We start from the raw sequence: 114,389 nt of genomic DNA on the forward strand, positions 1-114,389 counted from the left end.
GGCCAGCGCTACCTGGAACGCTACGAGGATCGGGTGTGCATGGTCGCCCTGAGTCTGGCGCGTGGTGACGAACAGTTGGCCGAGTCCCTGGTGGACGAGATGATCAGCGGGCGCTTCCAGCCGGCCACCCCGACCTTTCTCAACGCCGGCAAGCGCCAGCGCGGGGAGCTGGTGTCCTGCTTCCTCCTGCGCATCGAAGACAACATGGAGTCCATCGGCCGCGCGGTGAATTCGGCGCTGCAGCTCTCCAAGCGTGGCGGCGGCGTGGCCTTCCTGCTGAGCAACGTGCGCGAAGTCGGGGCACCGATCAAGCGCATCGAGAACCAGTCCTCGGGCATCATTCCGATCATGAAGCTTTTGGAAGACGCCTTCTCCTACGCCAACCAGCTGGGGTCGCGCCAGGGCGCCGGGGCGGTCTATCTCAACGCCCACCACCCGGACATCCTCAGGTTCCTCGATACCAAGCGCGAGAACGCCGACGAGAAGATCCGCATCAAGACCCTGTCCCTCGGCGTGGTGATTCCCGACATCACCTTCGAGCTGGCCAAGCGCAATGCCGACATGTACCTCTTCTCGCCCTACGACGTGGAGCGGGTCTATGGCGTGCCCTTCGCCGACATCAGCGTCAGCGAGAAATACGCGGAGATGGTCGCCGATGCGCGCATCCGCAAGCGCAAGATCAACGCCCGGGAATTCTTCCAGACCCTGGCGGAGATCCAGTTCGAGTCCGGCTACCCGTACCTGATGTTCGAAGACACGGTGAACCGCGCCAACCCCATCGCCGGGCGCATCAACATGAGCAACCTCTGCTCGGAGATCCTCCAGGTCAACACCCCCAGCCGTTTCGACGAAGACCTGGGCTACGAGCACATCGGCCAGGACATCTCCTGCAACCTGGGCTCCCTGAACATCGCCCGCACCATGGATTCACCGGACCTGGGCCGCACCGTGGAAACCGCCATCCGCGGTCTCACCGCGGTCTCGGAGATGAGCGACATCCGTTGTGTGCCCTCGGTGGCCGCCGGCAATGCCGCCTCCCACGCCATCGGCCTGGGCCAGATGAACCTGCACGGCTACCTGGCCCGCGAGCACATCCACTACGGCTCGGCGGAAGGCCTGGATTTCACCAACCTGTACTTCTACACCGTCACCTACCACGCGGTGCGCGCCTCCAATCGCCTGGCCATCGAACGCGGCCAGAGCTTCCAGGGTTTCGCCGACTCCAAGTACGCCAGTGGCGAGTACTTCGATCAGTACACCGAGGGCGACTTCACCCCGCGTACCCCGCGGGTGGCAGAGCTGTTCGAGATGGCCGGCATCCGCCTGCCGACCCGCGCTGATTGGCAGGAACTCAAGGCCTCGGTGATGCAACACGGACTGTTCAACCGCAACCTCCAGGCCATCCCGCCCACTGGGTCGATCTCCTATATCAACCACTCCACTTCGAGCATTCACCCCATCGTTGCCAAGGTGGAGATCCGCAAGGAAGGCAAGCTGGGCCGCGTCTACTACCCGGCGCCCTACCTGGCCGACGACAACCAGGAGTATTACCAGGACGCCTACGAGATCGGCCCGGAAAAGATCATCGACACCTATGCCGAGGCCACCCGCCATGTCGACCAGGGGCTGTCGCTGACGCTGTTCTTCCGCGACACCGCCACCACCCGCGACATCAACCGGGCGCAGATCCATGCCTGGAAGAAGGGCATCAAGACGCTCTATTACATCCGCCTGCGCCAGGCCGCCCTGGAAGGCACCGAGGTGCAGGGCTGCGTGTCCTGCAGCCTGTGAGGAAATCGCCATGAACGCACCCGTCAACGCGCCGCGCCTGAATCGCATCAACGCCATCAACTGGAACCGTATCCAGGACGACAAGGACCTGGAAGTGTGGAACCGCCTGACCGGCAACTTCTGGCTGCCGGAAAAGATCCCGCTGTCCAACGACATCCCCTCCTGGGCGACCCTGACGCCCAAGGAGCAGCAGCTGACCATCCGCGTCTTCACCGGCCTGACCCTGCTGGACACCATCCAGAACGCCGTGGGCGCTCCAACCCTGCTGGCCGATGCCGTCACCCCCCACGAAGAGGCGGTGATCGCCAACATCGGCTTCATGGAGGCGGTGCATGCACGCTCCTACAGCTCGATCTTCTCCACCCTCTGCTCGACGCCGGACGTGGACGAGGCCTATCGCTGGAGCGAGGAGAATCCCTATCTGCAGACCAAGGCCGACCTGATCCTGGCGCGCTACCACGCGGACGACCCGCTGCTGCGCAAGGTGGCCAGCGTCTTTCTGGAATCCTTCCTCTTCTATTCGGGCTTCTATCTGCCGATGTACTGGTCCAGCCGCGCCAAGCTGACCAACACCGCCGACCTGATCCGCCTGATCATTCGCGACGAGGCAGTGCACGGCTACTACATCGGCTACAAATTCCAGCAGGCCCTGGCCAAGGAAAGCCCGGAGCGCCGCCAGCAGGTCAAGGACTTCGCCTACGAACTCCTGCAGGACCTCTACGACAACGAGGTGGCCTACACCGAGGACCTCTACGACAGCGTCGGCTGGAGCGAGGACGTGAAGAAATTCCTCCACTACAACGCCAACAAGGCGCTGATGAATCTGGGCTTCGAAGCGCTGTTCCCCAGCAGCATGACCGACGTCAGCCCGGCGATCCTGGCCGCCCTGTCGCCCAGCGCCGACGAGAACCACGACTTCTTTTCCGGCTCAGGCTCGTCCTACGTCATCGGAAAGGCGGCGAGTACCGAAGACGAGGATTGGAATTTCTGACCTTAGATCGCGGCCATGGGCCGCTCCTACAGAAGCATCGAACGCCTGTAGGAGCGGCCCATGGCCGCGATAGGCATTTACTCGAAAACCAGAGCGGCCGCAGCGCCGGACCGCCAGGGCCGCGATAAACCTCCACCTCGGCGGTCCCGTCCGAAAACGGCCAGTCACCCCTACCCGGCGGTGCTAACCTGCCGCCATGAACGCCTTCCCCGACATTCCCGCCTTCGAACGTGCCCGCCTCGCGCGGGACCCGCGCTTCGACGGCCTGTTCTACACCGCGGTGCTCACCACCGGCATCTATTGCCGACCGGTATGCCCGGCGCAACCGCCGCGCCCGGAAAACGTCAGCTACTACCCCAGCGCTGCCGCCGCCGAGGCCGCCGGCTATCGCCCCTGCCTGAGGTGCCGCCCCGAGCTCTCCCCCGCCGGCGGCCACTGGCAACGCGGCGACGCCACCCTGGCCCGCGCCCTGCGACTGATGGACGAAGGCCTGGAGGACGGCGGTCTTCCTGCCCTCGCCGCGCGGCTCGACCTCAGCGAACGCCAGTTGCGGCGACTGTTCGTCGAACGCCTGGGCGCCGCGCCCCTGGCGGTGCTGACCACCCGCCGACTCCTGTTCGCCAAGCAGTTGCTCAGCGAGACCCGGCTGCCGATCACCGAGGTGGCCCTGGCCACCGGCTTCGGCAGCCTCAGGCGCTTCAACACCGCCTTTCGCGACGCCTACGGCCTGGCCCCCAGCCAGGTGCGCAAGGGTCAGGCCGCGCCTTCGCCAGTGCTGGTCCTGCGTCTGGCCTATCGTCCGCCCTACGACTTCGCCGCCCAGCTGGATTTTCTCCGCGGTCATGCGCTGCCCGGCGTCGAGGTGCTGGACGACAGCAGCTATGCCCGGGTGATCGGCACGCCCGAACAGCCCGGCTGGCTGCGCGTCTCGGCTTGGGATGCCGACACGCCGGCGCTGCGTCTGGAGCTGCACGGCGCCGCGCCCGGCGAGCTGCAGGCCGCGGTGGCACGCATCCGCCGCATGTTCGATCTGGATGCCGATCCGGAAGCCATCGCCCAGGGCCTGGCGGTCGATCCGACCCTGGCCGAGCTGGTGGCGCGCCGGCCGGGCCTGCGCCTGCCCAGTGGTTGGGACGGCTTCGAGATCGCCGTGCGCGCCGTCATCGGCCAGCAGGTCAGCGTGGTGGCGGCCACCACCATGACCGCCCGGGTGGTGCAGCGCTTCGGGCGGCCTTGGGGCGAGCCCGGCCATGAGGCCAGTCGTCCGCCGGCCGGCCTGCACCACTTCTTTCCCACGGTGGAGGCCCTGGCCGAGGCCGCCTTGGAAGACCTCACCGGCCTCGGCCTGATCCGCGCCCGCGCCGGCACCCTGGGCAACGTGGCCCGGGCCTTGCGCGCCGGCGAGGTGGACTTCGACACCGGACGCACCTTGGACGACTTCACCCGGCGCTGGATCGCCCTCAAGGGCATCGGCCCCTGGACCGCCCAGTACATCGCCCTGCGCGCCCTGGCCCACCCCGATGCCTGTCCGGTGGAAGACCTGGTGCTGCAGAAACGCCTGGCACCGCCCGGCGAGCGCCTGACCGCCAAGGCGCTGTATGCCCGAGCAGAGGCCTGGCGGCCCTGGCGCGCCTATGGGGTGATGCAGGTCTGGCGCGAAGCCACCTGGAAGGACCCCGCCGATACTCCCGCCGAACCCGTCCCTACCCGTCTCGCCAAGGAGTCGCCCTGATGATTGCCTACTGCCTGCTGGACAGCCCCATCGGCCCTCTCACCCTGGCCGCCGACGACAGCGGTCTGCGCGTGGTGGAATTTCCCGAGAATCGCTACCTGGCCAAGCGCGACAGCAGCTGGGTCGCCGCCGACCATCCGATCCTGGCCCTGGCCCGCACGCAACTTGGCGAGTATTTCGCCGGCCGACGCCAGCGCTTCGAGCTGCCCCTGGCGCCGCGCGGCACCCCCTTCCAGCTGGAGGTCTGGCAGGCCCTGGCGGAGATCCCTCACGGCCAGACCTGGAGTTATGGTCAGCTCGCCAGCCACCTCGGCCGACCCCAGGCGATGCGCGCGGTGGGCGCCGCCAATGGCCGCAATCCATTGCCCATCGTGCTGCCCTGCCACCGGGTGATAGGGGCGTCCGGCGCCCTGACCGGCTTTGGCGGGGGGTTGCCGACCAAGCAATTCCTGTTGGAACTGGAAGGAGCCTTGCCACCGCAGCAGGATCTCCTCGCCCTGGGCTAGACCGCTACTGCGCCAGAATTCGCCTGTGAAATCGCTCTAGAATGCGCCTCTTGCAGCTTGAACCTGTACAGTCTGGCTGATCACATGGGCGTTTTCGATTCGCAAGGATGCGATCCGATGTTCACCCCAGCCGATACCCCTCAGTTCACCCTGACGCTGGACGGCGTCGCCCATGATTTCCAGATCCTCGCCTTTGAGGGCACCGAGGCCATCGGTAGGCCCTATCGCTTCCAGCTGGAGCTGGTCAGCGAACGACCGGACTGGCCGCTGGAATCGCTGCTGCATCGCCGCGCCTTTCTCGCCCTGGGCCCGGGGGACGCGGGTATCCACGGTCAGGTCGCCGCCGTCGCCCAGGGGGATTCCGGTCACCGCCTGACCCGTTATCGCATCGAACTGGTGCCGCGCCTGGCCTACCTCGCCCACCGGACCAATTCCCGCATCTTCCAGGGGCTCAGCGTCCCCGAGATCCTCGCCCAGTTGCTCCAGGAGCACGGCATCCTCGAAGGCGACTATCGCTTCGCCCTGGGTCCGACGGTCTATCCGACGCGCGACTACTGCGTGCAATACGGCGAAAGCGATCTCGCCTTTCTCAATCGGCTGTGCGAAGAAGAGGGCCTGCACTATCACCATCAACAGCGCCGCGACGGCCATGTGCTGGTGTTTGGCGATGATGCCACCTGCTTCCCACGGCTCGGCGCCACCCGCTACCTGCCCGGCAGCGGGCTGGTGGCGGACGACGCGGTGATCAGCCGTTTCGCGGTCGGCCTGCAGACCCGTAGCAGTGCCACCACCCTGCGTGACCACGACCCTCTACAGCCGCGGCTACGCCTGGAAAGCCGGGCGGACGCGAACTCACCACCCGCCCTGGAACACTATGGCTTTCCCGGTCGTTTCATCGATCGCGAAGCGGGCAAGCGCCTGAGCGCACGGCGTCTGGAGAGCCTGAGGCTCGACGCCCACCAGGCGCAGGGCAAGAGCGATCGAGCAGGCCTGCTGAGTGGTCACTTCCTGCCGCTGGAGCAGCATCCTCATGGCGACTGGAACCAGCTCTGGTTGCTGACCGAGATCCACCATCAGGGGCGCCAGCCCCAGGTACTGGAAGAAAGCCTGCCCAACCCGTCTGTGGAGGATGGCTTGCGCCAGGGCTATCGCAACATTTTCGTCGCCCTCCCTTCGACGGTGCCCTTTCGCCTGCCCCGCCGTCATCCCAGACCGACCGTGCTGGGCGCCCAGACCGCCGTGGTGACTGGCCCGGCCGGCGAGGAGATCCACTGCGACGCCCTCGGCCGGGTCAAGGTGCAATTCCACTGGGATCGCCAGGGCCAGGCGTATGAGCGCAGCAGCTGCTGGCTACGCGTCGCCAGCGGCTGGGCCGGGGCGGGCTACGGCGCCCTGAGCGTGCCACGGATCGGCATGGAGGTGCTGGTGGGCTTTCTCGAAGGCGATCCCGACCAGCCGCTGGTGATCGGCTGCCTGCATCACGCCGAACACCGACCGCCGCTGGAGCTGCCCCGGGACAGGACCCGCAGCACCTTCAAGAGCCTGAGCAGCCCGGGCGGCAACGGTTACAACGAACTGCGCCTGGAGGATCGCCAGGGCCAGGAGGAAATCCACCTCCATGCCCAACGCGACTGGGACGAACGTATCGGTCATGACCACCGTAGCGAGATTGGCCACGAGCGCCATCAGCGGATCGGCGCCAACAGCTACAGCACCTTCCACGCCGAAGAGCACCGCATCACCCATGGCGAACGCCGCACCGAGGTGCGCGCCGATGACTACCTGGACGTCAGCGAGAGTCAGCACCTGCGCCTGGATGGCGGCCTTTTCGTCGAAGCCGGTAGCGAAATCCAGCTGCACAGCGGACAGAAGATCGTCCTGGAAGCCGGCGCCCGCCTGACGCTCAAGGCTGGCGGCAGTTTCGTCCAGCTGGATGCCGGGGGCGTCACCCTGGTGGGGCCGAGCATTCGGGTGAATCCCTGAGCGCCTGCTGAATGTCAGGCATGAAAAAGCCCCGCCTAGGCGGGGCTTTTCGTATTACCGCGGCACACTCAGTCTTCCAGCAACTCGCCGGCGACCGCCAGGACGTTGTCCAGGGTGAAGCCGAAGTGCTCGAAGAGCGCCGCCGCCGGAGCGGATTCGCCGTAGGTGTGCATGCCGATGATACGACCGTCGAGACCGACGTACTTGTACCAGAAGTCGGCGATGCCGGCCTCGATGGCGATGCGCGCGCCGACTTCCACCGGCAGGACCTGCTGGCGGTACTCGGGGCTCTGGCGGTCGAAGACGCTGGTGCTGGGCATGGAGACCACGCGCACCTGGCGACCTTCGGCGGTCAGGCGGTCATAGGCCTGCACTGCCAGCCCCACTTCGGAACCGGTGGCGATGAGGATCAGCTCGGGTTCGCCCACGCAGTCCTTGAGCACGTAGCCGCCGCGAGCGGCGTTGCCCAGGGTGGCTTCGTCGCGCACGCTGTGGACCAGGTTCTGGCGGGAGAAGATCAGCGCGCTGGGGCCGTCGCGACGTTCCAGGGCCGAGGTCCAGGCGATGGCGGATTCCACCGCGTCAGCCGGACGCCAGGTGTCCAGGTTGGGGGTGTAGCGCAGCGAGGCCAGCTGCTCCACCGGCTGGTGGGTGGGGCCGTCCTCGCCGAGGCCGATGGAGTCGTGGGTGAAGACATAGAGCACCCGCTGCTTCATCAGCGCCGACATGCGCACCGCGTTGCGGGCGTATTCCATGAACATCAGGAAGGTGGCGCCGTAGGGCACCAGGCCGCCGTGCAGGGCGACGCCGTTCATGATGGCGCTCATGCCGAATTCACGCACGCCGTAGTGGACATAGTTGCCGCTGGCGTCTTCGGCGGTGACGCCCTTGGCGCCCTTCCACAGGGTCAGGTTGGAGCCGGCCAGGTCGGCGGAACCGCCGAGCAGCTCGGGCAGCAGCGGACCAAAGAACTGCAGGGCGTTCTGGCTGGCCTTGCGGCTGGCGATGGTCTCGCCCTTGCTGGCGACGTCCTGGATGAAGGCGGCGGCGCGCTCGGCGAAATCGGCGGGCAGGTCACCGGCCATGCGGCGTTTGAACTCGGCGGCGAGCTGCGGATGGGCCTGGGCGTAGGCGGCGAAACGCTCGTTCCACTCGGCCTCGGCGGCGGCGCCGCGCTCCCGGGCGCTCCACTCGGCATAGATGTCGGCGGGGATCTCGAAAGGCGCATGGGACCAGCCGAGCAATTCGCGCGCGGCCTGGATCTCGTCGTTGCCCAGGGGCGCGCCGTGGCACTCTTCCTTGCCCTGCTTGTGTGGGGCGCCGTAGCCGATCACGGTCTTGCAGCAGATCAGGGTGGGCTTGTCGCTCTTGCGCGCGGTGTCCAGGGCAGTCTGGATCTCGTCGGCGTCATGGCCGTCGACGTTGCGGATCACCTGCCAACCATAGCTCTCGAAGCGCTTGGGTGTGTCGTCGGTGAACCAGCCCTCGACCTCGCCATCGATGGAGATGCCGTTGTCGTCGTAGAAGGCGATCAGCTTGGACAGGCCCAGGGTGCCGGCCAGGGAGCAGGCCTCGTGGGAGACGCCTTCCATCATGCAGCCATCGCCCAGGAAGGCGTAGGTATGGTGGTCGACGATCTGGTGGCCGTCGCGGTTGAACTGGGCGGCCATGACCTTTTCCGCCAGGGCGAAGCCCACGGCGTTGGCGATGCCCTGGCCCAGCGGACCGGTGGTGGTCTCGATGCCCGGGGCGTAGCCGTACTCGGGGTGGCCCGGGGTCTTGCTGTGCAGTTGACGGAAATTCTTCAGGTCGTCGATGGACAGGTCGTAGCCGGACAGGTGCAGCAGCGAATAGATGAGCATGGAGCCGTGGCCGTTGGACAGCACGAAGCGGTCACGGTCGGCCCACTGGGGATTGCCAGGGTTGTGCTTGAGCTGATCGTGCCAGAGCACTTCGGCGATATCGGCCATACCCATGGGGGCGCCGGGGTGGCCACTGTTGGCCTTTTGCACGGCATCCATGCTGAGGGCACGGATGGCGTTGGCTCGATCACGACGGCTGGGCATTGCGGTGTCTCCTGGCAGAGGCAGAGCGAAAGGGTGGCCATTTTCGCTCAGCCAGGGCACTTCCAGCAATCGGCGCGGTCGCCTCAGCCTGCCGGGCAGATCGTATCGCCGTCGGCCACGAAGGCACGCGCCACCGGCTCGATGCGCTTGGCCAGGACGCTCAGCGCCTGGCGATGCGCCGCGACGACCTCGACATAGGAGCCGCCAGCGGGCTGGCTGATCCGGCTGCCGCAGGTAAGCACCCGCTCGCCCCCGGGCTCGGCCAACCGCAGGGTCCAGAGCGCGTCCTGCTGGACCCCACGTCCAGGCTGCGAATCGAAGCGCTGCAGATCCACCTTGACGCGCAGCACCGGGGCGCCACTGCCGCGCGGGGCATCGCCCAGGTCCAGGGTGCCCAGGTCCTGGGACAGGTCGGCGGACAGGGCACTGCGGACCTCGTCGGCCAGAGGGGCGATCCAGCGCTCGTTTTCCAGCAGCGCGATGCCCTCGCCCTGGCGGATCACCAGCTGCGGCTGATCCACCTGCGGCGGGACCGAGACGCCCTGCAGCGCGAAGCGAAAGCTGGCCGCGTGACCACTGGCAGCGGGCTCCGCGGCGCTGGTGAGGGTGTGGTAGTTGAGCGGCGCCTTGGACGAACAGGCGGCCAGCAGCAGGGGCAGAGCCAGGCAGGTCAGGCGCTTCATTGCAGTTTTCCTTTGGCGGGATCGCGGGAGCCCGGCTCGAACTTGGGCGGCGGATCGGTCACCAGGCCGCGGATCAGGGATTCCGGATGGCGGCCCAGGTAGTCGCCGAACACGCGCAGGGAGCGCGCCATGCGCTGCATCTCTTCGAGCGTCTGGGTCAGGTTCTGCTGCACCGGCGAGTCGGTACCCAGACTCTGGCTGGCGCTGCCGGTGAGCTGCTGCACGCCCATCAGGGTGGTGGTCAGCTGCGGCAGGACGCCCGCGTTGAGCTGCTTGAGAGTGCCACTGAGCTGCGCCAGGCTGGTGTCGAGATTCTTGCCGATGGAATCGAAGGGAATCTTGTCGATCTTGTTGACGATGCCAGCCATCTGCTCCTGCAGACGATCGAAACTGCCGGTGACGGTAGGGATCGACAGCGGTTTGGCCTTGGGATCGAAGGCTACCTTGGGCGCGTTGGGCACGAAGTCGACGGAGATGTACAGCTGACCGGTCAGCAGGTTGCCGGTACGGGCCTGGGCGCGCAGGCCGCGGGCCACCCAACCGGCGAACAGCTTGCCATCGCGGTCCTTGGTCTCGATGCGCTTGCCGACGTCACCCAATCGCTGGGGATAGATGACGGCGCCGACGATCAGCGAGAAGCGATCCTGGGCATCGTCGTAATCGGGGGTCAGGGAGACCACCCGGCCCACGTTCATGCCGAGGAATTCCACCGGCGCGCCGGTGGCGAGGCCACGCAGCGACTGCTGGAATCTCATGCGCACATAGATGGGCTCGCCGTCCGGTGGTGCCAGGGCGCTGGTCTGATCGTCGAACAGGGTGAAGCCCTGGTCTTCCTGGGCCGCCTCCGGGTCCTTCGGCCACTCCGGGGTGACGAAGGCGATGCCGCCCGCCACCACCGTGGCCAGCGACTGGGTGTTGAGCTTGAGTCCGGACGCGCTGAGCGAGACGTCGACCCCGCTGGCGTTCCAGAAGCGGCTATTGACGGTGACGAAGCGGTCGTAGGGCGAATCGACGAAGATCTGGGCGCTGACGCCCTTGCCGTCCGGGTTGAGGTGGAAGGACACCACCCGGCCGACCTGGATGCGCCGGTAATAGACCGGCGAGCCCACGTCCAGCGAGCCGATGTCGTCGGCGGTGACGATGAATCTCTTGCCCGAGGCGCCATGGATCAGCGCCGGTGGCTGCTCCAGGCCGCGGAAGTCGCGATGGGATTCTGTGGAGTCGCCGATATCGGCGCCGATGAAGGCGCCCGACACCAGGGTGTCGACCCCCGAGACGCCATTCACGCCGAAGCGCGGCCGCACCACCCAGAAGCGCGCGTCCTTGGTGGCGAAGCCCTCGGCGGACTTCTCCAGCTCGATGGTGGTGATCACCCGATTGCGATCCGGCGCCAGCTGGATGTCGCTGACGGTGCCGATCACCACGTTCTTGTACTTGACCTGGGTCTTGCCGGCTTCCAGGCCCTCGGCGGTGAGAAAGGTCACCGTGATGGTCGGTCCGCGCGAGGCCCAGCTGTGGATCACCATGGACAGCCCGATCAGGGCCGCCACGATGGGTACCAGCCAGATCAGCGATACGCTCCAGCGACTGCGGCGTACCTCGGGGGTAGGCGCCAGGGCGTCGGGTTCATGCCTGTCCGTCATCGTTCACCTCTGCATCCCAGATCAAGCGGGGATCGAAACTCATCGCGGCGAGCATCGTCAGCACCACCACGAAACCAAAGAACACGATGCCCAGGCGCGGCGCTGCCGAACTCAGGGCACCGAAATGCACCAGCGCCGAGACCAGGGCCACCACGATCACGTCGAGCATCGACCAGTAGCCGATCAGCTCGACGAAGCGATAGAGCCGGGCGCGCTGGGCGGTAGCCCAGTCGCTGCGCCTCTGGCAGGTCACCAGCAGGGTGCCGAGCACCAGGAACTTGATGGACGGCACCGCCACGCTGGCGATGAAGATGACCAGGGCAACGCCCCAGGAGCCGTTCTCCCAGAATTCGATCACCCCTTCGAGGATGGTGCTTTCCGTGCCGCGGCCCAGGGTACCGGTGAACATCACCGGCAGGGTATTGGCCGGGATGTAGAGGATGAGCGCGGCCAGCAGGTAGGCCCAGGTCTTGGCATAGACATTCGGCTTGCGCCGGTGCAGCGCCGAGCCGCAGCGCGGGCAGCCGGCCTTGTGGCGACGGGGCGCCGTGCAGACGTTGCCGCAGACATGGCACAGGCAGAGGCCGAGCTCGTCGGCACGCGGCGGCAGCGGGGGCGCACTCATGGCTGGCGCGCTCCGACGGCGTCCCACAGCGGGTGCAGGTCGCGCTTGGCGATGATCAGCAGGACCACCATCAGTCCGACCATGCCGAACAGGCCCAGGCCCACCACCACGTGCAGCAGGCCGGCCAGCTTGATCACCGCCACCAGGGCGCCGAGCACGAAGACCTCGATCATGCTCCAGGGCCGCAGGTAATGCAGGGTCACCATGGCCGTGGCGAAACCGGGAGCGCGACGGCCGGCCTGGGCGAAGCCGAGCACCCAGAGCAGCAGCAGGATCTGCAGCAGCGGCACCACGAACAGGGTCATGGCCACCACCAGCGCCATGGGGCCGGCGAAGCCGCGACTCATGGCGATCACCGATTCCAGCAGGGTTGCCTCGCTGTGCAGGCCGCGAAAGCTCAGTTGCAGGATGGGGCCGACGTTGGCGATGACGAACAGCACCGCCGCAGCGATCGCCAGGGCCAGCAGGCCCTGGATGTCGAGGCGGCTGGCGCGATAGAGCAAGGCGCCGCAGCGCAGGCAATGCGCTCGCTCACCGACGGCGAGCGGCTCCAGGCGATGCACCGAATCGCAGTGCTCGCAGATCACCAGGCGCGTGCCAGCGGCAGGCGCGGAAGGGGATGTTGGCTGGACGGACATGAGGCTACCCGGGTGGCGCTCCTGGAGGGGGCTGCACGTTGGACGCGCGAGGCTCGCGGTCGTTACCGCAGGCCCGTGACGACTGCCGGCCAAACGGCCCCGGCATCTTACCTACATCTACGGACGTATGCGCGAGTCGATGCCTCGGACAAGTATCAAAACTTTTTGATGCTTTTCTTGCGAGCCCAGGAGCGGGTCTCTAGACTAGCGCCCCTATGACCCCGCTACGTGTGCCGGCGCTCGGCCGAGACCCAGGTGACACCCTCGCCGCCCTGTGCAAGGCCGGCGGCGATCCCCTGCGCCTGAATGTCCTGCGCGCCCTGCACAGTGCCTCCTTTGGCGTGCTGGAGCTGGCGCAGATCTTCGCCACCGGCCAGTCCGGCATCAGCCACCACCTCAAGGTGCTGGCCCAGGCCCAGCTGGTGGCCACTCGCCGCGAGGGCAACGCCATCTTCTATCGTCGCGCCCTGCCCCGCCCCGGCAGCCTGGGCGGCGCCCTGCACGCCGCCCTGCTCGAGGAGGTGGATGCCCTGGCCCTGCCCAGTGCGGTGCAGACGCGCATCGGCGAGGTGCATGCCCAGCGCGCCGCGGTGAGTCGCGATTTCTTCGCCCGGGTGGCGGAAAAATTCCAGGCCCAGCAGGACCTCATCGCCAGTCTGCCGCAGTATCGCGACGGCCTGCTCAGCCTGCTGGACGCCCTGGCCCTGGATCCGCGTGGCTGCGCCCTGGAGGTGGGCCCGGGCGACGGCGCCTTCCTGCCGGACCTGGCGCGGCGCTTCGCCCGAGTGGTGGCGGTGGACAACAGCCCGGCCATGCTCGAACTGGCGCGTCAGCGCTGCCAGCGCGACGGCCTCGCCCATGTCGAACTGCAACTGGCCGATGCCCTCGCCGAGCCGCTGCCCCAGGCCGACTGCGTCGTCCTCAACATGGTCCTGCACCACCTGGCCGCCCCGGCGGAGGCCCTGCAGCAGCTGGCCCGCCGCGTGGCGCCGGGGGGCAGCCTGGTGATCACCGACCTCTGTCCCCACGACCAGACCTGGGCGCGTGCCGCCTGTGGCGATCTCTGGCTCGGCTTCGACCAGGACGAACTGGCGCGCTGGGCCCAGGCGGCCGGCCTGCAGGCAGGCGAGAGCCTCTACCTCGGCCTGCGTAATGGCTTTCAGATCCAGGTGCGCCAGTTCGCGCGCCCGGATCAGGGAAACACCCCGTCATGAGGCCAACTAGCCAGTGGCGGGCGGACCCGACGCTCAAGGGCGTCATGTCCAGCAAGGAAACTGCTGTCTCGACCGGCCTGCGGGCCCCTACCCCCTGGTAATTTAGGAACCATTCGATGAGCGAATATTCCCTGTTCACCTCCGAGTCCGTGTCCGAAGGCCATCCGGACAAGATCGCCGACCAGATCTCCGATGCCGTACTCGACGCCATCATCACCCAGGACAAGCACGCCCGCGTGGCCTGCGAGACCCTGGTCAAGACCGGTGTGGCCATCGTCGCCGGTGAGGTCACCACCTCCGCCTGGGTCGACCTGGAGCAACTGGTCCGCGACGTTATCGTCGACATCGGCTACGACAGCTCGGACGTCGGCTTCGACGGCGCCACCTGCGGCATCGTCAACATCATCGGCAAGCAGTCGGTGGATATCGCCCAGGGCGTCGATCGCAGCAAGCCGGAAGACCAGGGTGCCGGTGACCAGGGCCTGATGTTCGGCTATGCCTGCAACGAAACCGATGTGCTGATGCCTGCGCCCATCACCTTCTCCCACCGTCTGGTGGAGCGCCAGGCCGAGGCACGCAAGTCGGGCCTGCTGCCCTGGCTGCGTCCGGACGCCAAGTCCCAGGTGACCTGCCGCTACGACGGCGGCAAGGTGGTCGGCATCGACGCCATCGTGCTGTCCACCCAGCACAACCCCGAGGTCAAGTACGCCGACCTGCGCGAAGCCGTGATGGAGCTGATCGTCAAGCACGTCATCCCCGCCGAGCTGCTGCACAAGGACACCCAGTTCCACATCAACCCGACCGGCCAGTTCATCATTGGCGGCCCGGTGGGCGACTGCGGCCTGACCGGCCGCAAGATCATCGTCGACAGCTACGGCGGCATGGCCCGTCACGGCGGTGGCGCCTTCTCCGGCAAGGACCCGTCCAAGGTCGACCGCAGCGCCGCCTACGCCGGCCGCTACGTGGCCAAGAACATCGTCGCCGCGGGCCTGGCCGATCGTTGCGAGATCCAGGTGTCCTACGCCATTGGCGTGGCTCAGCCCACCTCCATCTCGATCAACACCTTCGGTACCGCCAAGATCAGCGACGAGAAGATCGTGCAGCTGGTGCGCGAGCATTTCGACCTGCGCCCCTACGCCATCACCACCATGCTCGACCTGCTCCACCCGATGTACCAGGCCACCGCGGCCTACGGTCACTTCGGCCGCCATCCCCAGGAAATCACCGTGGGCGATGACACCTTTACCACCTTCACCTGGGAACGTACCGACCGCGCCGCCGCCCTGCGCGCCGCTGCCGGCCTGTAAGACGCCTCCTGGCAAAAAGCCCCGCCACCGCTGGTGCCGGGGCTTTTTTCTGGGTCTGCCATCGGAATCCCAGCGCTTTCTTGCGCCAGTCCACAGGCTGGCACGCTCGATGCAACCTCTGGGCATCTGGTGGTCAGAATGCCTCGTCTTCTCCAGGAGTCTGCTTATCCATGTGGCTGTTCATCACCAACTTCGGCGATTCTTCGGTGATGCTTCCCTGCGCCGTCCTGATCGCACTCTGGCTGCTGGCCGGCCTGTCCGCGCGAGCGGCGTTGCTCTGGCTGCTGCTGTTTGGTGCCGCCGGCCTCGCGGTTGCCCTGTCGAAGATCGCCTTCTTCGGCTGGGGCCTGGGCATTCCTCGCCTGGATTTCACCGGCTTCAGTGGCCACTCCATGCTGGTGGGCAGCGTGCTGCCGATCCTTGGCTGGCTGCTGGCCAGTCGGGCGCGGCCGTCGCTACGGCTGACCGCGGCCGCCATCGGCGCCGCTTGCGCCCTGCTCATCGCGGTCTCGCGGGTGGTGCTGGGCTATCACTCGATCTCGGAAGTGGTGACCGGCCTGCCCATCGGCTATGCCGCCAGTGGCGGTCTGCTCTGGCTGCTGCGTGGCCAAGAGGTCAATCTCAAGCCACGCCAGGCGGCCCTGGGTGCAAGTCTGCTACTCCTGCCGCTGCTGTTGCTGCATGGCACCAACGCGCCGACGCAACGGGTGCTGGAACGCCTGGCGGTGAAATTCGCCGACGAGCAGAAGCCCTGGACCCGCGCCCACCAGCGTGCCGGGGTCGCCCCCTTGCAGAACTGAGGCGCATCGCTTGGCGCGTGCAATAGATGACGCATTGGCTGGCGAATACAGGCAGGCCTCCTAGACTGGCAGAAGCCCTGCGTTTCCTGGGGTGAACGTCCGGGTCCTTCGGCCCCTCCTATTGAAGTCAGCCCTTGCCGCCGAGTCGTCCGCATGCGCTACTGCCTGTTCCTCTGCAGCCTGGTGCTCACCGGTCTGCCTGCGTCACCCGTGGCGGCTGCCGAGCCCTTGCGGCTCTATACCTGGGAAGGCTATTTCAGCGACACCCTGCTGCAGCGCTGGGCCAAGAGCCATCCGCCGCTGCAGGAGATCCATTTCGACAGCAGCGACGTGCGCGACGCCACCCTGGCGCGCGGCGATGCCACGCTCGACCTGGTGGTCATCAACGAAGTCAGCGCCACCCGCCTCGGCCAGGACGGCCTGCTGACGCGCATCGAGCCACACAGGCTGCCGCACCTGGCAGAGCTCGACCCGCGCTGGCGTCACAGCTGCGGCGACTACGCCGTACCCTACGTATGGGGCACCCTGGGGCTGCTCTACCGCAGTGATCGCCTGGCCAAGGCACCAGACTCCTGGCAATCACTGCTGCAACCCGCCCCCGCCCTGCGCGGCCACATCGCCATGGTCGAAGACCATGACGACCTGCTGGTCGCTCCCCTGATCACCCTGGGGGGCGCGATCAACAGCAGCGATCCCGACCTGCTCAGACGCAGTTTCGCCCTGCTCAAGGCTCAGGCACCGGCGGTGCTGACCTATCAGTACGTGGTCAGCGCCCTGCGCAATCCGGCCTACAGCGACCTCATCGACCTGGCGCTGGGCTACAGTGGCGATCAACACCTGCTCAATGCCACCACGCCCGGACAGCCCTGGCGCTTCGTCACGCCCCGCGAGGGTAGCCTGCTCTGGGTGGACTGCCTGGCGGTGCCAAGCAATTCCCCACATCAGGCTGCCGCCGAGCGCTTCATCGACTTTCTCAACGAGCCGCATAACGCCCTGCTGGCCACGGAGGAACTGCACCTGGGGACGCCCAACGCCGGTGCCGCGCGCCTGTTGTCGGCGGAGCTGCGCCAGGATCCCAGTCTGTTTCCTCCCGAAGACGTCCTCGTCCACAGTCAGCTCTTTCGCGAAGGTCCGCCGGATACCTTCCAGACCCGTCAACGTATCGGCAGTGCACTGGTGAGTCGCCATGAATCTCAATAGGCGCGTCCTGCTGCTGATCCTGCCGGTCGCCCTGCTCTGCAGCCTGACCCTGGTGGGACTGGGCTACACGGTGCAGCGCGAGGCGGTGATAGGGCTCGAACGCTCCCGGGTCAATCACGACCTGGCGGCGCTCGAAACCACCTATCGCGAGTACGATCAGTTCAGTCGCAATCTGCTCTATGCCCTGGCCAACAGCGCGGCGCTGGGCAACTTCCTGCGGCAGACCGACGTGCCCTATCGCAACGAAGCCCTGGGTACCCAGCTGCAACTGGCGGTCCAGCGACTGGTCGGCAACGATGCTCCCAGCCGCATCTCGCTGACGATCGCCCGACCGGACCTGAGCCTGGCCTACTACTACGAACGCAGCGACGATCCCTTCGCCCAGTTGGGCAGCCGGCAGCGGCAGCTGCTCGAACGCCTGGCGCGCGCGCCGGACGGCCCGCTGGAGCGTCGCGACTACCTGATCGACGAACAGGGCCAGTCGCTACTGGTGGCGACGACCGCGCTGCTGCCCAGTACGGCCGGGCCGCCTCTTCCAGGCCAGCGCGACCTGGCGATGACGCTGCAGTTGGCGGTCAGCCCGGAGCGGGTGGAAACCTTGCGGCGGACCCTCGAACAGACCTATGGCGCACCGCTGGAATTCTCTCGCACGCCGCCCGTACGGACTTCGGCATTCACGGCCGTCGAACGCCTGGCACCGGACCTCTATGTTCGTCTGAGTCCGGACCCGCAGCACCTGCACGAGCAATTGCGCAGCCTGGCAGTGGCCTATTTCAGCGGCGGGCTGCTGGTGACCCTGGCCTGCATCCTGGTGCTAGTAATCCTCATTCGCCGCCATATCACCCTGCCCATCGCCCGCCTGGACAGCCAGCTCACCGAGGTCCTGGAAGGTCAGCGCCTGGCGCTCGAAGACAGCCGCGAGCCGGGCGAGATCGGCCATCTGGGCGCCAACATGAAGCGCCTGCACGACAACAACCTGGCCATCCTGGCGCAGCTGCGCACGGCCCTGCGCACCGACGTCCTGACCCAGATCGGCAACCGCCGCTACTTCCAGCTCATGGGCGAGTCCTGGCTGGCAGGAAAGCCGGACGGCCGTACCATCGCCCTGCTCTATTTCGGGCTCGACCATTTCAAGTCGGTGAACGACAGATTCGGCCACGAAGTAGGCGATGAATTGCTGCAGGCGATGGCCCGGCAGACGCAGCAGTTGCTCGCCGCCTATCAAGAGCGCAACGAAGTGGTCTTCACCCGTCTGGCTGGCGATGAGTTCGCCATCCTGCTGCGCGGATCGGCAGCGGCAACCGATGCCCTCGCCCTCGGTGAGGAACTGCAACGAAATTACGACAGCGGTACCCTGGTCGGCGAGCGGCGCTATGCCGTGACCCTGAGCATCGGCCTGGCCGCGCCCGAGGCTCCGCTGGACCTGGCCGACCTGCTGGCCCAGGCCGCCCTGGCCCTGGACCGGGCCAAGAGCGAAGGCGGCAATCGGCTGGTGCATTTCACTCCGGCGCTGGCTGCGCGCCAGCGTCGCCAGGATCTGCTGGACGAGTACCTGCGCCACCTCAACCCGGACGAGGAGTTTCACCTGGTCTACATGCCGGCGGTCGACAGTGCCGGTCAGGTACGCTCCGCCGAAACCCTGCTGCGCTGGAATTCGCCACGCCTCGGCGCCGTGTCGCCCGCGGAATTCATTCCCATCGCCGAGCGCCAGGGACATTTCCGCTGGATCGACCGCTGGGTCGTGGACCAGGCCTGCCGTGAGTATCCGGCCCTGCAGGAGATCCTGGGCAATGACTTGGTGCTGTCCGTCAACCTGTCGTCCGCGCAGCTGGACCAGGCCGATATCGTGCCCTACCTGCGCGAGCGGGTGCGCCACCACGGCGTCGATCCGGGCCACCTGGAGCTGGAATTCACCGAGACCTTCGCCGCTGAGCTGAACGAGCGCACCCTGGGGCTGCTGCACGAGCTGCGCGCCGAGGGCTTTCGCGTGGCCATCGATGACTTCGGCGTGGGCTACACCTCCATCCAGCAGGTCACCGACTATCCCGCCGACACCATCAAGTTCGACCGCCTGATCGTCGAACGCCTCAGCCAACCCGGGAACCAGGCCAGCCTGGATGCGCTGGTCGCCTTCTGCCATGCCCGCGACGCCCAGGTCATCGCCGAAGGCGTGGACACCGAGCAGAAGCAGCTCTGTCTGCAGCAGGCCGGCTGCGATCTCCTGCAGGGCTTTCTGGTCTGCCCGCCGCGCCGACTGGACGAGCTGGGCGAATGGCAGCGCCAGCGACTGGGCAATCCCAGCCCGGTCTAGGGCTAAAGGGCAGCCCGCTGCCGCAAGGTCGGCGGGCTATCCCCGGGCTGGGCCCGTGCTTAGAAATCCAGCGACAGGCCCAGCCCTACGCCCTGCTGATGGGTATCACCCGCGCCGGCATAGCTGTAGCCGCCGCGCAGGGTCAGCTCCGGGGTCAAGCGCTGGACCACGCCCAGACTCAGGCGCGTACGGTCGCTGTCCGGCTGGTAGCCATCCAGGGTGTAGTCCAGACCCGGCACGCTGTTCAGGCGCATGGTCACATCGCGAGTGCCGTCGGCGAATTCCCGTTCGCGGCCCACATCGGCGAACAGCGCCGTGGCCGGTGCGAGTTGCCAGCGGCCCTGCAGGCCCAGCCCGAGGCGCCGCGAGGTGCTCGACTGGTCGTCGAACTCCAGGGCCGTGGCATCGCTGCCGCGCTCGCGATAGCCATCCACCTGGACGCGGGCATAGTCGGCGCTCACGTAGGGACTCAGGTGCCAGGGACTGCCAGCCGCCGCCAGGTCATAGCCCAGGCGCACCGAGAGGGCACGCAGATCACCATCGGTATCGCCCTGCTCGCTGCGCGTGGTCGGGCCGAGGGCGAAGCGCCGGCTCAGGTCGTCATAGTCCAGGCGGCCACCGGTGGCGGTGAGATCGCCCCAGAGGCGCTCGCCCTGATACTGGGCGAAGGCGCTGAGCAGATAGCTGTTCAGGCGATAGTCGGAATCGGCCGCACCGGGCTCCAGGTGCTGCCGCGCGACCCCGGCGGCGACACCGAGGCGCCATTCCTCACTGAGTCGATAGCTGCCGCCCAGGTCCAGGCTGTAGCCGTTGCCATCGCCACCGGCTGTGCTGCGCTGGTCGTCGACGTCCAGCCGCCGCGCGCTGGTATCCACATAGCCCTGCCAGCGCCCCACCGGCTGCCAGGCGTGCCAGTCGCCCAGCCAGCGCTGGTGCAGGCCGTCCTGGTGCGCCCTCAGGGTGGACTGAGCCATCTCTGGCAGCAGAGTGACCTCCCAAGGCGCCGCCAGCAGCGAATAGGCGTAGTCGGCGATCAGCCGCTGCCCCGTGATGGTCGGGTGCACGCGATCGTTGAACAGCAGCTGGCTGGGATCGGCCGCGGCGGCGCCTAGCCCGTAGGTGGTGTTGCGGGTGCAGTTGTCGCCACTGAAGCAGGTTCCGGTGAGATTCTGCCCGGTGGCCAGCCCATAGCGTCCGGGTTCCGCCACCACCTCGGCGAGCAGTTGCGGCACGTTGAGACCGATGATCTCCGCGTCGATGCCCGCCAGCCGCGTCACCAGGGCCTGGTTGTAGACCCGGCTCAGGGCCGAGGTGGCCGCTTGCTGCGGCGAACCGGCCAGGGCCGGGGTCTGGCCGATGTCGGGCAGCAGCCAGACCACCAGGTGGCGGGCCCCGGCCTGCTGCAACGCAGCGACGCCGTCACCCAGACGATTGGCCGCGGCCGCGGCGGTCGCCGGCGAGGTGACCAGCCCTTGGAGGAAGTCGTTACCGCCACCGCTGATATAGAACAGAGTGTTGGGATCCAGGCTCAACCCCTGGCTGGCAAGACCGGGCAGATAGCCATCGCGGCTGCGCAGGGTCAGGCCGCCAACCGCCACCGTCGAGCCGTTGGCGGCGGTGATCGAATCGCGGATCTGCGCCGTGGTGTAGCCACCCACCGCCCAGTTGTCGCCGTCGCTGAGCCCCAGCAGCCGATTGATCACCGAGGTCGAGGCGTCCAGGGTGCGGGCATCGAAGCCCAGCTGCTGGCCAAGCAGGATCGAGGACACCGGGCCGGTCACCGCGCCGCTCGCCGGGCTGTAGCCGGGGCCGACACGATTGGTGAACCTGAGGCTGGCGCCATTGACCCCGGTATCGGGAAATTGCCCGGCGTCCAGCAGGCTGTCGCCGAACACGGTGAAGCCACTGTAGGGATTGGGAGCCGCCTGCACGGTTGCCGCGAGCGTCGTCGCCAGGGCGATGGCCAGCGGCAGGCGTTGCCTGAGGAAAGATGTCATGCCTGCATCCTGATTGTTGTTATGGGAGCACGCGTCAGGGCGTGTAGCCCCACGCTAGACGGTTTTTGTGACGTTGTATCTGGGTGTGAACAAAAACTTGCAAGACGTTCATGCCGTCTGGACGGCATGCCAGACGGCTGTCGATAGTTCGACTAGGGCGGCCCGCCATGACTGTCGAGTCTGCTGATCAACCAGTGGCAGCACTCATGGGGATGATGACGCTGAGCGCCCGCTGGGATAGCCCCCTCTCCCCGGGGAGAGGATTAAGGGAAGGCCCCCTGGCAGTGAGTCCTCAGTGGAAAAGGCTGCGCCGTTTTCCACGCTAAGATTTTCTCCGGGCGATGACGCTGAGCACCCGCTCGGATAGCCCCCTCTCCCCCAGGGAGAGGGTTGGGGTGAGGGTCCCTTGCCAGTGAGCCCCTAGTGGAAAAGGCTGCACCGTTTTCCACGCTACGGTTTTCTCCGTGGCGACGGCGCTGAGCGCCCGCTCGTATAGCACCCTCTCCCTCTGGGAGAGGGTTGGGGTGAGGGAACGGCGAGATCCCTATCCCGCCAGCTACCTCACTGCCCCAGCTTGCCGGCCTCGCAGCCGGTGCTGGCGCACTCGCGCAGACGCTCCTTGAGCGTCTCCACACGGCTTTCGGTCAGGCTGACGGCGCAGTCCAGGTTGACGAAGTAGCCATCGGCCTCCTCGCGGGCGCACTGGCTGTCGCGCTGCTTGATCCAGGCGAGTTGCCCCTGCTTGAGCAGCGCCTGCTGATCGGCCGGCAGTTGCTTGCGCAGTTCGCCATAGGTCTGATTCAGCGACTTGTCGCTCTGGGCGAACAGGGTGCTCGCGCAGTAGACGGTGTCGAAGGCGTTACGGGGCGTCCCGCACCCGGCGGCTTGGGCATTGGCGAGCGCGAAGAGACTCGCCAGCGTCAGGGTGGCGACAAGGGTGGTTTTCAACATGGCAGCATCCTGCAAGGGGGCCGTCCGGAGTGGCGCGACCATGAGACCAAAGCTAGCAGAGCCGCCGGTTGCGCGCGTGGCGCCTGCTGAAAAACAGCCAACAAAAAAGCGCCCGAAGGCGCTTTCCTGTACTACCCGAGCGGGATCAGACCTTGGAACGCTCGAAGCGCTTGCGGTCGTTCTCGTTCAGGTACTTCTTGCGCAGGCGGATGGACTTGGGCGTCACTTCCACCAGCTCGTCGTCGGCGATGAATTCCAACGCCTGTTCCAGGGTGAACTTGATCGGCGGCACCAGGGCGATGACTTCGTCCTTGCCCGAGGCGCGCATGTTGTCCAGCTTCTTGCCCTTGGTGGGGTTGAGCACCAGGTCATTGTCACGGCTGTTGATGCCGCACAGCTGGCCTTCGTAGATCTCGTCGCCCGGAGCCAGGAACAGCTTGCCGCGGCTCTGCAGGGTTTCCAGCGAGTAGGTCAGCGCGGTACCGGTGGCCATGGAGACCAGCACGCCGTTCTGACGGTTGCTCACTTCACCGGCCTTGATCGGGCCGTAGTGGCTGAAGGTCGAGGTCAGGATGCCGCTGCCCGAGGTCAGGGTCAGGAAGTTGTTACGGAAGCCGATCAGGCCACGCGCCGGGATGGTGTACTCCAGGCGGATACGGCCCTTGCCGTCGGGGATCATGTTGGTCAGATCGCCCTTGCGCAGACCCATCTGCTCCATCACCGAGCCCTGGTGCTGCTCTTCGATGTCGATGGTGACGTTCTCGTAGGGCTCCTGCTTCACGCCGTCCTTCTCGATGATCACCACTTCCGGACGGCCCACGGCCATCTCGAAGCCTTCGCGGCGCATGTTCTCGATCAGTACCGACAGGTGCAGCTCGCCACGGCCGGAGACCTTGAACTTCTCGGCCGACTCGCCCGGCTCGACGCGCAGGGCCACGTTGTGCAGCAGCTCCTTGTCCAGACGGTCCTTGATGTTGCGGCTGGTGACGAACTTGCCTTCACGACCGGCGAAGGGCGAGTCGTTGACCTGGAAGGTCATGCTCACGGTGGGCTGGTCGACGGTCAGCGGCGGGCGGGCTTCGACGTTCTGCGGATCGCACAGGGTGTCGGAGATGAACAGCTCGTCCATGCCCGAGACGCAGACGATGTCGCCGGCTTCGGCTTCGGCCACTTCCACGCGCTGCAGGCCGGAGTGGCCCATGATCTTGAGGATACGACCGTTGCGCTTGCTGCCGTCGTCGCTGATGGCCACGACCGGGGTGTTGGCCTTGATGCGGCCACGGGCGATACGGCCGATGCCGATCACGCCCAGGAAGCTGTTGTAGTCCAGCTGGGAGATCTGCATCTGGAAGGGACCGTCCAGATCGACCTGGGGGGCCGGAACGTGGTCGACGATGGCCTGGAACAGGGCATCCATGTTGTCGTCCATCTTCTCGTGGTCCATGCCGGCGATGCCGTTCAGGGCACTGGCGTAGACGATCGGGAAGTCCAGCTGCTCATCGGTGGCGCCGAGGTTGTCGAACAGGTCGAAGATCTGGTCGATGACCCAGTCCGGACGCGCGCCGGGACGGTCGATCTTGTTGACCACCACGATCGGACGCAGGCCGGCCTTGAAGGCCTTCTGGGTCACGAAGCGGGTCTGCGGCATGGGGCCGTCCTGGGCGTCGACCACCAGCAGCACGGAGTCGACCATGGACATCACGCGCTCCACCTCGCCACCAAAGTCGGCGTGGCCGGGGGTGTCGACGATGTTGATGTTGTAGTCCTTCCACTTCAGCGCGGTGTTCTTGGCCAGGATGGTGATGCCACGTTCCTTTTCCTGGTCGTTGCTGTCCATCACCCGCTCGTTTTCCGCTTCTTTGCGGTCCAGGGTGCCGGACAGGCGCAGCAGCTTGTCGACGAGGGTGGTCTTGCCATGGTCGACGTGCGCGATGATGGCGATGTTGCGTAGATTCTCGATCACAGTGGTGTTCTCGGTATAGAAATGAAGGAGCTTCAGCCAGCAGGCTGACAGCCGGAGATTGCAAAGGCGCGAAACGCGGCCGACCGGTATGTGGCCGGCGGCTAGGAGAGGTCGGGAGGGCGGTGGCGGATACTGCCACCCAACAGGCCCGGCTGCTTAGGCCGGACGATAAACGCGCACATTGGCGTGCCCTTCGGTGAGCAGGTGATGGGCATGCAGCCGGCTCATCACCCCGCGGTCGCAATAGAGAAGGTACTGGCGATTCTCGTCCAGTTCCTTGAAACGGCTGTTCAGCGCGAAGAACGGCATGGTCTGCACCTCGATGCCGGGCAGCTCCAGCGGCAGGTCTTCCTGGGCGTCGGGATGGCGAATGTCCACCACGATCTGCCCGGGCAGCGGCTGGTCCACCTCTTCCACCTGCACGTCCTTGCCCAGCTCCTCGATCACCTTGTCGACGGTGATGAAGCGGGCGCGCTCCAGCGCGGCGTCGAGCACCGCCATGTCGAACTTGCCTTCCTCGTGCTCCACCCGCAGGGCCTTGGCCTTGGTGGTGGGATTCACCGAGATGATGCCGCAGTACTCGGGCATGTGCTTGGCGAAGTCGGCGGTGCCGATGCGCTGGGCGGTATCGATGATGTCCTGCTTGTGGCTGGCCAGCAGCGGGCGCAACACCAGGGTATCGGTGGCCTTGTCGATCACCGCTAGGTTGGTCAGGGTCTGGCTGGAAACCTGGGAGACGGCTTCGCCGGTCACCAGCGCCTCGATCTGCAGCTGCTCGGCGATGCGACTGGCCGCACGCAGCATCATGCGCTTGAGGATCACGCCCATGTGGCTGTCGTCGCACTGGGTGAGGATCTGCCCCACCACTTCCTCGAAGGGCACGCTGATGAACAGCACCCGCTGGGAGCGCCCGTACTTCTCCCAGAGATAGTGGGCCACTTCCATCACGCCCAGCTCGTGGGCCCGCCCGCCGAGATTGAAGAAGCAGAAATGGCTGACCATCCCGCGCCTCATCATCTGGTAGGCGGCCACGGTGGAGTCGAAGCCGCCGGACATCAGCACCAGCACCTGCTCCAGGGCGCCCAGCGGATAACCGCCCAGGCCTTCGTGATGCTCGTCGATGATGAACAGCTGCTGGTCGCGAATCTCCAGGCGAACGTTCACCTCGGGATTCTTCAGGGCGATGCCGGCGCCGCCGCAGCGCTCGCGCAGGCCGCCGCCGACATAACGCTCCACGTCCATCGAGGAAAAGTCGTGTCGACCGGCGCGCTTGCAGCGTACCGAGAACACCTTGCCGCGTACCCGCTCACCGAAGTGGCGCTCGCACAGCGAAAGGATGGTCTCGAAGTCACCCAGCGGATACTCGTGCACCTCGAGGAACTGGCCGATGCCAGGGGTGCAGGCCAGGCGCTGCTTCATGTCCGCCAGCACCCGTGGCTCGCTGATCGCGGTCTCGAGCGAGATGTTGTCCCAGACCCCCTCCACGCGGACATCCGGATCCAGATCGCGCAGCACGACACGAATGTTCTTCACCAGTTGGCGAATGAAATTCTTGCGCACCGGGCGACTCTTGATGGTGATTTCCGGAAAGACCTTGATGATGAGCTTCATGAGCGGGAAACGGGGGGCGGGTAACGCGAAAGAAAAGGGCGAATATCATACCTGAAAACCATCGAGCACTCGAATTCAACCGACAAAATCACCTCTGGCGCCATTTGAGTGCAGGGACGGATTTCAATGCACTAAATTGGTGCACAGATACGGCCTCGACTGGCCTGAAAACGGCATGGGAGGCGCCAGGAAGGCCCTCCAGCCCATTTGGGGGCACTGGCATACAACTTGCTCTCTTGTGAGGCAGCCGCCCCTGGGCCAGCATAGGGCGCTTTTCGTGGAACGCCGGTCATGGACCAGGCAATACGGGAGCGCCCCTCAAGGGCACAGCTGATACCGGGAGTACCGCCAACCGCTCCCGGCCGAAATTCCTCTGGAGGAAACCATGTCGAAGGCTGTTCAACTGATCAAAGAAAACGACGTGAAGTGGGTAGACCTGCGCTTCACCGACACCAAAGGCAAGCAGCAACACGTCACCATGCCGGCGCGTGACGCGCTGGACGAAGACTTCTTCGCCCACGGCAAGATGTTCGACGGCTCCTCCATCGCCGGCTGGAAAGGCATCGAAGCCTCCGACATGATCCTGCTGCCCGACGACAGCACCGCCGTTCTGGATCCCTTCACCGAAGAGCCGACCCTGATCCTGGTCTGCGACATCATCGAACCCTCCACCATGCAGCCCTACGAGCGCGACCCCCGTGGTATCGCCCGTGCTGCCGAGGAGTACCTGAAGTCCACCGGCATCGGCGACACCGTGTTCGTCGGCCCGGAGCCCGAGTTCTTCATCTTCGACGAAGTGAAGTTCAAGTCGGACATCTCCGGCTCCATGTTCAAGATCTTCTCCGAGCAGGCCTCCTGGAACACCGACGCCGACTTCGAGTCCGGCAACAAGGGCCACCGCCCGGGCGTCAAGGGCGGCTACTTCCCCCTGCCGCCGGTCGACCATGACCACGAAATCCGTACCGCCATGTGCAACGCCCTGGAAGAGATGGGCCTGGTCGTGGAAGTTCACCACCACGAAGTGGCGACCGCTGGCCAGAACGAGATCGGTGTGCAGTTCAACACCTTGGTCAAGAAGGCCGACGAGACCCAGACCCTGAAGTACGTCGTGCACAACGTGGCCGATGCCTACGGCAAGACCGCCACCTTCATGCCCAAGCCCCTGTACGGCGACAACGGCTCCGGCATGCACGTGCACATGTCCATCTCCAAGGATGGCAAGAACACCTTCGCTGGCGAAGGCTATGCCGGCCTGTCCGACACCGCCCTGTACTTCATCGGCGGCATCATCAAGCACGGCAAGGCGCTGAACGGCTTCACCAACCCGTCCACCAACAGCTACAAGCGTCTGGTGCCCGGCTTCGAAGCACCGGTCATGCTGGCCTACTCGGCCCGTAACCGTTCCGCCTCCATCCGTATCCCCTATGTGTCGAGCCCGAAAGCCCGCCGCATCGAAGCCCGCTTCCCGGATCCGGCTGCCAACCCCTACCTGTGCTTCGCCGCCCTGCTGATGGCCGGCCTGGACGGTATCCAGAACAAGATCCACCCCGGCGATGCCGCCGACAAGAACCTGTACGATCTGCCGCCGGAAGAAGGCAAGAAGATCCCGCAGGTCTGCGGCAGCCTGAAGGAAGCCCTGGAAGCCCTGGACGCCGGTCGTGCGTTCCTGACCAAGGGCGGCGTCTTCACCGACGAGTTCATCGATGCCTACATCGAGCTGAAGTCCGAGGAAGAGATCAAGGTGCGTACCTTCGTGCACCCGCTGGAATACGATCTGTACTACAGCGTCTGATCCCGCTGCGGTAAGCGAAAGGCCTCCCTCGGGAGGCCTTTTCTTTGCGCCACGAAAAGCCGTCGCGACCGACGCAGCGCCACGCATGCCAAGTTGCCTACCGGCGCACGCGGCGCGCCTGCTACCCTTGGTATCCATCGCCCGGCCGAGATCCTGCCATGCCTCGCCTGCTTGCCTCCTGTCTGCTCTGCCTCGCCTGCTCCGCCCAGGCCGCGATCTACAAGTCGGTGGATGCCGAAGGTAACACGGTGTTCAGCGACCAGCCCTCGGCCAATGCCAAGCCCGTGCAGGTGGCACCTACCAATACCGTGGACAATCCGCGGCCGGCGCCGCCCATCCCCAATGCCCCCACGCCATCGACACCCACGGGCCCGGCCTTCAACCGCCTGGAGGTCAATGTGCCCGACGATGAGGCCATCCGCGCCAACAACGGTACCTTCTCGGTGGGCGTGTCCGTGGAGCCGGCCCTGGGCCCGGGGCAGTCGCTGCAACTGCTGGTGGATGGCGCGCCCTATGGCAGCCCGGGTCAGAGCACCCGCTTCGGCGTGGCCAACCTGGAGCGTGGTGAGCACCGCTTCGCCGCCCAGGTGCTGTCGGGCAATGGCGAGGTGATCCAGACCAGTGCCGAGAAGACCGTTACCGTGCAGCGCATCAGCGTCAACAGCCCGGCCCGCTGATGCGTTCGCTCCTGACCCTGTTGCTGCTGTGCCTGCTGCTGCCTGCCCAGGCGGCGGTCTATAGCTACGTCGACAAGGAAGGCAATCGGGTCTACACCGATCAACCGCCCAAGGGTGTGAAGGCGACGCCGGTACCACTGAGCACGCCCAACAACCTCAACCAGCAGGGCCAGCCGACCCGCAAGCTGAGTCCGACTCCCACCGCGCCGGTGGCCAGGACGCCCAAGGCCGCGCCCTTCCGCTACCAGATGCTGCGCATCCTGGTACCCGAGCCCGACGCCACGGTGATCGATCAGCAAGGGCAGCTCATCGTCAGCCTGGTCAGCGAGCCGGAGCTGCAGCCGGGTCACAGCTACCGGCTGCTGGTGGATGACAGGGAAGCCGGCGTCGGGCGCAGTCCGGTGTTTCCCCTGGACAACCTGGATCGTGGCACCCATAGCCTGGTGGCGGAGATCCTCGCCGCCGACGGCAATGTGCTGGAGCGTACGCCGGCCCAGCCCTTTCACCTGCGGCGTCCCTCCCTGGAGCAGAAGCGCCGCGCCCATCCCTGCACTGACAAGGATTGGGGCAAACGTCCGGAATGTCCGCTGGACATGAAACCGCCCGAAGCCAAGAAATCCTGGCTACCTTTCCTCTAGCGCACCTCTTTGGTGCGCTTTTTGTCCATGCACCATCTTGAGACAAATCCTGCAGGGACTACCGGCCCGCGCGGCGGCTGTTAGTGCACGTTGCAGGCATCTGCCCTAACTCGGGGCGTCTTGGTTTGCTTCTTGCATTTTCCTATCGTCCCTATAGCGCTGTGGCCCCTCATGCCTACCGACGTCATCCACCGGCTCCTGCTCGACAACCTCACGACCGCGGTCATCCTGCTCGATGCGGAGCTGCGTCTGGAGTACATGAATCCGGCGGCCGAGATGCTGTTGGCCATCAGCGGCCAGCGCAGCCACGGCCAGTTCATCAGCGAGTTGTTCACCGAGTCGCCCGAGGCCCTGCAGGCGCTGCGGCAGGCGGTCGATCATGCCCACCCCTTCACCAAGCGCGAGGCGCTGCTGGTCTCCACCTCGGGCAACAGCCTCACGGTGGACTATGCGGTGACCCCCATCCTGGACCGCCACAACACCCTGCTGCTGCTGGAAGTCCATCCGCGCGACCGGCTGCTGCGCATCACCAAGGAGGAGGCACAGCTCTCAAAGCAGGAGACCACCAAGCTCCTGGTGCGCGGCCTGGCCCACGAGATCAAGAATCCCCTGGGTGGCATCCGCGGCGCAGCCCAGCTACTGGCCCGCGAGCTGCCCGAAGAATCACTCAAGGACTACACCAACGTCATCATCGAGGAAGCGGACCGGCTGCGGAATCTGGTCGACCGCATGCTCGGCTCCAACAAGCTGCCGAAGCTTTCCACCACCAACGTCCACGAGGTGCTCGAACGGGTCTGCAGCCTGGTGGAAGCGGAAAGCCAGGGCCTGATCAATCTGGTACGCGACTACGACCCGAGCATCCCCGACCTGATGATCGATCGGGAGCAGATGATCCAGGCAGTGCTCAACATCGTGCGCAACGCCATGCAGGCCATCTCCCAGCAGAACGAACTGCGCCTGGGCCGGGTGACCCTGAGAACCCGTACCCTGCGCCAGTTCACCATCGCCCATCACCGCCATCGCCTGGTGTGCAAGGTGGAGATCATCGACAACGGTCCGGGCATTCCCCAGGACCTGCAGGAAACCATCTTCTATCCCATGGTCAGCGGTCGCCCCGACGGCACCGGCCTCGGGCTCGCCATCACCCAGAACATCATCACCCAGCACCAGGGGCTGATCGAGTGTGAAAGCCATCCTGGCCACACCGCCTTCAGCATCTTCCTGCCGCTGGAATAACGAGGAGTACGCATGAGCCGTCAGGAGACCGTCTGGATCGTCGACGACGACCGTTCCATCCGCTGGGTCCTGGAAAAAGCCCTGCAACAGGAAGGCATGACCACCGTCGCCTTCGACAGCGCCGATAGCGTCATGACCCGCCTCGGTCGTCAGCAACCGGACGTGGTGATCTCGGACATCCGCATGCCGGGGACCAGTGGCCTGGACCTGCTGTCACGCATCCGCGAGATGCACCCACGGCTGCCGGTCATCATCATGACCGCCCACTCCGACCTGGACAGCGCCGTGGCTTCCTACCAGGGCGGCGCCTTCGAATACCTGCCCAAGCCCTTCGACGTCGACGAGGCCGTGGCCCTGGTCAAGCGCGCCGGGCAGCATGCCCAGGAGCAACAGGGCTTCGCCGAGCCGGAGCACCTGACCCGCACCCCCGAGATCATCGGCGAGGCGCCGGCGATGCAGGAGGTGTTCCGCGCCATCGGCCGCCTCTCGCACTCCAACATCACGGTGCTGATCAATGGCGAATCCGGTACCGGCAAGGAGCTGGTCGCCCACGCTCTGCACCGCCACAGCCCGCGTGCCACCGCGCCCTTCATCGCCCTGAACATGGCCGCCATTCCCAAGGACCTGATGGAGTCCGAGCTGTTCGGCCACGAGAAGGGGGCCTTCACCGGTGCCGCGGCCCAGCGCCGGGGCCGTTTCGAACAGGCCGACGGCGGCAGCCTGTTCCTCGACGAGATCGGCGACATGCCGGCCGACACCCAGACCCGCCTGCTGCGCGTGCTGGCCGATGGCGAGTTCTACCGTGTCGGTGGCCATACCCCGGTCAAGGTCGACGTCCGCATCATCGCCGCCACCCACCAGAATCTCGAAGGCCTGGTGCGCGAGGGCAAGTTCCGCGAAGACCTCTTCCACCGCCTCAACGTCATCCGCATCCACATCCCGCGCCTGGCCGACCGCCGCGAGGACATCCCCGCCCTCGCCCGCCACTTCCTCGCCCGCGCCGCCCAGGAGCTGGCCGTGGAACCCAAGACCCTGCGCAGCGAGACCGAGGAATACATGAAAGGGCTGCCCTGGCAGGGCAACGTGCGCCAGCTGGAGAACACCTGCCGCTGGATCACGGTGATGGCCTCCAGCCGCGAGGTGCTGATCGACGACCTGCCACCGGAGCTGCTCAACCAGCCCCAGGACGCCGCCCCCGCCGCCAACTGGGAACAGGCGCTGCGCCAGTGGGCCGACCAGGCCCTCACCCGCGGCCAGTCCAGCCTGCTGGACAACGCCGTGCCGGCCTTCGAACGCATCATGATCGAGACCGCCCTCAAGCACACCGCCGGCCGCCGCCGCGACGCCGCCGTGCTGCTCGGCTGGGGACGCAACACCCTGACCCGCAAGATCAAGGAGCTGGGCATGAAGGTGGATGGGCCGGATGAGGAGGGGGAAGACTGAGGCTCTCTACCGTGCCGTAGGTTGGGCTGAGCGATAGCGAAGCCCAACGCTTTGTTTTGGCTTAGGGTAGGGTTAGGTTGCCCTAACTGATTATCGTGTTTTGCTGATGGCTCTTGTTTCGCCTGGCCGGCGACTCACTTTTCTTTGCTTGCGGATCGCCGCCCGGTGCAAAGAAAAGTAAGCAAAAGAAAGCACACCCCACGTTTCGGCCCTCCGTTTCGCTCCGGGTGATTCGCTTCGCTCACCCTTCGGGCCAGCCTGCGGCTGTTACTCCGCTTCGCTACGTTTCCCTCGCCCCGGCGCCGCTCCAGGGGCACGGCACGAAGGGGCCTCCTGCCCCTCGCGCCTTGCTCGGCGTCCTGCCTCGCCTTCCCCTCCACGACACCTATGCTCGACCTCACTGACGGGGACGGGCGCCAGCCTGAGAGTTAGGTATTTCCAGTATCTGTAGCGTGGAAAACCGCGCAGCGTTTTCCACTGGCGCGTAACGCCGATCCCTGTGGACAAGGCTTTGCCGTTGTCCACGCTACGGGTCACAGCTCTTCGTACTTCTTCAACCAACACTTTCAGGCTGGCGAATCGCCCCGTTCAGAAGGGTGAACGCCAGTGTCGTGGAGTGGGTCGAGCCGCAGGGATGTGGCGAGAGGTCCAGTGAGCCATGGACGGCCCATCTGGACCGACCCCGGAACGGCGCTGGCGTGAGCGAAGCTTAGCGAAGCGGAGTAACAGCCGCAGGCTGGCCCGAAGGGTGAGCGCAGCGAATTACCCGGAGCGCAGCGGAGGGCCGGATGATCGGGGCAAGCGTTTTTGCTTACTTTTGTCCGGGACGCGTAGTCCGGGGCGCGCAGCCGCGACTGAAAAAAGTGAGTCGCCCGGGTGGGCGAAACAAGAGGCACCCACAACACTCGGTAAACAGCCAAGGCACCAATAAGCCTTAGCACCTAGCACCTAGCACCTAGCACCTAGCTAGCACTGGCTTCACATTGTTGGGCTTCGGTGATGAAGCCGCCTCAACCCAACCTACGAATCCTCCAAAATCACCCAAGCCAAAACTTGGCACACCTCCTGCAATACCCCAGGTAACTACCCTTTTGGGGACCTCGGTACAGGCAGGCTGGGGAATCCCCTCTTTTCTTCCTGAGGCCATCACTCACGGTGATGGCCTCTTTTTTTCGCCTGCGAAAAGCTGCAAACCCCAGGCTAGAGCGCCTCCTGCTCTATAGCCAAGACAAGGGGACTGGCAAAGGCAGCCGAAGCGTCAAGGCAGCCCGGCGCCCCGCCCCGTTCCGCTCTGGTGCAAACAGCCAGTCTTTTGCCTGATAACGGGGCATTTCAGGGCGTCAGCGGGACCTCGACGTGAAGCACCCAGTCCTCGCCTTCTTCCACGATCCGGTCGCTGGCCTGCAGTGCGCCGCCGACACCTACCAGTAGCACCTTCAGATCCTGCCCCTCCTGGCGCACCGTCCAAGAAAAGCTGCCACCCGGACGCACCACCCGTCCCTGGCGTTCGCCACCGTCCCAGCGGGCCCGGGGTAGGCGCAGACTGAGGGCGCCCTCGGGGCGATAGCGTTCATAGAACAGCGAGCGATCGGCGGTGATCAGCAATTCGAAGCGGCCGGCCTCCTGGCGACTGTCCACCCCCAGGATGACCGGGCGGCGGGCCTCGGCCGACCAGGGATCGGGATGGGTGCGCTGGTACACCAGCTGGCCGATGATCATGCCGAACAATCCGGCGCCCAGGGCCGCCGAGGCCAGCCAAAGGGTCAGGCGCTGGCGCTGGCTGCGCCATTCGGCCTTGAGCAGCTCGGGATCCTCCACCCGCGCCAGTTCGTCCCGGCGGGCGCGCTGTTCGCGCAACAGCCAGTCGACCAGCCGGCGCCAGAGGCTCATCGCCCTGTCCCGCTCGCGACGCCGCGTCGGCGGCGCAGTACCATAGGCGCTTTGCCAGGCGCCCTGCCCTTCATGTTCGACATCATCCTCTACCAACCGGAAATTCCGCCCAATACCGGCAACGTCATTCGCCTGTGCGCCATCACTGGCTGCCGCCTGCATCTGATCGAGCCGCTGGGCTTCGCACTGGACGACAAGAAATTGCGCCGCGCCGGCCTGGACTACCACGAATGGTCCAGCGTGCGGACCCATGCCAGCCTCGCGGCCTGTATAGCAGATTTGCAGCCGCCGCGACTGCTGGCCTTCACCACCAAGGCCAGCCATCCCTTCACCGAGATCGCCTATGCGCCGGGCGACGCCCTGCTGTTCGGCCCGGAAAGTCGTGGTCTGCCAGCCGAGGTGCTGGAGTCCCTGCCGCCCGAACAACGGCTGCGCCTGCCCATGTTGCCCAACCGGCGCAGCCTCAATCTGTCCAACACCGTGGCCGTGGCCGTCTATGAAGGCTGGCGCCAGCTGGGCTTCGCTGCACCGCCTGGCTGACCGCCAGAACCTTACTGCCAGACGCGCCGTCCCATGACCTACAGGCACATCGCCAGACCGTCACACGAGGCGCATCATGAGCAAGATCGGCAAACCCAAGGTTGAACGCTACGACGCGCCCTCGGGTGGCTGGGGCTCGGCGCGCTCGGTGACCGAGATCGTCTTGCGCGAGCGAGTGCCACTCAAGTCCGGTGCTCTGCTGGCCCGGCAGAATAAGCATGGCGGTTTCGCCTGCGTGAGTTGTGCCTGGGCCAAGCCCGGCAAGCCCCACCCACTGGAATTCTGCGAGAACGGCGCCAAGGCCACGGCCTGGGAGGTCACCAGCAAGAGGTGCGGACCGGAGTTCTTCGCCGGCCATTCCCTCACTGAACTGCGCGGCTGGCGCGACTACGATCTGGAAGAGGTCGGACGCCTGACCCACCCCCTGCGTTACGACGCCGCGAGCGACCGCTATCGGCCGGTGAGCTGGGCTGAAGCCTTCGCCGACATCGGCGCCGAGCTCAAGGCACTGGATCCGGATTCGGTGATCTTCTACGCCTCGGGTCGCGCGGCGCTGGAGACCTCCTACCTCTATCAGCTCTATGCCCGCCTGTACGGCACCAACAATCTGCCGGACAGTTCCAACATGTGCCACGAGAGCACTTCGGTGGCCCTGCCCAAGAGCATCGGCGTGACCGTGGGCACCGTGACCCTCAACGATTTCGATCAGGCCGACTGCCTGCTGTTCTTTGGCCAGAATCCCGGCAGCAACAGCCCGCGGATGCTGCATGACCTGCAGGAAGCGCGCAAACGCGGCGCGCCCATCATCACCTTCAACCCCTTGCGCGAGCGTGGTCTGGAGACCTTCGTCAATCCGCAGTCGCCGGTGGAGATGCTGACCGATCACCCCACCCAGATCAGCACCCAGTACCACCAGCTCAAGCCGGGTGGCGACATCGCTGCCCTCACTGGCATGTGCAAGGCCCTGCTGACCGCCGATGACCAGGCCCGCGAGCAAGGCCAGCCCGCCGTGCTCGACCATGCCTTCATCGCAGAGCACTGCCATGGCTTCGCCGAATTCTGCGAATGGCTGCAACGCCAGGAATGGCCGCAATTGGAGCGCCAGTCAGGCCTCACTCGTAGTGCCCTGGAAGCGGCCGCTGCCGTCTACGGACGTTGTCAGAAAGTCATCGGCATCTATGGCATGGGGCTGACCCAGCATCGCTATGGGGTGGAAACCATCCAGATGCTGGCCAACCTGCTGCTCATGCGCGGCAACATCGGCAAGCCTGGCGCCGGCATCTGCCCGGTGCGGGGTCATTCCAATGTCCAGGGTCAGCGCACCGTGGGCATCACCGAGAAACCGGAACTGGCGCCGCTGGAGCAGCTCGGCGAGCGCTTCGGCTTCACCCCGCCACAGGACAAGGGGCGCAATACCGTGGAGGCCTGCGAAGGCATCCTCGATGGTTCGGTAAAGGCCTTCATCGGCCTGGGCGGCAACTTCCTGCGCGCCATTCCCGAGACCAGTCTGATGGAACCGGCCTGGCGCACCCTGCGCCTGTCGGTGCAAATCGCCACCAAGCTCAATCGCAATCACCTCGTCCCAGCGGACAAGGCCTATCTGCTGCCCTGCCTGGGGCGTACCGAAATCGATCGCCAGAATGGCGTGGAGCAGGCTCACAGCACCGAGGACAGCACCGGCTGCATCCACGGCTGGCGCGGTGTGGCCGAGCCGCCCGAGGGCGAACTGCTGTCCGAGCCGGCCATCGTCGCTGGCCTGGCCAAGGCCACCCTGCCGGATAACCCCAAGGTCACCTGGGATGCCTGGGTCGCTGACTATGCCCTGATCCGTGACGAGATCGCCCTCTCCTTCCCGGAGATCTTCCACGACTTCAATGCCAGGATGTGGGAGGTAGGCGGCTTTCATCGCCCGCTGCCAGCGGCCAAGCGCGAGTGGAAGACCGAAACCGGCAAGGCCAATCTCATCGTGCCGCGCAGCCTGGAAGAAGACCCGGACATGCCCGCCACCGGACGTGATGTCCTGACCCTGATGACGCTGCGCAGCAACGACCAGTTCAACACCACCATCTACGGCTATCACGACCGTTTCCGCGGCGTGAAGGGCACGCGCGCGGTGCTCCTGATGAATCACAACGACATCGAACGCCTGGGCCTGGCCGAGGGCGACAAGGTGCAGGTGTCGACGGTGGCCGATGACGGCGTGCGGCGCGAGGTAGGCCCGCTGCGGGTCACGCCCTACAACATTCCGGAAGGCGCCTGTGGCGGCTACTACCCTGAGTGCAACGCCCTGATCCCGCTCTGGCACCATGCCGAAGGCAGCAAGGTACCGGCGGCCAAGGCCATTCCGGTGCGCCTGACCAAGCTGATCACGGCGAATGGCGGCTTTCCGGTGGAGCCGGAGGGGTATGGAAACTGAATAGTCGCCAGGAGGTAGAGCTGGCACCCGAAACGGTGCCAGACACTATCTTTTACCCTTCCCAACGGCATTAGCGGTTAGCGATGGTGAAAGCCAGCCATTGATTCGCTGAATATCTTTCGCAGAAAACTCTCCGCTCCACCTCAGCAATACGAGTTGGTTGGTGACAAAGCCATATTGCGCTTGAAGATAGTCCCGGCGGCTGAGGTACTCCTGGCGAACGGCATTGAGGATGTCTACGCCAGTGACAGTGCCATAGGCAAAGGACTTTTCCGTAATCTCTCGGGACTTAACCGCAGACTCCAGAGCTTTGTGCGCCGAGACGATCTTGCGCAGATTGGCATCGCTTTGGAGATAGGCAGTTTTGGTTTCCTTGACTACCTGTCGACGCAAGGCTTCGTATTCTTGCTCGGCCACATCGCGTGCGCCATACAGACCCTGGGTACGAGCACTGATGGACCCACCGCTGTAGAGTGGAATCTGTAGATTCACACTGGCAGAAAGGGTATCTACTTTGTCCGCCGCTAGGACATTGTCGTACACGAAGTCACTACGTTGTGCCCCGAAGGCCAGGCTCAAGGTAGGAAGGTGAGCTGCCTTGGCTTCGCTGATCGCCAGCTCCGAGGAATTCAGCGCACTCTGCTTGGCTTGTAACACAGGATTGTGAGCGATTGCCGAAGCTACCCATTCCTCCTCGGCACCTGGCAAAGAGGCGAACAGCGCCCCCTCGTCAATCCGCTTCAGCGGTTGATAAACCTCTTGCCCCAACAGCTCGGCCAGCGCTTCGCGAGCAATCTGAATCTGGTTTTTAGCTTCGATTTCTGCCGTTTCGAGACTGTCCACTCGAGCAGCCAGCTGCAACTTATCGGTAATCGTCGCTAAATGACGCTCGAATAACGCCGAGACCTGATCGAGACTACGCTGCGTAGCTTGGCGTTCGGCCTTGGCCAGTGCGAGTTCATCTTCAGCGGCCAGGACTGCGAAATAACGTTGAACGAGATCGACCGCAGACTGGATACGTGCGTCTTCTGCCTGGGATCGATACTGCCGCGTAAGCTCAGAGTACTTCTTGAAACCACGCCAGGCTGCGGGATTATAGAGCACCTGAGTCAAACTCAAGTTATAGGTTTGCCCGTCATAGAAGAGTGTCCGAGCTCCCTCGGATCTTTTGATACGGCTACTGGCAGCCCCGCCCTTGAGCTGTGGCAGTAACTGCCCCAAGGCTTCGCGTTCCTGGCCAGTTCCAACCCGAATTTGTGCGTCGGCGCCGAGGATGCGCGGATCAGACGCAACGGCTCTTTGATAAAGCTGCCAAAGATCAAGTGGACTGGAGTCCTCCGTCGACGCCACGGCAACAACTGGTCCGATGCACATCAGAAACGTGATGGCGCACCTTCTTAAGCTGGCCCAATGAAGCATCCCTACTCCTCGATCATCGAACGCGCCATGGCGTTACGAGCGGGCTTGAGAAGGTAGTTGAGCAGCGTACGATCACCTGTATTGATAAGTACCTCGGCCGGCATCCCTGGCTGCAATTCACGGTGCTCCAGTTCCTGCCGCCCCCGATCAGTCAAGGCCACCCGCGCCAGATAATAGGGCGCCCCACTCTTTTCATTTATGAAGCGATCTGCGGAGACGTACACCAGTTCGCCTTCCAATACGGCCGTGGTCGCACCCTTGAAAGCACTGAAACGAATCTCGGCAAGCTTGCCCTGGGCGACCCTATCTATGTCGGCCGGTTGAATCTCCACCTCAACCAACAGATCCGCCCCACCTGGGACGATATCCAGCAGATGACTACCTGGTGCGACCACGCCGCCCAGGGTATGGACGGCTAGCCCCATCACCATGCCGTCCACTGGTGCCTTGATCACCTTTCGGTCAAGCGTATCCTGCTGCCCTCTTAGCTGTTCACGAAGCTCATAGAGGCGGGATTGGGTGTCCGCTAACTGGCTGGCGACTTCCGCCTTGAACCTCTGATTTGTCTGTAGGATCTGCAACTGAGTTTCGCCACGCTGAACGCGCGCCCGAGCAATGGCTGAGCGTTGATCGGCAATCTCGGCCTGTAGCCGAGACAGGCTGCGTTCCTGATCGCGCAACCGCTCGTTGCTGACAAACCCCTGTTTGAGCAGGTCACTCAAATCCTTGATCTCGCCTTCGTAGGATTTGGCCAGGCTCACCTTGCTCTGGATGTTCGCTTCGAGCCCGCGAATCTGCTGCTCCAGCTCGACATCCCTATTTCTAAGTACCGCGACCTCCCCCCGCCTGGCCGCACGCCGGGCCGCGAATATCTGACGCTCACTGCCGCGTGCCTCTCGAACACGTTGATCATCGACGGCAAGGTCGTCTGCGGTGAAAAAAACATCGCCAAGGTCGTCGCGCTCGGCGATCAACCGGGCTTCGAGTGCCTGGGCCGCAACACGCTGGCTGCGTATTGCTTCGAGCTGGACGCGATCCTGAGTATCGTCGAGGCGCATGAGCACCTCTCCGGCATGTACCCGATCACCGTCGTGCACTCGCAACTCTTGAAGAATGCCTCCCTCCAGATGCTGTACGGTCTTGCGCGAACTCTTCACGGTCACGGAGCCCTGTGCAAGCACGGCGCTGCTCAAGGGCGCCAGTGCTGCCCAAAGACCGCCCAGGCCAAACACCACGAGAAGAATGGCGAAACCAAGCCTACGGATAGGCTGATCGGATACCTTGAGGCCTTCGGCTTCAGCATCGATAAGGGCAGCATGCCTCAACATGTCATACCTCCCGCCCTGACGGGTGGATGCCATTGCCTGCCAAGCCGTCAGGCTCAGCAGACGCCTGCTGCTCCGTGCGGCCTTGCAAATGTGCCAGTACCTTATCGCGTTGACCTGATAGAACGATCTGCCCTTCGTTGAGTACCAGAAGGTTTTCGACATAGGCCAAAGCGCTGACGCGATGGGTCACGATGAGCAGCGTGGTTCCGCTTTGCTTGAGCCGGGTCAAGGCGACGCCGAGTGCACGCTCGCCGTGCTCGTCCAGATTGGAATTTGGCTCGTCCAGCACCACCAAGCGGGGCCGGCCATAGACGGCCCGGGCCAGACCTATTCGCTGCCGCTGCCCTCCGGAAAGGGAGCCGCCCTGAGCACCGATGAGCGTGTCGTACCCCTGGGGCAATCGCAGGATCATCTCGTGAACGCCGGCGAGCTCGGCCGCGTCCACCACGGCCTTGGGATCCACCGGACCGAAGCGCGCGATGTTATCGCTGATACTACCCTCGAAAAGTTCTATGTCCTGCGGCAGGTACCCCAGGTGCGGCCCCAGATCACTCCGTGGCCATTGGGCAATATCCGCACCATCGAGACGAATCTTGCCAGTCTGTGGCAGCCAGATCCCTAGCAGTGCGCGGGCGAGCGTCGACTTACCGGCCGCACTTGCCCCCAGGATGCCAACCGAGGCACCTGCAGCCACGGTGAACGTGAGCCCCTTGAGCACAGGCTGAGTGGCTCCGGGGGGTGTCAGAAAGACCTGCTCGACGGCCAGACTGCCCCTCGGCTCGGGCAGAGGCATCCGCTGCGGTTCGGCTGGTATCTGGTGCAACAGTTCGTTGAGGCGCCCATATTGACCCCGCGCAGTAACGAATCCCTTCCAGCTGCCGATCATCAGATCTATAGGTGCCAGCGCTCGGCCCAACAGCAGGGAGCCAGCTGTCATCATGCCCGGTGTGATCTGGTGATCGATAACCAGCCAGGCCCCGAGCCCCAGGATCAGCGACTGCAGGATCATCCGCAAGGTTTTGGAAAGGATGCTGAGGGTACCACCCCGCTCGCTGGCTCTAGCCTGGAGTGTCAGTACACGGTTGTTGCGGCGATGCCAACGTCCGAAAAGGCTGGGCAGCATACCCATTGCGGTCACTACCTCTGCATTGCGCAGATTCTTACTGGTGAATTGCGTTGCCCTGGCATGCTCCTGGTTAGCGTCGGCCAGGTGCCTGTTCGTCAAGCGCTCATTGGCATAGGCCAACGCGATCAGCATCACCGCACCGACGACGGTAAAAACCCCGAACAGCGGATGAAAGAAGAACATCACCGCGATGTAGATCGGCAGCCAGGGTGCATCAAAGAAGGCGAACAGCCCTGCGCCGGTAAGAAACTGGCGTAAACCGGTCAGGTCGTGGAGCGCCTGGGCCGAAGTCAAGGCGCCTCCGCTATAGAGCGCCTGCTTGAAACTTGCCTCATAGAATCGCTGATTCAGCAACAGGTCGAGTCGCGTGGACACTCGAATCAGGATGCGCGACCGAACCCACTCCAGAGCACCATAGGTACTCATCAAGAGCAGCATGATCAGGGTCAGCATGATCAGCGTGGTGACGCTGTAGCTGGAGAGTACTCGATCATAAACCTGCAGCATGTAGAACGCAGGAACCAGCAGCAGTAGGTTGATGAACAGGCTGAAGAAGCCGACCGTCAGGAAGCTACCCCTGCTCTCGGCCAGTGCCCGCTCAAGATCCGTCTTATCGTTGTAATGCATGCAGGTACCAGCTGGAAATCGAAGCGCAAAACCGTGGCCGCCGGACTCTAGCACAGCGCTTGATCGCGCCTGCTGCCAAGGCGATCAAATGAGAGTTGGCCAATAAAAAATCCCGATCCTTCCGGCTGGAAGGATCGGGATTCTAAATGAGCCAAACGATAGGTCTGAACAAACGCCTGGGAGCGACGCCTAGTTCGAGCCCTTAGCCGATCGTCATCAGACTGGCATTGCCGCCGGCGGCTGCCGTATTCACGCTCAGGGCGCGCTCGATGAGCAGGCGCTCCAGCGGAATGGCGGTCTCGCCGCGGGCCAGACCCTGGACGCCGACGATGGGGCCGTTGCGCTTGGCTACCAGCTGACAGATCTGGCGCAGCTGGTCGGAGTCACCGTGGTGCAGGACCGCTTCGAAGGCGACCTCATCCTTGCGCCAGTCGGCGGTGGCCTGCACCCGCGACCGCACGGCTTGCGGCAGGCGATTCAGGGTAGCCTTGTGCGCCTCCTCGACCAGCGCGGTGCTACCCACCGCCATGACCGCCGCCAGCTGTAGCAGCAGATCGCTTTCGTCCGCCGCCAGGCACAGTACCCGGCTGCGCGGCAGCAGGCTGTAGCTGTTGCGCTCGCCCGTCGGGCCGGGCAGCAGGCGGGTCAGGCCGCTCAGGGACTCTTCGGCGAATCTCAGGCAGGCCTGTTCCAACTCGCCCAGGCCCTGCTGCTTGGCCCAGTCCTGCAGGGCACCCAGCGGATTGCCGGCCTGCTGGCGCAGGGCGTCACGCACCTGCCATTCGGTCTCGCCAGCGCTGCCCTTGGCCAGGGCCACGGCGGGATCGCCATCCGGACGAGTGCTGAGCAGACGGTAGAGATACAGCGGGCCACCGGCCTTGGGACCGGTACCCGAGAGGCCTTCGCCACCGAAGGGCTGCACCCCGACCACCGCGCCGACCATGTTGCGGTTGACGTAGAGGTTGCCGGCATGGGCGCGCTCTACCACCTTGGCGATGGTCTCGTCGATACGGGTATGCACCCCGAAGGTCAGGCCATAGCCGGTGGCATTGATCTGGTCGATGACCTTGTCCAGGTCCTTGCGAGCGTAGCGCACCACGTGCAGCACCGGACCGAAGACCTCGCGGCCCAGCTCGGCCAGGCTATCCAGCTCGATCAGGGTGGGCATGACGAAGGTGCCACGGTGGATGGCATCGCCCTCCACGCGCCCGCCCTGGTGCACCCGACGACCTTTACCTCTCAGGGTCTGGATATGCTTGTCGATGGTGGCCTTGGCCTCGCCATCGATCACCGGACCGATGTCGATGGCGAGGTTTTCCGGGTTGCCCAGCCGGCATTCGGCCATGGCGCCCTTGAGCATCTCCAGCACACGGTCGGCCACGTCGTCCTGCACGCAGAGCACGCGCAGGGCGGAGCAGCGCTGACCGGCGCTGTCGAAGGCGGAGGCGACCACATCGGCCACCACCTGCTCGGCCAGCGCCGAGGAGTCGACGATCATGGCGTTCTGGCCGCCAGTCTCGGCGATCAGCGGGATCGGCCGGCCCTGGGCGTCCAGGCGCCCGGCGATGTTGCGCGCCAGGATCTGGGCCACTTCGGTGGAACCGGTGAACATCACCCCCTTGACCCGCACATCGTTGACCAGGGCGGCGCCGATGGTGGAACCCTCACCCGGCAGCAGTTGCAGCACGCCTTCGGGGATGCCGGCTTCCAGCAGGAGGCGCACGGCCTGGGCCGCGATGAGCGGAGTCTGCTCGGCCGGCTTGGCCAGCACGGTGTTGCCAGCGGCCAGGGCCGCGGCGATCTGGCCACTGAAGATGGCCAGGGGGAAGTTCCAGGGGCTGATGCAGACCACCGGACCCAGCGGACGGTGGCTGTCGTTGGCGAAGTCGCGACGCACCAGGGCGGCGTAGTAGCGCAGGAAGTCCACCGCCTCGCGCACCTCGGCGATGGCGTTGGCGTAGGTCTTGCCGGCTTCGCGCACCAGCAGGCCCATCAGCGGCTGGATCTGTGCTTCCATCAGCTCGGCGGCGCGATCCAGGGCAGCGGCGCGTTGCTCGGGCGGGGTGGATTGCCAGATGGGTGCAGCGGCCAGGGCCTCTTCCAGGGCGATGTCGACATCGGCACGGGTAGCGTTGCTCACCTGACCGACGCGGTCGCGGCGATCGGCCGGGTTGAGCACCGGCTGCGGAATCGACGGCTCACTGGCGCGACCCAGCAGCGGCCGGGCTTCCCAGGCGGTGTTGCCACTCGCCAGCAGCGCGGCTGACAAGGAACCCAGGCGGTGTTCGCTGGACAGGTCCAGGCCGCTGGAATTGCAGCGCTCGGCGCCGTACAGGGCACTCGGATGGGGAATGCGCGGATGCGGTAGGCCGATGCCGCCTTCGTTGGTGGACTGCTGCTCGATCTGCACCACCGGATCGGCCACCAGCTCGTCTAGGGAGATGGAGTGGTCGGCGATGCGGTTGACGAAGGAGGTGTTGGCGCCGTTTTCCAGGAGGCGACGGACCAGATAGGCCAGCAGGGTCTCGTGAGTGCCCACCGGGGCATAGATACGGCACGGCCGCGCCAGCTTGCCGTCCTTGATGCTGCCCACCACCTGCTCGTACAGCGGCTCGCCCATGCCGTGCAGGCACTGGAATTCGTACTGGCCGGGATAGTAGTTCTGGCCGCCCAGCTGGTAGATGGCCGCCAGGGTGTGAGCGTTATGGGTAGCGAATTGCGGATAGATGGCTTCCGGTGCCGCCAGCAGCTTGCGGGCACAGGCCAGGTAGGCCACGTCGGTGTAGACCTTGCGGGTATAGACCGGATAGCCCTCCAGGCCTTCCATCTGGGCCCGCTTGATCTCGCTGTCCCAGTAGGCGCCCTTGACCAGGCGGATCATCAGGCGGCGACGGCTGCGGCGCGCCAGGTCAATCAGGTAATCGATCACCAGCGGGCAGCGCTTCTGGTAGGCCTGGATGACGAAGCCGATGCCGTTCCAGCCCGCCAGCTGCGGCTCGAAGGACAGCCGCTCCAGCAGATCCAGGGAGATTTCCAGGCGATCGGCTTCCTCGGCGTCGATGTTCAGGCCGATGTCGTAGCGCTTGGCCAGCAGGGTCAGCTCCAGCAGGCGCGGATAGAGCTCGCTCATCACCCGGTCGTACTGGGCGCGGCTGTAGCGCGGGTGCAGGGCCGAGAGTTTGATGGAGATGCCGGGGCCTTCATAGATGCCGCGACCGTGGGAAGCCTTGCCGATGGAATGGATGGCCTGCTCGTAGGAGGCCAGGTAGCGGCGGGCATCGGCTTCGGTCAGGGCCGCTTCACCCAGCATGTCGTAGCTGTAGCGGAAGCCCTTCGCCTCGAACTTGCTGGCGTTGGCCAGGGCCTCGGCGATGGTCTCGCCGGTGACGAACTGCTCGCCCATCAGGCGCATGGCCATGTCCACGCCCTTGCGGATCACCGGCTCGCCGCTCTTGCCAATGAGACGGTTGAGCGAACTGGTGAGGCCGGCTTCGTTGTGGGTCGAGACCAGGCGACCGGTCAGCAGCAGGCCCCAGGTGGCGGCATTTACGAACAGCGAGGGGCTATTACCCAGGTGCGGCTGCCAGTTGCCGGTGCTGATCTTGTCGCGGATCAGGGCATCGCGGGTGCCCTTGTCGGGAATGCGCAGCAGGGCCTCGGCCAGGCACATCAGGGCCACGCCTTCCTGGGACGACAGTGAGAACTCACGGAGCAGACTCTGCACCATCCCGGAGCGCCCGGTTGCACCCTTGGCGTTGCGAAGCTTTTCGGCGATGCGATGGGCCAGCTCGTGGGTGGCCTTGGCCTGGGCAGCGGGCAGGCGCGCCTGCTCCAGCAGCAGCGGCAGCAGCTCTTCTTCTGGGCGGCGATAGGCGGCGGTGATGGCCGAGCGCAAGACCGATTGCGGCAGGATGCTTTCGGCGAATTCCAGGAAGGGCTGATAGACCGGATCGGCCAGGGCTTCCACCGCCTCGTTGTCCCCCTCGGCCAGCCGCTGGGCGATGCCCTGCAGATCGGCCAGGGTCGCACCGCTTTCCAGGGTTTCCAGATAGGTGAAGATGGCCTGCTTGATCAGCCAATGGGGCGTCCGATCGATACGGCGAGCCGCTTCCTTGAGGCGATCGCGAGTGGCTTCGTCGAGCTTTACGCCCAGGGTGGTAGTGGTGGCCATGCGCAGGTCCTCAAGCAAGAAGGCATCGAAATTCGGCGCAGCTTAGCGCCGCTCGAAAGAAAAGTGCAACCAAGTGCAACCCAGCAGGTTCTACCGTCGATCCGGTTGCACCAACGGCAAGGTAACAGATCGCAAAACTATGCAGAGATCAGGCCAAGGGTTGCGACCTGGTCGAACCCCCGCCACAGAGGAATCGCGCATTCGAATGACGACGCGAGAAAGTTGTTAGCCAGGCAAGTGTTACCTGGCTTCACACGGGCGCCGGGCCTTTCACTGCAGGGAAGGAAAGTGCGGCAGCACGAACTCGCCCAGCTCCTGGACGACTTCGCTGGCCGGACGGCGCGAGGGACGCAGATTGAGCGCCAGGTGATTGACGCCCGCCTCCTGCAATTGGGTGAGATAGTCCACCAGCGCTCGTCGCCCACAGGACAGGCCGGCATGGATGGGCCGTGGGGGCTGGTCCGGATCACTGGCCAGCTCGAAGAACAGGCCCTGAGCGAAGGGTTTGAACAATTCGCGCCCGCCGATCTCGTTCAGCGCCTCGCGCCAGACCCGCGTTAGCGCCGGGACATGCTCGGCAGGCACGAAGTAATAGAACCAGCCATCGGCCTTGGCGGCGATCCAGTCCACCGTCTGCCGACTGCGCCCGGTCACCAACGCCGGGATGCGACCGTGCACCGGTTTGGGCACCAGATCGGCCAGTCCCTGCAGATCGCCGAAACGGCGGAATTCACCCAGGGGAAAATTGGTTTCGCCGGCCAGCCGGAACATCTCGAAGGCATCGCGAAAGCGCTCGCCCCGTCGCTCGAACTCGCCTTCCAGGCCAAACGCCGGGTATTCCACCGGGCGATCGCCGGAGGCTACTCCCAACACCAGGCGACCATCGCTCAACTGATCGACCGAGGCCGCCATCTTGGCCAAGTGCAGGGGATGCCGCAGGGTGATGACGGCGCTGCCAGTGGCCAGGGTCAGGTGCTGGGTGATGCCGGCCAGATAGCCGAGATAGGTGAAGGGTTCGAATACCTGGCCGGCGTCGTTGAAACCAGGATCATAGAAGGGCACGTCGCGTGCCCAGAGCGCAGCGAAGCCCAATTGGTCGGCCAGCCGCGCCAGACGCGCATGGTCGCGCAGGGTCGGCATGGGATCATCGGGATAGCCCTCCAGCGGTAGCAGGAAGCCCAGGGTCAGGCGACCGGGTGCGAACAGCCGCGAAAAACCCGGATGCTGAAGGAAGGCGCGGCGACGCTCCGTGGTGGACATGGGGATTCCTTGCCAGAGAGGGAAAGCGAATGACCTTTCTATGGAGTCTAGCGGCATTCCAGGGTTCGCCGAGTGCCGGCTCGCTCATCCTCGAGCCACCCCCTTGCGACCCAGCGCGCCACGGACTGCGCATTCTCCGCCGCCCCGGCAGCCTGCATCGACCTTGGCACTCTCCTTATGCGGTCTTTTTACACCCCACCCTGCAAGCCATTTTTTCAGAAACATTATTTAACCTACTTTCTTCATATAAAGACAGACTAATAGCAAGGATAAACTTTTAGCTTTTTACTTTTATCAACTTCGCCAAATAGTGCTCGAGTCTCGCTATAGCTGAAACAAAAAGGCTTTTCTTGCAAACGGTGGTCGGCCAAGCCTCCAGGCAGAGCTTGAAGGGACACTCCATAAATAGATTTACCAATTTGGCGCATCTTCTTCGAAGCGGAAAATGCTCATCCCAGAGCCTTTCCAGCTGGTTTAAGATCTTTCCCTTTTTCTTTCCCTTGGCTCCGGAACATTTTTCCGAACATCAGGAATAGCATCCATGCAGTTGCACAATATGAGTGTTCGTACAAAGCTTTTTTCCGGTTTCACCGCCTTGATCATCCTCACACTGGCCATTGCCTACGCAGGCTGGTCTGGCATCCAGGCCTTGGGCCGGCGCGGCAATCTCATCGAGCAGTTCACCCAGATCGGCCTGCTCACTCGCGACATGCGCAATGCCCGCGGGGCCTTCGCCCTACTGCCGGAAACGGAGCAGGCCAATCGCTGGAAGCTCTCCATCGACGCCCTCGAAAAGCAACTGCAGGAAGCTCGCCCGCTGTTTCGACGCCCCCAGAGCCAGGCGCTGCTCGCCCGCACCGAGCAAACCCTCCAGGAATATCGTGACCTCTATCAGCAGACGCTGAAGGTGACCCAGGACCGCGATGCCACCATCCAGAGCATAAGAGAGACTGGCGATACGCTAGACAAGCAGCTTCAAGACGCCTCCAGCACGCTGGATAGCCAGATCGACCATGGCGGCGTGCAATTCTCGCCCCTGCTGGCGGCCCTGCAAAAACTGCGAATCGACTTCCGCGTCTATGTGCTTAAATCCGCCGGCCCGCAGCAGGAAGCCCTGCAGACCTCACTGGGCAAGGTCGGTGCCGTACTCAAGGCTCTGCCATCCAGCAGCGCCTCGACCACGGGCCTGCAGCGACTGCCAGAACTCTTCGACCAGTATCAGCGCCAGATACAGCAGCTGTTCACCATTCAGAAGCAGTTCGAACAAGCCGACGACGGCCTGGACCAGCGCATCCTGGCGCTGCTCAGGACCGCCGACGAGATGAAGCAGGTACAGAACCAGTTCCGTCTCGGCGATATCCGCGATGCCAAGCTGATGCTCTTTGGCGGCCTGCTCCTGGCGGTGCTGCTGAGCCTGGTCGCCGCCTGGATCATCACCCGCTCCATCGTGACGCCACTGCGCCAGACCCTTGGCACCGTGGAACGGATCGCCGCGGGCGACCTGACCGTCGAGACCCAGGCCGACCGCAAGGACGAACTCGGCCTCCTGCAGGCGGCCATGCAACGCATGATCGTCAATCTGCGCGAGCTTATCCGCGAGCAGAAGGACGGCGTCGTCCAAGTCGCCAGCGCCGCTGAAGAGCTCTCCGCCATCACCCAGCAGACGCGGGCGGGCGCCACGGCGCAAAAGGTGGAGACCGAGCAGATCGCCACCGCCATGCAGCAGATGACCGCCACCATCGGCGAGGTGGCCCGCAATGCCGAGCAGGCCTCCATGACCGCCCGCGAGGCCACGCTCAAGACTCGCGAAGGCGATGAGATGGTCAACCAGGTCGCCACCCAGATCGAAACCCTGGCGCAGGAAGTGGACAGTACCCAGGTGACCATGGAGCTGCTCAAGCAGGACGCCGATCGCATTGGCGGCGTGCTGGACGTGATCAAGGCCGTCGCCGAACAGACCAACCTGCTGGCACTCAATGCGGCCATCGAGGCGGCCCGTGCCGGCGAGGCAGGTCGTGGCTTTGCCGTGGTGGCCGACGAGGTACGCGGGCTGGCGCAGCGCACCCGCTCTTCCACCGATGAAATCGCCAGCCTGATCACCAGCCTGCATGGCAGCACCGACAAGATGAGCGAGGCGCTGGAGCGCAACATCCAGTTGACCGGCGACAGCGTCGGCCTGACCCGCCAAGCCGGCGTGGTACTGGCCAGTGTCAGTAGCGCGGTGGGCGAAATCGAGGCCATGAACGAGCAGATCGCGGCGGCCGTCGAGCAGCAGAGCGCGGCGGGTGAGAACATCAGTCGCAGCGTGGTCAAGGTTCATGAGGTCGCCGACCAGACCGCCGCCGCTACCGAGGAAACCGCCGGTTCCAGTACCGAGCTGGCCCGCCTGAGCCTGCAACTGCAGGAGCTGACCGCACGCTTCAAGGTCTGACGCCAGCGCCGAAGCGGTTCGCCACCCGCTTCGGCGTTTGCCATCAATCCCGCTCGGCAAACCCAGGCTTCTGCACGTGCAAGCGTGGCCAGCGCGTCAGCCAGCCTTTGCTCGACAGGCGCTGGCGAAAGGCGTCGAGCCGGGGCCGCCAGGGATTCGGCGTCAGGTGCAAGGCGAAGAGCCCATCCTGGACGAAGGGGCTGACCACCTCGAGTTCGCCCGTCTCGGTGAGGCGCGCGGCCAGCGCGGACTCCACCTCGACCCAGAAACGCATGGCATCCAGGCTATCGGCATAGGGTGCATCGTCGTTGCGTAGATGCATGGCAGCCTGGTTGCGCACCGACCAGGGCCACCCCGGCGCCCGCTCCGCCAGCGCCATCTCGATGGCCCTGTCCCGTTCGGGCCGGCAGTCGGTTACATCGAAATAGATGACATCCAGATCCACCAGCGGTGTCGGCACGGTATAGCCGTGCAGCCGATCCCAGACCAGATTGCGCACGAAGCCGGCCGCCAGCCAGGCATCGGGCAGCTGCAATCCCGCAAGAACGGCAAGCAGCTGGCAGCGGACCGGATCCTCGCCGAGCCAGGTGGCGATGCGTTGCATCGCTGTCCTTTCCTCGGAGCCTATTGAAAAGCTACTGTGCGTTGGCCAAACGGCGTTGGAAAGGCTTCGGATGCTCATTTACCAGTCGTAAACTCCGCTTCCTCAGCCCTTTTCGTCTCGTTTGGCTCTAGCTCGCGAGACTTTGTACAGACTTTCCGATAGGACAGCCTACCCCGGTCAGGCGACCGAGGCGATGCGGTTGCCGGCGCTGGCCTTCTCGACCTTGATGGCGACGAACTTGGAAGTGGGCGTGAAGCTGCCCTCGCCATAGCTTTCCAGGGGCACCAGCGGGTTGGTCTCTGGATAGTAGCCGGCGGCCTGGCCAACCGGGATGTCGAACGGCAGCGCGGTGAAGCCGCGGACCCGGCGTTCGATGCCGTCGTCCCACAGGGCGACCAGATCCACCTTCTCGCCAGCCGTCACGCCCAGGCGATCCAGATCAGCCTGGTTGACGAAGACCACGTCGCGCTGGCCCTTCACGCCGCGATAGCGGTCATCCAGGCTGTAGATGGTGGTGTTGTACTGGTCGTGGGATCTCATGGTCTGCAGGATCAGATCCGGCTTCACGCCCTGGCGGCGGACCGCGTCCGGCAGCAGGTCATGGAGCAGTGCATTGGCGGCGAAATTAGCCTTGCCAGTGGCAGTGTTCCACTCCCGGCGCCCGGCCTTGTTACCCAGGTAGAAACCACCGGGGGCGGCCAGGCGAGCATTGAAGTCCTGGAAGCCGGGGATGACGTCGGCGATCAGGTCGCGGATGCGGTCGTAGTCCTCGATCAGCCAGTCCCAGTCCACCGGATGGTTGCCCAGCACGGCCTTGGCCAGACCGGCGACGATGGCCGGCTCGGACTTCATCTGCGACGACAGCGGCCGCAGGATGCCGGCGGATGCATGCACCATGCTGAAGCTGTCTTCCACGGTGATGGCCTGCTTGCCGCCCTTCTGCACGTCCATCTCGGTGCGACCCAGGCAGGGCAGGATCAGCGCCTGCTGGCCGGTCACCAGGTGGCTGCGGTTGAGCTTGGTGGCGATGTGCACGGTCAGCCGGCACTTGCGCAGCGCCTTGTGGGTGCGTGGAGTGTCCGGGGTGGCCTGAGCGAAGTTGCCGCCCAGGGCGATGAACACCTTGGCCTGGCCCTGCTCCATGGCGGCGATGGCCTCCACGGTGTTGTGACCGCGATTGCGCGGCGGTTCGAAGGCGAAGCGCTTGGCCAGGGCATCGCTGAGCCAGGCCGGGGCCTTCTCGTCGATGCCCATGGTGCGGTCGCCCTGGACGTTGCTGTGGCCGCGCACCGGGCAGAGACCGGCGCCAGGCTTGCCGATCTGGCCGCAGAGCAACTGCAGGTTGGCGATCTCCTGCACCGTGGCCACGGAATGGCGGTGCTGGGTGATGCCCATGGCCCAGCAGATGATGACCTTCTCGGCGCGGGCATACATGCGCGCGGCCTGCTCGATCTCGTGCAGCGACAGTCCCGACTGGCGCTCGATCAGCTCCCAGGAGGTGGCGTCGACCTGAGCCAGGTAGTCGTCCATGCCCAGGGTATGGGCAGCGATGAACTCATGGTCGAAGATACGCTTGGCGCCCTTGGCGGCGGCCTCGCGCTCCCACTGCAGCAGGTACTTGGCAATGCCGCGCAGCGCGGCCATGTCACCACCCAGGGCCGGACGGAAGTAGGCGGTGTTGGTCGGCCGCGAGTCGTTGGTGAGCATCTCCAGCGGATTCTGCGGATGCTGGAAGCGCTCCAGGCCACGCTCCTTGAGCGGGTTGAAGCAGACCACCTGGGCACCGCGCTTCACCGCGTTGCGCAAGGTCTCGATCATGCGCGGGTGGTTGGTGCCCGGGTTCTGGCCGATGACGAAGATGGCATCGGCCTCGTCCAGGTCGTGATAGGTCACGGTGCCCTTGCCGACGCCGATACTGCGACCCAGGCCGACGCCGCTGGCCTCGTGGCACATGTTCGAGCAGTCGGGGAAGTTGTTGGTGCCATAGGCGCGCACGAACAGCTGGTAGAGGAAGGCCGCCTCGTTGCTGGCGCGACCCGAGGTGTAGAACTCGGCTTCGTCGGGGCTGCCCAGGGCCTTGAGCTCCTTGGCGATGAGCGCGAAGGCCGCGTCCCAGGCGATGGGCACATAGCGATCGGTGGCCGCGTCATAGCGCAGCGGCTCGGTCAGCCGGCCCTGGTATTCGAGCCAGTAGTCGCTCTGCTCCTGCAGCGAGGTCACACTGTGGCGGGCAAAGAAGGCCGCATCGACACGGCGCTTGGTGGCTTCCCAGTTGACCGCCTTGGCGCCGTTCTCGCAGAACTTCACCAGGCCGTTTTCCGGCGCCTCGCCCCAGGCACAGCCCGGGCAGTCGAAGCCGTGGTCCTGGTTGGTCTTGAGCAGCGTACGCAGATTCTTGAAGGCGTTGCCGCTGTCGAGCCAGAAATGCACCACGCTCTTCAGGGCGCCCCAGCCGGCGGCGGGGCCTTGATAGGGTTTGAAGGACTGCTGAGGTTTGTTCATGGCGATTCCCGTGGGATCAAGGGGCAACGGGCGCCGGGGCATAGACCCGCGGTGGCGACCGATGCGGCAGGTGGATCAGATTGAGGCGATGGCGACGCGCCCATTCCACGGCGAGCCCGGTGGGTGCCGACAGGGTGATGAGGGTGGCGAGCCCGGCGCGTACCGCCTTGTGGATGAGTTCGAGACTGCAGCGGCTGGTGACCACCACGCAGCCCTCGCGTACCGGCTGGCGCTGGCGCAGCAGGGCCCCGATGAGCTTGTCCAGGGCGTTGTGACGGCCAATGTCTTCGCGGCACAGGGTCAGTTCGCCCTGACCGTCGACGAACAGCGCGGCATGCACCGCCCCGCTGCGCTGACCGATATCCTGGGCGGCGTCGATACGTTGGCGCAGGTCGTGCAAGTGGGCGGCCGGTGGCAGCGGCACCTTGCGCAGGCGATCCAGCTGCGGCAGCGCCTGCTCCAGTGCCTCAACCCCGCACAGGCCGCAACCGCTGGTACCGGCCAGCTGCCGACGTTGTTGCTTGAGCGCCCAGAAGGTACGGCTGCTGATCTCGACGTCGACATTGAGGGCTTCACCGACCCGGCGCACCTGGATGCCATAGATGTCATCGATGGCATCGACAATGCCCGCGCTGAGGCTGAAACCGACCACGTAGTCTTCCACGTCGGCCGGCGTCGCCATCATCACCGCATGGCTGATGCCGTTGTAGGCGATGGCCAGCGCCACCTCCTCGGCCAAGAGCTGTTCGCCACGCACGGCAGGCTGCTCCAGCTCGGCGAAAAGATAGCCAGCGGGCAGCGAGGCGACGGGAACGGGCGAGTCCTGGGACATGGGTAAAAACGACCTGCGGCGGTTTGACACAGATCAAAGATTAACCAGCATATCCCAGGGCGTCTAATCGCTATCCCCAATGCCTTGATAAGCGCTATCTATCACTCTCGGCATAAAGCGCCTTGACGGCCTGGAAGCAGGCATCGGCCACCGCCAGACGGGGTTCGGTGCGCCGGATGAGCAAACCCAGCGGCGCCAGGGTGCGGGCCGTGTCGATGGGAATCAGCCGGGCATGGGGCGTAAGACGATCGAAGCCACCGGCCAGGGGCACCACGGCGCAGCACAGACCGGCATTGACGGCCTGCAACAGCAGATAGACGGCATCGGTTTCCAGCACCGGCTGCGGCGTCAGCCCCAGGCTGCGAAAGCCGTGGTCCACCGATTGACGGAAATGCATGGCGCCGGTCAGCAGGCCCAGCGGCAGCCCGGCCACCGCCTGCCAGTCCAGCGCGGCCTGGTCGAAGGTGAAATGGCGCTCGTCGTAGAGCAGCCCCATGCGTGTCTCGGTCAGGGTCAGGCTGTCGAAGCGGGCCGGATCCAGATGCTCCAGGTAGGAGATGCCCAGCTCCAGCCGATTGCTGGCCACCGCCTCGAGAATGCGCTCGGTGCTCAGCACCTGCAGCTGGAAGTGCAGCTTGGGGTGCAGCTGGCGCAGGTGCTGCAGCAGCGGCATGGGATCGAAGCTGGCCAGGGGCACCAGGCCGACCCTCAGGGTACCCACCAATTGCCCCTGGAAGGCCTGGGCCTCGGCATAGAGGCCGTCGTGGGCGGCCATCAGGGTACGTGCCCAGGCCAGGATGCGCTGACCGGCCTCGGTGAAGCCCTCGAAGCGCTGGCCGCGGCGCACCAGCTCCACACCCAGCTCCTCCTCCAGGCCACGCAAGCGCATGGACAGGGTCGGCTGGGTCACGTGGCAACGCGCCGCCGCCTGGCCGAAATGGCGCGTCTCGTCCAGGGCGATAAGAAAGCGCAGTTGCTTGATGTCCACGGGTTACCTCCAGGCGCTCTGCCCTGCTTGGCCCCCTCTCCCCCTGGGAGAGGGCTGGGGTGAGGGTCTTCTGTTCAGGCTGGCAGCAGCTCCCGATAATCCCGCACCGCCTCGAACTCCTCGCTGTCCTTGGGCCCGCGGCGGCTATCCGGCTCGTGGATCGCCAGCAGGTGGGCGATCCCATAGTCACGGGCGCTGCGCAGGACCGGCAGGTTGTCGTCGATGAACAGGGTGCGTGCCGGATCGAAGGCGAAGTCGGCCTGCAGGGCGTGCCAGAACTGCTGTTCTTCCTTGGGGAAGCCGTAGTCGTGGGAGCTGATCAGCCGGTCGAAATAGGGCGCCAGGTCGATGCGCTCCAGCTTCAGCGACAGGGAATCGCGGTGGGCGTTGGTGATCAGCGCCACCCGCTTGCCGGCGCGCTGCAGGGCGCCAAGAAAGGTGTCGGCGTCCGGGCGCAGGGCGATCAGGTGAGCGATCTCCTCCTTGAGTTCGCGCATGGAAAAGCCCAGCTCGGCGCTCCAGAAGTCCAGGCAGTACCAGGTCAGCTTGCCCTGATGGCTGAAAAACAGCGGCTCCAGCTCGGCCTTGGCCAGCGCCAGGGACTGGCCATGGCGCTCGGCATAGCGCTGCGGCAGGTACTCCAGCCAGAAATGATTGTCGAAGTGCAGGTCGAGCAGAGTGCCGTCCATGTCCAACAACACGGTGTCGATACGGCTCCAGTCGAGAGGGGTCATGGTGACTCCGGATAATGTAACAAGCGGGTTATCATACCCGTCCGCCCAGCCCAGGAGCCGTCCATGCGCCAGAAACCCACTGTTCTCGCCCGACAGATCGTGGCCAAGAGCCGTCTGTTCACCGTCGAGGAGATGCAGTTGCGCTTCGCCAACGGCGAGGAGCGCACCTACGAACGCCTGGCCAACAAGGGCACCGGCCATGGCGCGGTGATGGTGGTGGCCCTGCAGGATGCCACGCGCGCCCTGCTCATCGAGGAATACTGCGGCGGCGTGGAAGACTACGAGCTGTCGCTGCCCAAGGGCCTGGTTGAACCGGACGAAGAAATCCTCGACGCCGCCAATCGCGAACTCAAGGAAGAAGCCGGTTTCGGGGCGCACCAGCTGGAATACCTCACCGCTCTGTCACTGAGCCCCGGCTACATGAGCCAGCGTATCCATGTCGTGCTGGCTCGCGACCTCTACCCCGAGCGCCTGCCCGGTGACGAGCCCGAGCCCCTGGAGGTCAGCAGCGTCGACCTGCGCGAGCTGTCGCAGCTGGTGCAGAATCCGCGCTTTTCCGAAGGCCGTGCCCTGGCCGCCCTCTATCTGGTGCGCGACCTGCTCACCCAACGCGGAGAGTTGCCGGCATGATGGCGCCCGTTTCCATTACCGCCCCCCTGGTACTCAACGTCATCGATCTGGTGCGCCAGGCTGGCGCGGCCATACTGCCCCATTGGCGCCAGAACGTGGCGGTGCGGCAGAAGAGCGATGATTCGCCGGTGACCGCCGCCGACCTCGCCGCCCACCGGGTGCTGGCCGAGGGCCTGGCCCGGCTGACCCCGGACGTGCCGGTGCTGTCGGAAGAGGCCTGCGACATTCCCTTCGCGGCACGCAGCGCCTGGGACGTCTGGTGGGTGGTCGATCCCCTGGACGGCACCAAGGAATTCATCGATGGCAGCGAGGAATTCACCGTCAACGTAGCCCTGGTCGAGCGTGGTCAGGTGATCTTCGGCGTGGTCGGGATACCCACGCGGGATGTCTGCTTCAGCGGCGGCCGTGAACTGGGCGCCTGGCGCATCCAGGGTGAAGACGGCGTCGAGATCGGCGTGCGCAACCAGCCGGAAGACGCCTTCACCGTGGTCGCCAGCCGCCGTCACGGCAGTCCGGCCCAGCAACGGCTGCTGGACGAGTTGGGCAATACCCTCGGCGAACCCAAGTTGGTGAGCGTCGGCAGTTCGCTGAAGTTCTGCCTGCTGGCCGAGGGCCTGGCCGACCTCTATCCGCGCCTTGCCCCCACTTCCCAGTGGGACACCGCCGCTGCCCAGGGCGTGCTGGAAGGCGCCGGCGGCGAGGTCCTGACTTTGGACGGCCAGCCCCTCGCCTACGAGATGCGCGAATCCTTCCTCAACCCGCACTTCCTCGCCCTGCCCCGCGACGCCGAATGGCGCGCCCGGGTACTGGAGCTGGCCGGAGCGCTGGGCGAGGCCTGAAAGGTGCCTGCGCTCGGCGACCGTGGAAAACCTTAGGCGACTACCCTGGCCAGTTCCGGCACATCGCCGGACAGCCCCAGGGCGCGGCGCACGAACAGCGCCTTGGCCTCGAAGTGGCGATCAACCTGCTTGAGCGCAGCGTTGCGCAGCCAGCGCAGCGGCAGACGATCGTCCTGGAACAGCCGCTGGAAGCCTTCCATCGCCGCCATCATCGCCAGGTTGTGCGGCATGCGCCGACGCTCGTAGCGTTCCAGCACCCGCTGTTCGGCGATGGATTCACCGCGCGCCTGGGCATGGCGCAGCTCCTCGGCCAGCACCGCGGCGTCGAGAAAGCCCAGGTTGACGCCCTGCCCGGCCAGCGGATGGATAACGTGGGCGGCATCGCCGATCAGCGCCAGGCCAGGCTCCACATAGCGCTTGGCATGGCGCTGGCGCAGCGGGATGCACAGCCGCGTGTCGCTGCACTCCACCTTGCCCAAGCGATGCTCGAAAGCCTCGCCCAGGGCCTGACAGAAGGCCGCGTCGTCCAGGGCCATCAGCCGCTCGCCCTGCTTGGGCGTGCAGGACCAGACAATGGAGCACCAATTCGTGTCGCCGCCGCGATCCAGCGGCAGGAAGGCCAGCGGCCCATCGTCGGTGAACCTCTGCCAGGCGGTGCGCTGGTGCGATTCGGCGCAGCGCACGCTGGTGACGATGGCATGGTGCAGGTAATCCCACTCGCGGGTTTCCAGCCCGGCCAGGCGGCGCACGGCAGAGGTGGCGCCATCGGCGGCCACTACCAGGGGTGCACGGATCTGGCGATCGCCGGCCAGCTGCACCAGCCACTGGTCTCCGGAGCGACGCAGCAGTTCCAGGCGCGCCTCCGGTAGGAGCAGGACGTTGGCCTCGGCCAGGCGTTCGAGCAGGGCGTCCTGCACCACGCGATTCTCGACGATATGGCCCAGCACCTCGGCATGTACGCTGGCAGCATCGAAATGCACGGCGCCGGTGCCGGAGCCATCCCAGACATGCATCGCCTGGTAGGGACTGACGCGGCGCGCGAGGATGCCATCCCAGGCGCCCAGGCGCTGCAGGATGCGCTGGCTGGCCAGCGACAGGGCACTGACCCGGGGCTCGAAGGGCAGGTCGCCCTCGGTCGCGCCAGGTGTGAGCGGGCCGCGGTCGAGCAGCACCACCGACAGGCCGCTGTCGGCCAGGGCCAGGGCCAGGGCGCTGCCGACCATGCCGGCACCGACGATCACCAGATCCGCATGGGTCAGCATGCTCGTTTCTCCTCGCAGGTCAGGGACGGGTACCCAGGCCCATGGCCTGGCGGGCGAAGGCGCTTTTGGCCGGAGGGCACAGCTCCAGGCCGACCAGGCCCAGGTTGCGTCCGGCACTGAGCCAGGGCCGGCTGTTGGAAAACAGCCGGGTGATGCGATCGGAAAAGCCGATGGTCAGCTGCTGGTCCAGACGCTGACGCTGCAGGTACTCCTGCAAGGTGGCGAAATCACCGGGCGCCGCAGCGCTCTCCAGCAGACACTCGGCCAGGCTGTCGACGTCGCGCAGGGAGAGATTGAATCCCTGGCCGGCGATGGGGTGCAGGCTGTGGGCGGCATTGCCCAGGACCACCAGATGCGGGCGGACCTGTTCGCTGGCCTCCAGCAGGGTCAGTGGATAGGCGTGACGGGTGCCGACCTGGGTGAAGCTGCCCAGGCGATAGCCCACCGCCTGCTGCAATTCGTCGAGAAAGACCGCGTCCGGTGCCCGTTGCAGGCGCAGCGCTTCGCTGTCCGGCTTGGTCCAGACCAGGGCACTGCGCTTGCCCGGCAGGGGCAACAGCGCCAGGGGGCCATGGGGCGTGAAGCGCTCGAAGGCGCGGCCGCCATGGCCCAGATTGGTCGAGACGTTGGCGATCAGCGCGGTCTGCTCGTAGAGGGTGCGGCGCACCTCGATACCGAGGGACTCACGTAGCGCCGAGCGCCCGCCGTCGGCCAGCACCGCGAGACCACATTCCAGGGTCGCGCCGTCATCCAGTTCCAGGCGATAGCCGTCGGCCATAGCGGTGAGGCTGCGCACCTCGGCCGGGCAGCGCCAGTCCACCACCTCGCGATCCAGTGCCTGCCAGAGCACCTGGCCGATCCAGGCGTTCTCCACCACATAGCCCAGCGCCGGCAGATTCTCGTTTTGGGCAAGCAGCTGGGTCACGCCGAAGCGGCCCTGATCCGACACCTGGATCTCGCGGATCGCCTCGGCATGGTCGGCCAGGGTGTCCCACACGCCCAGGCGCTGGTAGATCAGCCGCGAGCCGTAGGACAACGCCGAGGAGCGGGCGTCGTAGCTGGGCTGATAGTTGTCGCCAGGGGCGAAAGGCTCCACCAGCAGGATGCGCCAGCCGCGCGCCTTGGCGCCGGCCTGCAGGGCCAGGGCCAGGCTGGCGCCGACCAGGCCGCCGCCGATGATGGCGATATCAGGACGTTGCATGAGCGTTCTCCCGGCAGCCGCTCGCGGCTGCCATCAAGCCTTCGATCTCCGCGGCCGCCTTGGGCAGGCCGGCGGTCAGCACCTCGCAGCCACTGCGCGTCACCAGTACTTCGTCTTCGATGCGGATGCCCAGGCCGCGCCATTTGCGCGGCACCTCGGCGTCCGGCGGGATATAGAGTCCGGGTTCCACGGTCAGCACCATGCCGGGCTCCAGCATCCGCCACTGGTCGCCGATGCGGTATTCACCCACGTCATGGACATCCAGCCCTAGCCAGTGACCGGCGCGGTGCATGTAGAACTCGCGACAGGCGCCTGCCTCGATCAGGTCGTCCAGGGCGCCCTGGAGCAGACCCAGTTTCAACAGGCCCTCGGTGATCACCCTGACCGTGGCCTCATGGGGTTCGTTCCAGTGCCGCCCAGGCGCCACGCAAGCGATGGCGGCCTGGTTGGCAGCCAGCACGATGTCGTACAGCTGCCGCTGCTCCGGCGAGAAGCGACCACTGACCGGAAAGGTACGGGTCACGTCGCTGGCATAGCACTCCAGCTCGCAGCCGGCATCGATCAGCACCAGGTCACCGTCGCGCAGTAGCGCATCGTTGGCCTGGTAATGCATCACGCAGGCGTTGGCCCCCGCCGCAACGATGGAGCCATAGGCCGCCAGTCGGGCACCACCCTGGCGAAAGCAATAGTCCAGCTCCGCCTCCAGGTGATACTCGCGCAGCCCCGGCCGGCAGGCCTGCATGGCACGCAGGTGAGCGGCGCAGGTCAGCTCGGCCGCGGCCTTGAGCAGACGCACCTCGGCGGCCGACTTGTACAGCCGGCTGTCGTGCAGCAGGGTATCCAGCGCCAGCAGCTCCCGTGGCGGCGAGGCGCCCTGGTCGGCCTTGGCGCGGATCAGTTCGATCCAGTTGAGCAATTGGCGCTCGAATTCCGGATGGGCACCCATGGCGTAGTAGACCCGCTCGCGGCCTTCGAGCAGGCCGGGCAGGATGTCGTCCAGATCGCCGATGGGAAAGGCGTCGTCCGCGCCATAGTCGGCCAGCGCCCCTTCCTGACCCGCGCGCCGTCCCTCCCAGCGCTCCATTTCCGCGTCCCGCTCGCGGCAGAACAGCAGGTATTCACCATGGGCACGGCCGGGAATCAGCACGGCCAGGGCTTCCGGCTCGGGAAAACCGGTGAGGTACTGGAAGTCGCTGTCCTGGCGATAGGGCTGCTCGATGTCGCGGTTGCGCAGGCACACCGGCGCAGCAGGCAACAGGGCGATGCCGCCGTGGCCGATCTCGGCCATCAGGGCGCGGCGGCGACGGGCGAATTCGGCCTTGTGGATCCGCGGCATGGCCGCTCAGTGCACCACGGGCGCAGGTTCGGGGATGGGGCCGCGGCCGTACTCGCCATAGAGCAGCAGCGGGGCCACGCGCAGGTATTCGGTGACTTCCATGAAGTCGTTCTCACCCTCTTCGCCTTCCTCGGCGGGTTCCTGAATCTGCGCGATGGCTGCCAGGTCTTCGAGTACCTCGCGCGCCTCGCCGGAGACCTCGCCCGTACGCCCGGACAGGCCGAAGCCGGCCAGAAAGCCCTGGCACCACTGACCCAGGGCGGCGGTGCGCTCGGCAAGGGGGAATTCGTCCGGTGGCAGCATCAGCACCAGGGCCACCTGCTGGCCGGCGAATTCCTGCTGCACCATGCCCAGCAGCCCCGAGAGCGCCGCCTGCAAACGCTCGCTCGGCGCGCCACCGAGCAGCTCGCTGGCCGCAGCCAGCCAGTCGTTCTCGTCGAAGCCCGCGCCCCCGCAGACCCGCCCGAGCAGGTGACCGTGGAGTTCGGCGGGCGAGACCGGCAAAGCGGCCTCGGCGAGCAGGGTGGAGAAGGCGGCGTAGGCGGATGCTGAGCTGGACATGGCGTCGAGGTGAGGCGCTGGCTAGAATGAAGCCTTATCCTACGCGCTGACCCCGCCGGCGGCCAATCTCGTTGCACCCTTCTGGAGCTGTAGCCCTCATGCGCGAGTCTCGCGACACGCCCCTCGACGCCGATCTGGAAGCCCTCGGTGACCGTGTGGAGCGCCTGCTCCTGCGTCTTGAGGAATTGCAGCGGCAGAATCGACAACTGCGCCAGGGCGAGCGCAACTGGCGCCAGGAGCGCGCCGAGTTGATCGAAAAGAACGAATTGGCCAGATCGAAGGTCGAAGCGATGATTTTACGCCTGAAAGCCTTGGAGCAGGACTCATGAGCATCGAGACCGTGACCGTCCAGATAATGGAAAAGGAATATCGCATCAGCTGTCCCGCTGACGAGCGTGCCAACCTGGAGAGCACCGCCCGTTACCTGGACGGCAAGATGCGCGAGATCCGCGCCAGCGGGAAGGTCATCGGCGCCGACCGCGTGGCCGTGATGGCCGCCCTCAACATCACCCACGAACTGCTGCATCGCCAGGATGATGTCAGCCTGGAAGTGAGCAGCACCCGCGAACGGGTTCGCGACCTGCTGGATCGCGTCGACCGCGCCCTGATCACCGAACACGACACCACTGCCTGACAGCCGACCGAGATAGGCGGGGGTTTGCATCCCGGCTCAGGGGCGTATACTGGAGATCACTCTCTGGTGTGTGCGCCAGTCGGTCATGTCCCCGAGCCGATAAGCAACACCCCGGGGGTTGCTCGTAAGACTGGTGTGCATGTCCGCTACGGCGGAAAGCCTAAAGGTCTACGACTTCTCCCACCTTGAACCAAGGGTTCAAGGGCTACACCGGCAGCGGCATTCCGGAGAGCTCATTTCTTTCATGTCCATCCCGCCCTCTTCCGACCTCAGTCGGCCCGCGCTGCGCAAGCTACTGCGCCAGCGACGTCGCGCCCTCACGCCCATCCAGCAACGCCAGGCCGCCCGCGAACTGTATCGCCAGCTTGCCCAGCATCCGCTGTTTCGTCGCGCCCACCATATCGCGTTCTACCTGCCCAGCGATGGCGAGATCGATCCGCGCCCGTTGCTCGAAGAAGCCCAGCGCCGCGGCAAGGCCACCTACCTCCCGGTACTCTCCCGCTGGCCGCGCACGGCGATGATCTTTCAACGGGTCGGCCGCGGCGAGTCCTGGGTGCGCAATCGCTTCGGCATCGCCGAGCCACGCCCCGATCGGCGTCTTGGTCGACCAACCTGGGCGCTGGACCTGATCCTGATGCCGCTGGTGGGCTTCGATCCCCAGGGCGGACGCCTGGGCATGGGCAAGGGCTTCTATGACCGCAACCTGGCCTATCTGGCGCGGCGACGGCAGTGGCACAGCCCACAGCTGATCGGCTGTGCCCATGAATGTCAGAAGGTGGAGCGATTGACCCTGGCGGCCTGGGACGTGCCCATGGCGGCCGTGGTGAGCGATGGTGGCTGGTACGGTCAGCGCGCGGGCGAGACGCCCCGCGTCGACTGAACGTCGCCGGCATAGCGGGCGTACTGCTGCTGGCTTTGGCGCTGTTCCCAGAAACTCTGGGTGTACCCGGTGGTGACCACGCCCAGGGTGAAGATCAGGACCAGCACCCATAACAGATCAGGTTTGCGTTTCATCGAGCTGGGCCACCCCCTTGCTGGCACCTTTGGGCAGGACAGGACGTCGCCCTGTTATGCTCAGCGCGTACGGTCAGACTACATCCGGAATGCGCGGCATTCTGCGACAAGCGGTCGCCCCTTGCAATCGACCAGACCCCTTCCTGGAAGCTCCCGAGCCTCCATTCGTCAGGAGACGAACCGTGGCCTGCTGGCTGTTGAAATCCGAGCCCGATGAGTTCTCACTTAACGACCTGCAACGCCTGGGCCAGGCGCGCTGGGATGGCGTGCGCAATTACCAGGCGCGCAATTTCCTACGTGCCATGGCACCCGACGACCTGTTCTTCTTTCATCATTCGAGTTGCGCCGAGCCAGGCATCGCCGGCATCGGCCGAATCGTAGGCGAGGCCTTCGACGATCCCACCGCCCTGGATCCAGAGAGCCCCTACCATGCACCCAAGGCCAGCGCCGACAGCAACCCCTGGACGGCGCGCCAGGTCGCCTTCGTCGAAGCCTTTCCGCGGGTGTTGACGCTGCCGCGCCTGCGCGCGCTGCCGGCGCTTGCCGACTTCGCCCTGCTGCGCAAGGGCAACCGGCTTTCGGTGATGCCGGTCAGCGCCACGGAGTGGGCGGCGATCGTCAACGCGGCCCGCGGCTGAATCGGCGCCAGAGGCTGCTCACGAGACCGGAACGAAGGCGACATTTTCAACACTGCCTAGCAGGTCGCGCGCCGCTTCTCAGGGCTGGATGATCAGGTTGTTGAATAGCAGATCCTCCACCAGGGGCTTGCCCTCCTCCTGGGTGATCACGCTCTGTACCTGCTTGAGGGCCTCCTGCCGCAGCTTCTCGCGCGCCTCCACGCCGGCCAGGGTCTCGTCGGTCTGCTGGGCGAAGAGCATCACCAGCTGATTGCGGATCAGCGGCTCGTGGAACTCCACCCGGTCCTTGGCTTCCTTGCCGGTCACCATCAGCGCGATATCGGCCTTGTAGTACTTGAGCTTGGGCCCGCTGCCGTAGTTACCGACCAGCGCCGGGGTCAAGTTGTAGAACTCGGTCTTGGGGGCCTCCCCTTCCTTTTTCTCTTCATTCGCCCAGGCATTGAGGGCCAGGCAGAAGGACAACAAAACGGCAGCGAAGACTTTCACGGCAAATCCTCTAGAGGTGGGTGCCTGCAGCATAGCCAGCAGGACTCAAGGGGTCACCTCGAACCTGAGGGTTCCGATCACCTGGCCGACGTCCGTCACCACTTGCACCTGCCAACGGCCAGTCACGTCGCCGGGAAAGTTCTGCTTGTGGGTCCAGGCACGATAGCCCGCCTCCCGACCGCCGCTGATGTCCAGGGGAATGCGATCCACTTCCCGACCGGCATGGCGCCAGACGTGATAGATGCGTTCGTTCAGGCCCCGTGGCGCATTGATGGCGGTGAAGGCATAGAGCCCCTGGGCGCGCAGCTGGGCACCGCTCAGCGTCTTCACCGCATCGCCGGGCTGGCGCTTGAGGCTGTCGAAGTTGGTACTCATACCCATGTCGGTCAGCCACAGGGTCGCCGGCGGTACCCAGGCGCGCCCCAGCCAACCGAAGGCGCCGATGGCCAGGCACAGCCCCAGCAAGCCCAGCCAGCGCCAGCCCAGGCGCACCCGGAAGGCCACTGCCAGACTGGGAAAGGACAGCAGTACGGCGACGCCCAGCGCCAGTTCGTAGCTCTGGGTGGTGGTCAGGTGCAGGATGATCGGCAAGGCGGTGAGCAATACCGCGAACAGTGTCAGGGTGTGGTAGCTGAGGAATACCCAGCGCCGCGGCGCCAGGGTCTTGTAGTAGAGCGGATCGATGATGGAAACCAGTGCGGCCGCGCCAAGCAGCCCGGTGAACAGCGCCTGGCCGCTGTTCCAGGCCGTGGTGATGGCAAAGAACGGCAGGCAGAAGAACAGACTCTCCTGGTGGATCAGCTGGGTGGCGTAGCGCAGCAGCGGCGGCGGCAATTCCCAGCCGAAGCGGCGGCTGACCCAGCCCCTGAGCACGTTTTCCAGCATCAGCCAGACCCAGCTCGCCAGCATGATCACCGCCATCACGGGCGCGAAGCCTTTCTGCCGGTCCACCAGCAGGAAGCTGCAGATCCCCGAGATGAAGCCGGCCAGGGCGATCAGTCGCGGATAGCGCTCGAACAGCGCCAGGGCGAGGTTAAGGGCACGAGAAGACAGGACTTTCCAGGCAGGCATAGCGACTCGCGAAAAACGACGACGGCAGGACGCGCCACCCTAGGCGCGCAACCCGTACAGATCAAGGGGCAAACCCGGCCCTGGCTGCCGCAGAGCGGAAAAGCCTGTTCAGGCTGTAATATCATTGTAATATTCGAAAACGAACCTGGAATGTTCGCTTTCGATTAATACTTATAACAATACCGAGGCTCCCATGCTTGGAATCTTCGCTCCCGCGGCCCATAGCGCGCCGCTGCCCGCCGATCGTATCGACCCCGTCTACCGTCGCCTCCGCTGGCAGATCTTTGCCGGGATCTTTATCGGCTACGCGGGCTACTACCTGCTGCGCAAGAACTTCTCGCTGGCCATGCCCTACCTGGTGGAGCAAGGTTACAGCCGGGGTGAACTGGGCGTGGCGCTCTCCGCGGTGGCCATTGCCTACGGCCTGTCCAAGTTCCTCATGGGTCTGGTCTCGGACCGTTCCAACCCACGCTATTTCCTGCCCTTCGGGCTGGCCATGTCGGCGCTGGTGATGCTGCTGTTCGGATTCGCGCCCTGGGCTACCTCCAGTGTCAGCATCATGTTCGTCCTGCTGTTTCTCAATGGCTGGTTCCAGGGGATGGGCTGGCCGCCCAGCGGTCGCACCATGGTGCACTGGTGGTCGCAGAAGGAGCGCGGCGGTGTGGTCTCGGTGTGGAACGTCGCCCACAACGTGGGCGGCGGTCTGATCGGGCCGCTGTTCCTGCTCGGCCTGGCCTGGTTCAACGACTGGCATGCGGCCTTCTATGTCCCGGCCGTGGTGGCCCTGGCAGTCGCCGTGTTCGCCTTCATCGCCATGCGCGACACCCCGCAATCCTGCGGCCTGCCATCGGTGGAAAACTGGAAACAGGATTTCCCCGAAGGCTACAGCGAAGGCCATGAGCGCGAATTCTCCACCAAGGAGATCTTCGTCGAATACGTACTGAAGAATCGCCTGCTCTGGTACATCGCCCTGGCCAACGTCTTCGTCTACCTGCTGCGCTATGGCGTGCTGGACTGGGCACCCACCTACCTCAAGGAAGCCAAGCACTTCTCGGTGGACAAGACCTCCTGGGCCTACTTCTTCTACGAGTGGGCCGGCATCCCCGGCACCCTGCTGTGCGGCTGGCTGTCGGACAAGCTGTTCCGCGGCAACCGTGGCGCGACCGGCGTGGTGTTCATGCTTGGCGTACTGGTCGCCACCCTGGTCTATTGGCTCAACCCGGAAGGCAACCCCGGTGTCGATCTGGCAGCGCTGGTGTCCATCGGCTTCCTGATCTACGGCCCGGTGATGCTGATCGGCCTGCAGGCGTTGGAACTGGTGCCCAAGAAAGCCGCTGGTACCGCCGCAGGCTTTACCGGATTGTTCGGCTACCTGGGCGGCTCGGTGGCAGCCAATGCCCTGGTGGGCTACACCGTGGACCACTTCGGCTGGGATGGCGGCTTCATGCTGCTGATCGGCTCGTGCGTCCTGGCCATCGTCTTCCTGGCGATGACCCTGAGACACACCGGCATGGTGGCCAAGTCCGCGCGCTGAGCCTAGCGGCGGTCTCGTAGGTTGGGCTGAGACGGCTCCATCGTCGAAGCCCAACGTGATCGGCGCGCAGCGGCAAGAGCTGTTGGGCTTCGCTGCGCTCAACCCAACCTACGGCGGCACATCACTGGTCGCCATGGCCGCGGCGAACCTAACTCCGCGGCGCGTAGGCGAAGACGTCGGCGCGCATCTGGTGCGCGTCCATGCCGGCTTCCACCAAGGCATCCAGGGTGGCGTAGACCATGGCTGGCGAGCCGCTGGCGTAGACGTGCAGATCGCTCAGGTCGGCGAAATCCGCGCGTACCACCTCGTGCAGCAGACCGCAGCGCCCTTCCCAGCCGCAGGCCTCGCTCACCACTCGGTTCAGGGTGAGATTGGGCAGGTCCGCCCAGGCGTCCCAGGACTCGATGGCATAGAAGTCCTCCGGTGTCCGCACACCCCAGTAGAGGTGCACCGGATGAGCGAAGCCACGGGTACGAGCGTCCTCGATGAGGCTGTGCATCTGCGCCATGCCGGTCCCGGCGGCGATCAGCACCAGGGGGCCATCGGGCAGCTCGGCCAGGTGGGCATCACCATAGGGCAGTTCGACCTGGGCCATGCCCTTGGTTTCGAATTGCGCCAGCAGTGCCTGGCTGCTGGCCTCGCGGGCCAGCACGTGCAATTCCAGCTCTCGCCCTTGGTATGGCGCGGAGGCCAGGGAAAAGGCCGACTGCTTGCCGTCATCCCGCTGGACCATCAGATACTGGCCGGCGTGATAACGCGGTGGCCGCCCGGCCGGCGCACGCAATCGCACGCGGCGCACATCACCGCCGACATCATCGAGCGCGACGACCTGGCAGGCCAGCTTGCGCACCGGCAACTCGCCTGGCGCCAGCACCCCGTCCCATTGCAGCAGGCAATCGGTCAGGGGCACGGCCACGCAGACATAGACTTCGCCATGATCGGCGGTCTGCCCGTGCTGGATGACCTGACCCTCCACCAGCAGCGCGGCGCAGAGCTGGCAATTGCCATTGCGGCAGCTGTGCGGCCCGCTGTAGCCGAGGCGCTGCGCGGCGGCCAGGATGGCTTCGCCGGGCTGGGTTTCCAATACCGCACCCGAGGGCTGCAGGGTGACCTTCATCGTCGTCTCCGTTAATCGATCCCGAGACTGGACCACATCTCGTCCACCCGTTTGACCACCGCTTCGTCCTTGACGATCGCCCGACCCCATTCGCGGGTGGTTTCACCCGGCCACTTGTGGGTGGCGTCCAGGCCCATTTTCGAGCCCAGGCCGGAGATCGGCGAGGCGAAGTCCAGGTAGTCGATGGGGGTGTTGTCGATCATCACGGTGTCGCGCTTGGGATCCATGCGCGTGGTGACGGCCCAGATGACATCGTTCCAGTCGCGGGCATTGATGTCGTCGTCGGTGACGATCACGAACTTGGTGTACATGAACTGCCGCAGGAACGACCAGACGCCCAGCATCACCCGCTTGGCATGGCCCGGGTACTGCTTCTTGATGGTCACCACCGCCATGCGGTAGGAGCAGCCTTCCGGCGGCAGGTAGAAGTCGACGATTTCCGGAAACTGCTTTTGCAGGATGGGCACGAAGACTTCGTTGAGCGCCACGCCGAGGATGGCCGGCTCGTCCGGCGGCCGTCCGGTGTAGGTGCTGTGATAGATGGGGTCGCGCCGGCGGGTGATGCGCTCCACGGTAAAGACCGGGAAGGTATCGACCTCGTTGTAGTAGCCGGTATGGTCGCCATAGGGGCCTTCCGGCGCCGTCTCACCCGGATGGATGACCCCTTCCAGCACGATTTCGGCGCTGGCCGGCACCTGCAGGTCGTTGCCCACGCACTTGATCAGCTCGCTGCGACTGCCGCGCAGAAGGCCGGCGAAGGCGTATTCGGACAGGGTATCCGGCACCGGGGTGACCGCGCCGAGGATGGTGGCCGGATCGGCGCCCAGGGCCACGGCCACCGGGTAGGGCTGGCCGGGATGCTTCTGGCACCACTCGCGGAAATCCAGGGCACCGCCACGGTGGCTCAGCCAGCGCATGATCAGCTTGTTGCGGCCGATGACCTGCTGGCGATAGATACCGAGGTTCTGGCGCTCCTTGTTGGGCCCGCGGGTGACGGTCAGGCCCCAGGTGATCAACGGCGCCACGTCGCCCGGCCAGCAGTGCTGGATCGGCAGCTTGCCCAGATCGACCGCCTCGCCTTCTTCGATCACCTCCTGGCAGGGAGCGTCCTTGAGGACCTTGGGCGCCATGCTGATGACCTTCTTGTAGATCGGCAGCTTCGACCAGGCATCCTTCAGGCCCTTGGGCGGCTCGGGCTCCTTGAGGAAGGCCAGCAGCTTGCCGATCTCGCGCAGGGCGCCGACGTCCTCGGCGCCCATGCCCAGCGCCACGCGCTGGGGCGTACCGAACAGGTTACCCAGCACGGGCATGGAAAAGCCTACGGGATTCTCGAACAGCAGCGCCGGGCCCTGCTTGCGCAAGGTGCGGTCGCAGATTTCGGTCATCTCGAGGATCGGCGAGACCGGTGCGGTCACGCGCTTCAGTTCACCACGCTGCTCCAGGCTGCGGATGAAGTCACGCAGATCTCGGTATTGCATGCGGCCTCTTGGTGCTGGGGAAAGTCTGGCAGTCTACCGCCTGAGTCGCGCATCGAGAAAGCATTGGCCCAGAAACGCGAAAGGCCGGGATTTCCCCGGCCTTTGCATGCGACGGCGCCTTACTTGCTGCGCTTCATCGAATCGAAGAACTCGTTGTTGGTCTTGGTCTGACGCAACTTGTCGAGGAGGAATTCGATGCCGGCGATCTCATCCATCGGATGCAGGATCTTGCGCAGGATCCACATGCGCGACAGCTCTTCCTCGTCGGTGAGCAGCTCTTCGCGGCGGGTGCCGGACTTGTTGATGTTGATGGCCGGGAAGACCCGCTTCTCGGCGATACGACGCTCCAGGGGCAGTTCCATGTTGCCGGTGCCCTTGAATTCCTCGTAGATCACCTCATCCATCTTCGACCCGGTTTCCACCAGCGCGGTAGCGATGATGGTCAGGCTGCCGCCTTCTTCGATGTTCCGCGCGGCACCGAAGAAGCGCTTGGGCTTCTCCAGGGCATGGGCGTCGACACCACCGGTGAGCACCTTGCCGGAGCTGGGGATCACGGTGTTGAAGGCACGGGCCAGACGGGTGATGGAGTCCAGCAGGATGACCACGTCCTTCTTGTGCTCGACCAGGCGCTTGGCCTTCTCGATCACCATGTCGGCGACCTGCACGTGGCGGGTCGGCGGCTCGTCGAAGGTGGAGGCCACCACTTCACCGCGCACGGTGCGCTGCATCTCGGTCACTTCCTCGGGACGCTCGTCGATGAGCAGCACGATGAGGTAGCACTCGGGATTGTTGCGGGTGATGTTGGCCGCGATGTTCTGCAGCATGATGGTCTTGCCCGCCTTGGGCGGTGCGACGATCAGGCCGCGCTGACCCTTGCCGATGGGGGCACAGAGGTCGATGACCCGACCGGTGAGGTCTTCGGTGGAGCCGTTGCCGGCTTCCATGGTCAGGCGCTTGGTGGGGAACAGGGGCGTCAGGTTTTCGAACAGCACCTTGTTCTTGGCGTTTTCCGGACGGTCGAAGTTGATGGTATCGACCTTGAGCAGCGCGAAGTAGCGCTCGCCCTCTTTCGGCGGACGGATCTTGCCGATGATGGTATCGCCGGTACGCAGATTGAAGCGGCGGATCTGGCTGGGGGAGACATAGATGTCGTCGGGGCCGGCCAGATAGGAGGAGTCGGCGCTACGCAGGAAGCCGAAGCCGTCCTGCAATATCTCCAGCACCCCATCTCCGGAAATCTCGTCGCCGCCTTTGGCGTGCTTCTTGAGCAGCGCAAAGATGATGTCCTGCTTGCGGGACCGGGCCATGTTTTCCAAGCCCGCGGCATCCGCCATTTCCAACAGTTCTGTGATGGGCTTTTGCTTGAGTTCGGTCAGATTCATAGACGTATGTTGACGTGAGAAGAGGCGAGGGAGGGATTCGAGCTGAGCGGCCGGATGCGAGAGTAGTTTCGCGGGATGCGTTCTGAAGAGGAGAACTGACGGCTACAGCAGATGAGAAGACGGCCCACTGATGGGGTCGTGGCTGGAATCTAGCACCTGCATGGGTACACGTCCAGCCGTCCAGGCATAAAAAAGCCCCGCATGGCGGGGCTTTCGACCAGATTCCTCAGACGTTGGCGTCGAGGAAGGCAGCCAGTTGCGATTTGGACAGAGCACCGACCTTGGTGGCCTCGACCGCGCCGTTCTTGAACAGCATCAGGGTCGGGATGCCACGCACGCCGTACTTGGGCGGGGTGTCCTGGTTTTCGTCGATGTTCAGTTTGCAGACCTTGAGCTTGCCTTGGTAGTCCTTGGCGATCTCGTCCAGGACTGGGGCAATCATCTTGCAGGGACCGCACCATTCGGCCCAGTAGTCGACCAGCACGGGGCTGTCGGACTTCAGCACGTCCTGCTCGAAGCTGGCGTCGCTGACGTTGGTGATGTATTCGCTCATTGACTCTCTCCGAATTCGGGTGCGACTTGAAGTATGGCCATGATAGCCCTGCTGCCGTCACTTCGAAAGCATTCGAACATTGATGGTGACTATGACGGGCATTGATGGCAAAGGCAGCTCACGATCTGGCGAGCCGGCGACAATCAGGGCGGCAAGGCCTCGGAAAGTGGAGTCTACGCGGGGTAAATGCGCATTCCTAAGGCCTTTTCGCCATCGCTTGGCCGACACCCAGCCGATCGTGGACAGCCTTTTAGACAGCAGGCACCGGGAAGGTGGTTCCACTGCGCAAGGCCGCATTGCGGATATGTTCGCGCATGGCCTTCTGCGCAGCCGCTGGCGAGCGCCGGGTCAGGGCCCGGAGAATGCGCCGGTGTTCCTGCCAGGTTTCCAAGGCCCGCTCGGGCCGGACGAAGGGCAGCTTCTGACTTTCGTGAAAGCGCTCGGGGCTGGTGGTGATCACTGCCAGCATGGCCGGATTGTCCGCGACCAGCAGCAACTGGCGATGGAAGTCGAAGTCCAGCGCCGCTGCCTCTTCCAGCTCGTTGGCCCGTAGTGCCCGGTGCAGGGCACCGAGATTGACCTCCAGCCGATCCAGATCGGCGGGGCTCAGGGTCACGGCGGCCAGTCCCGCGGCAAAACCCTCCAGCGCGAAGCGCAACTGGAAGACGTGGGCCGGGGTGACCTCGCCGGTGAAGGGCCAAGGCCCGTCCGCGTGCGTCGCTTCCTGCACATAGACCCCACGTCCAGGCTGGACGCTGACCAGTCCCAGGGCGCTGAGGGTGGACAGCGCCTCGCGCAGGGACGCGCGACTCACGCCCAGCCGCTCGGCCAGCTCGCGTTGCGCCGGCAGCGCCGCGCCGGGTGCATAGCCTTCGGTCTCGATCAGCTGGCGAATGGCGTCGACGGCATAATGGGGGACGGCGCGGGTGGCTGCGAGGGGCATGGAGTGGTCAGGCCAGTCAGTCCGGAAGTTCGCCTTTTATGCCGATTTTCCCGCCAGTTCAAGCCTGGCCCCAAGGCGGAGCACGGCACGACAAGCGCGCACCAAAGCGGCTCACGCTAAAAGCAGAGGTCTGCTTAGCCGCCGGCCAACTGTTCAGACCAGTAAGACCAATCGCCAAGCGTAGCGGCCTCTGCCGCAGCCCGGCAGGGTACTGGCACATGAAATGCACTGGGCAGAGCCATCCCATCCTGCTTCCGGAGTCTCGTCATGCTCAAGCGCTGGACCGCCCTCTCCCTGTTCGCCTTGGGCCTGACCGCCCTGCACGCTCCCGCCCAGGCCGATCAGCTGGCCGATATCCAGCAGCGCGGCACGGTGCGCATTGCCGTACCCCAGGACTTTCCGCCCTTCGGTACCGTGGGCCCGGATCTCAAGCCCCGCGGCCTGGACATCGACACCGCCCAGCTGATCGCCGACAAGCTCGGGGTCAAGCTGGCCCTGACCCCGGTCACCAGCACCAACCGCATTCCCTTCCTGACCACCGGCAAGGTGGACATGGTCATCTCCAGCCTGGGCAAGAATCCCGAGCGCGAACAGGTCATCGACTTCACCAAGCCCTATGCGCCCTTCTTTCTCGGCGTGTTCGGCGCCAAGGGCAGCGCCCTGAGCACGCCCGAGGAGCTGGCCGGCAAGACCGTCGCCGTGACCCGCGGCGGCATCGAGGACATGGAGCTGAGCAAGGTGGCGCCCAAGGACGCGGTGATCAAGCGCTTCGAGGACAACAATGCCACCATCGCCGCCTATCTCGCCGGCCAGACCGAATTCATCGCCAGTGGCAGTTCGGTGATGGCGTCCATCGCCAACAAGAAGCCCGACCGCGCACCGGAGATGAAGATCACCCTGAAGAATTCGCCCAACTACATCGGCCTGGCCAAGCACGAACCGGCGCTCAAGGCCAAGCTGGACGGCATCCTCGACGCTGCCCGCGCCGACGGCAGCCTGGATCGCCAGGCCGAGAAGTGGCTGGGCCAGCCGCTACCCAAGGACATGTAAGGCATGGCCTACCAGTTCGACTTCCAGCCGGTACTGCAGCAGAGCGATCTGCTGCTCAAGGGCGCCTTCTTCACGCTGGAGCTGACCGCCATCGGCGCGGTGCTGGGCATTGCCCTGGGCATTCTTGGCGCGGTCTGCCGCGCCTGGCGGCTCACGCCCTTCGACCGGGTGTTCGGCGTCTATGTCGAGCTGATCCGCAATACGCCCTTTCTGATCCAGCTGTTCTTCATCTTCTTCGGCCTGCCCTCGCTGGGGGTGCACATCAGCGAATGGCAGGCGGCGGTGCTGGCCATGGTGATCAACCTGGGCGCCTATTCCACGGAAATCATTCGCGCCGGCATCCAGGCCGTGCCCAAGGGCCAGCTGGAAGCCGCTGCGGCCCTGGCCATGACCCGCGCCGAGACCTTTCGCCACGTGATCCTGCGGCCCGCGCTGGCCAAGGTCTGGCCGGCCCTGTCGAGCCAGGTGGTGATCGTGATGCTGGGCTCGGCGGTCTGCTCGCAGATCTCCACCGAGGAACTGACTTTCGCCGCCAACTTCATCCAGTCGCGCAACTTCCGCGCCTTCGAGACCTATCTGCTGACCACCCTGCTCTACCTGGTCATGGCCATCGGCGTGCGCCAGCTGCTGCACTGGATCGGCCGGCGCTTCATCCAGGGAGGCCGCTGATGGATTTCACCCTCTGGGATATCGTCCGCAACCTCGGTACCGGGCTGTACTGGACCTTCATCCTGTCGCTGGCGGCCTTTGCCGGCGGCGGCCTGGCCGGACTGCTGGTGCTCTGGGCACGGCTGTCGCCGCTGCGGACGCCACGCACGCTGGCGCGCCTGCACATCGAGCTGTTCCAGGGCACGCCGCTATTGATGCAGCTGTTCCTGGTGTTCTTTGGCGTCTCGCTGCTGGGGCTGGAGATTCCTGCCTGGCTGGCCGCCGGCGTGGCCCTGACCCTGTTCACCAGCGCCTACCTCGCCGAAATCTGGCGCGGCTGCGTCGAGGCCATTCCCCACGGCCAGTGGGAGGCGTCGGAAAGCCTGGCCCTGACCCGCTTCGAGCAGTTGCGTCATGTGATCCTGCCCCAGGCCCTGCGCATCGCCGTGGCACCTACCGTGGGCTTCTCGGTACAGGTGGTCAAGGGTACCGCCGTGACCTCCATCATCGGCTTCACCGAACTGACCAAGATCGGCGGCATGCTCGCCAATGCCACCTACCAGCCCTTCACCGTCTACGGCCTCGCCGCCCTGGGCTATTTCATCCTCTGCTACCCGCTGTCGCTGGCCGCGCGCTGGCTGGAAAGGAGACTGCATGCCGCTGCTTAGAGTGACCGCCCTGCACAAACACTATGGCAATCATCATGTGCTCAAGGGCATCGACCTGACCGTCGAGGAAGGCCAGGTGGTGGCCATCATCGGCAAGAGCGGCTCGGGCAAGAGCACCCTGCTGCGCACCCTGAACGGCCTGGAGTCGATCAACGACGGCGTCATCGAGGTGGACGGCGAGTACCTGGACGCCGCGCGGGTCAACCTGCGTTCACTGCGGCAGAAGGTCGGCATGGTCTTCCAGCAGTTCAACCTCTTCCCGCACCTCACGGTGGGCGAAAACGTGATGCTGGCGCCCCAGGTGGTCAAGAAGACGAGCAAGGACGAGGCCCGCGCCCTGGCGCGGCAGATGCTCGACCGGGTCGGCCTGGCGGAGAAATTCGACAGCTATCCGGATCGGCTGTCCGGTGGCCAGCAGCAGCGGGTGGCCATCGCCCGCGCCCTGGCCATGTCGCCACGGGTGCTGCTGTGCGACGAGATCACCTCGGCGCTGGATCCGGAGCTGGTCAACGAGGTGCTCGCCGTGGTCAAACAGCTGGCCCGCGAGGGCATGACCTTGATCATGGTCACCCACGAGATGAGATTCGCCCGCGAAGTGGGCGACAAGCTGGTGTTCATGCACCAGGGCAAGGTGCACGAGAGCGGCCATCCCCAGGAGCTGTTCGCCCGCCCGCAGACACCGGAACTGGCCCAGTTCATCGGTCAGGTGGCCTCCTGAGGCGAAAAACCCTATTTTTTCTGCCACTTTGCGCAACCGTAATCGCTGTGCGCTTGAAGCCATCACCGGCTAGCTGGCACGATGGCGCGGTTTATCGCCGAGAGCCTCCAGATGCAGCCTTCGCCAGCCGAACCCCACGAACTGATCGCCGCCATCGACCTGGGCTCCAACAGCTTTCATATCGTCCGGGCGCGCAATTTCCACGGGGAGATCCGCATCCTTGAGCGGTTGGGCGAAAAGATCCAGCTGGCCGCCGGCCTGGACGAATCGCGCCTGCTCAGCGAAGAGGCCATCCAGCGCGGCCTGGACTGCCTGCGCCGCTTCGCCCAGCTGATCGCCGGCATGCCGCGTGGCGCCGTACGGGTGGTGGGCACCAATGCCCTGCGCGAGGCGCGCAATCGCGCCGAATTCATCCAGCGCGCCGAAGCCGTGCTCGGCCATGCGGTCGAGGTCATTTCCGGTCGTGAAGAGGCCCGCCTCATCTATCTGGGCGTGTCCCACTCCATGCCCGATGTGCCCGGGCGCCGCCTGGTGACCGACATCGGCGGCGGCAGCACCGAATTCATCATCGGCCAGCGCTTCGAGACCCTGCAGCGCGAGAGCCTGCAGATGGGCTGCGTCAGCTTTACCAAGAGATTCTTCGCCGACGGCAAGATCACCGCGGCCCAATATGCGCGTGCCTACACTGCCGCGCGCCTGGAATTGATGAATATCGACCAGGGCCTGCGCGAGATGGGCTGGCACCAGGCTCTCGGCGCCTCCGGTACCATCCGCGCCGTGGCTCTGGCGATCCAGGCCGCCGGCCGTGGCAATGGCGAGATCACCCCGGACGGCATCGAGTGGCTCAAGCGTAAGCTGCTCAAGCAGGGCGACATCAACCTGCTCAACATCGATGGCGTGAAGCCGGATCGGCGCGCCATCCTGCCAGGTGGCCTGGCCATCCTCGAAGCCCTGTTCAAGGCCCTGGAACTGCAGGAGATCCACCTTTCCGAAGGTGCCCTGCGCGAAGGGGTGCTCTACGACATGATCGGCCGGCACAGCCACGAGGACGTCCGCGAACGCACCCTCAAGGGCCTGGCCGAGCGCTACCACGTGGACCAGCGTCACGCCGAGCGCGTGGAAAAGCGCGCGCTCAAGTCCCTGGCCCAGGTCGCCGACGCCTGGGGCCTGACCGACGAGAACCATGCCGAGCTGCTGCGCTGGGGGGCGCGCCTGCACTGTGTGGGCCTGGATATCGCCCACTACCAGTACCACAAGCACGGCGCCTACCTGATCGAGCACTCGGACCTGCCCGGCTTCTCCCGCCGTGACCAGCAAGCCCTGGCACTGCTCGTGCGCGGCCACCGCCGCAACATCCCCCAGGATCGCCTGCAGGAGCTGGGCCCGGAAGGCGAGCCCTTGCTGCGCCTGACCCTGCTGCTGCGCTTCGCCATCCTCTTCCACCACATCCGCCACAAGAGCATTCCGGACGTCCAGCTCAGCGCTGGCGAGCGCAGCCTGGACGTGCAGTTCCCCGACGGCTGGCTGGAGGAAAACCCCCTCACCCAGGCCGACTTCGAGCTGGAAGCCCAGTGGTTGGAGCGGGTGGGGTATCAGTTGAGCGTGCGCTGAGGGGATTTTTCGTAGGTTGGGCTGAGCAGTAGCGAGGCCCAACGTTGCAGGGCTTCAGTAGTGCGGCTTGATAGTTGTGGGTGCCTTAGCTTCTTATCGAGGTCTTTTGGTGGCTCTTGTTTCGCCTGGCCGGCGACTCACTTTTCTTTGCTTGCGGACCGCCGCCCGGTGCAAAGAAAAGTAAGCAAAAGAAAGCACACCCCGACAGTTCGGCCCTACGCTGCGCTCCGGATGATTCGCTTCGCTCGCCCTTCGGGTCAGCCTGCGGCTGTTACTCTACTTCGCTACGTTTCCCTCGTTCCGGCGCCGCTCTAGGGGCGCGGCACAAAGGGGCGTCCTGCCTCGCATCCCCCTCCGCAACACCTGTACTCCGCCTCACTGACGGGATGGGGCGCTAGCCTGATGGTTGGGTGCTCACAGGTTGTAGCGTGGAAAACCGCGCAGCGTTTTCCACTGGCGCGTAACGTCGATCCCTGTGGACAAGGCTGCGCCGTTGTCCACGCTACGGGCTACGGGTGACGTGTTCTTCAACCAACACTTTCAGGCTGGCGAATCGCCCCGTTCAGCAGGGCGAACGCCAGTGCCGTGGAGTGGGTCGAGCCGCATGGATGCGGCGAGAGGCCTAACGGGCTATGGACGGCCCGTGTAGGCCGACCCCGGAGCGGCGCTGGCATGAGCGAAACGAGCAAAGCGAAGTGACAGCCCAGGCTGGCCCGAAGGGCGAGCAACGCGAGTCACCCGTAGCGCAGTGGAGGGCCGGATGTCCGGGGCAAGCGTTTTTGGTTACTTTTGTCCGGGGCGCGCAGCCGCGACTGAAAAAAGTGACTCGCCCGGGTGGGCGAAACAAAAGACTTCCGAATGCTCGATAAACAGCCAGGGCACCCATAGGTCCGAGTGTCCAGGGCTGACTTCAAGCCGCACTACTGAAGCCCCGCAACGTTGGGCTTCGCTGGCGCTCAGCCCAACCTACGGAACGGCTAGGCCCATGGTGGCATGGGCCCGAAACTCCCTCAGCGGGTATTCACCACCGGACTGGCCAGCCGCTCCAGCAGCGTCGCCTGCACGCTACGGGCGTTCTGGTTGCCAGTGGGCGACTGCCGCACGTAGCTGCCGTCCTCCTGCAGTACCCAGGCCTGGGTGTTGTCGGTGAGGTAGCCTTCCAGCTCCTTCTTGACCCGGCTGATGAGCTTCTTGCCCTCCACCGGGAAGCAGGTCTCGACGCGCATGTCGAGGTTGCGCTCCATCCAGTCGGCGCTGGAGAGATAGAGCTTCTCGTCGCCGCCGTTGAGGAAGTAGTAGATGCGGCTGTGCTCCAGGAAGCGGCCGATGATGGAGCGCACCTGGATGTTGTGGGACACGCCCGGTACGCCCGGACGCAGGCAGCACATGCCACGCACCACCAGGTCGATCTTCACCCCGGCCTGGCTGGCCTTGTAGAGGGCGCGGATGACCTTGGGATCGGTGAGGCCGTTGACCTTGGCCATGATCTGCGCCGGACGTCCTTCGCTGGCCGCCACGGCTTCGCGGTTGATCATTTCCAGCAGGTTCTTCTTCAGGGTGAAGGGCGCGTGCAGCAGCTTCTTCATGCGCAGGGTCTTGCCCATGCCGATCAGCTGGTTGAACAGCTTGTGCACGTCCTCGGTGAGGGCCACATCGGCGGTCAGCAGACTGTAGTCGGTGTACAGCTTGGCATTGCCGGCATGGTAGTTACCGGTACCCAGGTGGGCATAGCGACGCAGCTCACCGTTCTCGCGGCGCAGGATGAGCATCATCTTGGCGTGGGTCTTGAAGCCCACCACGCCGTAGATGACCACGGCGCCAGCCTGCTGCAGGCGGCTGGCCAGCTGCAGGTTGGATTCCTCGTCGAAGCGGGCGCGCAATTCGATGACCGCGGTCACCTCCTTGCCGCTGCGCGCCGCGTCCACCAGGGCGTCGACGATCTCGGAGTTGGCACCGCTGCGGTAGAGCGTCTGCTTGATCGCCAGGACGTTGGGGTCCTTGGCGGCCTGGCGCATCAGGTCGATCACCGGGGTGAAGGACTCGAAGGGGTGCAGCAGCAGCACATCGAGCTTGCCCAGCACGTTGAAGAGGTTGTCCTTCTTCTGCAGCAGCTTGGGAATGGTCGGCGTGAAGGGGGCACTCTGCAATTCCGGATGGCTATCCAGCCCGGTGATGGAGAACAGCCGGGTCAGGTTGACGGGACCGTTGACCTTGTACAGCTCGCTTTCGCCCAGATTGAACTGCTTGAGCAGGTAGTCGGTAAGGTGTTTCGGGCAGATGTCCACCACCTCGAGCCGCACCGCATCGCCATAGCGACGCGAGAACAGCTCGCCGCGCAGGGCACGGGCCAGGTCTTCGACATCCTCGGTATCCACCGAGAGGTCGGCGTTACGGGTCAGGCGGAACTGGAAGCAGCCCTTGACCTTCATGCCGGGGAAGAGATCGTCGGCATGGGCGTGAATCATCGAGGACAGGAAGACGTAGTTGTCCCCGGGACCGGCGACCTCCTCGGGCACCCGGATGATCCGCGGCAGCAGGCGCGGCGCCGGGATGATGGCCAGGCCCGAGTCACGGCCGAAGGCGTCCATGCCCTCCAGCTCGACGATGAAGTTGAGGCTCTTGTTCACCAGCAACGGAAAGGGGTGGGTCGGATCCAGGCCGATGGGCGTGATGATCGGCGCGATCTCGTCGCGGAAGAACTTGCGCACCCAGGCCTTGATCTTGACGTCCCAGTAGCGCCGCCGGATGAAGCGGATCTGCTGCTCGGCCAAGGCTGGCAGCAGGACGTCGTTGAGGATGGCGTACTGCCGTTCCACCTGGCCGTGGACGATTTCGCTGATACGCGCCAGCGCCTGGTGCGGCAGCAGGCCGTCGGCCCCGGCCTGCTCACGGGCGAAGGCGATCTGCTTCTTGAGGCCCGCCACGCGGATCTCGAAGAACTCGTCCAGGTTGCTGGAGAAGATCAGCAGGAACTTGAGGCGTTCGAGCAGCGGATAGGATTCGTCGAGGGCCTGTTCCAGCACCCGGATGTTGAACTGCAGCTGCGACAGCTCGCGATGGATATAGAGGCTGCTGTCGTCCACGTTGGCCGCCGGCACGGTAGGCGCGGGCGGCGCCTCGACCACGGGCGCGGGCTGGACAGCGGCGTCTGGCGCGACCGCCTCGGTGGTCAGGTCCGTGGACTCGACGGTGGCTGATTGTTGCAGATCGGTTTCGACGAAACCCTGGCTACTCATTGAAGCTCCTTAGGAACGCGAAGGCCCCTGGCGAAGTTGTTGGGCGGCGCGTTTGGCGAAATAGGTGAGGATGCCGTTGGCCCCGGCGCGCTTGAAGGCCAAGAGCGATTCGAGGATGACGGCCTCGGACAGCCAGCCGTTCTGGATCGCGGCCATGTGCATGGCGTACTCGCCGCTCACCTGGTACACGAAGGTCGGCACGCGGAATTCCTCACGGACCCGGCGGACGATGTCCAGGTAGGGCATGCCCGGCTTGACCATCACCGAGTCGGCGCCCTCGGCCAGGTCGCCGGCGATCTCGTGCAGCGCCTCGTCGCTGTTGCCCGGATCCATCTGGTAGGTGGCCTTGTTGCCCTTGCCCAGGTTGGCGGCCGAGCCGACGGCATCGCGGAAAGGCCCATAGTAGGCGCTGGCGTACTTGGCCGAGTAGGCCATGATCTGCACGTTATGATAACCCGCGTCTTCCAGGGCAGCGCGGATGGCACCGATGCGACCGTCCATCATGTCCGAGGGTGCGATCACCTGTGCCCCCGCCGCGGCATGGGACAGCGCCTGCTTGACCAGCACCTCGACCGAGATGTCGTTGAGCACATAGCCGCGCTCGTCGAGGATGCCGTCCTGGCCGTGGGTGGTGAAGGGATCCAGGGCCACGTCGGTGATCACGCCCAGCTCGGGGAAGTGCTCGCGCAGGGCGCGGGTGGCGCGCTGGGCGATGCCGTCGGGATTGTAGGCCTCGGCACCATCCAGCGACTTGCGCTCGACAGGGGTGACGGGGAACAGGGCCACGGCGGGAATACCCAGCGCCACCAGTTCGGCGGCCTCTTCCAGCAGCAGGTCGATGGACAGCCGCTCGACGCCGGGCATAGAGGGCACGGCTTCGCGACGGCCTTCACCGTCCAGCACGAAGACCGGCAGGATCAGGTCATCCACCGTCAGTGCATGCTCGCGCATCAAACGACGGGAAAACTCGTCGCGGCGCTGGCGGCGCATGCGAGTGGCAGGGTAGCTACGGCTGATGGGGGTAAAGCTCACGATCGACTCCCAGACCCGGATCACGGGTCAGTGTGAGGGGTTATAGGCCACAATCATGACCGATTGGTAACAGTAGATGACAATATGGTGTGCCTATAGCGCCTATCCAAGGCAGACGCTGACCGGAGCTGGCGTGACACAGGGTCGCAGTGAAATCTGTGGCTGACCGCCTGGCACCCGGCGGACGGAAGTCCGTCACACTTTCTTTCCAGGCGCCAACCGGGGTAGGCTGCGCCATCTTCAATTCACCTCGTGTAGCGCCGAATGCTCCAGCAATTCCTCCACGATTTCGGCTATTTCGCCCTTTTTCTCGGCACCTTCTTCGAGGGCGAAACCATTCTGGTGCTGGCCGGCTTTCTCGCCTTTCGTGACTACATGAGCATCCAGACCGTCATACTGGTCGCTTTCTGCGGCAGCTATGCCGGCGATCAGCTCTGGTATTTCCTCGGTCGTCGCCACGGGCGCAAGCTGCTGGCGCGCAAGCCCAAGTGGGAAGCTGCCGGGGATAAGGCGCTGGCGCACATCCGGCGCCACCCGGATCTCTGGGTACTGAGCTTTCGCTTCGTCTATGGCCTGCGCACGGTGATGCCGGTAGCCATCGGCCTGTCCGGCTATCCGCCAGCGCGCTATCTGATCCTCAACGGTATCGGCGCCATCGTCTGGGCCACGGTGCTGGGCTACGCCGCCTACCACTTCGGCGCGGTTCTCGAAGGCGTGCTGGGCAATCTCAAGCGCTATGAACTGATGGTGCTGGGCGGCCTGGTGGTGATCGGCCTGCTGCTCTGGCTCTGGCGCCGCAGCCGCGCACCCAAGGTCTGATGGGCGAACGTCCGGTTAGCGGCTACGCCCATCGACCGGATTAAAGGCTCGGCCGCCGCTGCCGATGCCCTGAGCATCAACCTCCTTTAACGCCCGTGCGGCAAGCTGGCGATTGAGCATGCTGAATTTCTCCACCTTGCTTCCCCCCGGTCATCAGGTCCTGGCCGCCAACACGTACGAAGGCGTACTGGTGGTGCTGTCCTACCTTATCGCCAGTGCGGCGGGCTATACCGCCCTGGCCATGGCCGACTGGGTGACCAACAGTCGCTCCCGCCGCGGCAGCGAGTTGGCCAAGCTGATCGGCGCCATCGCCCTGGGTGGTGGCATCTGGTCGATGCACTTCCTGGCCATGCTGTCGTTCAAGATCGGCATCCATGTGCACTATGCCCCGCTGCAGACCCTGGGCTCGCTGCTGATCGCCATTGCCGTGTCCTACACGGTGATGCACCTGATCGGTCGTGAATCCCTGACCGCACCTCAGTATCTGCTCGCCTCTCTGGCCGCCGGCCTGGGCATCGCGACCATGCACTACACCGGGATGCTGGCCATGCACTCGGTGGCGGTGCAGCTCTACGATCCGCTGCTGGTAGTGGTCTCGGTGGTGATCGCCAGCCTGGCCTCCCTTGGCGCCCTGCTGCTGGCTTTCCGCCTGCGCGGCAGGACTGGCCTCAGGACCGTCTGGCTGCGCCTGCTGGGGAGCCTGGGACTCGGCTTCGCCATCGTGTCCATGCACTTCACCGGCATGGCCGCCCTGACCCTGGCCGTGCCCGTTGGCTTCGAGCCGGATGGCCTGGCGGAAATGAACCAGCATCTGGAGCTGGGCATGGGGATCGCGCTCGGCACCCTGTTCATCATCATGGTCGGCCTCCTCGCCGCCTGGGCTGGCGAGCGCTTCCATGCCCAGCGCCTGCGCCTGGAACGGGTCTCCACCACGCTCGACCAGATCACCCTGCACGACCCCCTCACCCACCTGCTCAACGGCGCCAGCTTCATCCAGACCGTGGATCGGGCCATCGGTCAGGCGCGGACCGGCGAGCAGTTCGCCCTGTTGATGCTGGACATCGACCACTTCAAGCGCATCAACGACAGCCTCGGCCACGCCCTTGGCGATGAGTTGCTGATCCAGATGGCGCAGCGGATTCGCGCCGTGCTCGACAACGATCTGCCACTGGCCCGCTATGCCGGCGACGAATTCAGCCTGTTGCTGCCGCTGGGCCAGCGCGGCGACAGCCAGCCCCTGGCCCTGCGTCTGCTGGAGCAGCTGCGCCCGCCCTTCGAGTTGGCCGGACAGCGCATCGCCATGACCTTCAGCCTGGGGATCGCCCACTATCCCCAGGATGGCGCCAACGCCGGCCAGCTGCTGCGCAGTGCCGGCCTGGCAGTCGGCCACTGCAAGCGCAGCGGGCGCAATTGCAGCCAGAGGTTCACCACCGAACTCCAGCGCGAGGCCGATGACCTGCTCAGCCTGGAGATGGACCTGCGCCACGCCCTGACCCAGGGCGGCCTGCACGTGGCCTACCAGCCTATCGTCGACCCCGCGGGCGGGCCCGTCGGCCTGGAAGCCCTGGTCCGCTGGCAGCATCCGGTGCTGGGTCCGCTGAGTCCCGAACGCTTCGTTCGCGTCGCCGAGGAAACCGGGCTGATCGCTGACCTGGATGGCTGGGTCATGCGCCAGGCCTGTGCCGACCTGGCCCAGCTGCGCCGCGAGGGCTACCTGGCGCTCCGGGTGTCGGTGAACTGCTCGGCGCTGAATCTGAGTGATCGCCTCCTGCCCCAGGCCATCGCCCGGGCGCTGCAGGCCGAAGATCTACCCGCCTCGGCGCTGACTCTCGAAGTGACCGAAAACGCCCTGATGCACAGTCTCAACGTGGCCGTCGAGGTGCTCGGCGAGATCCGCACCCTGGGTGTGCGGGTCTCCATCGACGACTTCGGCAGTGGCTACTCATCGCTGGCCTACCTGAGTCGGCTACCGGTGGACTCGCTCAAGGTGGACCGCTCCTTCGTTCGCACCATCCCCAAACAGAGCAACGACATGGCCATCGCCTCGGCGATCATCGCCATGGCGCACAAGCTGGGCCTGAATGTGGTCGCCGAAGGGGTGGAAACCGCCGAACAGCGCCAGTTCCTGCAGGCCAACGGCTGCAACTTCATGCAGGGCTATCTGTTCGGTCGACCCATGCCGTTGCCGCAACTGCGTACCTGGCTGCAGCAGCACAGCATCACGGCCGTTCCCGCCTAGGTCCTGTCCGAAGCATCGGCATTGCTCATACAGCCCTGGCGGCGGCCTCGCGCTGGAGACGGGTCAGCAACCGATCCAGCGCATTGGCGAACGCCTGGCGATCCCGCTCGCCGTAGCCGGCCTGGCCGCCGCCCATCTGCCCCTGGTCACGCAGATCGGTCATCAGATTGCGCATGGCCAGACGCTGTCCCATGTTGCGCTCGTCGAACTCCTGGCCACGCGGATCGAGGGCAGCCACGCCCTTCTTCACCAGGCGATCGGCCAGGGGAATATCGCTGCAGATCACCAGGTCACCCGGCTGTGCCTGTTCGACCAGGTGATCATCGGCAGCATCGGGGCCGCTGGGTACCACCACCAAACGGACACAGGCGAAGGGCGGCTTGATCTGCGGCTGGCCTGCCACCAGCACCACCTCCAGCTTGCGCTTGAGGGCGAACTTGCAGACCAGCTCCTTGGCGGCGCGCGGACAGGCATCGGCATCGATCCACAGGATCACGGGATTTCTCCGGCAAAAGCCCAGGATACCGCGCCGTGGCGGCGCACCCCAGCGCAGCGGCGCGGTCGGACAGGGATACCGATCCGACCGGAGTCCACCCATGACCTTCTGGCAACGCCTGGAGCACCCCGCTCAGGCCCTGGTGTACGGCGCCACTGGCGGCCTCGGCCTGGCCCTGTGCGAGCAGCTGCTGGCCCGTGACGACGTGGGCCTGGTCTGGGCCTGCGCGCGCCAGGCCGAAGCCCATGAGGGCCTGACCGAGCTGGCGCGGCAGCATGGCCCACGTCTGCGCCGGCTTGATGTCGATCCGCTCGCCGCAACCGACCTGGCGACCCGGCTAGTGGGGGCGACGCCGCGCCTGGACCTGCTGCTGTGCGCCTCGGGCCTGTTGCAGGGCGAGCAGGCACAGGCCGAGAAGAGCCTGGCGCAGGTGGATCAGGCCGGCCTGGTGGAAAGCTATCTGGCCAATGCCGTGCTGCCGCTGTTGCTGATCCGCCAGCTGACGCCGCTGCTCAAGGGCCAGCATCCCTGCCAGATCGCGGCGCTCTCGGCGCGGGTCGGCTCCATTGGCGACAACCGCCTGGGTGGCTGGTATGGCTACCGGATGGCCAAGGCCGCGCTCAACCAGGGACTGCGCTGCGCCAGCATCGAACTGGCTCGACTCAACCCCCAGAGTTGCGTGCTGGCCCTGCATCCCGGCACCACCGATACCGCGCTGTCACGCCCCTTCCAGGCACGGGTGCCGGCTGACAAGCTGTTTACGCCAGGCTATGCGGCGGAGCGGCTGCTGGAAGTACTGGCCGCCCGCACCCCGGCCGAGACCGGCAGTTTCTGGGATTGGCAGGGTCAGGCGGTGGCCTGGTAGCGGCCGGCTTCAGATCGCGGCGCGGCGCACCGTGGACAGCAGCGCCGCGGCGGCGAGGAACAGGCTGGCGAAGACCCGGTTGGTGATGCGCTGCTGACGCGGGGTGCGCAGCAGGGTCAGTACCCGGGCGGCGAGGCCCGTATAGCCGGCCATGACGATCAGATCGACGGTGACCATGGTCGCCCCGATGATCAGGTACTGCGCGGCCAGGGGCGCCCGGGGATCGACGAACTGCGGCAATACCGCGAGCAGGAAGATCAACGCCTTGGGGTTGCTCACGTTGACCAGGAAGCCGCGCATGACCAGGGCGCTGATACGCGGTGGCGGACGTTCGCCGGCCACCTGTTCGCCCAGGTCCAACGGCGCCGCGCGCCATTGGCGGATGGCCAGGTAGGCGAGATAGAGAACCCCGAACCACTTGATCAGGGTGAAGGCCAGCTGCGAGGTCGCCAGCAAGGCGCCGACACCCACGGCGACCACGGCGATCTGCAGAGCCAGCCCCAGCTGCAGGCCCAGTGCCGTCCAGTAGCCGCGCCGGAAACCGTGGTTGACGCCCGCGCTCATGGAGGCGACAGCGCCTGCCCCCGGCGAGAGGCTGATCATCCAGCAGGCGATGAAGAAACCGGTCCAGACCTGCAGACTCATGGGCTTACCTGTCAAGGTGGAAGTCGAAGGAGCCGTCGGCATCACGCCAACGGCGTACCGACTTCTGGAAGAACTGGGTGTTGGGGATCTGCACCAGGGCGCCTTCCTGGTTGTCGTCCAGCTCCTGCAGGGTCACGAAGAGCATGTTGATGGCCACCACCCGCCCCTTGATGCCGGGCTTGTCCGAGGCGTCCAGCACCTCGATGCGATCGCCCAGGCGGAAGGGCCCGACGGTAAAGATCAGCACCGCGCAGAACAGATTGGACAGCACGCTCCAGATGGCGAAGAAGGCCACCGCCGCCACGGCGACGAAACCGGAGATGGCCGTCCAGAGCACGGCGGCGGATACGCCGAAGCGCTCCAGGGCCATGAGGATGGCACTGCCCATGATCAGCCAGCGCAGGGTACCGCGCAGCCCCAGGACGATCTGCGGCGGCAGCGGATAGCGTTCGCCCAGGCCGGTGACGGCGCGGGCGACGATGCGCTGCAGCACATAGCCGATCAACAGTACCAAGGCAACCTGACCGGCTACCAGCAGGTAGTCGCCCCAGCCGGGCAGCCAGGTGTGCAGCCACTCGATCATCAGGCCCCCTCGAGTTCGGCTTGCAGGCTTTCCAGCCGTTCCAGGGCCTCCAGCCACTGCTCTTCCAGTTCGGCTTCACGGGTCTTGGCGGCGGCCTGGTCGGCCAGTGCCTGGCGCAGCTCGTCCTTGCGCGCGGCGTCGTAGAGACCGCTGTCACCCAGCCGAGCCTCCAGGGTGGCGAGTTTTTCCTGCAGCTTTCCCAGCTCCGCTTCCAGCTTGTCGGCGGTCTTCTTCAGCGGCGCCAGCTGCTGGCGCAGGGCCGCGGCGGCCTGACGCTGCGCCTTGCGGTCGGTCTTGTCGACCGCGGCGCCCTCGCCGGCTACGAGGCCTGGCTCCTGACGGGCGCGGAAATCCACCAGCCAGCGGCTGTAGTCGTCCAGGTCGCCGTCGAAGGCCTGTACCTTGCCGTCGGCCACCAGCAGGAATTCGTCGGTGGTGCTCTTGAGCAGATGGCGATCGTGAGACACCACCAGTACCGCCCCGGTAAATTCCTGCAGCGCCAGGGTCAGGGCCAGGCGCATGTCCAGGTCCAGGTGGTTGGTGGGTTCGTCCAGCAGCAGGAGGTTGGGCTTCTGCCAGGCGATCAAGGCCAAGGCCAGACGCGCCTTTTCGCCACCGGAGAAATTCAGCACCGTCTCATCGCAGCGTGGACCACGGAAATCGAAGCCACCCAGGAAATCGCGCAGGCTCTGCTCGCGCTCGCCAGGGGCGATGCGCTGCAGGTGCAGCAGCGGGCTGGCCTTGGCGTCCAGGGAATCGAGCTGATGCTGGGCGAAGTAGCCGATAGCCAGATTCTCGCCCCGCTGCAGCCGGCCGCCGAGGGGTTCGAGCTCCGCGGCCAGGGTCTTGATCAGGGTCGACTTGCCGGCGCCATTGGGACCGAGCAGGCCGATGCGTGCGCCCGGCGTCAGTTGCAGCTTGACCGGATGCAGGATGGTGGTCTCGCCGTAGCCCAGCCGGCCCTCGGCCAGGTCGAGCAGCGGGCTGGACAGCTTGTCCGCCTCGCGGAAGACGAATTCGAAGGGCGAATCGACATGGGCCGGCGCCAGCTCTTCCAGGCGTTCCAGGGCCTTGATCCGGCTCTGTGCCTGGCGCGCCTTGGTGGCCTGGGCCTTGAAGCGGGCGATGTACTTCTCCATGTGGGCGCGCTGGGCCTGCTGCTTGTCGTAGGCCTGCTGCTGCTGCGCCAGGCGCTCGGCGCGGGTGCGCTCGAAGCTGGAATAGCCGCCGCGATAGAGCACCAGCTTCTGCTGGTCCAGATGCACCACGTGATCGACCACCGCATCAAGGAAATCGCGGTCGTGGGAGATCAGGATCAGGGTGCCGGGATAGCCCTTGAGCCAGTCTTCCAGCCAGAGGATGGCGTCCAGATCCAGGTGGTTGGTGGGTTCGTCCAGCAACAGCAGGTCCGAGGGACACATCAGCGCCTGAGCCAGGTTCAGGCGCATCCGCCAGCCACCGGAGAAGTCGCCGACCTGGCGCTCCATCTGCGCGGTGGTGAAGCCCAGACCGGCCAGCAGCTTGCGGGCCCGGGCATCGGCGGTATAGCCGTCGGCGGCCTCGAAGTCGGCATGCAGCCGGCCCAGGGCATTGCCGTCCTGGGCCGCTTCGGCGGCTGCCAACTCGCGCTGGATGCGGCGCAACTCGATGTCGCCGTCCAGTACGTAGTCCACCGCCAGCCGCTCCAGGGTATCCACCTCCTGACGCATGTGGGCGATGCGCCAGGCGGCCGGGATGTGGCAGTCGCCGGCGTCGGCGCCGAGCTGGCCGCGCAACAGGGCGAAGAGACTGGATTTGCCGGCGCCATTGGCACCGATCAGACCGGCTTTCTGGCCGGGATGCAGGGTCAGGTCAGCGCTTTCGAGCAGACGCTGGGGACCACGCTGTAGAGTAAGGTTCTGTAGTCGGATCATGGCGGCGGAGTGTAGCAGCTCCACCACCCACGAATGGGGAGGCGGACATGCAAGAGGACCTGTGGGAATTCGCGTTGGCAGTATACGCCCGGCCTGGCGTGGAAGGCGCCTGTTTGCGTCTGCAGGAGGCCGGGGCCGATGTCTGCCTGGTCCTGACGGCGCTCTGGCTGGATCGGCGCGCCTGCGCCCTGGATGCCGAGGGGCTGACCCGGCTGCAGCGTGCCTCGCAGCACTGGCAGGACACGGTGGTGCGCCCTCTGCGGCAATTGCGCCAGGCCTGGAAGACCCCCTCCGGCGTCGATGAACGCCTGGCGGCGCTGCGTGAGCAGCTCAAGGGACTGGAATTGGCGGCGGAACGTGAACAGCTCGCCCGCCTGGCGCGACTGGCGGCGCATTGGCCGTGCCGCGATGCGCAGCACTCGGGAGGCTGGTTGCATGCCCTGGCACCGCGCGAGGCAGCGCCAGCGGACCTCGACCTGCTGGCCGAGGCGGCACGGGTGATCCGGGTCTAGACCGAGGCCAGCCGCGGCTGCTGGTGCGAGGTGTGCAGTACCTCGATGAGGCAGTCTTCCAACTCGAAGCGTTCGCGCAGGGTTTCGCCCAGCAGCTTGAGCTCGATGGTCAGCAGCCCCGGGTCGCGATAGGCGCCACGCTCGAATCTGTCGTTGAAGTTGAGGGCGGCGTCGGTCAGGGCCTGCAGGCGCGGATAGACGCTGTCGGCGAACTCGATGGCGCGCTCGTCCTGGAATTCGCGGGCTTCGGCCACCAATTGCTCGTAGATCTCGAAGTGCGCGGTGGACATGTAGTCGACCAGCATGTCGCAGAGGCGCTCCAATTCGCTCACCTCGCGCACCGGACCCAGCAGGGGCTCCATGTCCAGGGTTTCGTAGGCGGTCACCAGCTCGCGGCGGGCAATCAGCCAGCGGTCGATCAGCTGGTGGACCCCACCCCAGCGTTCCTGGGCATTGCGGCAGGTTTCTAGCATGACGGCAGCTCTCTATACGGGCGAAACGGTCCGGGCGCAGGCGCCCGGGTGTTATCAGGAACTATACCGACATCGTCTCGCCAGGCGAGTGCCGTTGCTCGGAGAAAGTCAGCGACGGCGAAAGATCTTGACCAGGCTCAAGGCCATGAGCAGCACGAAGGCCAACAGGCTCCATTCCGGGATGCTCAGACCGAACAGCGTCCAGTTGACCTCGGCGCAGTCGGCGGTGCCGTGCAGCACCAGGCGAATGATCTCCTGGAAGGGCAGCGCCTGCATCATGTAGTCCAGGCTGGGCAGGCAGGCCGCCAGCTCTTCCGCCGGCACCGTCTGCAGATAGACCTGGCGCCCGGCGGTGGCCGCACCGGCCGCGGCCAGCAGTAGCAGGGTGACCCCGTAGATACGGCGGCCTCGCTTGCCAGGCGCCTGGATGCCGGCGATGAGGGCGACCACACCGACGAGGATGAAGAAGATCCGCTGCATGACGCACAGCGGACAGGGCTCCAGCCCAACCACGTGCTCAAGATAGAGACCGACGCCCATGAGCACCGCGCAGGTGGCGGCCATGAACAGGAAGATGAAGCGGGGACTAGTCACGGACGCGCCGTCTCCAACAGGGAATTGGGACGTTACGGTAGTGAAAGCCCGGGCACCTTTCAAGGACCCGGGCTAGCGAGGGAGGTTGTCAGCCCTTCGCCGGGGGTAGCGAACCAGCCGCCGGATCGCGCCATTGGCTTTGCAAGAGCTGCTGACTGCGGCTCACATCGCCCAGCTGCATGGTCACCCGGGCCAGCTCGCCGGCGGTGATCGCCGAGGGACGCTGCGCCAGGCTGCGCTCCAGGTACTCACGCGCCTTGCCCCACAGCTGGTTGTTCATGCACAGCCGCCCCAGGGCCAGCAACAGCACCGGATCCTGGGGCCGATCCTTGAGCCAGCCCTCGGCATGGTGCAGTGGCCGGCTGGCGTCGCGAGGACGCAGCTGGCCATAGAGTTCGACCAGGCGCTCGTCCCACTGGCGATTGAGGGTGATGTGCAAGACCTCTTCGGCCAGATCGTCACGGCCGATGGCGCGCAACTGGCGGGCATAGGCCAGCACCACCGAAGCATCGCCCTTGAGCGCCGTGGGGACCTGCTGCCATTGGGCATCCACCGCCGACTCGGCGCCCTGAGCCGGGACCTCGTCAAGGGTAGCGATCCATACCTTGCGCTCCAGGTCGTCCTGCTCCTGGGGCCGCAAGACCTGCTGCTTGCGCAGCTGCGGCAGCAGGGCGATCAGGGCCGGCCAGTCGCGCAGGGTCACCTGCAGGCGCTGCAGCTGCAGCAGCACCTCGCCATTCTTTGGATACTTGGCCTGCAGTGGTGCCAGGCTGTCACGCGCCTCCAGGTACTGACCCCGGTCGATCTGCAGGCGAGCCTGTTGCAGGCCGATGGCGAGCTCGGCCTGGGGCTCGCGCTCCCGGGCCTGACGCAGCAGGCGATCGCGCTCTTCCAGGTCGCCAAGTTCGTTGGCGGCGCGGGCCGCGCCCAGCAGCACGAACAGCGGCTGGTCGGCGTGCTCGGCCGCGCCTTTCAGATGTTTGAGGGCACCGCTCCAGTTCCCCTCGGCAAGTTCCAGCTGGCCCTTGTGGCGGGCCTGTTCCAGGCGCCGCTGGCGATTGTGCCGCGACCAGGGGTTGAGCACCTTGCCGGTCAGGCCCAGGGCGCCCAACACCAGCTTGAGGATGTAGAGCGCCAGCCAGATCGCCACCAACAGGGCCAGGAAGGCCCAGAGGCTCGATTCATAACGGAAGTTGCTGTAGGACAGCAGCACATAGCCCGGCTCCTTGGCCAGCACCACGGCGACGCCCAGACCGACGAGCAGGGCGAACAGGAACAGCAGGTACAGGCGCTTCATGGGCGATTCTCCTGAGCCGCGCCGGCGGCATTGGTCGGCTGGATTTGCTGACGTTGCGCGATATAGGCCTGCAGCGCGGTCAGGGCCGGCGTCAGGTCAGGCGCCTCGAAGGTGACTGGGCGCTCGGCCAGCTCCTGAAGACGCAGCTTGACTGCAAGGCTGTCAGGATTCTGGTTGTTGAAATGGGCGGCGAGGACGTCTTGCGCCTGCTCGATGGACAGCCGATAGACCTCCTGATTGCCGTTGAGCACGGCCCATTGCGCCTGCTCCAGCGCCAGACTCATGGCCAGGCGTACCTGGGCCAGGGATTCCTCGGCCAGCAGCGGTCGGATCGGCTGGTCGGCGGAGAAATCGATGCGGAAATAGCTGGAGATGCGCTGGCGGAAGTCCTGCCACCATTGCTGCAAGGCATTGCTCGGCGGTATCGCGGCCTTCTCGACGCCGGGCTGATCGGCCACGGTGGCGGAGAAGCGCGGCGGCAATGGCTCCAGGCTCTGTACCTGGTTGCGCAGCGAGGCCAGCTGGACGAACTGCCCGGTCCGGTCCAGATCGGGCAGCTGTCGCAGCGTCTGCTGGGCATTGGCCACCTGCTGGCGTGCGTTGAAGGCCGCCGGATCGTTCTGCGCCTTGAGGATGTCATCGACACCCTGCAGGAGATTCTGGGCGCTGGGCACGTCCTGCAGGGCAGTCATGCGCAGGGTCGCCATGCGCAGCAGATGCTCGGCCTCGGTCAGGCGCCAGGCCTGGCGACTCTGGCCGACCACCTCCTTGAACTGTTCGGCGAGGTGCTGTTGATCACCTTGCAGGGCACCGAGCTGACGACGGCGTTCTTCCAGCTCGTTGGCCGACGGCAGGCGTGCCAGATCGGCGCTCAGCGCCTGGTTGCGTACCTCCAGCTGCCGCAACTGGCTGCGCAGGTCCTCGGCCTGGGCCGTCTGAGCCTGTTCGTTCTGGTGTACCTGCTGCAGTTGCCAGACACTCCAGCCGCCCACTCCCAGGCCACCAGCGGCTACCAGCAGGGCCAGCAGCGCGAGACCGGACGCCTTGCCGGAGCCCTTGCGGCGCGCACCTACCGGAGGCGGTGCCGGTGGTGGCGAGACGGGAGTCACGACAGGATCGGGAGAGACGTCATCGGCGCGGGGGGCTTGAGTTTCGCTCACGGGAATTCCTTGTAGGGTCAATCCGGATGGTGATGGGCTAGCGTGGCGATCAGGGCGCCGGCGCTGGCGCCCTGGCACTCGATCACGCGGGGGCAGCCACTGGCGCGAGCCAGTTCGGCCACTCGGGCGCTGGGTACCAGCAGGGGATAACGGCGCACCACGGGCCAATCCGCACCCGCACAGGCCTGCAGATGCGCGAAACCCTGCCCACTGCTGACCATGATGGCATTCAGGCGTTCCGCTGCCAGGGTCTCTAGGACCTGCCCTGCAGGGTACTGCGGACACTGGCGGCGATAGAGTTCGAGCACCTCGACACGGGCACCACGGGCGCTGAGGGTCTCGACCAGCAGATCGCGCCCCCCTTCGCCACGCAAGAGCAGCACCTGGGGCTCAGGACGCTGCAAGGCGTCGGCCAGGGCCGGCAGGGCCAGCAGGCCTTCGCTGTCTTCGCGTGGGGGATAGTGCACATGCAGACCATAGTCTTCGAGCACCGCCGCAGTGGCCGCGCCCACGGCGAACCAGGCCTGCAGCGGCGGTTGCGGCCAGTAGCGGTCCAGGGCGGCGAGCCCCAGGCGAGCGGCCGGCTTGCTCACCACCAACACGGCGGCATAGCGGTCCAGATCGAGCCAGAGGGTACGCTGTTCGGGGGTTTCCGCCAGCGGCTGGAGCTCCAACAGCGGCAGACTGGCACTGGCGATGTCCGCCGCGGCCAGGGCAGTGGCCAGCGGTGGATTCTCCTCCGCCGGCCGGGTCAGGAGCAGGCGCCAGCCGCTCATGATTCGCCGGAAATCCCGTAGACGGCGTCAAGGATGCCCTGGGCGCCCTGCGCCAGCAGGTCTTCGGCCACGGCCACGCCAAGACCGGCCGGATCATTGACGGGACCTCGGGCTTCGGCGCGCAGCAACAGAGCGCCATCAGGCTGACCGACCAGACCACGCAGCCAGAGCAATTCGCCTTCCTGTACCGCGTAGCAGGCGATGGGCACCTGGCAGCCACCGTTGAGGCGACGATTCAGGGCGCGTTCCGCAGCGACCCGGCGCTCGGTGTCGAAATGATGCAGGGGTTCGAGCAGGGCGTGGACCTCGGCATCGTCGGTCCGGCATTCGATGCCCACGGCGCCCTGGCCACCGGCAGGCAGGCTGTTCTCGACTGTCAGGGATTCTCGGATGCGCTCGGCGAAGCCCAGGCGGATCAGGCCGGCGGCGGCCAGGATGATGGCGTCGTAGTCGCCGGCGTCGAGCTTGGCCAGGCGCGTATTCACGTTACCGCGCAGGAAGCGGATCTCCAGGTCCGGTCGCAGGGCCAACAACTGGGCCTGGCGTCTCAGACTGGAGGTGCCTACCACGCTGCCCTGGGGCAGATCGGCGAGGCGCGCATAGCGATTGGAGACGAAGGCGTCGCGCGGGTCTTCCCGCTCGCAGATGGCGTATAGCCCGAGGCCCGCGGGAAATTCCATGGGCACGTCCTTCATCGAATGCACGGCGATGTCGGCGCTGCCGTCGAGCAGGGCGTTTTCCAGCTCCTTGACGAACAGACCCTTACCGCCAATCTTGGCCAGCGGTGCGTCGAGCAACTTGTCGCCGCGGCTGGTCATGGGCAGCAGGCTCACCCGCAATCCCGGATGCGCCGCTTCAAGGCGGGCTTTCACATAGTCGGCTTGCCACAGTGCCAGGGCACTCTGGCGCGTGGCGATACGAATTTCGCGGAGCATGGACATTACCGGCACGTCAGATTGCCGGCCATGATAGCAGGTCGACCGGCGCCCCTCCCCCGCTGCGCGCCGGTCACCGACCCGGAAGCGACGTCAGATGCTGTGCATCAGGCGACGCACACCGGCCACATGGCGGCGGCTGACGGTCAGCGCATCGCCATTCATGCCCTTGAGGAACAGCTGGAAGTGACCCAGAGGGGTACGCTGCAGGCGCTCGATGCGCTCGCGGGACACCAGGGCATTGCGGTGGATACGTACGAAGCGCTCGCCGAACTCGTCTTCCAGGGCCTTGAGCGGTTCGTCCAGCAGGACCTCGCCACCCGAGTGTCTCAGGGTCACGTATTTGTGGTCGGCGATGAAGTAGACCACGTCGTCCAGCGGAATCAGCTCGATACCCTTGCGGGTCCGGGCGCTGATATGGCTGCGCGGCCCCGGACCACCGCTGGCCGGCGGCTTGGTCAGGGCGGCAAGCTGCATCCGGTTCGGACGCTGGGCCTTGCCCAAGGCGGCAGCCAGGTCTTCCTGGCGTACCGGCTTGACCAGATAGCCAACGGCACTCACCTGGAAGGCGTCGAGCGCGTATTCGTCGTGAGCGGTCACGAAGATCACCGCGGGCGGCGATTCGCGCTCGCAGAGACGCGCGGCCACCTGCAAACCGTCCAGACCCGGCATGCGGATGTCGAGCAGGACGATGTCAGGCTTGAGGTTTTCGACCAAAGCGAGGGCTTCCTCACCGTTGGTGGCTGTTGGCTCCAGGGCGGTGTAACCGTCCAGTTGCCCCACCAGACGGGCCAGACGCTCGCGCGCCAAGGGTTCGTCATCGACGATCAGGACATTCATAAGCTCAGGCTTCCCGCATGAGTCGCTCGCATGGATAGCGAAGAGACGTTGTATGCCGCTGGTCGCGGCGTTCGATTTTGAGACTCGCAGCTGGTCCGAAAAGTGCCGTTAATCGCGCCTCGATATTGCTCAAAGCTTGACGAGTACCCTTTGGCGGGCGTGGCTGCTGCTCCACCTCGGGGTCGTAGGGGTTACTGATCACCAGTTCGAACACCCCGTCTCGGTAGGTGGCGAAGATGGTCACCAAACCGCCTTCGATACGCGGCGCGACGCCATAGATCAGGGCGTTTTCCAGCAGCGGCTGCAGGGTCAGCTGGGGAATCGGCAGATCCGCCGGCACCCCGTCCACGTCCCATTGCAGCTGCAGGCGATCACCCAGGCGCAAGCGCTCGATCTCCAGGTAGCGGCGTGACAGCTCCAGCTCCTGGGACCAGCGCACCTTGGTACCGGGCTGGGCCAGACTGGCACGGAACAGGGCCGAGAGGTCCAGCACCGCGCGCTCGGCCTTGTCCGCATCCAGGGCGATGAGACTGGCGATGCTGTTCAGGCTGTTGAACAGGAAGTGCGGACGGATGCGCGCTTGCAGGGACTCGATACGCGCGTGCAGCTCGGCCTGCTGCTGGCGGCGCCACTGGCTCTGCAGCCAGAAGTAGCGCAGCAGCAGCATGGACATGATCAGGGCGATCAGCGCATGGCGCATGTAGAGCCGCACCTCGCCGGTCCGCTGCAGCGGACCGGCCAGTTGCAGCCAGTCGGCTACCAGGGTGCAGAGCAGCGTCAGCGCCACCACGATGGCGCAACAGAAACCGCCGGCCACCACCGGTCGATGACGTGCGAGCCAGGGCCGCAGGCGACAGAGCAGCGCCGCCGACAGCAGCACGATCCATTGCACGAACAGCGACACCAGCGCCAGCCGGATCCAGTTGAACTGCAGGGTGAAGGGCTCCGCCAGGACGAGGACCAGCACCAGCAGCTCGGCCAGCACCACCAGCACGAGCAGGGCTTCCGGTTCGCAGAGCGCCGGGACGAAGAAGTCGTCGACCTTGACCGGTCGAGGGGTTTTGCGGCGTTCGAGTATCATGGAGCCAGTGTGGGTCAGATACCACTCGTCGGCAAGTCGGCTCCGTTGAATCAGGCCGGAACCCGCTCAGGACTGCTATCATCGGCCCCCTCTCACTTCCACCGACAAGCCCAGCAGCAGGCCGATTCATGAGCAGCGAAAAAACCAACCAGTCCTGGGGCGGACGCTTCAGCGAACCCGTCGACGCCTTCGTCGCCCGCTTCACCGCTTCGGTGGACTTCGACAAGCGCCTCTACCGCCACGACATCCTCGGCAGCCAGGCCCATGCGCGCATGCTGACCCAGGCCGGGGTGCTCAGCGAAGCCGAGCGCGACGCCATCGTCGCGGGGCTGGACGAGATCCGCCGCGAGATCGAGGCCGGCACCTTCGAATGGCGGGTCGACCTGGAAGACGTGCACATGAACATCGAGGCACGCCTGACCGAGCGTCTGGGCGTGGTCGGCAAGAAGCTGCACACCGGCCGCAGCCGCAATGACCAGGTGGCCACCGACATCCGCCTCTGGCTGCGCGACGAGATCGACGCCATCCTCGCCGAGCTGAACCGCCTGCAACAGGGCCTGCTGCAACTGGCGGAGGCCGAGGCCGACACCATCATGCCCGGCTTCACCCACCTGCAGACCGCCCAGCCGGTGACCTTCGGCCATCACCTGCTGGCCTGGTTCGAGATGCTCTCCCGCGACCACGAGCGCCTGGTCGACTGCCGCAAACGCGTCAATCGCATGCCCCTGGGCAGTGCGGCCCTGGCCGGCACCACCTACCCCATCCAGCGTCAGGTCACCTGCGAGCTGCTGGGCTTCGAAGCCATCGGCGGCAACTCCCTGGATGGCGTCTCGGATCGCGACTTCGCCATCGAATTCTGCGCCGCCGCCTCCCTGGCGATGATGCACCTGTCGCGCTTCTCGGAGGAGCTGGTGCTCTGGACCAGCGCCCAGTTCCAGTTCATCGACCTGCCCGACCGCTTCTGCACCGGTTCCTCGATCATGCCGCAAAAGAAGAATCCCGACGTTCCCGAACTGGTACGCGGCAAGACCGGCCGCGTGTTCGGCGCCCTGACCGGCCTGTTGACCCTGATGAAGGGCCAGCCGCTGGCCTACAACAAGGACAACCAGGAAGACAAGGAGCCCCTGTTCGACGCCGCCGATACCCTGCGTGACTCCCTGCGTGCCTTCGCCGACATGGTCCCGGCCATCAAGCCCCGGCGCGAGATCATGCGCGAGGCAGCGCGTCGTGGCTTCTCCACCGCCACCGACCTTGCCGACTACCTGGTGCGCAAGGGCCTGCCCTTCCGCGATTGCCACGAGATCGTCGGCCATGCGGTGAAGTACGGCGTGGATAGCGGCAAGGACCTGGCCGAGATGAGCCTGGACGAACTGCGTCGCTTCAGCGATCAGATCGAGCAGGACGTCTTCGCCGTCCTGACCCTGGAAGGCTCGGTCAATGCCCGTGACCACATCGGCGGCACCGCCCCGGCCCAGGTCCGCGCCGCCGTGAAGCGTGGTCTCGAGCTGCTGGCCAAGCGCTGAGGTCTGTCTTGCGCTCCCTCACCGCCTCTCAGTGGCGGCTGCCCGGGAGCAGGCAAGCCGTCCATCGGACGGCTCTGCCTGACGGAGAGCCAGGCCGTACGGCCTTGATGGCACTGTGCTCACCTGCAATCCGTCTACGACAGGGCTCTCTGGCTGAAGGCCCTGGCAGGTCGCTGAGCGGCCGCCGACCAGCCGTCGATAGGGACGACCACCGGCACTCAGGACCGTGACCAAGCGGCCGATACTGAAGACTTGACCAGCCGTTCGAGTCAAGTCTCATGCGCCTTTCAGCCTGTTCCATCCTGCTTTGTGGAATGTTCGCCGCTGCCTCCAGCCAGGCCGCCCTGCCCCCGCCGCTGCCCCAGACACTCACCTGGCATGTCCAGCTGAACGGCGTGTTGCAAAAGCCCAATCGCACCCTCTACGACATCGATCTCTATGACACCAGCAAGGCGGTAATCGCCAACCTGAAAGGCAATGGGAAGACGGTGATCTGCTATTTCAGCGCCGGTACCTGGGAAGACTGGCGACCCGATGCCGCCCTCTACCCCAAGGCGGCCCTGGGCAAGGCGCTGGACGCCTGGCCGGGCGAGCGCTGGCTGGACATCCGGCGCGCCGACGTCCGCGTGTTGCTGGCCAAGCGTCTGGACCTGGCCGTGCAGAAGGGCTGCCAGGGCGTGGACCCGGACAACGTCGACGGCTTCAGCAACCCCAATGGCCTCAAGCTGACCAAGGCCCAGCAGCTGGACTTCCTCAACTGGCTGGCCGACGAGGCGCACAAGCGCAGTCTGCTGGTGGGTCTGAAGAACGCTGTTGATCTGGTGCCGAGCCTCTACACCAAGTTCGACTTCGCGCTCAACGAGAGCTGCTACGACTACGCCGAGTGCAACGCCTACAGCTACTTCCGCACCCAGAAGAAGCCGGTGATGATCATCGACTACGGTCTCTACAGCACCAAGCGCTGCAGCCAGGCCAAGACCTCGGGCTACAACCTGCAGTTCTACCCGCTGTCGCTGGCGGCGCTGGGCACCGCCTGCAAGTAGGCAGGCTCTCAGTCGAGCCCGGCCTTCTTGTGCGACCTCTGTCCCAGCGCGATCCAGTCCAGATCGCCCTCGCCCTGGGCGACGGCCTCCAGCAGGTTGTCCCTCAGGACGCTGGCGAAGGGTAGCGGCACCGCCTTTTCCTGCCCGGCCGCCAGGGCCAGGCCGACGTCCTTGAGCCCCAGGCTGAGCTTGAAGGCCGCGGGCGAGAACTTTCGCTCGGTCAGCAGGCGACCGTAGTTCTGGTACACCGGGGCGGCGAACAGGGTGCTGGTAAGGATTTCCAGCAACGCCGCCGGTTCCACGCCATAGCTGCGCGCCAGGGCGGTACTCTCGCCCATGGTTTCGATGGCGCTGGCGATCATGAAGTTACCAGCGATCTTCACCACGTTGGCCTGGCGCGGCTCCGCGCCCACCGGCCAGGTCTTGCGCCCCAGGACGTCGAGCAGCGGCTGAACGCGCTCGATCGCCGCCTGAGCACCCGCCACCACGATGTTGAGCTGGCCACTGGCAGCCACGTCGGTTCGACCGAACACCGGCGCCGCCACATAGCCCACGCCCGCTTCGGCATGACGCGCGACCAGTTCATCAACCAGGGCCACCGACAGGGTGGCCATGCTGACGTGAATCAGTCCGGCCCGCGCCTGCTGCAGGGCGCCGCTGTCGAGGACCACCTCGCGGGTGGCGGCGTCATTGGCCAGGATGCTGAAGACCACCTCTACATCGAAGGCCTCCGCCGGCGTCGCCGCCGCACGGGCACCCTGGGCGACCAGGGCCTCTACCGGCTCGGGGGAGCGATTCCAGACCACTACCTCATGACCGGCCTTGAGCAGATTGGCGGCCATGCCCTGGCCCATGCCACCCAGGCCGATGAATCCGATACGCATAGTTTTGTCTCCTCGAGGTGCGATGGATGCCGCCGGCTATAGCCAGCGGCGAAACTTGAACCAGGCATAGGGAATCAGCGCCGAGACCACCATGGCGCCCAGCGCCAGTGGATAGCCGTAGTGCCAGTCCAGCTCCGGCATGACCTTGAAGTTCATGCCATAGACGGTGCCCACCAGCGTTGGCGGCAGGAACAGCACCGAGGCGATGGTGAACACCTTGACGATGTTGTTCTGCTCCACGCTGATCAACCCCAGGGTGGCGTCGAGCAGAAAGCCGATCTCGCCGTTCATCTTGGTCTGGTAGTCGCTCAGCGAACGCACGTCGCGCTCCAGCGTCTTGAACCAGGTCTTGGCCGTACCGGAGATCCAGGTGGCACCTGCCCGGCGCAGATAGGAGACGATGCGGTTGATGCCCAACAGGCTTTCGCTGAGCTGGGCCAGCAGCTGGTTGCTGCGCCCCAACTGCTTGACGATGGATTGCAGGTCGGTCTTCGGCTGCTTGGCCTGTTGCGGATCCAGAGGTTCGCGAAACACCGCCTTGGCCAGGCGATTGAGATGCGCCTGCACCGATTCGAGGATGTCGGCCACCCGGTCCACCAGGCTATCCAGCAGCGAGGCGAAGATGACATCGCTGCGACAGTGCTGGCTCGCCTGCTGCTGGGCCTTGCCGAGAAAGGTCTTGAAAGCGGCCAGTTCGGCGTAGCGCACCGTCACCAGCCACTCGGGCGTCAGCACGAAATTGACCACCGAGGCCTGCGGCTGATGCTCGCTGAAGCCGCTGACCACGGTGGTGGTCAGGTGCAGGGCCTGGTCGGTCTGATAGAGTCGCGAGGATTCCTCGATCTCGGCGATCTCTTCCCGGGTGGGGATGTCCATCGCCAGTGCCTGCTCCAGATAGCGCTCTTCCGCCTCACTGGGATCGAGCAGATCGACCCAGAGCAAATCGTCCGGCAGAGCGTCTCCCGGCGACAGCGGCTGGGCCACCAGCTCGTTGGCGGACAGGCGATAGCAGGTGATCATCTAGAAGACTCCAGGCCAGAATCAGGGGTCGCACTGTAACAAAAGGTATCCAGACATGATTGACCACGCCGATGACGAAGAATCCTTCGTGTCCTCCCATCTGATCGAAGCGGTGGAGAACCAGCTTGCCGCCGGCGAGCCGGATTATGTCCAGGCCGTGCTCAACAAGCTGACCCTGGTCGGCTACGAGCGCGAGGAAGCGGTGCTGCTGATGGCCCAGGCGCTGTCCTTCGAGATCGAAGCCATGCTCGACGCCGATCGCCCCTTCGACGGCGCCCACTACGAGCGCCTGCTAAGGGCCCTGCCAGAACTGCCCGAGGTCGCGGACGACTAGGCCTCGACCGGCTCCAGCGCCAGCAGCTCCACCTGCTGCTCCTTGCCACCGGGCACCGGCCAGCTCAGGCGCTCGCCGGGTGTCGCCCCGAGCAGTGCGCTGCCGGCAGGCGCCAGTACCGACACCCGCCCTTCCACGCCGGCATCCTCGGGATAGACCAGCACCACCTGATACTCCTTGCCGGTATCGGTCTCGCGGCAACGGACGCGGGAATTCATGGTGACCACGGCACCGACCTCGCCAGGCGCCACCACCCGGGCCTGGGCCAGTTCCTCGTCCAGGGCCTCGGCCACGGGGCCGAATTCAGGCAGGTCATCGAGCAGCCGTTCGAGACGGGGCATATCGGCGGCGGAAACGGTGATGGGCGATGCATGGCGCATGGCGGACTCCTGGAGGACAAGACGACGCGGCCCCTGCCGCGAACAGCGGCGGACCAACGGGATGACGGGCAACAGACGCCCAGTGGGAAGCCGCGACACGGGCGGCAAAAGAAAACGACGCTCGAAAGGCGCCGTTAGAGCCTGTTCAAAAGCTCGCGAGCTAGAGCCAGACAAGACGAAGATGTCTGAGGAAGCGGAGTTTACAAAGAGTAAATGAGCATTCCGAAGACATTTTCAACGCCGTTTGGCCGACGCGCAGCAGCTTTTGAACAAGCTCTTAGGTCACGCTAGCACAGGGCTAAAGGCTCGGGTCAAGCCGCACCGACCGCAGGTCGTCATAGCCCGGGTAGAGCCACGCTCTCGCCGGTCTGTTCCAGCGTCACCCGTGCCAGCAGCGCGCCGAGGGTCTCGGACGAGGTGTCGCAGATCCAGCTCTGGCCATCCCAGTCGAAGTGATAGCCACCCGACCGCGCCGCCACCCAGAGCTGCACCAGCGGGGGCTGGCGGCTGAGAATGACCTGGCTGCCGTTGTCGAACTTGATCGTCAGCACGCCGCCGGCATTTTCCAGATCCAGGTCCAGCCCGCTGTCGTCATAGGCGTCTTCGACCTGGCGCTGGGTCTGGTCGACGAGGTGATGGAATTGCGCTTCGCTGAGCCGGCTCATGACGATCCTCGAAAGAAGGGAAACAATCGCCGCACGGTAGCGGGCTGCCCGGATGGCGTCCAGTCGAGGCGTTCGCCAGCGCATGCGCTTCAGCCATCCGGGCGTGTCAAAGAGTCGCTCAACCCCGTTATACTCCGGGCAATATTCGCCTGAATAAAGGTTTAGCGTCATGAAGCGCCTGTCTCTCCTCTTCATCGCCTGCGCCTGCCTGCTGGCCGGCTGCGGTCAGAAAGGCCCGCTGTACCTGCCCGACGACCAGAAAGCCGCCAAAGAACACCGCCACGACGTGTTCTAAGGAGCCCCCATGGAAGTCTTCGCTGTCCGTGCAGGTGAACTGCATGCGGAAGGGGTAGCCCTGAGCGCCGTGGCGCAGCAGTTCGGCACCCCCGCCTATGTCTACTCGCGAGCGCATATCGAGAGCCAGTACCGCGCCTATACCGATGCGCTGGCCGGTCTGCCGCACCTGGTCTGCTTTGCCGTCAAGGCCAACTCCAACCTCGGCGTGCTCAACGTCCTGGCCCGCCTCGGCGCCGGCTTCGACATCGTCTCCCGGGGCGAGCTGGAGCGGGTGCTGGCCGCCGGTGGCGATCCGCACCGGGTGGTGTTCTCCGGGGTCGGCAAGACCCGCGACGACATGCGCCGGGCGCTGGAAGTGGGCGTGCACTGCTTCAACGTCGAATCCACCGACGAACTGGAGCGGCTGCAACAGGTGGCCGCCGAGCTGGGCGTGGTCGCGCCGATATCGCTGCGGGTCAATCCCGACGTCGACGCCGGCACCCACCCCTACATTTCCACCGGTCTCAAGGAAAACAAGTTCGGCATCGACATCGCTGACGCCGAGGCAGTCTATGCCCGCGCCGCCGAGCTGCCGAACCTGGAAATCCTCGGTGTGGACTGCCACATCGGCTCCCAGCTCACTACGCTGCCGCCCTTCCTCGATGCCCTCGACCGCCTCCTGGCGCTGATCGACCGCCTCGCCGAGCGCGGCATCCTGATTCGCCACCTGGACCTGGGTGGCGGCCTGGGCGTGCGCTATCGCGACGAGCAACCGCCGCTGGCCGGCGACTACATCCAGGCCATCCGCGAGCGCATCGCTGGTCGCAGCCTGACCCTGGTGTTCGAGCCGGGCCGCTTCATCGTGGCCAACGCGGGCGTCCTGCTGACCCGCGTGGAATACCTCAAGCACACCCCCCACAAGGATTTCGCCATCGTCGACGCGGCGATGAACGACCTCATCCGCCCGGCCCTGTACCAGGCCTGGATGGCGGTGGAGCCGGTGGTTGCACGCCAGGGCGAAGCCCGCCGCTACGACCTGGTCGGCCCCATCTGCGAGACGGGCGACTTCCTCGCCAAGGATCGCGAGCTGGTACTGGCCGAGGGCGATCTGCTGACCATCCGCTCCGCTGGAGCCTATGGCTTCACCATGAGTTCCAACTACAACACCCGCGGCCGTGCGGCGGAGGTGATGGTGGATGGCGACCAGGCCCACCTGGTACGCCGGCGCGAGACGGTGGACGAACTCTTCGCAGGCGAAAGCCGGCTGCCGGCCTGAGGGGAGTTCCATGCAACTGCGCTTCACCAAGATGCACGGCCTGGGCAACGACTTCATGGTCCTCGACCTGATCAGCCAGCACGCGCACATCCAACCCAAGCATGTCCGTCAGTGGGGGGATAGAAACACCGGCGTCGGCTTCGACCAGCTGCTGATCGTCGAGACCCCGACCAAGCCGGACGTGGACTTTCGCTATCGCATCTTCAATGCCGATGGCTCCGAGGTCGAACAGTGCGGTAATGGTGCCCGCTGCTTCGCCCGCTTCGTCTTCGACAAGCGCCTCACGGTCAAGAAGCAGATCCGCGTCGAAACCAAGGGCGGCATCATCGAATTGCATCTCAAGGGCGACGGCCAGGTCCGCGTCGACATGGGCGCCCCGCGCCTGCAGGCGGCCGAGATCCCCTTCATCGCTGACGCGGAGGCCTTGAGCCACGCCGTGCAGGTGGAAGGCGAAACCGTCGAGCTGGCCGTGGTTTCCATGGGCAACCCCCATGGCGTGCTACGGGTCGCCGACGTCGATCAGGCGCCGGTACTCACCCTCGGACCCAAGCTGGAGTGCCATCCGCGCTTTCCGCAAAAGGCCAACATTGGCTTCCTGCAGATCATCGACGCCCAGCGTGCCCGCCTGCGGGTCTGGGAACGCGGCGTCGGCGAGACCCGCGCCTGCGGCACCGGCGCCTGCGCCGCCGCGGTGGCCGGGATTCGCCAGGGCTGGCTGACCTCTCCGGTCAGCATCGAATTGCCGGGCGGTCTGCTCAACATCGAGTGGGACGGTGTCGGCCAACCGGTGCTCATGACCGGTCCGGCCACCCGTGTCTATGAAGGCCAGGTAAGAGTATGAGCGAGACCCCCGAACTGAACCCGGACCTGGTCGCCGACTGGCTGCTGGATCACCCGCACTTCTTCGCCGACCGCGAAGAGCTGCTGGCGGAAATGCGCGTCCCCCACCAGCGGGGTACCGCCATTTCCCTGGTCGAGCGTCAGCTCGGCCTGCTGCGCGATCGCAACGGCGAGATGCGTCAGCGCCTGGCCCACCTCATGGACGTGGCACGGGACAACGACCGGCTGTTCGACAAGACCCGCCGGCTGATCATCGGCCTGCTCGATGCCAACAGCCTCGAAGAGGTGATCAGCACGGTCGAAGACAGCCTGCGCCATGAATTCAAGGTGCCCTACGTCGGCCTCATCCTGTTCCACGAGCATCCCCTGCCGGTCGGCCGCAGCGTCACGCCCGGCGAGGCGCAAAAGGTCATCGGCGGCCTGCTGGGTGGCGAGAAAACCACCAGCGGCGTGTTGCGCGCCCATGAGCTGGCCTTTCTCTTCGGCGACTCCGCCAAGGAAGAGGTCGGCTCCGCCGCCGTTGCCGCGCTGTCCCACCAGGGCCTGCATGGCGTCCTGGCGATCGGCAGCCCGGATCCCCAGCACTATCGCAGCAGCCTGGGCACGCTGTTCCTGAGCCACGTGGCGGAAGTCCTGGCGCGGGTACTCCCACGCTTTCCCGTCCCCTTGCGTACGGTGCGCTGAGCCGGGGAGCGGAGCATGCAGGTCCAGCTCGACGCCTATCTCGATCATCTGCGCCTGGAACGCCAGGTTTCGCCCCATACCCTCGATGGCTACCGTCGCGACCTGCGCAAGCTGCTGGCCTTCGCCGAGGCGGAAGGCCTGGCGGACTGGGGCGGCCTAGACAGCCGCCGACTGCGGGCCCTGATCGCCCAGCTGCACCGGGCCGGTGCTTCCAGTCGCAGCCTGGCGCGGCTGCTTTCCGCCTGTCGCGGCTTCTATCTCTACCTGATCCGCGAAGGCTTCTGCAGTCAGGATCCTGCCCATGGGCTATCGCCGCCCAAGGCGCAGAAGGCCCTGCCCAAGGTGCTCGACGTCGACCGCTCCATGCAACTGCTCGACGGCGCCGTGGAGGACGACTTCCTCGCCCTGCGCGATCAGGCCCTGCTGGAGCTCTTCTACAGTTCCGGGCTGCGCCTGTCCGAACTGGTGGGCCTGGACCTGAACGACCTGGATCTGGCCCAGGGGCTGGTTCAGGTCCGCGGCAAGGGCAACAAGGAGCGGGTGCTACCCATCGGCAGCAAGGCCCGCGACGCCCTGGAGACCTGGCTCAAGGTACGCCCCCAGGCCGCGCCGCGTGACGATGCCCTGTTCATTGGCCAGCGCGGCCTGCGTCTGACACCGCGAGCGGTGCAGCTGCGCGTGCGCGAGGCGGGTGTCCGCGAGCTGGGCCAGCATCTGCATCCGCACATGCTCAGGCACAGCTTCGCCAGCCACATGCTCAGTGCCTCCGGTGACCTGCGCGCGGTGCAGGAGCTGCTTGGCCATGCCGACATCGCCACCACCCAGATCTACACCCACCTGGACTTCGGTCAGCTCGCCGAGGTCTATGACAAGGCGCATCCCCGCGCCAAGCGTAAGGCCAGCCGATGACGATTCGCCTCGTAACCTTCGACCTCGACGACACCCTCTGGGAAATCGCGCCCGTCATTCATTCCGCCGAAGCCCTGCTGCGCGACTGGTTCGCCACCTCCGCGCCGCGGCTGGGCAGCGTTCCGGTCGAGCACCTCTGGGCGATTCGCGATCACCTGCTGCAGCAGGATGCCGGCTTGAAGCATCGCGTCAGTGAACTGCGGCGTCGCGTCATCCACCAGGCGCTGCTCGATGCCGGCTATGTCGAACCCGAAGCCGGTCAATTGGGCGAGGCCGGGTTTGCGGTCTATCTTGCGGCGCGCCAGCAGGTCACCCTGTTCGAAGACGTCCACCCCACCCTGGAGCAGCTCGCCGACCGCTATACCCTCGGCGTGCTGACCAACGGCAATGCAGATGTGCAGACCATCGGTCTGGCCGATTACTTCCGCTTCGCCGTGAATGCCGAGCAACTGGGTATCGGCAAACCCGACCCTGCCCCCTTCCGTGAAGCCCTGCGCCTCACCGGCATTCCGGCAGCCGCCACCGTGCACGTGGGCGACAACCCGGTGGACGACGTCGAAGGCGCGCAGCGCGCCGGCATTCGCGCCGTCTGGTTCAATCCCCTGCAAAAGCCCTGGCAAGGCCCCGGCAAACCGGATGCGGAAATCCGCACCTTGAGCGAGCTACCGGCCGTACTGGCGACCTGGTCGGCGGACATTCAGGATTAAGTCGGACCTTAGCCGCGAAGGGTGACCGTTCATACCCTTCCAGCCGTCTGCTTGATTCGGCGATTTCGTTAACCAATCGCCAAATTATTCGTCACACTTATTGCCAGCAGGGGCAGGCGCTTTGCGATGCCCTTCACCAAATAAGGCTTGGCCTCGCGAAATTTTGCCAAGCACGCCTCATTTGCCTCTCGATTAGTTCAAGACAAAGGCCGCGATCACCGTCTCGCTGATCAATTTCCTTCACCGGCCCTCGCGTTGACAGTCCAAACCCTTTTGACAATCATTGCTCCTGGCTCGAAGTAGCGCTGGGATTGCGCGCTGAGCCTGATGCCGTAAAGGTCAGGGAAGACAGCATTACCTCCCCTCCTCTGCGCCTCGCCGATGGCTGCTCAAGTTCCTGTTTTCTGCGTTGTCAGGCCTTGATATCGGTAAACAAGCCCTCTGTTCATCCCGTCCAGGTGCAAACCCGTGCGGTAGCCATGTCAAAAAAGGACCGGCTGCCAATGAATACACGGCAACCTGTGCGGTAGCCATGCCCAGGCGATGAACAAAGGACGATGGCCGTGCAAGCAATTACCCGCAGGAAAACATGGATGTCATCCGAACGCGTTTCAAACCCCTCAGTAACGCAACTTCAGCCGACCCGAAGCAGGCTGACGGGCACTTGCCTGCGCTTTTTCCGGGTCTCGGTAAAACCTTTGATCAGTTGCGGACAATAACTATAGCCGGTACCGACCGACGTTCATCAGACGGTCACTCAACCAATAAAGGTTGAAACTACCGCTTGCATCTTTTGATTACTGCCGGGCACTGCAAGATCCAGCGTTAACTACTTCAACCGCGCCCTGGTCGCGCACACAGAGGAAAGCCCGATGGCAAGGAATGATCTATCGGAATCGACATTAGGATGTCTAATTGGTGGCGCAGGTCCGGCTGGTCTTGGATTCCTGTTCAACGCCATCAAGCGCGGCGCGATAGAGCAGCTCGCCCGGGCAGGCACCATCATCGTCGATGCCGGAACCGAACTGGGTGCCGGCAAGCTAGGTGACTACCAGATCATCGCCAACTCGGTGAGCGACGTCTTTCTCGACTGTCTGCGCGATCCCCTGCTGGCCCCCATCCTGGCGCCGCTGCAGGCCTCACCGACCTTTCGCCATCTCAAGCTGAATGCCCAGGAAGCGCCTGCGCTGCCCATCGTCGGCCAGCTCTTCCAGCAGGCTGCCGGCCTGGTCCTGCCGTGGCTCGAACGCCAGTACGGCATTCCCACCTGGCGCCAGACCCGCATCACCGAAGTCACGTGCGAAGAATCGGGCTATGTGGTCTGGCTCGAGCAGGCGGGTGCCATCCGTCGCGTTCGCACCTCCAGCCTGGTGCTGAACCTGGGTGGCGAACAGACGCGGCGCAGCTTCGAGGAAAGCACCCAGGCCCTGGGCCTGCAACTGCCCCAGAGCGCCTCGATCGACAGCTCCGACAGCCTGCTGCGTCTGCAACCCGAGGCCCTGCGTCAGCGTTACCGCGCGCGTCTCAAGGACGGCGGCCCCATCTGCGTGGTCGGCGGCTCCCACAGTGCCTTTTCCGCCCTGGACAATCTCGCCAGTGCCCTGCACCACGACGGCCTGCGCGAATTGACCCTGATCCATCGTTCGCCGATCCGGCTGTTCTACGAGACTGCCGCCGAAGCGGTGGCCGCGGGCTACGACTTCGATCCGGTGCAGGACATCTGCCCCGTTTCCCAGCGGGTCAACCGCTCGGGTGGATTGCGCTACCGGGCCCACGAGATCGGCCGCCAGGTGCTTGCCGGACAGCCCATCGGCGGTACACCGGTCAAGGTCAGGGCCCTGCAGCTCGATGGCAGCGCCAAACGCCTGGCCAGCGCTCAGTCGCTGTTCGACAGCGCCGCCCTGCTGGTACAGGGCATGGGCTATCAACCCATAGTGCCCGAGCTGCGTAGCCAGGACGGACGTCCCCTGACCCTGCGCACCCTCCGCGGTGGCCTGGATTCCGATGCGGCCGGCTGCCCGCTGGACCAGCACGGCCAGCGACTCAAGGGATTGCACCTCTTCGGTCTGGGCTCAGGTCTGGCGGTTGATCCCCGACTGGGTAGCGAGGCGTCCTTTTCCGGACGCATCTACGGTGTCTGGCAGTTCCACAACGATGCCAGTCGGGAGGCGCTCGACTCGGTACTCAATCGTCTGGACAGGCCTGGCCTCTCGCGCCGGCAACCGGCCGACGCAGTCGCCGAACACGCTTGACCGAACCGACACGTATCAAGGACTCGATAAGCAGGTACCGGATCATGATCAATGTGACCAAGCCCTATCTGGGCGACAAGGAACGCTTCAAGGCGTATATCGACAAGATCTACGCCAACAACTGGATAACCAATCAAGGCCCTCTGCACGCCCAGCTCGAAGAGCGCCTGCGCGATTATCTAGGGGTCAGAAACATCATCCTGGTCAACAACGGTACCCTGGCCCTGCAGGTCGCCTACCGCGCCCTGGGCCTGTCCGGCAGCGCCATCACCACGCCCTTCAGCTTCGTCGCCACCACCAGCACCCTGCACTGGGAGGGGATCCGGCCGGTCTTCGCCGACATCCACCCGGAGACCTGGAACCTGGACCCGGCCAACGTCGAAGCGGCCATCGAGTCCGATACCTCGGCCATCGTTGCCACCCACGTGTTCGGCAACCCCTGCGATGTCCGTGGGCTGCAACAGGTCGCCAATCGCCACGGCCTGAAGGTCATCTATGACGGTGCCCATGCCTTTGGCACCCTCTACGAAGGCCGCTCCGTGCTGGAGTGGGGCGACATCTCCACCGTCAGCTTCCACGCCACCAAGCTGTTCCACACCATCGAAGGCGGGGCGATCATCACCGAAAACGACGAGCTCGCCGAGCGCGTCCGGCGCATGATCAACTTCGGCATCGTCGATGCCGAGCGCATCGAGGGCGTGGGTATCAACGCCAAGCTCAACGAGGTGTCCGCGGCCATGGGGCTGTGCATCCTGGACGAGCTGGAAGACATCCTGGCCCGGCGCGCCGTCATCGGCCAGCACTATGAGCGCCGCCTGCAAGGCGCGTTCGACCTGCAGCGCCCCACCTACGGCAGCCAGCTGAACTACAGCTACTTCCCGGTGGCCCTGCGCGACGAGCCGAGCCTGCTGGACACCAAGAAAGCCCTGAACGCCGTCGGCATCAATCCCCGGCGCTATTTCTATCCGTCCCTGGAAACCCTGGATTACCTGCAGCCCCAGGCGATCAAGCCGGTCTCGCGCAAGCTGAGCCAGCGCATCCTCTGCGTGCCCATCTATCCGGACCTGCCCCAGACGACTCAGGACCTGCTGCTCGAGACCCTGCTGTCGGCACAGCAGAAAAAGACCAGCCTGGAATCCCTGCGGGCACTCATCACACCGGCACAGCTGCTGCCGAGCTGGGATTTTCCCGGCGACTCCTCCCCTGTTCTAACTTGACCCTGGCCCGCTATCTCTCATGACCAGTCCCGCGAAAGTGTCGGTGTTGCGTAACACCCTGATCAACTATGCCGGCCAAGCCTATGCGCTGCTGATCGGCATCTTGATCCAACCGATGTATCTCGGTCATCTGGGTGCCGAAACCTACGGTCTGATCGGCTTCTTCGCCGTGCTGCAGACCTGGCTGCAACTGCTCGACGTCGGCATTTCCGCCTCGCTGGTCCGCGACGTCGCCCACGGCCGTGGCCAGACGGGCGCGGCGGGTACCCGCGGCCAGCTGCTGCGGTCACTGGAATTCATCTTCATTCCCCTGGCGACCCTGGCCTTCGTCGCCATCGAGCTGAATTCCAACTGGATGGCGGCCCATTGGCTCAACGTCCAGGGCCTGCCCACGGAAACCGTGGCCCACTGCATTGGCCTGATGGGGCTGATGATCGCCTTTCGCCTGCTGTCGACGCTGTACAAGAGCGGCGTCCAAGGTGTCGAGCTGCACGGCTGGCTGAATCTGGTCAACGTGCTGATCGCCACGGTGCGCTACTTCGGCGGCCTGATCCTGGTGATGTGGATTTCCCAGGAGCCCCTGGACTTCTTTGTGTTCCAGGCCTTCGTCGCCGTCTTTGAGATGCTGGTCTATGCGCTCAAGGCCTATCGCCTGCTGCCCAACCCCACCTGGTGGAGCGGTTTCGACTGGCAACGCGTGAAGCCCATCGTGCCCTTCGCGCTGAGCATGTCCTTCACCTCGATCCTGTGGATCGCCCTGACCCAGCTCGACAAGCTGGTGCTGTCCAAGGCCCTGCCGCTGTCCGAATACGGCTACTTCAGCCTGGTGGCGCTGATCTCCACCGGCATCGTCACCCTGACCAACCCGTTGGTGCAGGCGCTGCTGCCACGCATGACGGTACTGGTATCCCAGGAGAAACCGCTCGAACTGGAAAGGCTCTATCGCAACGCGGCACGCTTTGCCTTCGGCATCCTGCTGCCCCTGGCGGCCATGGTGGCCTTCCACGGCGAGGCGCTGGTCTTTGCCTGGACCGGCGACAAGGTCTCCGCCCACTGGAGCGAGCCGATCCTGTTCTGGTACGCCCTGGGCTCCGCCCTGCTCGCCCTCAGCCAGTTCCAGTTCTACCTGCAGTACGCCTACGGCAAGTTGCGCCTGCACGTCTGGTACAGCCTGGTCTCCGCGGCCATCTCCGTGCCCATCGTGATCCTGGTGGTCCTGCATTACGGCGCCTATGGCGCGGCGCTGGCCTGGTTCTTCATGCGCCTGATCCCCTTCGTGATCTGGCCGATGATCGTCCACGGCCGCTTCGCGCCGAATCTGCAGCGCTACTGGAACCAGGATCTGCTGGTGGCCGTGGTGGTGACCGCCATCGGCGTGGGCCTGAGCAAGCTGCTGTACCAACAGATTCAACCGCAGGAGCGGTTTTCCATCCTGGCCACCCTTGCCCTGGGCGGCGGACTGACCCTGGTGCTGATGGCGCTGAGCTACGTGCTCTGTTCTCCGAAACAGACCCGTACGCGCCTGTTTTCCCAACTCTACAAAGCAGGTATCTGACATGGACGCTCGGACCGAAGCAGAGATCATGAAGAACTGGCCTACCGACTCCAGTCGGCCAGTCGTCAGCGTCGTCTGCCTGACCTTCAACCATCGTGACTACATCGCCCAGGCCATCGATGGCTTCCTGCGGCAACAGACCAATTTCCCCTTCGAGATCATCATCAACGATGACGCCTCGACCGATGGTACCCGGGACGTTCTCAAGGACTACGAGAGCCGTTACCCCAAACTGATCCGCCTGATCCTGCAACAGGAAAACCAGTACAGCCTGGGCAAGCCCTATGGCATGCCGGTCTTCCAGCACGCCCGCGGCGACTACATCGCCTACTGCGAAGGCGACGACTACTGGAACGACCCGCGCAAGCTGCAGCTGCAGGTGGATTTCCTGGAAAACAATCGGGACTACGCCCTGACCTTCCATGCCTCCTATGCCTTCAACAGCAAGGGCATCGTCAATCCGCAGCGCTTCGATGGCCAGGATCACTACGACCGCAGCGAGACCGAGCTGAAGCAGGCCCTGCCGCTGTCCACCCTGACCGCCTGCTTCCGCAATGTCCTGCGGGGACTGCCGCCGGAACTGGAAACCGCCGCGCTCATGGACATCGTCTGGTGGTCGCTGCTGGGCGCCCATGGCAAGGGCAAGTTCATGGAGGAAATCCGTCCGGCCGCCTACCGCGTGCACGAGGGTGGCATCTTCTCCATGCGCGCCAGCCAGAAGCGCCTGCAGATGGATCTCCATACCCAGTACTGCCTCGCCAACTACTACTACCGCCTCGGCGACAGAGACCTGCACATCTTCTTCCTGCGCCAGGTCCTGAGTCTTTCGCTGTCCTCGATTCCGCCGACCCAGAAGGTCAAGGCGCTGCTTCGAGCGGTGTGCAACATCACTGTGAACATCGGGCGACGCTTCGCCCCCAAACGCGTCACCTACTGAACTTACCCATAGCAGTTTTCCGGCTGCGACGTATCCAGCTAAGAGGAAGGGATCCCCCATGACCGCCATGCAGCGCTCTTCGTTCGAACAACACGAAGAACAACATCTGGACCTCAAGACGATGGCCCTCACGCTTCTCGATCACAAGAAGCTGATCGCGGGCATCACCGCGGGCTTTCTGGCCGTGGGCATCACCTATGCCGTGCTGTCCACCCCGCAGTACATCGCCGGGGCGATGATCCAGATCGAACCCAAGAAGAATGCACTCACGGCGGTTGCCGAGACCGTGGTGCGCCCCAACTCGGCCTCGCCGGCGGTAGCCGAGATCGAGCTGCTGAAGTCGCGCGCGGTGCTGACCAAGACCGTGGAGAACCTGCGCCTGGATATCGAAGCCAAGCCACGCTTCTTCCCGCTGATCGGCCACTACCTGTGGCGGACCTACGAAGCCGACAAGCCGGGTCAACTGGCGGACAGCTGGTCGCCGCTGCGCGGTTTCGCCTGGGGCGGCGAGCAGATCGACGTCTTCCAGTTCGACGTTCCGGACGACATGTACGGCGAGACCCTGACGGTCGTGGCCGGCAACAACGGTCGCTATCGCCTGCTGGACAAGGACAAGCAGCCGCTGCTGGATGGCCAGGTCGGCCAGATGGCCAGCGGTAACGGCTATCGCATGCAGATCAAGACGCTGACCGCGCGTCCTGGCACCGAATTCAAGGTGACCCGCAACCGCGTCATCACCACCGCCCAGCTCTATCAGAACCGCATCAAGACCAGCGAAGCGGGCAAGGAATCGGGCATCATCTACCTGTCCCTGGCGGACGAGAATCCCGAACTGGCCAAGAGCGTCCTGTCCGAGATCAGCCGCCTGTACGTGCTGCAGAACGTCGAGCGCAGCTCGGCGGAAGCGGCGCAGCGCCTGGATTTCCTGCGCGGCCAGCTGCCAGCGGTACGCAAGGACCTGGAAAGTGCCGAAGCGGCGCTGAACAGCTATCAGACCAACAGCCGCTCCGTGGACATCAGCCTGGAAACCAAGGCGGTCCTGGACAAGATCGTCACCCTCGACAGCTCCATCTCCCAGCTCAAGCTCAAGCAGGCTGAATACGATCGCCTCTATACCCGCGATCACCCCAGCTACAAGACCCTGCTGAACCAGCTCGCCCAGCTGGAAGTGGAAAAACGTAGCCTGTCGCGCAAGGTGGAAGCCCTGCCCAGCACCCAGCAGGAGCTGCTGCGCCTGAACCGCGACATGAAGGTCACCAACCAGACCTATCAGCTGCTGCTCAACCAGGCCCAGGAACAGGACATCATCCGCGCCGGCACCATCGGCAACGTGCGCCTGGTCGACAACGCCGACGTCAACCTCGACGAACCGGCCACCAACCGCAAGATCGCGCTGATCCTGTCGCTGCTGCTGGGCCTGGTGACGTCCGTCGTGGTGGTCTTCGTTCGCCAGGCCTTCCAGAAGGGCATCGAGAATCCCGACACCGTCGAGCAGATCGGCCTGCCGGTCTACTCCACCCTGCCCTTCACCAAGGACCAGGAGCGCCTGAACCGTCGCCTGAAGAAGAAGACCCGCACCGGCGAGCCCAATCTGCTGAGCGTGGTGCAACCGGCCAACCTGGCGGTGGAATCCCTGCGCAGCCTGCGTTCGAGCCTGCACTTCGCCATGCTGGAAGCCAAGAACCGGGTGATCATGATTTCCAGCCCGACCCCGGGCGTCGGCAAATCCTTCGTCTCCAGCAACCTCGCCGTGGTAGTCGCCCAGTCGGGTCAGCGCGTACTGCTGATCGACGCCGACATGCGCAAGGGCTACCTGCACCGCGTGTTCGGCCTGCAGCCCCAGGCCGGCCTGTCCGAACTGCTGACCGGCCGCAGCAAGCTACGCGAAACCATCGTGCCGAGCGGTGTCGCCCAGCTGGATGTCATCGGCTGCGGTCAGGCCGCGCCGAATCCCTCGGAGCTGCTGATGCATGCCAACTTCTCCCGCCTGCTGGACGAAGTGGGCAGCCTCTATGACCTGGTGATCGTCGATACCCCGCCGATCCTGGCGGTGACCGATGCCGCCCTGGTGGGTCGTCTGGCCGGTACCACGCTGCTGGTCACCCGTTTCGGCCAGAGCACCCTCAAGGCCGTGGAGAACTCCCGTCGTCGCTTCGCCCAGAACGGCATCACCATCAAGGGCGCCATCCTCAACGGGGTTCAGCGCAAGGCGTCGATGGCCATCGAGGACGATGGCGCCTATGGCTACTACGAATACGGCCCCCGTACCTGATCCGCCGCTCCGCCGCGACTGACTGCTTCCCAGAGAAGGAACTCACCCCATGACGCTCGCCCATCCCACCGGTCACTGG

Annotated in this window: 99 protein-coding genes, 1 other RNA gene and 1 pseudogene (2 of these 101 only partly in view); 51 read left to right on the plus strand and 50 right to left on the minus strand. The window is 65.2% G+C overall.

Features of this window, described 5'->3' with window-relative positions; all coding sequences use genetic code 11:
- The 5 genes from nrdE to tssI all read left to right on the plus strand — a co-directional run.
- On the plus strand, window positions 1-1,791 hold the 3' portion of the coding sequence (gene nrdE, locus PJ259_RS14445; protein WP_271653283.1) for a class 1b ribonucleoside-diphosphate reductase subunit alpha. 351 nt of this gene lie to the left of the window's left edge; the window shows 1,791 of its 2,142 coding nt (coding positions 352-2,142); the start codon falls outside the window, past its left edge; its stop codon occupies window positions 1,789-1,791.
- A 10-nt stretch (window positions 1,792-1,801) separates the two neighbouring features.
- The gene (gene nrdF, locus PJ259_RS14450) at window positions 1,802-2,782 is read left to right on the plus strand and encodes a class 1b ribonucleoside-diphosphate reductase subunit beta (protein ID WP_271653284.1); all 981 of its coding nucleotides are present in this window, start codon (window positions 1,802-1,804) and stop codon (window positions 2,780-2,782) included.
- A gap of 196 nt (window positions 2,783-2,978) precedes the next feature.
- Window positions 2,979-4,514 (plus strand): DNA-3-methyladenine glycosylase 2, encoded by a 1,536-nt coding sequence (locus PJ259_RS14455; protein WP_271653285.1) that lies wholly within the window; start codon window positions 2,979-2,981, stop codon window positions 4,512-4,514.
- Window positions 4,514-5,020: a methylated-DNA--[protein]-cysteine S-methyltransferase gene (locus PJ259_RS14460; RefSeq protein ID WP_271653286.1), complete on the plus strand. Its 507-nt coding sequence runs from the start codon at window positions 4,514-4,516 to the stop codon at window positions 5,018-5,020. The genes PJ259_RS14455 and PJ259_RS14460 overlap by 1 nt, the downstream gene beginning before the upstream one ends.
- Window positions 5,021-5,137: 117 nt before the next feature.
- Entirely contained in the window at window positions 5,138-7,003 is a 1,866-nt protein-coding gene (gene tssI / locus PJ259_RS14465; protein ID WP_271653287.1) for a type VI secretion system Vgr family protein, read from the plus strand.
- 68 nt (window positions 7,004-7,071) lie between these two features.
- Here the strand turns inward: tssI and tkt are convergent, their stop codons facing one another.
- The 5 genes from tkt to PJ259_RS14490 form a co-directional block, all read right to left on the minus strand.
- The gene (tkt, locus tag PJ259_RS14470) at window positions 7,072-9,069 is read right to left on the minus strand and encodes a transketolase (protein WP_271653288.1); all 1,998 of its coding nucleotides are present in this window, start codon (window positions 9,067-9,069) and stop codon (window positions 7,072-7,074) included.
- 83 nt (window positions 9,070-9,152) lie between these two features.
- Window positions 9,153-9,752, minus strand: a complete 600-nt coding sequence (locus PJ259_RS14475; RefSeq protein WP_271653289.1) for a PqiC family protein — start codon at window positions 9,750-9,752, stop codon at window positions 9,153-9,155.
- Complete coding sequence (locus tag PJ259_RS14480) at window positions 9,749-11,395, minus strand: PqiB family protein (RefSeq protein WP_059316509.1); 1,647 nt, start codon at window positions 11,393-11,395, stop codon at window positions 9,749-9,751. The genes PJ259_RS14475 and PJ259_RS14480 overlap by 4 nt, the downstream gene beginning before the upstream one ends.
- The gene (locus tag PJ259_RS14485) at window positions 11,379-12,020 is read right to left on the minus strand and encodes a paraquat-inducible protein A (protein ID WP_059316510.1); all 642 of its coding nucleotides are present in this window, start codon (window positions 12,018-12,020) and stop codon (window positions 11,379-11,381) included. Before PJ259_RS14485 ends, PJ259_RS14480 begins: the two co-directional genes overlap by 17 nt.
- Window positions 12,017-12,658 (minus strand): paraquat-inducible protein A, encoded by a 642-nt coding sequence (locus tag PJ259_RS14490; RefSeq protein WP_059316511.1) that lies wholly within the window; start codon window positions 12,656-12,658, stop codon window positions 12,017-12,019. Before PJ259_RS14490 ends, PJ259_RS14485 begins: the two co-directional genes overlap by 4 nt.
- Before the next feature lie 215 nt (window positions 12,659-12,873).
- Here PJ259_RS14490 and PJ259_RS14495 point away from each other — a divergent pair, with 215 nt between their 5' ends.
- The 5 genes from PJ259_RS14495 (at window position 12,874) to PJ259_RS14515 (ending at window position 19,490) form a co-directional block, all read left to right on the plus strand.
- Window positions 12,874-13,872, plus strand: a complete 999-nt coding sequence (locus PJ259_RS14495) for an ArsR/SmtB family transcription factor (protein WP_059316512.1) — start codon at window positions 12,874-12,876, stop codon at window positions 13,870-13,872.
- Window positions 13,873-13,988: 116 nt separating this feature from the next.
- Window positions 13,989-15,179 carry a methionine adenosyltransferase gene (metK, locus tag PJ259_RS14500; protein ID WP_271653290.1) on the plus strand — a complete coding sequence of 397 codons (1,191 nt, stop codon included), beginning with the start codon at window positions 13,989-13,991 and terminating at the stop codon, window positions 15,177-15,179.
- Window positions 15,180-15,349: 170 nt separating this feature from the next.
- Window positions 15,350-15,979 (plus strand): phosphatase PAP2 family protein, encoded by a 630-nt coding sequence (locus PJ259_RS14505; protein ID WP_271653291.1) that lies wholly within the window; start codon window positions 15,350-15,352, stop codon window positions 15,977-15,979.
- A gap of 153 nt (window positions 15,980-16,132) precedes the next feature.
- A complete protein-coding gene (locus PJ259_RS14510) occupies window positions 16,133-17,179 on the plus strand; it encodes a polyamine ABC transporter substrate-binding protein (protein ID WP_271653292.1) in 1,047 nt (348 codons plus the stop codon).
- On the plus strand, window positions 17,166-19,490 hold the full coding sequence (locus PJ259_RS14515; protein WP_271653293.1) for a putative bifunctional diguanylate cyclase/phosphodiesterase: 2,325 nt from the start codon (window positions 17,166-17,168) through the stop codon (window positions 19,488-19,490). Before PJ259_RS14510 ends, PJ259_RS14515 begins: the two co-directional genes overlap by 14 nt.
- Window positions 19,491-19,549: 59 nt before the next feature.
- Here PJ259_RS14515 and PJ259_RS14520 read toward each other — a convergent pair whose 3' ends face one another.
- The 4 genes from PJ259_RS14520 to thiI form a co-directional block, all read right to left on the minus strand.
- Window positions 19,550-21,487 (minus strand): autotransporter domain-containing SGNH/GDSL hydrolase family protein, encoded by a 1,938-nt coding sequence (locus tag PJ259_RS14520; protein ID WP_271653294.1) that lies wholly within the window; start codon window positions 21,485-21,487, stop codon window positions 19,550-19,552.
- A gap of 561 nt (window positions 21,488-22,048) precedes the next feature.
- On the minus strand, window positions 22,049-22,438 hold the full coding sequence (locus PJ259_RS14525; protein WP_271653295.1) for a lysozyme inhibitor LprI family protein: 390 nt from the start codon (window positions 22,436-22,438) through the stop codon (window positions 22,049-22,051).
- A 145-nt stretch (window positions 22,439-22,583) separates the two neighbouring features.
- Complete coding sequence (gene typA, locus PJ259_RS14530; protein ID WP_059316519.1) at window positions 22,584-24,401, minus strand: translational GTPase TypA; 1,818 nt, start codon at window positions 24,399-24,401, stop codon at window positions 22,584-22,586.
- A 156-nt stretch (window positions 24,402-24,557) separates the two neighbouring features.
- The gene (thiI, locus tag PJ259_RS14535) at window positions 24,558-26,012 is read right to left on the minus strand and encodes a tRNA uracil 4-sulfurtransferase ThiI (protein WP_059316520.1); all 1,455 of its coding nucleotides are present in this window, start codon (window positions 26,010-26,012) and stop codon (window positions 24,558-24,560) included.
- Between the two features lie 385 nt (window positions 26,013-26,397).
- Between thiI and glnA the strand changes: the two genes are divergently transcribed.
- The 5 genes from glnA to ntrC all read left to right on the plus strand — a co-directional run bounded on the left by glnA (window position 26,398) and on the right by ntrC (window position 31,798).
- Window positions 26,398-27,804: a glutamate--ammonia ligase gene (gene glnA / locus PJ259_RS14540; RefSeq protein WP_059316521.1), complete on the plus strand. Its 1,407-nt coding sequence runs from the start codon at window positions 26,398-26,400 to the stop codon at window positions 27,802-27,804.
- A 158-nt stretch (window positions 27,805-27,962) separates the two neighbouring features.
- Window positions 27,963-28,481 carry a DUF4124 domain-containing protein gene (locus PJ259_RS14545; protein ID WP_271653296.1) on the plus strand — a complete coding sequence of 173 codons (519 nt, stop codon included), beginning with the start codon at window positions 27,963-27,965 and terminating at the stop codon, window positions 28,479-28,481.
- Window positions 28,481-29,119 carry a DUF4124 domain-containing protein gene (locus PJ259_RS14550; protein WP_059316523.1) on the plus strand — a complete coding sequence of 213 codons (639 nt, stop codon included), beginning with the start codon at window positions 28,481-28,483 and terminating at the stop codon, window positions 29,117-29,119. Before PJ259_RS14545 ends, PJ259_RS14550 begins: the two co-directional genes overlap by 1 nt.
- Window positions 29,120-29,290: 171 nt before the next feature.
- A complete protein-coding gene (glnL, locus tag PJ259_RS14555) occupies window positions 29,291-30,355 on the plus strand; it encodes a nitrogen regulation protein NR(II) (protein ID WP_059316524.1) in 1,065 nt (354 codons plus the stop codon).
- A gap of 12 nt (window positions 30,356-30,367) precedes the next feature.
- Window positions 30,368-31,798 carry a nitrogen regulation protein NR(I) gene (ntrC, locus tag PJ259_RS14560; RefSeq protein ID WP_271653297.1) on the plus strand — a complete coding sequence of 477 codons (1,431 nt, stop codon included), beginning with the start codon at window positions 30,368-30,370 and terminating at the stop codon, window positions 31,796-31,798.
- A 1,332-nt stretch (window positions 31,799-33,130) separates the two neighbouring features.
- Here the strand turns inward: ntrC and PJ259_RS14565 are convergent.
- Window positions 33,131-33,688, minus strand: a complete 558-nt coding sequence (locus tag PJ259_RS14565) for a hypothetical protein (RefSeq protein ID WP_271653298.1) — start codon at window positions 33,686-33,688, stop codon at window positions 33,131-33,133.
- Between the two features lie 72 nt (window positions 33,689-33,760).
- Here PJ259_RS14565 and PJ259_RS14570 point away from each other — a divergent pair, with 72 nt between their 5' ends.
- Together PJ259_RS14570 and PJ259_RS14575 are read left to right on the plus strand one after the other, a co-directional pair.
- Window positions 33,761-34,228, plus strand: a complete 468-nt coding sequence (locus PJ259_RS14570) for a tRNA (cytidine(34)-2'-O)-methyltransferase (RefSeq protein ID WP_007161318.1) — start codon at window positions 33,761-33,763, stop codon at window positions 34,226-34,228.
- 76 nt (window positions 34,229-34,304) lie between these two features.
- Window positions 34,305-36,644: an FdhF/YdeP family oxidoreductase gene (locus PJ259_RS14575; protein ID WP_271653299.1), complete on the plus strand. Its 2,340-nt coding sequence runs from the start codon at window positions 34,305-34,307 to the stop codon at window positions 36,642-36,644.
- Window positions 36,645-36,689: 45 nt separating this feature from the next.
- On the opposite strand, the gene PJ259_RS14580 is transcribed toward PJ259_RS14575, so the two are convergent.
- The 5 genes from PJ259_RS14580 to PJ259_RS14600 all read right to left on the minus strand — a co-directional run bounded on the left by PJ259_RS14580 (window position 36,690) and on the right by PJ259_RS14600 (window position 46,575).
- Entirely contained in the window at window positions 36,690-38,063 is a 1,374-nt protein-coding gene (locus tag PJ259_RS14580) for a TolC family outer membrane protein (RefSeq protein ID WP_271653300.1), read from the minus strand.
- A gap of 2 nt (window positions 38,064-38,065) precedes the next feature.
- The gene (locus PJ259_RS14585; RefSeq protein WP_271653301.1) at window positions 38,066-39,391 is read right to left on the minus strand and encodes an HlyD family type I secretion periplasmic adaptor subunit; all 1,326 of its coding nucleotides are present in this window, start codon (window positions 39,389-39,391) and stop codon (window positions 38,066-38,068) included.
- A 1-nt stretch (window position 39,392) separates the two neighbouring features.
- Entirely contained in the window at window positions 39,393-41,144 is a 1,752-nt protein-coding gene (locus PJ259_RS14590) for a type I secretion system permease/ATPase (protein WP_271653302.1), read from the minus strand.
- Window positions 41,145-41,346: 202 nt separating this feature from the next.
- The gene (gene putA, locus PJ259_RS14595; RefSeq protein WP_059316530.1) at window positions 41,347-45,315 is read right to left on the minus strand and encodes a trifunctional transcriptional regulator/proline dehydrogenase/L-glutamate gamma-semialdehyde dehydrogenase; all 3,969 of its coding nucleotides are present in this window, start codon (window positions 45,313-45,315) and stop codon (window positions 41,347-41,349) included.
- Between the two features lie 270 nt (window positions 45,316-45,585).
- A complete protein-coding gene (locus PJ259_RS14600) occupies window positions 45,586-46,575 on the minus strand; it encodes an LLM class oxidoreductase (protein ID WP_059316531.1) in 990 nt (329 codons plus the stop codon).
- A 556-nt stretch (window positions 46,576-47,131) separates the two neighbouring features.
- Here PJ259_RS14600 and PJ259_RS22970 point away from each other — a divergent pair.
- Together PJ259_RS22970 and PJ259_RS22975 are read left to right on the plus strand one after the other, a co-directional pair.
- A pseudogene (locus tag PJ259_RS22970) lies at window positions 47,132-48,151 on the plus strand (methyl-accepting chemotaxis protein); the annotation flags it as partial.
- Window positions 48,152-48,292: 141 nt separating this feature from the next.
- Entirely contained in the window at window positions 48,293-49,006 is a 714-nt protein-coding gene (locus PJ259_RS22975) for a methyl-accepting chemotaxis protein (protein ID WP_423815063.1), read from the plus strand.
- A gap of 43 nt (window positions 49,007-49,049) precedes the next feature.
- On the opposite strand, the gene PJ259_RS14610 is transcribed toward PJ259_RS22975, so the two are convergent.
- The 5 genes from PJ259_RS14610 to yrfG form a co-directional block, all read right to left on the minus strand.
- Entirely contained in the window at window positions 49,050-49,610 is a 561-nt protein-coding gene (locus PJ259_RS14610) for a nucleotidyltransferase family protein (protein ID WP_017639438.1), read from the minus strand.
- 177 nt (window positions 49,611-49,787) lie between these two features.
- A complete protein-coding gene (locus PJ259_RS14615) occupies window positions 49,788-52,112 on the minus strand; it encodes an FdhF/YdeP family oxidoreductase (RefSeq protein WP_271653304.1) in 2,325 nt (774 codons plus the stop codon).
- Between the two features lie 16 nt (window positions 52,113-52,128).
- Window positions 52,129-52,944, minus strand: a complete 816-nt coding sequence (fdhD, locus tag PJ259_RS14620; RefSeq protein ID WP_059316535.1) for a formate dehydrogenase accessory sulfurtransferase FdhD — start codon at window positions 52,942-52,944, stop codon at window positions 52,129-52,131.
- Between the two features lie 94 nt (window positions 52,945-53,038).
- Entirely contained in the window at window positions 53,039-53,932 is an 894-nt protein-coding gene (locus PJ259_RS14625) for a LysR family transcriptional regulator (protein ID WP_059316536.1), read from the minus strand.
- A gap of 74 nt (window positions 53,933-54,006) precedes the next feature.
- Complete coding sequence (gene yrfG, locus PJ259_RS14630) at window positions 54,007-54,666, minus strand: GMP/IMP nucleotidase (protein ID WP_059316537.1); 660 nt, start codon at window positions 54,664-54,666, stop codon at window positions 54,007-54,009.
- A 63-nt stretch (window positions 54,667-54,729) separates the two neighbouring features.
- On the opposite strand from yrfG, the gene nudE reads away from it, so the two are divergent.
- Window positions 54,730-55,296 carry an ADP compounds hydrolase NudE gene (gene nudE, locus PJ259_RS14635; RefSeq protein WP_271653305.1) on the plus strand — a complete coding sequence of 189 codons (567 nt, stop codon included), beginning with the start codon at window positions 54,730-54,732 and terminating at the stop codon, window positions 55,294-55,296.
- Entirely contained in the window at window positions 55,293-56,135 is an 843-nt protein-coding gene (gene cysQ, locus PJ259_RS14640) for a 3'(2'),5'-bisphosphate nucleotidase CysQ (RefSeq protein ID WP_271653306.1), read from the plus strand. The genes nudE and cysQ overlap by 4 nt, the downstream gene beginning before the upstream one ends.
- A gap of 32 nt (window positions 56,136-56,167) precedes the next feature.
- Here cysQ and PJ259_RS14645 read toward each other — a convergent pair whose 3' ends face one another.
- Genes PJ259_RS14645 through PJ259_RS14660 form a run of 4 tightly spaced genes read right to left on the minus strand, consistent with a single transcriptional unit; the run spans window position 56,168 to window position 60,495 of the window.
- Window positions 56,168-57,397, minus strand: coding sequence for a 2-octaprenyl-3-methyl-6-methoxy-1,4-benzoquinol hydroxylase (locus PJ259_RS14645; RefSeq protein ID WP_271653307.1), 1,230 nt, complete (start codon window positions 57,395-57,397; stop codon window positions 56,168-56,170).
- A gap of 19 nt (window positions 57,398-57,416) precedes the next feature.
- Window positions 57,417-58,598 (minus strand): 2-octaprenyl-6-methoxyphenyl hydroxylase, encoded by a 1,182-nt coding sequence (gene ubiH / locus PJ259_RS14650; protein WP_271653308.1) that lies wholly within the window; start codon window positions 58,596-58,598, stop codon window positions 57,417-57,419.
- Window positions 58,585-59,934, minus strand: a complete 1,350-nt coding sequence (gene pepP / locus PJ259_RS14655) for a Xaa-Pro aminopeptidase (protein WP_271653309.1) — start codon at window positions 59,932-59,934, stop codon at window positions 58,585-58,587. The genes ubiH and pepP overlap by 14 nt, the downstream gene beginning before the upstream one ends.
- 6 nt (window positions 59,935-59,940) lie before the next feature.
- Window positions 59,941-60,495: a UPF0149 family protein gene (locus PJ259_RS14660; RefSeq protein WP_271653310.1), complete on the minus strand. Its 555-nt coding sequence runs from the start codon at window positions 60,493-60,495 to the stop codon at window positions 59,941-59,943.
- 98 nt (window positions 60,496-60,593) lie between these two features.
- On the opposite strand from PJ259_RS14660, the gene PJ259_RS14665 reads away from it, so the two are divergent.
- From PJ259_RS14665 to PJ259_RS14680, 4 genes are all read left to right on the plus strand, one after another.
- Entirely contained in the window at window positions 60,594-60,824 is a 231-nt protein-coding gene (locus tag PJ259_RS14665; RefSeq protein WP_007161334.1) for a TIGR02449 family protein, read from the plus strand.
- Window positions 60,821-61,129 (plus strand): cell division protein ZapA, encoded by a 309-nt coding sequence (locus PJ259_RS14670; protein WP_017639427.1) that lies wholly within the window; start codon window positions 60,821-60,823, stop codon window positions 61,127-61,129. Before PJ259_RS14665 ends, PJ259_RS14670 begins: the two co-directional genes overlap by 4 nt.
- A 57-nt stretch (window positions 61,130-61,186) precedes the next feature.
- A non-coding RNA gene (ssrS, locus tag PJ259_RS14675) (6S RNA) lies at window positions 61,187-61,364 on the plus strand.
- A gap of 9 nt (window positions 61,365-61,373) precedes the next feature.
- Window positions 61,374-62,009 (plus strand): 5-formyltetrahydrofolate cyclo-ligase, encoded by a 636-nt coding sequence (locus PJ259_RS14680; protein ID WP_442964856.1) that lies wholly within the window; start codon window positions 61,374-61,376, stop codon window positions 62,007-62,009.
- Here PJ259_RS14680 and PJ259_RS14685 read toward each other — a convergent pair.
- A complete protein-coding gene (locus PJ259_RS14685; protein ID WP_167348572.1) occupies window positions 61,976-62,143 on the minus strand; it encodes a hypothetical protein in 168 nt (55 codons plus the stop codon). The genes PJ259_RS14680 and PJ259_RS14685 overlap by 34 nt on opposite strands.
- Window positions 62,144-62,325: 182 nt before the next feature.
- Between PJ259_RS14685 and PJ259_RS14690 the strand changes: the two genes are divergently transcribed.
- A complete protein-coding gene (locus PJ259_RS14690; RefSeq protein ID WP_271653311.1) occupies window positions 62,326-62,781 on the plus strand; it encodes an EVE domain-containing protein in 456 nt (151 codons plus the stop codon).
- Between the two features lie 78 nt (window positions 62,782-62,859).
- On the opposite strand, the gene PJ259_RS14695 is transcribed toward PJ259_RS14690, so the two are convergent.
- Together PJ259_RS14695 and PJ259_RS14700 are read right to left on the minus strand one after the other, a co-directional pair.
- Window positions 62,860-63,267 carry a flagellar basal body-associated protein FliL gene (locus PJ259_RS14695; RefSeq protein WP_059316546.1) on the minus strand — a complete coding sequence of 136 codons (408 nt, stop codon included), beginning with the start codon at window positions 63,265-63,267 and terminating at the stop codon, window positions 62,860-62,862.
- Window positions 63,268-63,312: 45 nt separating this feature from the next.
- A complete protein-coding gene (locus PJ259_RS14700) occupies window positions 63,313-64,338 on the minus strand; it encodes a DUF5924 family protein (RefSeq protein WP_271653312.1) in 1,026 nt (341 codons plus the stop codon).
- A 193-nt stretch (window positions 64,339-64,531) separates the two neighbouring features.
- Here PJ259_RS14700 and glpT point away from each other — a divergent pair, with 193 nt between their 5' ends.
- A complete protein-coding gene (gene glpT / locus PJ259_RS14705) occupies window positions 64,532-65,872 on the plus strand; it encodes a glycerol-3-phosphate transporter (RefSeq protein ID WP_059316548.1) in 1,341 nt (446 codons plus the stop codon).
- 148 nt (window positions 65,873-66,020) lie between these two features.
- On the opposite strand, the gene PJ259_RS14710 is transcribed toward glpT, so the two are convergent.
- From PJ259_RS14710 to PJ259_RS14730, 5 genes are all read right to left on the minus strand, one after another.
- Entirely contained in the window at window positions 66,021-66,989 is a 969-nt protein-coding gene (locus PJ259_RS14710) for a CDP-6-deoxy-delta-3,4-glucoseen reductase (protein WP_271653313.1), read from the minus strand.
- 11 nt (window positions 66,990-67,000) lie between these two features.
- The gene (gene ubiD / locus PJ259_RS14715) at window positions 67,001-68,467 is read right to left on the minus strand and encodes a 4-hydroxy-3-polyprenylbenzoate decarboxylase (protein ID WP_017639419.1); all 1,467 of its coding nucleotides are present in this window, start codon (window positions 68,465-68,467) and stop codon (window positions 67,001-67,003) included.
- 119 nt (window positions 68,468-68,586) lie between these two features.
- Window positions 68,587-69,849: a transcription termination factor Rho gene (gene rho, locus PJ259_RS14720; protein WP_059316550.1), complete on the minus strand. Its 1,263-nt coding sequence runs from the start codon at window positions 69,847-69,849 to the stop codon at window positions 68,587-68,589.
- Window positions 69,850-70,075: 226 nt separating this feature from the next.
- On the minus strand, window positions 70,076-70,402 hold the full coding sequence (gene trxA, locus PJ259_RS14725; RefSeq protein WP_017639417.1) for a thioredoxin TrxA: 327 nt from the start codon (window positions 70,400-70,402) through the stop codon (window positions 70,076-70,078).
- A 250-nt stretch (window positions 70,403-70,652) separates the two neighbouring features.
- Entirely contained in the window at window positions 70,653-71,345 is a 693-nt protein-coding gene (locus PJ259_RS14730) for a FadR/GntR family transcriptional regulator (protein ID WP_271653314.1), read from the minus strand.
- A gap of 267 nt (window positions 71,346-71,612) precedes the next feature.
- Between PJ259_RS14730 and PJ259_RS14735 the strand changes: the two genes are divergently transcribed.
- The 5 genes from PJ259_RS14735 (at window position 71,613) to ppx (ending at window position 76,040) form a co-directional block, all read left to right on the plus strand.
- Window positions 71,613-72,395 (plus strand): transporter substrate-binding domain-containing protein, encoded by a 783-nt coding sequence (locus PJ259_RS14735; protein WP_271653315.1) that lies wholly within the window; start codon window positions 71,613-71,615, stop codon window positions 72,393-72,395.
- A gap of 3 nt (window positions 72,396-72,398) precedes the next feature.
- Window positions 72,399-73,064 (plus strand): amino acid ABC transporter permease, encoded by a 666-nt coding sequence (locus tag PJ259_RS14740; protein ID WP_271653316.1) that lies wholly within the window; start codon window positions 72,399-72,401, stop codon window positions 73,062-73,064.
- The gene (locus tag PJ259_RS14745; protein ID WP_271655873.1) at window positions 73,061-73,711 is read left to right on the plus strand and encodes an amino acid ABC transporter permease; all 651 of its coding nucleotides are present in this window, start codon (window positions 73,061-73,063) and stop codon (window positions 73,709-73,711) included. The genes PJ259_RS14740 and PJ259_RS14745 overlap by 4 nt, the downstream gene beginning before the upstream one ends.
- Window positions 73,698-74,429 (plus strand): amino acid ABC transporter ATP-binding protein, encoded by a 732-nt coding sequence (locus PJ259_RS14750; protein WP_059316555.1) that lies wholly within the window; start codon window positions 73,698-73,700, stop codon window positions 74,427-74,429. Before PJ259_RS14745 ends, PJ259_RS14750 begins: the two co-directional genes overlap by 14 nt.
- 111 nt (window positions 74,430-74,540) lie before the next feature.
- The gene (gene ppx, locus PJ259_RS14755; RefSeq protein WP_271653317.1) at window positions 74,541-76,040 is read left to right on the plus strand and encodes an exopolyphosphatase; all 1,500 of its coding nucleotides are present in this window, start codon (window positions 74,541-74,543) and stop codon (window positions 76,038-76,040) included.
- Between the two features lie 1,010 nt (window positions 76,041-77,050).
- Here ppx and ppk1 read toward each other — a convergent pair.
- Together ppk1 and hemB are read right to left on the minus strand one after the other, a co-directional pair.
- Window positions 77,051-79,276: a polyphosphate kinase 1 gene (gene ppk1 / locus PJ259_RS14760; RefSeq protein WP_059316557.1), complete on the minus strand. Its 2,226-nt coding sequence runs from the start codon at window positions 79,274-79,276 to the stop codon at window positions 77,051-77,053.
- Between the two features lie 9 nt (window positions 79,277-79,285).
- Window positions 79,286-80,308 carry a porphobilinogen synthase gene (hemB, locus tag PJ259_RS14765; RefSeq protein WP_059316558.1) on the minus strand — a complete coding sequence of 341 codons (1,023 nt, stop codon included), beginning with the start codon at window positions 80,306-80,308 and terminating at the stop codon, window positions 79,286-79,288.
- Between the two features lie 264 nt (window positions 80,309-80,572).
- On the opposite strand from hemB, the gene PJ259_RS14770 reads away from it, so the two are divergent.
- The gene (locus PJ259_RS14770) at window positions 80,573-81,127 is read left to right on the plus strand and encodes a DedA family protein (RefSeq protein ID WP_059316559.1); all 555 of its coding nucleotides are present in this window, start codon (window positions 80,573-80,575) and stop codon (window positions 81,125-81,127) included.
- Between the two features lie 118 nt (window positions 81,128-81,245).
- Complete coding sequence (locus tag PJ259_RS14775) at window positions 81,246-83,366, plus strand: putative bifunctional diguanylate cyclase/phosphodiesterase (protein WP_271653318.1); 2,121 nt, start codon at window positions 81,246-81,248, stop codon at window positions 83,364-83,366.
- Between the two features lie 25 nt (window positions 83,367-83,391).
- Here PJ259_RS14775 and PJ259_RS14780 read toward each other — a convergent pair whose 3' ends face one another.
- On the minus strand, window positions 83,392-83,862 hold the full coding sequence (locus PJ259_RS14780) for a YaiI/YqxD family protein (RefSeq protein WP_271653319.1): 471 nt from the start codon (window positions 83,860-83,862) through the stop codon (window positions 83,392-83,394).
- 100 nt (window positions 83,863-83,962) lie between these two features.
- Here PJ259_RS14780 and PJ259_RS14785 point away from each other — a divergent pair, with 100 nt between their 5' ends.
- Entirely contained in the window at window positions 83,963-84,727 is a 765-nt protein-coding gene (locus tag PJ259_RS14785; RefSeq protein ID WP_271653320.1) for an SDR family NAD(P)-dependent oxidoreductase, read from the plus strand.
- A 9-nt stretch (window positions 84,728-84,736) separates the two neighbouring features.
- On the opposite strand, the gene PJ259_RS14790 is transcribed toward PJ259_RS14785, so the two are convergent.
- Genes PJ259_RS14790 through PJ259_RS14800 form a run of 3 tightly spaced genes read right to left on the minus strand, consistent with a single transcriptional unit; the run spans window position 84,737 to window position 87,868 of the window.
- Complete coding sequence (locus PJ259_RS14790) at window positions 84,737-85,372, minus strand: LysE family transporter (protein WP_271653321.1); 636 nt, start codon at window positions 85,370-85,372, stop codon at window positions 84,737-84,739.
- 4 nt (window positions 85,373-85,376) lie between these two features.
- A complete protein-coding gene (locus tag PJ259_RS14795; RefSeq protein ID WP_372237650.1) occupies window positions 85,377-85,952 on the minus strand; it encodes a mechanosensitive ion channel domain-containing protein in 576 nt (191 codons plus the stop codon).
- Window positions 85,953-85,954: 2 nt separating this feature from the next.
- Window positions 85,955-87,868, minus strand: a complete 1,914-nt coding sequence (locus PJ259_RS14800) for an ATP-binding cassette domain-containing protein (RefSeq protein ID WP_271653322.1) — start codon at window positions 87,866-87,868, stop codon at window positions 85,955-85,957.
- Between the two features lie 47 nt (window positions 87,869-87,915).
- Here PJ259_RS14800 and PJ259_RS14805 point away from each other — a divergent pair, with 47 nt between their 5' ends.
- Complete coding sequence (locus PJ259_RS14805) at window positions 87,916-88,380, plus strand: TIGR02444 family protein (RefSeq protein ID WP_271653323.1); 465 nt, start codon at window positions 87,916-87,918, stop codon at window positions 88,378-88,380.
- On the opposite strand, the gene PJ259_RS14810 is transcribed toward PJ259_RS14805, so the two are convergent.
- From PJ259_RS14810 to PJ259_RS14845, 8 genes are all read right to left on the minus strand, one after another.
- A complete protein-coding gene (locus PJ259_RS14810) occupies window positions 88,377-88,853 on the minus strand; it encodes an Rsd/AlgQ family anti-sigma factor (protein WP_007161363.1) in 477 nt (158 codons plus the stop codon). The two genes, PJ259_RS14805 and PJ259_RS14810, sit on opposite strands and share 4 nt — an antisense overlap.
- Window positions 88,854-88,961: 108 nt before the next feature.
- A complete protein-coding gene (locus PJ259_RS14815) occupies window positions 88,962-89,447 on the minus strand; it encodes a disulfide bond formation protein B (protein ID WP_082696398.1) in 486 nt (161 codons plus the stop codon).
- An 88-nt stretch (window positions 89,448-89,535) separates the two neighbouring features.
- Window positions 89,536-90,744: a heme biosynthesis HemY N-terminal domain-containing protein gene (locus PJ259_RS14820; protein ID WP_271653324.1), complete on the minus strand. Its 1,209-nt coding sequence runs from the start codon at window positions 90,742-90,744 to the stop codon at window positions 89,536-89,538.
- Window positions 90,741-91,904, minus strand: coding sequence for a uroporphyrinogen-III C-methyltransferase (locus PJ259_RS14825; protein ID WP_271653325.1), 1,164 nt, complete (start codon window positions 91,902-91,904; stop codon window positions 90,741-90,743). The genes PJ259_RS14820 and PJ259_RS14825 overlap by 4 nt, the downstream gene beginning before the upstream one ends.
- Before the next feature lie 17 nt (window positions 91,905-91,921).
- Window positions 91,922-92,680: a uroporphyrinogen-III synthase gene (locus tag PJ259_RS14830; protein ID WP_271653326.1), complete on the minus strand. Its 759-nt coding sequence runs from the start codon at window positions 92,678-92,680 to the stop codon at window positions 91,922-91,924.
- Window positions 92,677-93,615 carry a hydroxymethylbilane synthase gene (hemC, locus tag PJ259_RS14835; RefSeq protein ID WP_423815062.1) on the minus strand — a complete coding sequence of 313 codons (939 nt, stop codon included), beginning with the start codon at window positions 93,613-93,615 and terminating at the stop codon, window positions 92,677-92,679. Before hemC ends, PJ259_RS14830 begins: the two co-directional genes overlap by 4 nt.
- A gap of 93 nt (window positions 93,616-93,708) precedes the next feature.
- Window positions 93,709-94,455 carry a LytR/AlgR family response regulator transcription factor gene (locus PJ259_RS14840; RefSeq protein ID WP_017639394.1) on the minus strand — a complete coding sequence of 249 codons (747 nt, stop codon included), beginning with the start codon at window positions 94,453-94,455 and terminating at the stop codon, window positions 93,709-93,711.
- Window positions 94,456-94,459: 4 nt separating this feature from the next.
- Window positions 94,460-95,536 (minus strand): sensor histidine kinase, encoded by a 1,077-nt coding sequence (locus tag PJ259_RS14845; RefSeq protein WP_059316570.1) that lies wholly within the window; start codon window positions 95,534-95,536, stop codon window positions 94,460-94,462.
- Between the two features lie 128 nt (window positions 95,537-95,664).
- Here PJ259_RS14845 and argH point away from each other — a divergent pair, with 128 nt between their 5' ends.
- Both argH and PJ259_RS14855 read left to right on the plus strand, forming a co-directional pair.
- Complete coding sequence (argH, locus tag PJ259_RS14850; protein WP_271653328.1) at window positions 95,665-97,059, plus strand: argininosuccinate lyase; 1,395 nt, start codon at window positions 95,665-95,667, stop codon at window positions 97,057-97,059.
- 314 nt (window positions 97,060-97,373) lie between these two features.
- Entirely contained in the window at window positions 97,374-98,102 is a 729-nt protein-coding gene (locus PJ259_RS14855) for an endo alpha-1,4 polygalactosaminidase (protein ID WP_271653329.1), read from the plus strand.
- A gap of 8 nt (window positions 98,103-98,110) precedes the next feature.
- On the opposite strand, the gene PJ259_RS14860 is transcribed toward PJ259_RS14855, so the two are convergent.
- Window positions 98,111-98,986: an NAD(P)-dependent oxidoreductase gene (locus PJ259_RS14860; RefSeq protein ID WP_271653330.1), complete on the minus strand. Its 876-nt coding sequence runs from the start codon at window positions 98,984-98,986 to the stop codon at window positions 98,111-98,113.
- A gap of 36 nt (window positions 98,987-99,022) precedes the next feature.
- The gene (locus PJ259_RS14865; protein ID WP_271653331.1) at window positions 99,023-100,006 is read right to left on the minus strand and encodes a magnesium transporter CorA family protein; all 984 of its coding nucleotides are present in this window, start codon (window positions 100,004-100,006) and stop codon (window positions 99,023-99,025) included.
- 55 nt (window positions 100,007-100,061) lie between these two features.
- On the opposite strand from PJ259_RS14865, the gene PJ259_RS14870 reads away from it, so the two are divergent.
- The gene (locus tag PJ259_RS14870) at window positions 100,062-100,340 is read left to right on the plus strand and encodes a hypothetical protein (protein ID WP_271653332.1); all 279 of its coding nucleotides are present in this window, start codon (window positions 100,062-100,064) and stop codon (window positions 100,338-100,340) included.
- Here PJ259_RS14870 and rnk read toward each other — a convergent pair.
- Entirely contained in the window at window positions 100,337-100,720 is a 384-nt protein-coding gene (gene rnk / locus PJ259_RS14875; RefSeq protein ID WP_271653333.1) for a nucleoside diphosphate kinase regulator, read from the minus strand. The genes PJ259_RS14870 and rnk overlap by 4 nt on opposite strands.
- A 335-nt stretch (window positions 100,721-101,055) precedes the next feature.
- Window positions 101,056-101,385: an iron donor protein CyaY gene (gene cyaY / locus PJ259_RS14880; protein WP_271653334.1), complete on the minus strand. Its 330-nt coding sequence runs from the start codon at window positions 101,383-101,385 to the stop codon at window positions 101,056-101,058.
- A 169-nt stretch (window positions 101,386-101,554) separates the two neighbouring features.
- Here cyaY and lptM point away from each other — a divergent pair, with 169 nt between their 5' ends.
- The 12 genes from lptM to rfaH all read left to right on the plus strand — a co-directional run.
- On the plus strand, window positions 101,555-101,680 hold the full coding sequence (gene lptM, locus PJ259_RS14885; RefSeq protein ID WP_007161378.1) for an LPS translocon maturation chaperone LptM: 126 nt from the start codon (window positions 101,555-101,557) through the stop codon (window positions 101,678-101,680).
- 9 nt (window positions 101,681-101,689) lie between these two features.
- Window positions 101,690-102,937, plus strand: a complete 1,248-nt coding sequence (lysA, locus tag PJ259_RS14890; protein WP_271653335.1) for a diaminopimelate decarboxylase — start codon at window positions 101,690-101,692, stop codon at window positions 102,935-102,937.
- 10 nt (window positions 102,938-102,947) lie between these two features.
- The gene (gene dapF / locus PJ259_RS14895; RefSeq protein WP_271653336.1) at window positions 102,948-103,778 is read left to right on the plus strand and encodes a diaminopimelate epimerase; all 831 of its coding nucleotides are present in this window, start codon (window positions 102,948-102,950) and stop codon (window positions 103,776-103,778) included.
- Window positions 103,775-104,461 carry a DUF484 family protein gene (locus PJ259_RS14900; RefSeq protein WP_059316580.1) on the plus strand — a complete coding sequence of 229 codons (687 nt, stop codon included), beginning with the start codon at window positions 103,775-103,777 and terminating at the stop codon, window positions 104,459-104,461. Before dapF ends, PJ259_RS14900 begins: the two co-directional genes overlap by 4 nt.
- A gap of 15 nt (window positions 104,462-104,476) precedes the next feature.
- On the plus strand, window positions 104,477-105,370 hold the full coding sequence (gene xerC / locus PJ259_RS14905) for a tyrosine recombinase XerC (RefSeq protein ID WP_271653337.1): 894 nt from the start codon (window positions 104,477-104,479) through the stop codon (window positions 105,368-105,370).
- Window positions 105,367-106,077: an HAD family hydrolase gene (locus tag PJ259_RS14910; protein WP_271653338.1), complete on the plus strand. Its 711-nt coding sequence runs from the start codon at window positions 105,367-105,369 to the stop codon at window positions 106,075-106,077. Before xerC ends, PJ259_RS14910 begins: the two co-directional genes overlap by 4 nt.
- 872 nt (window positions 106,078-106,949) lie before the next feature.
- Window positions 106,950-108,329, plus strand: a complete 1,380-nt coding sequence (locus PJ259_RS14915; protein WP_271653339.1) for a pyridine nucleotide-disulfide oxidoreductase — start codon at window positions 106,950-106,952, stop codon at window positions 108,327-108,329.
- A gap of 44 nt (window positions 108,330-108,373) precedes the next feature.
- Window positions 108,374-109,546 (plus strand): DegT/DnrJ/EryC1/StrS family aminotransferase, encoded by a 1,173-nt coding sequence (locus PJ259_RS14920; protein WP_059316584.1) that lies wholly within the window; start codon window positions 108,374-108,376, stop codon window positions 109,544-109,546.
- 19 nt (window positions 109,547-109,565) lie between these two features.
- Window positions 109,566-111,101, plus strand: coding sequence for a lipopolysaccharide biosynthesis protein (locus tag PJ259_RS14925; RefSeq protein ID WP_059316585.1), 1,536 nt, complete (start codon window positions 109,566-109,568; stop codon window positions 111,099-111,101).
- Between the two features lies 1 nt (window position 111,102).
- Window positions 111,103-112,038, plus strand: coding sequence for a glycosyltransferase family 2 protein (locus PJ259_RS14930; protein WP_059316586.1), 936 nt, complete (start codon window positions 111,103-111,105; stop codon window positions 112,036-112,038).
- 58 nt (window positions 112,039-112,096) lie between these two features.
- Window positions 112,097-114,310, plus strand: a complete 2,214-nt coding sequence (locus PJ259_RS14935; RefSeq protein WP_271653340.1) for a polysaccharide biosynthesis tyrosine autokinase — start codon at window positions 112,097-112,099, stop codon at window positions 114,308-114,310.
- A gap of 49 nt (window positions 114,311-114,359) precedes the next feature.
- Window positions 114,360-114,389: the 5' end (the start) of a transcription/translation regulatory transformer protein RfaH gene (gene rfaH, locus PJ259_RS14940; RefSeq protein ID WP_059316588.1), read on the plus strand. 501 nt of this gene lie beyond the right edge of the window; only the first 30 of its 531 coding nucleotides appear in the window; its start codon is at window positions 114,360-114,362; the stop codon falls past the right edge of the window.

This window comes from Pseudomonas sp. JBR1 (assembly GCF_028198185.1).
In the GTDB taxonomy this organism is placed as follows: domain Bacteria; phylum Pseudomonadota; class Gammaproteobacteria; order Pseudomonadales; family Pseudomonadaceae; genus Chryseomonas; species Chryseomonas oryzihabitans_E.

Bases quoted from the DNA above. Each gene is read 5' to 3' on its own strand.
- PJ259_RS14600 (WP_059316531.1), bottom strand. From the start codon at position 46,575: ATGTCCACCACGGAGCGTCGCCGCGCCTTCCTTCAGCATCCGGGTTTT.
- nudE (WP_271653305.1), top strand. From the start codon at position 54,730: ATGCGCCAGAAACCCACTGTTCTCGCCCGACAGATCGTGGCCAAGAGC.
- glnL (WP_059316524.1), top strand. From the start codon at position 29,291: ATGCCTACCGACGTCATCCACCGGCTCCTGCTCGACAACCTCACGACC.
- glnA (WP_059316521.1), top strand. From the start codon at position 26,398: ATGTCGAAGGCTGTTCAACTGATCAAAGAAAACGACGTGAAGTGGGTA.
- PJ259_RS14475 (WP_271653289.1), bottom strand. From the start codon at position 9,752: ATGAAGCGCCTGACCTGCCTGGCTCTGCCCCTGCTGCTGGCCGCCTGT.
- PJ259_RS14515 (WP_271653293.1), top strand. From the start codon at position 17,166: ATGAATCTCAATAGGCGCGTCCTGCTGCTGATCCTGCCGGTCGCCCTG.
- PJ259_RS14830 (WP_271653326.1), bottom strand. From the start codon at position 92,680: ATGAGCGGCTGGCGCCTGCTCCTGACCCGGCCGGCGGAGGAGAATCCA.
- PJ259_RS14930 (WP_059316586.1), top strand. From the start codon at position 111,103: ATGGACGCTCGGACCGAAGCAGAGATCATGAAGAACTGGCCTACCGAC.
- PJ259_RS14710 (WP_271653313.1), bottom strand. From the start codon at position 66,989: ATGAAGGTCACCCTGCAGCCCTCGGGTGCGGTATTGGAAACCCAGCCC.
- PJ259_RS14590 (WP_271653302.1), bottom strand. From the start codon at position 41,144: ATGCATTACAACGATAAGACGGATCTTGAGCGGGCACTGGCCGAGAGC.
- tssI (WP_271653287.1), top strand. From the start codon at position 5,138: ATGTTCACCCCAGCCGATACCCCTCAGTTCACCCTGACGCTGGACGGC.
- PJ259_RS14670 (WP_017639427.1), top strand. From the start codon at position 60,821: ATGAGCATCGAGACCGTGACCGTCCAGATAATGGAAAAGGAATATCGC.
- cyaY (WP_271653334.1), bottom strand. From the start codon at position 101,385: ATGAGCCGGCTCAGCGAAGCGCAATTCCATCACCTCGTCGACCAGACC.
- thiI (WP_059316520.1), bottom strand. From the start codon at position 26,012: ATGAAGCTCATCATCAAGGTCTTTCCGGAAATCACCATCAAGAGTCGC.
- PJ259_RS14935 (WP_271653340.1), top strand. From the start codon at position 112,097: ATGACCGCCATGCAGCGCTCTTCGTTCGAACAACACGAAGAACAACAT.
- lptM (WP_007161378.1), top strand. From the start codon at position 101,555: ATGAAGCGCCTGTCTCTCCTCTTCATCGCCTGCGCCTGCCTGCTGGCC.
- PJ259_RS14575 (WP_271653299.1), top strand. From the start codon at position 34,305: ATGAGCAAGATCGGCAAACCCAAGGTTGAACGCTACGACGCGCCCTCG.
- PJ259_RS14735 (WP_271653315.1), top strand. From the start codon at position 71,613: ATGCTCAAGCGCTGGACCGCCCTCTCCCTGTTCGCCTTGGGCCTGACC.
- trxA (WP_017639417.1), bottom strand. From the start codon at position 70,402: ATGAGCGAATACATCACCAACGTCAGCGACGCCAGCTTCGAGCAGGAC.
- ppx (WP_271653317.1), top strand. From the start codon at position 74,541: ATGCAGCCTTCGCCAGCCGAACCCCACGAACTGATCGCCGCCATCGAC.
- PJ259_RS14925 (WP_059316585.1), top strand. From the start codon at position 109,566: ATGACCAGTCCCGCGAAAGTGTCGGTGTTGCGTAACACCCTGATCAAC.
- PJ259_RS14685 (WP_167348572.1), bottom strand. From the start codon at position 62,143: ATGAAACGCAAACCTGATCTGTTATGGGTGCTGGTCCTGATCTTCACC.
- hemC (WP_423815062.1), bottom strand. From the start codon at position 93,615: ATGCTCCGCGAAATTCGTATCGCCACGCGCCAGAGTGCCCTGGCACTG.
- PJ259_RS14510 (WP_271653292.1), top strand. From the start codon at position 16,133: ATGCGCTACTGCCTGTTCCTCTGCAGCCTGGTGCTCACCGGTCTGCCT.
- glpT (WP_059316548.1), top strand. From the start codon at position 64,532: ATGCTTGGAATCTTCGCTCCCGCGGCCCATAGCGCGCCGCTGCCCGCC.
- PJ259_RS14750 (WP_059316555.1), top strand. From the start codon at position 73,698: ATGCCGCTGCTTAGAGTGACCGCCCTGCACAAACACTATGGCAATCAT.
- PJ259_RS14860 (WP_271653330.1), bottom strand. From the start codon at position 98,986: ATGCGTATCGGATTCATCGGCCTGGGTGGCATGGGCCAGGGCATGGCC.
- PJ259_RS14615 (WP_271653304.1), bottom strand. From the start codon at position 52,112: ATGAACAAACCTCAGCAGTCCTTCAAACCCTATCAAGGCCCCGCCGCC.
- PJ259_RS14585 (WP_271653301.1), bottom strand. From the start codon at position 39,391: ATGTTGAGGCATGCTGCCCTTATCGATGCTGAAGCCGAAGGCCTCAAG.
- PJ259_RS14740 (WP_271653316.1), top strand. From the start codon at position 72,399: ATGGCCTACCAGTTCGACTTCCAGCCGGTACTGCAGCAGAGCGATCTG.
- PJ259_RS14900 (WP_059316580.1), top strand. From the start codon at position 103,775: ATGAGCGAGACCCCCGAACTGAACCCGGACCTGGTCGCCGACTGGCTG.
- cysQ (WP_271653306.1), top strand. From the start codon at position 55,293: ATGATGGCGCCCGTTTCCATTACCGCCCCCCTGGTACTCAACGTCATC.
- PJ259_RS14810 (WP_007161363.1), bottom strand. From the start codon at position 88,853: ATGCTAGAAACCTGCCGCAATGCCCAGGAACGCTGGGGTGGGGTCCAC.
- PJ259_RS14525 (WP_271653295.1), bottom strand. From the start codon at position 22,438: ATGTTGAAAACCACCCTTGTCGCCACCCTGACGCTGGCGAGTCTCTTC.
- tkt (WP_271653288.1), bottom strand. From the start codon at position 9,069: ATGCCCAGCCGTCGTGATCGAGCCAACGCCATCCGTGCCCTCAGCATG.
- yrfG (WP_059316537.1), bottom strand. From the start codon at position 54,666: ATGACCCCTCTCGACTGGAGCCGTATCGACACCGTGTTGTTGGACATG.
- PJ259_RS14800 (WP_271653322.1), bottom strand. From the start codon at position 87,868: ATGATCCGACTACAGAACCTTACTCTACAGCGTGGTCCCCAGCGTCTG.
- PJ259_RS14610 (WP_017639438.1), bottom strand. From the start codon at position 49,610: ATGCAACGCATCGCCACCTGGCTCGGCGAGGATCCGGTCCGCTGCCAG.
- rnk (WP_271653333.1), bottom strand. From the start codon at position 100,720: ATGCGCCATGCATCGCCCATCACCGTTTCCGCCGCCGATATGCCCCGT.
- PJ259_RS14840 (WP_017639394.1), bottom strand. From the start codon at position 94,455: ATGAATGTCCTGATCGTCGATGACGAACCCTTGGCGCGCGAGCGTCTG.
- PJ259_RS14920 (WP_059316584.1), top strand. From the start codon at position 108,374: ATGATCAATGTGACCAAGCCCTATCTGGGCGACAAGGAACGCTTCAAG.
- PJ259_RS14550 (WP_059316523.1), top strand. From the start codon at position 28,481: ATGCGTTCGCTCCTGACCCTGTTGCTGCTGTGCCTGCTGCTGCCTGCC.
- PJ259_RS14805 (WP_271653323.1), top strand. From the start codon at position 87,916: ATGCAAGAGGACCTGTGGGAATTCGCGTTGGCAGTATACGCCCGGCCT.
- PJ259_RS14845 (WP_059316570.1), bottom strand. From the start codon at position 95,536: ATGATACTCGAACGCCGCAAAACCCCTCGACCGGTCAAGGTCGACGAC.
- PJ259_RS14570 (WP_007161318.1), top strand. From the start codon at position 33,761: ATGTTCGACATCATCCTCTACCAACCGGAAATTCCGCCCAATACCGGC.
- PJ259_RS14785 (WP_271653320.1), top strand. From the start codon at position 83,963: ATGACCTTCTGGCAACGCCTGGAGCACCCCGCTCAGGCCCTGGTGTAC.
- putA (WP_059316530.1), bottom strand. From the start codon at position 45,315: ATGGCCACCACTACCACCCTGGGCGTAAAGCTCGACGAAGCCACTCGC.
- ubiD (WP_017639419.1), bottom strand. From the start codon at position 68,467: ATGCAATACCGAGATCTGCGTGACTTCATCCGCAGCCTGGAGCAGCGT.
- pepP (WP_271653309.1), bottom strand. From the start codon at position 59,934: ATGCCGCGGATCCACAAGGCCGAATTCGCCCGTCGCCGCCGCGCCCTG.
- PJ259_RS14660 (WP_271653310.1), bottom strand. From the start codon at position 60,495: ATGTCCAGCTCAGCATCCGCCTACGCCGCCTTCTCCACCCTGCTCGCC.
- metK (WP_271653290.1), top strand. From the start codon at position 13,989: ATGAGCGAATATTCCCTGTTCACCTCCGAGTCCGTGTCCGAAGGCCAT.
- PJ259_RS14480 (WP_059316509.1), bottom strand. From the start codon at position 11,395: ATGACGGACAGGCATGAACCCGACGCCCTGGCGCCTACCCCCGAGGTA.
- PJ259_RS14680 (WP_442964856.1), top strand. From the start codon at position 61,374: ATGTCCATCCCGCCCTCTTCCGACCTCAGTCGGCCCGCGCTGCGCAAG.
- PJ259_RS14790 (WP_271653321.1), bottom strand. From the start codon at position 85,372: ATGAGTCTGCAGGTCTGGACCGGTTTCTTCATCGCCTGCTGGATGATC.
- PJ259_RS14565 (WP_271653298.1), bottom strand. From the start codon at position 33,688: ATGAGCCTCTGGCGCCGGCTGGTCGACTGGCTGTTGCGCGAACAGCGC.
- PJ259_RS14665 (WP_007161334.1), top strand. From the start codon at position 60,594: ATGCGCGAGTCTCGCGACACGCCCCTCGACGCCGATCTGGAAGCCCTC.
- PJ259_RS14645 (WP_271653307.1), bottom strand. From the start codon at position 57,397: ATGCTGACCCATGCGGATCTGGTGATCGTCGGTGCCGGCATGGTCGGC.
- PJ259_RS14820 (WP_271653324.1), bottom strand. From the start codon at position 90,744: ATGAAGCGCCTGTACCTGCTGTTCCTGTTCGCCCTGCTCGTCGGTCTG.
- PJ259_RS14455 (WP_271653285.1), top strand. From the start codon at position 2,979: ATGAACGCCTTCCCCGACATTCCCGCCTTCGAACGTGCCCGCCTCGCG.
- dapF (WP_271653336.1), top strand. From the start codon at position 102,948: ATGCAACTGCGCTTCACCAAGATGCACGGCCTGGGCAACGACTTCATG.
- PJ259_RS14915 (WP_271653339.1), top strand. From the start codon at position 106,950: ATGGCAAGGAATGATCTATCGGAATCGACATTAGGATGTCTAATTGGT.
- PJ259_RS14460 (WP_271653286.1), top strand. From the start codon at position 4,514: ATGATTGCCTACTGCCTGCTGGACAGCCCCATCGGCCCTCTCACCCTG.
- PJ259_RS22975 (WP_423815063.1), top strand. From the start codon at position 48,293: ATGCAGCAGATGACCGCCACCATCGGCGAGGTGGCCCGCAATGCCGAG.
- xerC (WP_271653337.1), top strand. From the start codon at position 104,477: ATGCAGGTCCAGCTCGACGCCTATCTCGATCATCTGCGCCTGGAACGC.
- PJ259_RS14775 (WP_271653318.1), top strand. From the start codon at position 81,246: ATGCTGAATTTCTCCACCTTGCTTCCCCCCGGTCATCAGGTCCTGGCC.
- PJ259_RS14770 (WP_059316559.1), top strand. From the start codon at position 80,573: ATGCTCCAGCAATTCCTCCACGATTTCGGCTATTTCGCCCTTTTTCTC.
- rho (WP_059316550.1), bottom strand. From the start codon at position 69,849: ATGAATCTGACCGAACTCAAGCAAAAGCCCATCACAGAACTGTTGGAA.
- ubiH (WP_271653308.1), bottom strand. From the start codon at position 58,598: ATGCAACGTCCTGATATCGCCATCATCGGCGGCGGCCTGGTCGGCGCC.
- ppk1 (WP_059316557.1), bottom strand. From the start codon at position 79,276: ATGAGTAGCCAGGGTTTCGTCGAAACCGATCTGCAACAATCAGCCACC.
- PJ259_RS14495 (WP_059316512.1), top strand. From the start codon at position 12,874: ATGACCCCGCTACGTGTGCCGGCGCTCGGCCGAGACCCAGGTGACACC.
- PJ259_RS14490 (WP_059316511.1), bottom strand. From the start codon at position 12,658: ATGTCCGTCCAGCCAACATCCCCTTCCGCGCCTGCCGCTGGCACGCGC.
- nrdF (WP_271653284.1), top strand. From the start codon at position 1,802: ATGAACGCACCCGTCAACGCGCCGCGCCTGAATCGCATCAACGCCATC.
- PJ259_RS14505 (WP_271653291.1), top strand. From the start codon at position 15,350: ATGTGGCTGTTCATCACCAACTTCGGCGATTCTTCGGTGATGCTTCCC.
- PJ259_RS14700 (WP_271653312.1), bottom strand. From the start codon at position 64,338: ATGCCTGCCTGGAAAGTCCTGTCTTCTCGTGCCCTTAACCTCGCCCTG.
- PJ259_RS14545 (WP_271653296.1), top strand. From the start codon at position 27,963: ATGCCTCGCCTGCTTGCCTCCTGTCTGCTCTGCCTCGCCTGCTCCGCC.
- argH (WP_271653328.1), top strand. From the start codon at position 95,665: ATGAGCAGCGAAAAAACCAACCAGTCCTGGGGCGGACGCTTCAGCGAA.
- PJ259_RS14485 (WP_059316510.1), bottom strand. From the start codon at position 12,020: ATGAGTGCGCCCCCGCTGCCGCCGCGTGCCGACGAGCTCGGCCTCTGC.
- ntrC (WP_271653297.1), top strand. From the start codon at position 30,368: ATGAGCCGTCAGGAGACCGTCTGGATCGTCGACGACGACCGTTCCATC.
- PJ259_RS14910 (WP_271653338.1), top strand. From the start codon at position 105,367: ATGACGATTCGCCTCGTAACCTTCGACCTCGACGACACCCTCTGGGAA.
- PJ259_RS14520 (WP_271653294.1), bottom strand. From the start codon at position 21,487: ATGACATCTTTCCTCAGGCAACGCCTGCCGCTGGCCATCGCCCTGGCG.
- PJ259_RS14580 (WP_271653300.1), bottom strand. From the start codon at position 38,063: ATGCTTCATTGGGCCAGCTTAAGAAGGTGCGCCATCACGTTTCTGATG.
- PJ259_RS14870 (WP_271653332.1), top strand. From the start codon at position 100,062: ATGATTGACCACGCCGATGACGAAGAATCCTTCGTGTCCTCCCATCTG.
- fdhD (WP_059316535.1), bottom strand. From the start codon at position 52,944: ATGTCCCAGGACTCGCCCGTTCCCGTCGCCTCGCTGCCCGCTGGCTAT.
- PJ259_RS14730 (WP_271653314.1), bottom strand. From the start codon at position 71,345: ATGCCCCTCGCAGCCACCCGCGCCGTCCCCCATTATGCCGTCGACGCC.
- lysA (WP_271653335.1), top strand. From the start codon at position 101,690: ATGGAAGTCTTCGCTGTCCGTGCAGGTGAACTGCATGCGGAAGGGGTA.
- PJ259_RS14855 (WP_271653329.1), top strand. From the start codon at position 97,374: ATGTTCGCCGCTGCCTCCAGCCAGGCCGCCCTGCCCCCGCCGCTGCCC.
- PJ259_RS14865 (WP_271653331.1), bottom strand. From the start codon at position 100,006: ATGATCACCTGCTATCGCCTGTCCGCCAACGAGCTGGTGGCCCAGCCG.